This window comes from Legionella sp. PATHC039, assembly GCF_026191275.1.
In the GTDB taxonomy this organism is placed as follows: domain Bacteria; phylum Pseudomonadota; class Gammaproteobacteria; order Legionellales; family Legionellaceae; genus Legionella; species Legionella pneumophila.
Window position 1 is genome coordinate 2,130,343 of the sequence record NZ_JAPHOP010000001.1, and the last position, 115,343, is coordinate 2,245,685.

Below are 115,343 nucleotides of genomic sequence, written 5' to 3' on the forward strand. Positions count from 1 at the left end.
GTAGGATTATCCTTGTGCTGTTTAAATTTCATAATAGCACCAATAGAAAAACCCAATCCAGCCAAGTAAGAGCCCGCAGTAATCAATTTAGTAAGACTTGTAAATGAACCCGTAATTTGTGATGCCATTTTACCTAGCGATACACCTGCTGCAGCATCCTGACAAATTAGAGTCAATAAAGTCAAACAAGCTGCGCTTACTAGCCAGTGTTTATAACCTGATTTATGGATAACCTTAATGTTCACAATTCTCTCCTGTTTTTAAATTAGTTTAAGTACCATATAAAGTATTGTTAATCATATCAACTGTACCAACAATATTGATTGCCAATATTCCCCCAAATACATGAATCAAACCTTTACCTGTACCTCCTGGAGGTTGCCCCTGCGACGCAGAACGTGCAATTAATACCCATCCTCTTACAAATGCAATTAGACCAATAACCCGTATAATCATCACCAAAGGTCTGCCTACTAGACTGCCACTGCCAAATAAGGCTGAAATAGTATCGCTTCCACTACTCACACCTCCTGAGTAAGCAAGTGGGTTACTATAACCAAAGGTCGTTTGCAATACAGAGGAAACCAGTGTTGGGAAATAGATAAGTAATGCACCTACCAACAAATACATCACCGGCTCTTTCATACTCGTATTACTCGACATCATTGTCCTGGCTTCTCCATAAACCTTTAAGCTATAAATTGCCTTAAATATAAAAGCACACCCAATCAAATAAGCGGCTCCAGTAATCAGCCTTTGAACAGGCTCCAACTGATTAGCAATATTAGCTAATATGTTAGCTTGACTCACTATCCAGCATGCTACTGTGCCGCCAGTACAAGTCGGATCAGCCATATACGCCTCAACTATCTTCTTGACTAAACTTAATCACTTGTCCAGAGCTTGTTAAAATACGACCTTGCAAAGAATCAATTAATTTAACCATTCCATATCCTGGAATTTTTGATCCCTCTCTAACTGTAAGTGTAGAACCATTTGAACCAATTAGCCAAGCCCGACCTGGAATTACTGCTTGTATGTAATAAATAATTCTTGCTTGAACTGTTGGCCGAGACACTTTTACAACTTTCTTAGGTGTTGTACGCGCCATTAAGACATTAATCACTTCTGATTGTCTAGCAATTTGATTTGACATATTACCAATAATTTGATTCAGATTTACAATTTGAGCATTTAAATTTTTGATATTATTATTTACTGCATTGATTTGCTCACCAAGGACATTGACTTCCGAACGAAGACTCTGCTGTGTCATTTCTATTGCTGAAACTTTCTTCTTTAGATCGGGGTCATCTTCAATAATAGTCGTAGGCTGAACTTGTTGTATGGGAGTGGTGGTTGGTATTGTCTGTACAGGTTGTGGTGTTGCTACCTGTGTTACTGGAGGAATAGCGGGCTTTGAGGTTACTTGGCTGGATTTATCTGAGAAAAACATCCAGCCAATTATTTTATACATCACCATTATAAATACAACTGCCCCGATAACAATAAGAGCATTTCGCTTAATATCTTTTTTCTTTGTTAATCCCTCTTTTCCAGATTGAAACGAAGTTTCTGAATCGAGATCCGATTCACCAGACTGATCCATATCGTATGAATCAAGTTCTGCAAATTTATATTCATCATTATTTTGATCGTGCTCTGCCATCATTATCCGCCATCAAATTAAATTGTTGTAACATCCTGGGTAAATAAAATACCCAAACCTGTACCAGAATAAACTTCCACAGTTGTTGGTGTATTAAACAATTGTTGCGCCTGTTGACTCCATGCCTTTCCAACGGTAGCCAATCCTATAACTGCATTTTCCAAAGTTGAGCGACCAACACCATTGGCTACAGTAATATTATTACCACCACCAGTACCCCCAATGGTGATTGTTGTATTTGCCGACTGGAATGCATTTCCAAATCCTTGTAAGAAAGAAGAAGCAAACAGGGAACCATATCGCATTAAATAGTGATGATTAGTTCTACTGGATAGGGCTGTTCTTGCCGTGTTTGGATCAATTGCATAAGCCGAGATAGATATAGTTTTTTCTGCTCCTGGAATTGACATTGTATTAAAGGTAATCACCATCTTGTCCGCATTAGACGGTAAGTTGAAGCTTCCTATTAATTTTGAGCCTTTTAGCTTACCAGTAACAATAGTTGCCAATATTGGACCTGGCTCATCACTATTCACAGCGGTATCCAGAACCGCAAACATAATATCGCCCGTTTTGATAATAGCCTGATTCTGAGCACCACTTGCACCTTGCTCTACTGGTTGATTATTAGCACCTGCACCAGTGCCTGCTCCTGGAACTGAGCTTTCACCACCAGATGTTTTTGTTTCTTCTGTACCTTCTGTATACACCTGTGTTTCAACCTTCTTCCAGTCTTGAACAAGCTGAGTCGCCGCTGTGAGCATGTCAGAAGTTCTTTGTTGAATTTCTTGCTGATATTTTTGCTCAGCCAATTGTTCATTTTGCTTTTGCAAAATGGCCTGAAGCTGCTCAGCACTAGAGGCAGCATCACTGGTTGTTGGCCTTGGAGTAGCGCCAGGAATTGAGGGAATTCCTGTAATACTTGAGTCGAGTTGTTGCAAATCAGGCCCTTGTAACCCTGCAACGGCTGATTCTTGTGGAGAAAATCCAGCATTTCTCAGCTCAGCTGAGGTATATCCGGCTTTTTTTAGCTCATCAGCCGAATATCCAGCATTCTTTAATTCTGAGGCACTAAATCCTGCGTTTTTCAAATCTGAGGCGCTAAATCCTGCATCTTTCAATTCTTTTGCGCTAAACCCGGCATTTTTCAAATCCGAGGCGCTAAAACCTGCATCCTTCAACTCCTTTGCACTAAATCCGGCTGCTTTTAATTCCGCTGCAGAGAAACCAGCATCTTTTAGATCTTTTGCAGAAAACCCAGCAGCCTTTAGCTGGGCAGCAGTGAATCCAGCCGCTTTTAATTCAGCAGCAGAAAACCCAGCGTCTTTTAAATCTTTTGCACTAAAACCCACATCTTTTAATTCCTGGGCGGAGAAACCCGCATCACGCAATTCCTTTGCTGTAAAACCGGCATCTTTTAAATCTTTCGCACTAAAACCGGCTGCTTTTAATTCCGCTGCAGTAAACCCGGCGTCTTTCAGCTCTTTTGCAGTATAACCAGCTGCTTTCAATGCTGCAGCGGAACATCCTAATGTTTGCTTTATTGTCAAGGCACTAACACCAGCTGCCCTCGCTTTTTTTAATGACTCTACACTACAGTCTGCAACACGCCCGTCTGCAATAATGGATGCAGGATTTAATCCAGCATCTTCCAACTGCTTTGGTGTAAATCCTGCCGCAAGCAATTCTTGAGGTGTAAATCCTGCCGCAAGCAGGGATTGCGCATCATACCCCGCAGCTTTTAAAGCTTCCGCACTGCAACCATTGAGTTCTTTGATGCGTTTTGCAGATACACCCGCAGAAAATAATTTTTTTAGTTTATCAGGATCACAGCCAGCAGCCTTTATTTCCGCATCGCTCAAAGGAGTTGCTGCACTGATTTGAGCTGGTGTAAATCCTGCGCTCGCCAAATCTGCATCAGTGAATCCGGCAGCTTTGAGGGCCTGTGCGCTACATCCAGCGTATTGTCTGATTAAAGCAGCACTAACTCCTGCTTCCCTTTCCTTTTTCAAAGCCTCCACATCACAACCAGCATTCTTCACATCTTGCGGAGTAATTCCAGGCGGAAGCTCTGCCTGCGCAGCTTTGATTTGAGCATTAGAAAATCCTGCCTTTGCCAGATCAGCTGGTGTAAATCCTGCGTTTAACAAATCTCTTGCAGTAAATCCCGCATCTTTTAATTCTGCAGCAGAAAAACCTGCTCGTTTTAAGTCCGCAGCACTAAAACCTGCATCTTTTAGCTCTTTAGCGGTATAACCTGCCGCTTTCAACTGCTCAGCGGTGCAACCACTTATTTTTCTAATAGCGGACGCACTAACCCCTGCCTGGCGTAATTTGGCCAATGCAGCAGCCCCACATCCTGCTTTGCGCACATCATCTGCAGTTATACCATCTGGTAAGCCACTTGCTTTTGCAATTTCAGCATCAGAGAACCCAGCTCCTTTTAATTCCCCGTCTGAAAAACCTCCATCTTTCATTTCTTGAGCTGTAAAACCCGCATTACGTAGTTCACACGCATCAAACCCGCAATTTCGAAGTCGACCCGCACTATAACCTGCTTCTTTCAACTGCCTTGCATTATAACCAGCGGCCTTTAGCTCTTTACACTCACAGACCTGCTCTAATTCTTGCAAACCGTATCCACTATCTTTTAACTGAACACAGCTACAAGCCGCTTTCAAATCAGTTAATTGAGCTCCCTGATTCACAACTTTCGTAATCACAGATTTGCTACAACCACCATCTTGTAACTCTTGTATCCATAAACTTCGTTGAGGACCACCTAACTCTTCTTGAGCCAAAGCAGCAAAACCCACTCCACTTTGGGAACCGATAACACCAACTCCTTCTCCTAGTGCTTGGGTGCGGATAATTGTTGGAATAGCACTCCCACCTGTTTTTTCAGCGACTTGCGCCTGGGTTATATTTTGTTCTTCTTGCAATTTGGCATATTGAGCAGTTGGATCTAAAACTCCTGGAATAGATTGAATTCCTCCCGGCACTGTAGAAACTTCAGCTGCAGCAATCGAACTGGTAGTAGCGCTTCTTATTTTAAAAAAGCCTATTACTACCGCGATGATTAATAAAGCTGCTGTAAAAATGATAATCACTCGAGTCCGAGTATTGGAAAACAGTGACTTTAGATTTTCTTTTTTGCTCGCCATTTGCTTATAACCCTTCTACCTTGAGTTGCATGACTTTTCCATGCCAAGACACTAATAAAACCGGAGATTTTTGCATTTCATAAGCATGCGTTCCATCTGCGCTAGTCATACTGGCTAACCAGCCCGGCGACAATATAGTGAGATTCGTTCTAACATACATTTTTTCATTAGATAACCAAGCTCGAGCATCCCCACCACTAACCACCAGACGCCTGCTTCCTGGCGGAGGAACACCTTCTAACACATGAAGAAGTAAATCATTCGCTGATGGGGGAATGCCTTCTTCAGTTGGCATACTTTTAGCGTTGGGGCCATAGCCTTGAACTCTCAAGTCTACTCGATAATCCACGGCTTTCTGCCCGGGTATTAGAGTAAGCATGACAGGGGTATTTAATCCTCTTAACCTTACTGCCAAATTACCATAGTTATATAGCTTCGTAGCTTGAATCATTAAAGTATTACTGGTTTTATCCCATTGAATATTAAACGAAGAGGGATCACCCAAATCATATGCAGCAATAGGCCACGGGGCTCCTGTTGAATCCAGGAACACTAAGGAAGACACAAAACCCTGTGATAATCTTATTACCGGCGGTGTTGAGCCTGGAGACAGATTAACAAATTGTGATGTCGCTGTAGGTTTAGGTGGAGTGCCTGCTGTTGAAGCTTTGGCATACTCGGAAGTTTCATAAATTTGTTTTAATTTGACTACTTGCTCAGGATTTAAGGGATATAAGTTGCGTGTCATATCCTTAAATGCCTTCTTATCAATAACTTCGGCATCATCTTGACTAATTATCTGCCCATCACCGCCCGCATTTGCTGTTTGATTTGCAGCCGGAGCATTAGCCTGACCGGATTGATTAGGCTGTTGCGTTGAATCAGAAGCCGCATTATCACTGCCATCACCGGCTCCTGACTGTGCATCAGGGGAAGGGTTTTGTGATAATTTCTGTTGTAGCATTCGTAGTTGCTGCAACGCTTGTTGAGCATCATCTGATTGATCAGCCGCATAGGTACTGCATGACATACTGAATGTCAAGACTATCACCAAACAATATTTACATAATTGATCATATTTCTTCATCACTAGGATACCCCACCGCTGGCAGGTCCAACAACAAATTGTGAAATACCTATCCCTCTAGGCGAATTCAACGTTGAAACTCTAGTTATTAACATTGTTACTACGTTATTTTGTTGTGTAAATTCACTGGCACTTTGATAGGTGACTAATATTGGCATTTGTACCCTCCATGAATACCTACCATTGAGCACCCCTTTTTGCAAAATGATTGGGGCTCGGGTTGCTACTGCTGACACAACTAATTTTTTCGCTTTAACCGCATCAAGGTTATTGGATTGCTCTAATGCACTTAAAAATTGGTCCCAGCCTTCCGCGGTAAAAAAGCCGGAAGAAGCCTGTAGTTCATCGCGATAATTTACGAAATTATAAGTAAATGCGGCAATTGCTGCCTGATTAGCCCATTGTAGTACAGCGGAGTCCGATTGGTTTGGTTCATCCAAAGGAAATAAAGGGGTAATACGACCGTTAATACTTGTTGCAAAATACTTTGGAGCAGGTGGATGGGTAATCATATAGACAACAAGCGATGCCAAGACCACATTCACCACAATAGCAATCAATAACGCCAAAATGACTTTGCGTTGACTGTCTTTATAAAACTTATTTCTTAATGCAACTACAGTTAAGGCATCTTCAGCCATAATATCCTCTAAAAATTATTGCGGTATAATCCTTTGTGAATCTTCATCTGGTGGATCCGGCGGAAGCAATGCTTCAGATGACATGTTAGGAGTGGACATTGGCTGAAGCTGGATAGGAGGAGTTATGCCGCTGGTCGCATAAAAATCTCGCTCAGGTTCATGCATATGAACATAATAAATCAACCCAGACAAACCACAACTCAATCCAAGAGAAAGAATTAGCAGTGTTAAGCCACGTCTGTAAATATGGACATTAAAATTCTTATTTCGTTTTATTAAAGCCCATGTTTCTCGACTCATTTTTACCTCAATTATGCCACAGCCCGCCTAAATGTGATCTCCACCCTGGCATTAGGTGATCTATCACCACCAAGAGTATAACTAGTTATAGGTTTATCACTACCTAATCCTTGTGTAAAGATGATTCTGCTATCAACCCCCTGAGACCATAGGTATTCACTTACTACTCTGGATCTCGCCAATGTCAATGCTCGTTCTCTTTTTACCGATACATATTTACTACTGTAACTGGTTACCGTTATAGCAATTTTACGAAATTGTTTAAGAAACGCCGCGATCTCATTTAAAAGGCTATAGGAAGCCCAATTTAACCGAGGAGATTGATCAGCAAACAGAGCGCTAGCAGGAATACTAATTAAATAATTTTGGCCTACTGATGCAACTTTAATCCCTTTTTTATTTAAATCAGTCATCATTTTTATTATTGTTGCATCGCATGCACCATCAACACGGCATGGTAATTTGGGCACTTCATTCTCAGGGATATAACCAGAACGATTACAAGCACTCAGCAAAAATAAGAATAATAATCCAGTTGTTTTAAACAATACATAGATGTAGTTAGTACGAAGTGATCTCACCTGTTATCCCCATCTTTGAAAATAGACTAATTGTGTTATCTATGTCTAACTATCTCAAACATTCCATTTGATAATAAAAACATACAAATCATTACGTTACAATGAATTTAATAAAATTGCCATTTTTTTAAATAATTTATTTATTTAAGATGGGGTTGACTAATTAAGGCAAATCAACATATCCCAAATTAATCTATGAGTAAACTGATAATTACCCTGTTAATTCAGAATACAAAATGCTCTCCCAAAGAGGAACCACACAGAATATCAAACTGATATATCACGGTTTAAAGAAACAACGTCACTGCCCGGATTATAAAAAACTCAGAGTAACTTACATATGGAGCTCTCTTCATGCCCAATATCACAGGAACACTTCTACCTCCAATTGCCGACTTAGTCTTTATGTTAATTCCTCTGCAGCCTTTTTATTGGCTTTCTCACGTTCTTCGGAAATTTTAGCTGATAAATCTCTTATAATACCAGTAAGTTCTTGGACATCAATCACATCCCTTTCTTCAGGAGGATAGCTTGTCGCTATTTGAAAATCTTTGATTAATTCATTAGCTACTGTACCAGCGTATTTGTCTTTAGCCCCTGCCAAACGCTCAATCGTTATCATTTGATTTCGTGTTTCATTAATAGGTAATAATGGCTCAGAGAAAACTTCTTTGTCAGCGACCAATATTGGAGGAGCATTAGGGTCAATTCGTAGTTTGCTGAAAATAGTTAATGCTCCCTCAACTTCTTCCTCTACAATATCTTCCACAGGTTCGGGTTCATTTTGACCATGAAATGCAATTAAAGCAGCAACGCCTCGTTCAATTGGCTCTACGATAGTAGATTCTTTTAATGCCTTACTAATGAGAGTGATTTCCTCGTTCTCGACTGCCTTATTGATACTCAAGTCACCACTTTCAAGAATGCTCTGGAAAGAAGCCAATTGTTTCTGTAGCTTCATTAAATAATCATCTGGCGGCGGCTCTACTTTTAAAAACTGGTTAATTTTCAATTGCTTAACTGGTTTTGGATTGGCATAAAACATGCGAGCACGAACAATTTTGGATTTGAAAAATATATGCGCCTCACCTTCGGTTTGCTCTTTTAAATCCAGGAGGTCTACCCGAGCTCTCTTTTCAAAAGAAGAGCTTTTAGTATCCATATAGCTGTTGGCTATGCTGGTTTCTTTGGTTTGAAACGAATCCACTTTTGTAACATAAGCTTCGCCGGCTGTTTTAGTGAAAAAATCCCAGGTTTCGGTAGGATCTTCCAGTTTCATACATATTTTAATGTTTGTGTTTGCACCAATGGAAGCTGCCTCTTCTTTAGATGCTTTTTGGAATGCAGGTAAGTCTTGTCCAGCAAAAATAGCAGAAAATCCTAGAGAACGAGCTTGCGCAGGCACTACCGCAAATCCTTGTACTGCGTAATAACCATACTCATCAAGAATGCACATATAAGGAGTTGGGGCATTCGTGGGTTTTCTTAGAATAACATCACGATAATCACCTTCTACTTCTTCACCTAAACCTGCCGCCATCATAGCTTTTAATGATGAAACAATAATCTTGCCGAGGTTAGATAATTCATCCGGTGATTTTTCCAGAGCGGGTAATAAAACCACTAATATACGTCTGTTGAGCACCACATCTTTAAAATCTACTTCTGCTAAATTGGTGCGAATAATATGCCCATAAGTATCTGCCAGAGAAGAGAAACTTCTTACCAGCTGCATGGTAATAAAGCCATGCTGTTCCAAAACTTGTGATACCTGTTTCCCCTTTTTCTCTTTATTATACCCAGGCAAGGTATTTAAATAGTTTCTTAAAGGATCCGTTACCAGTTTTGGAATGGTTTCAATATTGACGCTTTCTTGATCATCTCTGGGAAAAACTTTATCAATTACAATAGATTCTAGTCTTTGCAAATCAAAATAATTTCGAATAGTATTCGCATCAAGAAGAATTGCCCCTTCATCACGCATATACACCAATAAACGCATTAATGCTTCTACGAAAGCTATAGCCCGTCCCTTCCACATATCACCATCAGATGATTGGCCCGAAGATCCCATCAAGCTGACTACCAACTGAGTTAGCATGCTGGAAGAACCTTGGCAGAATGGGTTTAGTGTATTGGAAAGTCTTTTTTCCTGTGGACCGACAATATCGCGCGCTCCAGTCATGAAATTGATTAAGAGCAAATCATCTTCACGCCCCATGCTCCTTACCATAGAAAATACTTTAGCATACAGGGAGTTATCTCCTTTACCATCAACGTAGATAAATCCGCTCCCCTGTACCAGGGCATTATATGATAGAGAAACCAAAGTTTCAGTTTTACCACTACCCGTTGAACCGAAAATTAACGCATGGGTACGCATATCATCGTTAGCAAACCAAAGTTCCTCACCAGTCTTTCTGTCATTACCAAAAAAGGTAATACCTCGAGCTATATTCGGTTTATTAATACCCGGTTTCAAATCGTTGTAATCCTTCGCACGCGAAATTTGAGGCAATCGAAATGGCAACTTTTGCTTTCGGGTATAGCTATAAAGAAAAAATATGCCCCCCATAATCAACAAAAATGTTGCTGCTTCAGAGAAATAATATGAAACAGCTGCCAAAGAAATAAGAACAATAGAAATATTGGTCGGATCTGCAAAAAAATCTGCCAACCGCTGCGTAAAAGTACGTGTATCCCTAAGTAAAAGGGTTGGATCTAATTCATGACGAGAATCAATACCCCGCATCATGGCTCTAATTCCTCCATTTGACGTGGTGTTAATCTCACCTCTTTTACTGCAATTTCCAGAGCTCTAATCGCTTCATCTATCATTGGCACCAAAGAGCGTCTCCCCATTTCCTTTTCAGCTTTCCAATGTGCGAAAGGACCTGCAACTTCAGAGTATGGAGTTTGCCTGCCTACACAATTCAACATATACCATAAACGTCTGTCGACTGGTTTGAGCCATAAAAACTCTGAGCTGGGAACCACGCCATCTTCTCTTGCTGCTTCAAGCAAAGAAGCAATCACTGTGAGCACATAAGCATGTTTGGCTACTACTTCCTGAACCAACTCTGAGTTTTGGTATTTTTTCATTACTGGCCTTGCAACAGAAAAATCAGGTTTCCCATCCACAAATGTTTTATCTAAAACTTTAAGAATATTAGTTGCTGCGTCTCTGTCTCTATTCATTCTTGCCATAAATACGGCAGACAATGCGTAAGCCTGAGGAGAGCAACGTTCAAAACCATCCCAATAAGGACCCAATTGCATGGTAAATACTCGTTTGGCATCACCACGCCGAATCCCCGCTGTCATCTCTTCGCCAGGCACAGGATTATCCAATAACGCGTCGTCCTTTCTCAATAAATTATATTTTCGCGCAAATTCCATGGGTGTTAACGCCATTGCCCAAGGCCCTTTATTGACGTCTTGACTGACCAAATCCTCCTTAACTATAGGCATGATGGCAGGCCAATTAAATTGTTCCTGAGCCCGCAAACTTTTCATATCATAGGTTTTGCGATATTTTAAAGTCACATTTGAGTTATAAAGAACAAAGGCTAACACTACCAGGATACAAATAACCGGGTAACGCATATAATCACCGACCGCACGCATCACAGTCACCATTTGATCCCAATTAACAGTGTTAGGATCAAGTGTTTGCATCAGATAAATTTGGTTGGCCAAGAGTTGATTATTTAAAAACAAATTAACTAATCTTGCTTGCCAGATATTGATAGTAAATGCAAAACTAACAATGTACTGATGAGCCAGTGCCCAAACAAAATAAGCAGTAATAAATAACAGTATGACGATCCATACTGGCGCCATGGAATTATCTGAACCTGATTGCTGCTGTTGTTGTGCCATCTCTATATACAATTAGTTAATAGATTCTATATATCAAGTATATACTGCTCAGAGCTATTTTTGCGAGATTTTCGTGTACTATATCAAAATATGAATACAAGGATGATTAAATAAACCGTAAAGACAGTTAGAGTAGAAATAAATTTTTAACGCGCTCGAAATCATTATAAAGAAAACAGAAACGGCCTATGCATTTTTAATTAGACGGCCATTGGAGTATCGATATACGCCACTCACATGAACAAAGCGACTGATGTTTTCCAGACTGATGGATTTATCTTTAAGCGTTAATAACGGTTTACCTAGTTTATCTACCGGAGCCTTATCAGCGGATAAATGCAAGATATCTGATTGACTGATGTAAATTGCCACATACGCTTCATTTTGTTTATTTTCTTTTGTTTTTAATATCGCTTTTATGTCTTCTTCATCTGCGTAAATAGGTCGTGAAATCATTTGCCTGGGTAAACTACCCACTATTTTCTCCCAAGACTGAAGATTGCTTCCATCTGAGGAGTATAATGAAACATATATTTCCTGCTGACCGCTCCTCAAGGCAATTCGATTTGCAAGATGAGACTCTGCTTTTAACTTGGCCTGACTAGCGGCACCTATCCGTTTTAAAAAACGATCTCGAATTGCAATTAACTTTTTACCAATTACCCTTAAGAAATTGGATTTATCCCATGGACCTTTTTCAATAGCATCGTTTAAGGCCTTTAGAATGGTTTCTTTTTGTTCATCCGAGAGTTGATCTTTCATAACTTCAATACTTATGGGAACCAAGAATTAGGGGAAATATAAGGAAAGTATAACAGCATTTGTAAAAATCACTGAAATGAAATTAATCTTTCAAGATGATAATTTGAAACCACGTTCCTCATGACTTGGTTGCTCAGACGATTTTTCAGATTCAGCAGCACCAAACATTCTTTCTGTCTTTGTTGTTAAAATCGGTTGATTTAAGGCTGCTCTCTCTATTTTTGTATTGAGTTCTGTTAACACCTCAACTGCATCGGTATTATCCTTCCCTCCGGGATTAAAGCTAACAGCCTTTGCAACAGTCAAAATGCAATCTTTTACCGGTGAAATAATTTCACTATAGACACTGCCAAGAGTAGCATCAGTTATATCAGATTCACCTATCTCTTTAACACGAGGTGGCGTATAAAAACCAAATGGATTTCGTGCACTGTCATCAGTATTATTACCCATTATTACCACTCCTGAGCTCAATCTCTTACTTTACATATATCAAAATATATCTTTCAATATATCCTGATCCGATAAAACTTTCTAATTTTTTACAAACAACTAATCATACATTAACTCATCCAGGGGAGTATAATCACGGCTTGGCCCCCCTTGAATAAGCTCATTCATAACATCCGTCATACATAACAAGCGTAATACATTCGGCGTCACTTCATCAAAAACCACTCTAATACCTAGTAACGCTCCCTCAGACTCGTCATAAGTTGCTCCCAAACCATAACCTAAACACAAGGAACACAATTGATCCGCTCTCTTGGCAATGGCCGGTAGCAAACCCGTTTCTGAGAAAACTTCATCAAAACTTACAAATCTATCGTTCAGGTAAAATTTCGCATTCATGCTTGCTGCAATCTTTGCCATACACTTGCTAATATCTCGCTCCATTTATCTCCACCAAGGTCTAGCAGATCTAACTGAACCAGCTAAAAAACTTCTGAGCCAGCGTAAAAAAACCGGGACAGTGAAACCATAATGTTCAATTATCCCAAAAAAAATTGCAGAAACTAAGACCAAAACACCTGTCCATACTCTTATATGCATTAGAAATAAAAAAATTGGGAATGCGGCCCTCGCATCAACTACAAAAAACCGTGCGCTTCTCGCTGAGTCACGCCAGTGGCTAGTTGCTGAAAATCCACCTGCCATTTTTAAACCTCAAAAAATCATCCTTTAAAAAAAGTATATACTTAAAAAACTACTTGTGCACGTTGATACTTTCAAGAAACTTAAATTTAAGATTAATTTTTGTGCAATTGAATATTGCAAACACGAAGGGGTTGATCACAAATAGATATTCTAAGTGTTAGTAACCCGGATTTAATCCATTGGAGAATGTTTTTTATTAGATGATATCCCTAACATATTAGATAAAATATTTTGCATATCAGGTTTCGCTTCTGGTTCAGCTTGAAGTTTTAACCGTGGAACAGTATCCGCTTCAGCTTGCTCAGTTTCAGCAATTTTATGACTGCTTAGCTCTTTGTTCCCTTGCATTTTAGCTAACATTTTGTAGGTACTGTGGATATCCATCTGAAATCCCCTTTTAACAACTCTTAATTAAGATATCACATACAAATTAAGGAATTATTAAGAGTTTGAAAAAAATCAAAAAATTCGGCACTGGCCAATCATTCCCCCTTTATAAAATTAGGTTTCTTAATATTAAGTTAAGTATTTTACAATATAATATCATCTTGAAAGCTATTATGAAATTAAAAGTTGCCATATTTAATGACAAACTGTAAAACCAGTGACACTTTGCTATTAAAACCCATTTTGGGATATAGTTGTTTTAATTTTTCTATAAGTGTCTTTATTTTAATTTTGTTTTATATCCCGCTGACATCAGGCACATGTTGGGCAAAAAAAAGTGTAAATCACAATGAGGTTGTAATGAGAGGAAAAAGAGAATTTTTAAAACATGAATACTCCCCTGGCCATTGGTCAATTGATTATACTCGGGCAGGCACCTCAATCGCAGTTATCACTGTCCGAAATAAATACCATTACTCCGTGATTCTTAACCCTACCGATTGTAGAGGCTATCGTGTCATTATTCGATATCTGAATGAGGGTGATTCAAGCCTTTCATCTGCTTTTAACCGCCCTTACACTGTATCTGAACAACGCGGATTGAATGACGTTGCAAGTTTGATGACCCAAGTCTATGAAAAATTAGGACTTATTGTGCAATTTTCTCAACTTGGCAATAACTCCCAGTCTTTCGATAAAGAGACAGGACTAACACTCATTGGAAGTGAAGAAGAACCCAGCATGCTTCATTTGCATATGTGGGGCAGGGGCGATCCTGACATCGAATATATCGCCGGTGTTCCTCTTAGAGGGCCCGAACCTGGTTTGATGTTTGATTTAATTGCAAAGAATAAAACTCACCCTATTAACCAACATGCCATTAAATGGAATGAAGAGGAACTCCAAGCCTGTCTTGCCATATTCAAACTTAAACTGGCTGAATACGTTAATTCACCAGAGTTTATTGAAGAATTTGGCGATACCCTAAAAGTGACTATTCACGACAAAAAAGATCTTGGCGAAGCGAAGGAAAGTGGTTTTGGGTTTTTCCATAAAATGAAACCTTCATCAGATGACCTGACAACTTTGGAGAAAGCTGTAACCCCAAATGATGGTAAAATAAATTCCTTCTGATAACTATCAGAGATAGCATAAGGGAATTAACTTTACAGTACTAGTACTAGAGCTCCAGCCATGAAAAGTGTCAAAATTCCCGGATAAAAATGTTTTCAGCCAGCGACTTTTAACCACGTGCATCCACTATCTACCTTTTTTACTACCAACTTGATAGTGGATAAACTTTTGAAAAACATATCTGCAGATTTTTTATCTGTTCCAGTTCAATTCATCAACAGCTCAATTGATGTTCAAAAAAAAATAGCAGGTTATCCAAGCAATCTATTCGTCTCGGCAAAGTACATAAAAACATACAGCGAAGTACAAGCTATAGGTCTATTATGAAAGCCACGGAACCTCTGGATAAGAGAAACTAATTGTCTTTAAAAAAATTTAAAAAAAGAGCTAGACAATAGAAATTACATTTGAGTGCAAAAATCAATCTTGTTCAGGATTATTTGTTCGAAAGATATATTCTTAATGCAAAACTTCCCTGAATTTGATGCCTCGGGCAAGCCGAGGCTAGTAGGGAATGGGAGCTCAAATTATCCTTTAGCACCCATAAACAGTTCCATCTTTTGGCGTAGGGTCATTTTTCTTATCTCCACTCTCTTCATCTTTCTTGCTGAAGAATGAATTTGATTGTAGAGCTTCCTTAACATGCTTCTTATTAACAAGAGCCTGAGTATACGTGGTTGCATCATTCATCGCATGCTGCAGGAATCCAGCAAGCTCAAGGTTTTCTTTAAAATAGCTATAAAGGTTAACTTGAACACCGTATCCTTTGAATATGTCTTGTACATAAGGATCATGAATAACATCAATGACCTCAAGCATGGCATGAAAACCGCGTTTGGCATAAACACCTATGACCTGAATAAGAAAAAGATTGATATCGTTTTGCAGTTCGGGATCTTCCTTATATTTTTCCATATACTTGTCTAACATACCCACAATATTGCAAGTATGCCCGGAAATCGATCCTACGTAAGACGAATACTGACGGTTATTATTCCAAAACCATTGTTTTCCCTCTTTGTTATCAGGAGCAACAGTTGAAGAATCCACTAGCATATTACGCATGGGTTCGCGTTGGGCATCATAAAAGACAGGCGAACAACCTTTCATTACCCCACCGCCACAATTCCATACATCTGAACCTACCTTTTCTGAGTCAGTCTCAAATTTTCTTTCTTTAATGCCCGTCAATTTATCCCGCTCAACCCTATCGCGCCCTTTATGCGCTCCAGCATGATGTAATACACCGGTAATAAATTCGACTTCTTTCTTGGTAAATTTAGAGGTATCCTTATAGCCATTGGCAAAGATACAAATTTTTTGTTCCATCTCTCGTGGAGTATCAACTCTTCCACAATCACCTAAAAAGAAGTGCAGAATTTTATTACATGCCTTCAATGTGTTAAATCTCAATTCCTCATCTTCAGGCTCCAGACTCTCTTCTGTCAAATCGATTTCAAGGGTTTTTTCTAAGTGGGAAATACCGTTAATGTACTGGGCAAGGCGAGTTTCAAAAAATCGTCTTGGGTCATTACGTGTCGGTTTAAACCGCTTAAGGTTTCCAGAAGCTTCCATGATTTTTTGAACTTGTTTTTCCCCTAATTGTTCTACTACCTCTTTTTCCTTTAATTTTTCCATTATTTTATGCAAGCAGTGATCATATCGAACAAATAAATAATCAGCCGATAATTCTTGCAAAACCCCCTTATCTCCAATTTTTAAGGAAGTAAAAAGCCCAATCGTTAATATTAAAAACTCTGAAATATCTGTTTTATCACCAACAAGAGACAAGTATTTGCTCAAGTTTATGTTCGTTTTCTGATAGCTGGGATCACCAATCGATGGACGAAATGCGGGTAATACAGAATCAAATGAGATATCAGTTAATTGTGACATGATTGATTTTGCAATCGAAGTATCCGCTTTTGCAATTAAAAGAGGCAGTAACTCTTTTTTAGTTTTCATACTTAAAGTCCCTGTCTTGCTATCAAGAGACAGCTCAGGGATAGACTGGAAAGCATTCATCAGAATAGTGAGCAATACTTTCTCACTTTCATTGGCAAGCATCTCTTGCACAAACTCCAGAAGCTCAGGTGAGAGCGGATCTGCTTTGTCCTTACTAAAAGCACCAAGCATCTCCAGATCACTTGAGTAAGGTATTAATTCAATTTGTCGTATAATTTCTTCAAGTAGAGGTTTATTATGAGTCAATAGCCCTTTTAAGAAGAGAGATTTTAACAATATATGCTTGGATTTCGGTGTTTCCTCAATTGCTTGCCAAATCTGCTTAAATCGAGAAAAACGTATATTTTTCATAAAATCATCTAAAATTTTTTGGGTGTCAGTAGTGCTGACTGTAGTATCTACGGAGAATTTTTTGGTTACTTCGTTAATTTTTTGAACCGTTTCGTTGGATACCTTAACCACATCTTCAGCAACTTTCCTTGATAAAACACTGAGCTTCTCAGCTGTTTCCTTCGAAGTCTTTTTCAGATCTTCTCCCAGTTTCTTTAGAATCTCATCTAAGTTTTGCATATAAACTCTACCTCTTAACATTGTCTTGCCTGACAATTTATATTTCACAGGGGGTATGATAAAACACAAAGATTAAGAAAATATTAAACTTATTGTTCAAAATTAAAAAAAAGTGTTGCTTATTTAAATTGCCACCTGAATTGATCTAAATAATCATTAATAAGTAAAATAAATGAACAAAAATATTGTCATTTATACAGACTTCATGCTAAGATTCAGCCAGTTTGATTTTTAAAATACTATGGCGATAGTTTAAAATAGGTGATTACAATGGGTAGAAGTGAAATGAAAATAGCATCAGCTGAATTGCGTGAATTGATTAAGGCAGTATCTGAAGGTCATTATGAAACTGTCAATACAATACTGGATAAAGATCCTGAGCTTGTAAATCAGTACGCCCCCCCCACTTACGATTCACCCCTAGCAAGAGTATTAAACAAAAAACACATTGACTACAAAATGCTTGATATTTTGGTCAAGCACCATGTTGATTTTGATTATCCCATCAACCATCACAAAGAAACACCAATTGAATTGGCTTGTCAAAATCAGGATCTTCAATTATTCAAATACTTAGTGCAACACAGAGCCCCCATTTCAGAACATGCACCACATTTCCTGCTGGTGAATAGCACCAATATCAAATACCTGACAGAAGATAAAATTAAAAATACCTGTGAAATTATTAAATTGATGGGTGGTTTGAAAGCTGTCTCTTCTAAATGTGATGCGGAAGGTAATCGCTTCGAGGAACTGGCAAGGAAATCACAATTAGTCAATCGTTTCGGTGGTATAGTAAGGTACGATTACATGCAATTGCTGCAATCGGTTTATCCAATTGTTGATAGAGAAGTGGATACTCCAACCATTAATTCCTCTACTGAAAAACTTACAGCCCTGCTCAATAAAATTAGGGATGAGCACACCTCAAAAGAAGGATACGATCAACAAAATTTAAAAGATTCTATCAGCCTTTTCTTTATGACCGGTGGAGAAATACCTCCTTCAAGAAAAGTTCCAGAGAGTCGTATTGAAGATGCTGGCATAGAAACCCCTAAAAACACGCTTTAAATTTTTTTATCCTATCTTAAGTTGTCAAGAAGCGCCAAATTTACTATTTGGCGCTTCTTGGCACCCTCGCATCTCTCCTTATATAACTCTCAATTCATAAGAACTTGATTGCGCCTTCTAAGCCAATACATACAATTTTATGATTAACCATTTATGCGATTTTTTTGGCTACAATAAAAAATTTATGCCAATGCTTATAATAACCAAAAGCATCCATTTCATCCTTTTCTTCTTCTTGAAAATATTCAATTTTGAATTGGAGAAACAAATGGCAAATCATTTCCCGATTTAAAAAAGTCATATCCGTTCTGGTATTCCAGAAGTCATTACGCAAAGACTTTCTGGGGAGAGTGTTTTGTTTCGTAGAATTATAATAAGCCGTCCAATTTCTTTTATTCATTTACTATACCCCCTCTAGTTACCAAAAGGTAACTAATTGACTGATTTTATTAAATATTTTAGTCTCGAACCTGTTCATTTTATAAAATAAAGGAGTGGATTATGAAAGAAAAACTCATTAAAAAAATTGTCCAGAAAAAACTGCTAAAAAGGAATAGAGGATGGTGTGGTCCAGGAACTTGTATTGGATGATATAACTGCAATGATGGCACGTTACCAAAAAACGTGCCGTTACACTTAAACCAATCAAAGCCCCATAATCATGCATCCTGACTTAAAAGACTTACTTAATTACAGAAATCATAAAATTATTACCAGATATAATATGGATTACCCGACTGCAGCCATGCAAGCTGAAGAGGCATTACATGAATTAATGAAATTTATTTGGCTCTGCCATAAACATAAAACAGATAAATTACTTTATCCTGATGATAAAAATCTCGATTTCTCTTGTGTCATTCATGCTGAAATGGCTGATATTGATAAGATGTGGCATACTTTTCTTTTATTCACCAGAGATTATCATGAGTTTTGTGATACCTGTCTCAATGGAATTTTTTTTCATCATGACCCTTTAATTGGGGAAAATACCCCTGTTTCTGAAGAGGATTATGCTATGGAGTTGACCCGCTATTTAACCTATATCCATGACCATTTAGGTTCGGAAACTTTAATCAAATGGTTTCAATAAATCAAGCATGACAACCAAGCTTCTGTTCGCAAAATGTTTTTTCCGCATTGATTATTTTATCCATATTGGTTTCAGTCCAACGAGTAAGTAAAACCAATATGGCACTTAATTCCTTACCCAATCTGGTTAATGAATACTCAACCTTCATAGGTAAAACAGGATAAGATTGTCTTTGGATAAAGCCATATCGCTCCAATTTCAGTAATGTTTGCGTCAACATTTTAGGTGATATTCCACCGATTTCACGTTTTAACTCTCCAAAACGGTATATTTTTTGGGATAAAAGGCTAATGACCAATATAGACCATTTATCACTAATACCTTCAAGCACATTATGCGATGGGCACTTCTCGTTATAAACACTATAATCAGGATGAGACATATTTGTACTCCCTATTTCTAATTAATAACGACCTTCAAACTGAATAAAATGGGTTCGCGCTTTATTCATCAGTAACTTAAATCGTTGCAAATGCTGTTCAGATGCCATTGAGGAATGTAAAACAAACTCTGAAATACATAATGCAAAAACCAAGCGTCGTATTTCCCAAATCGTTTCTTGAAAAATATCAATTCTTTTTTTAGTATGTTCACTGGTTTTAAAATCCAGTTTCAAATTTTCGGAGCTGATAGATATCGGGAGATAATGCTCAGTAAATTGGTCACGCAATTTATCTAAAAAAAGTAATGTATTAACTTTTTCTATATTGATTTTGTCAATTCTTCGTACAATGTCATTTAAAAAATCATACACCATCACCTGATGAAAAAAATAAAGCCTATGAGAATAACGGAATGCCTGGAATAAAAAATAATCGCCCGCCAACACAATAAAAACACCAAACAGTGTGCATATGCCTCGATTAAGAACCATCTCAAAAGGACCATGAGGCGATGTCGCCTCTTCCGTTTGCGCCATCAAAAAAAAGACAACTAAAGTAATAAAAAATACACTAATGTCGTAACGTTTTGTGTTTAAGGTAGCAACACTCAAACCAACTATCGCCAGAACAAATAAGATTGATATCAATCGATAATTCAATTGCAATAAATAAAGTAGGGGAATCAAAATGACGAGAGCCAACAGTGTCCCTCCTATCCTATGTTTAGCTCTTCTTATAATCAATCCTGGTTCAATGCCCGCACTTACTGATAAAACAGTGATTAATACCCACCATTTTTCAGGAAAAGTTGAAAACAAAAAAATGAGCATGGCAACCATAAACATGATGAGCAGGTGAATAAATCGAGCATAATCAAGTTTTTTCTTCAATGCTGAAGTATGTTGCATAATTGATTCCATTGGCTAAATGCTTGTTGCAAGCATCTAATAACATATTGTTGTAATTTTGTCTCAGGCAGGATGGACATTATAGGATCATCACAGGATGTATTTGCTTTAATTGCGCATCTAAGCCCATAAAGATTCTCTTTCACTTCATGCCAGAAAGATTGATTTTCTCCTTCATAATAAAGATTATCCAAAGAAAATTGAATATTACGTATATTGATTGAAATTTTCAGGGTAAAAATCATGTATTTTTTGGGAATAAGTCTACGATATTGTCTAATTACGCTCAGATTTATCATTTCTTCCTGCATGAATCTCAGATCACGATGGCTAAATGATTTTTCAATATCCTGCTCAAGGGATTGAATAAATTTTGCCAAAGCCCTTTTCCAGACACTGAGATATTCGTTTGGAAAAAATCTTAAACAAATAAATATTGCAATCATAGATAATGCACTTGACCAAACGATGTCGTAAACAATTTGCCAATTTGCAGGAGGTTCTGTACTTAAAATTGTCGCTCCTGAAGCAACAATGAGCATAGTTAAATTTTTTAATGGGAGATAATTTTTTAGCACATAAAAATAAACACTTGCTAATGCAATAATTGAGAAAAAGAAAAATACAACCCGAAATGGGTAAACAAGATAAAATGAGGTACTCAGCAATACCACTACCACTCCAATAAAAATCAAAAAGTGTTCTTTCTCTTTAAAGCTGGTAAGACTGGGGGATTCATAAAATCTTACGAGCAAAAATGGTGAAAAAAATGCCGTAAAATTCGCGGGACGAAATACCCAATAAACATAGGCCATTACTGTGGCAATAAAAAGTGATTTATAAAGTGCTATTCGTTGAACAGCATAAGGATCAACCTCATCAATCCATTCAATAAACTTCGACATAGACATAAGCGCTAGCTCCAACACGAAGCGGGTATTTAGGGTCAGGGTCAGTAACCTTTATAATCACAGGAAGGCGCTGAGGCAATAAAATCCATTGATTTTCATTGATAACATTTTGCAGCTGAGTACGATCATCCACCAATTGCCTATTCGCAGACCAATAATCCGAATCAATAACACCATGAAATATTTTTCTTCCTAAATACATTCTTGGAAATATCAATACCTTTGATCCCTTGCGCACATCACGCAAATCGGTCTCATTAAAATTGGCCTGAATATAAATATTATCCTGATCGACCAATGAGAATAATGGCTGATTAATATTGACTGGAGTTCCTATGGTAAAAAACAAATTTTGAATAACTCCATTACCCTGAGCATAAACATCCGTTAAATCCAAATTGACTTTGGCATTTTTTAACCGTGCCTGAATGGATTTTATTTCATTCTCCTGAACTGTTATTTGATGCTGATCAATTTCAAGTTGTTTTAATGAAGCCTGCCATTTATCTTTAGCTGCTTTTGTTTCTTGCTGAGAGTTTTGCAGGGTAATCAGAGAAACAGATTTTATAGCGTACCCTTTAAGGTATTTTTGATCATCTTGCGCCAGCTTTTTGTATATTTTTTGCTCATTTTCGCTAAGCTTCAAATCCCGTTCGTACGTAGCTTTTAATACTGCCAACTTTGCCTGTGCTCCAGCTAAATCAGCACTGAGCTGCTCAACTGTGTATTCATAAGGCTTTTTGAATACGGTAAATAGTTTTTGTCCCTTACGTACTACATCACCATTTTTTACATAAAGATCAGTTATGTATCCGCTTGTCAGTGCCGCAACTGGTCGTACATTATTTACTACAAACGCATTATCAGTAAAAGGAATCAAATAGGAAAAAACATAGATAATTGCGGTAAGAAAACCAATAAAAATAATGGAATTAGTGAGGGTAAACCAACGTTTTGGTTTTAAATGAAGCAAATACTCTTTTATTTTTCCACCATATTCCATCAATTTTTTCATAAAATAGCCAACCATTTTCCCTTGGTATATAACAATAATGCGAAATTAGCCTATCTCATCAAACAGCTCAAGAGATGAGAACTGGAATTTTAGCCCGCCCGGGGACTTTTAAAATCAGTGCGTTACAAACTAAACTGATTTAGTCACTATAGGCATACCCACCAGCCAAATCTTGATACAGCATAACCAGTGACATGGCCAATTCCAGCTTTGCCTGATTTGTTGAGAGTGCCAAATTATCCAGATAAACCTTACTCTCCAATAACTCTTTATAAGACATTAGACCTGTTTTTAATAAACCATTTTGTAACTTGTATTTATGCTGATACTCTTCTTGTGCATGCCGATAGGATAAAAATTGCTCTCTCATGCGCTTATTAGCTGAAAAAGCATTATCAACTTCTTTTAAAATTAATCGGACTGTCTTAACGTATTCGGCCAATTTCGCATTATAAACTCCCTTACTAACTGAAATTTTACCCAGAGTATTTGGATTAATTGCCCAGTTTAAGTACGCATCGGTCGCTTGTTCAAACGTGCTATCAGGCAAATGTGCCTCTCCAATAAAATCATCCAACTGCATAACAGGAAAAAAATCACTATAAGCAACAAAAATACCTGCACGAGCTGCTTTTAGGGAATACTCCACCATCTTCATATCAGGGCGATTACTTAATACGCTAGCAGGTAAACTTCCGGGCTTGAAGCGGGTAAAATCTAATTCAGCAAAATTATTTTTGCTTTTGATTAAACCAGGATTCTCATTTATTAAATAACGCAACGCATTCTGACTAACAACAATGTTGTGTTTAATGGGTTTTATTTGTGCTGCAATCAAGCGCTCGTTGGATTGCAACTGAGCCAAATCAATATCATTTTTTAATCCTATGTTGATTTCTTTCCTGCTCAAAGCAATTAACGACTTTAAATCCCTATCCAGTTCATACAATAATTTAAGTTGCTCCAACTGTGCAATCAAAGTGAAATAAGCCGCTGCCACCTGACCAATCAAGGTCAAACGCAAACCATCGATTGCTGCCTGATGATATTGGACCTGATATTGAGCACGCTTTTGCTGAGTATAAAGTTGCATAATATTCAAAATATAACTTGGCCATATTCCATAAAACCCTCCTGGCACACCAAGAGCAGGATTAGTTGAATATCCTCCCAATATTTGAACATTAGGTATCCAACTCAACTTCACTTGCTGTAACTCTCCTTGAGCCTGCTGTAAATTAGCCATTGCAATATGAATATCCATATTGGTCTTCAATCCAGTATCAATTAAACGATCCAATTCTGGATCCTGAAATTGCTTCCACCAGGCCAAATAAGGCAATTTCTGAACTGGTCGATAATCCCTGGGACTGGAGGGGAATTGCTTCAGCGTTATAATATTGGAAACTTGCTGATCAGTGCTTTGGCTACAGCTTAACAAACCTGCTCCCAACAATAATAAGAACATTAATTTTTTAAGCATGCACATCATCGTTTATTTCAAATTGAATGTTTATCATTGTAATTTATAATTCATCTAATGGTGAAAGTATATTTAAATTTCAACAAGGGGCACTCATGATCAAAAAAATAGCATTTACCATGTATCCAGTTCAAAATATGGATAGAGCGAGGCAATTTTATGAAAAAACACTTGGACTTAAAGTCGGTAAAATTATAGCAATGTTTCTTAGTATGCCTTGTTTACTAAATCACCCAAGGTAGGCAGTAAACTCTTTAATTCACTTTCAGGGTAAGGAATAGAAAGCATGGAAGATTGCCAAATACCTTGGGGCCACAAAGGATCATTTTTTCTGCGAATAACAATATGTATATGCAATTGCGGAACAATATTGCCAAGAGCGCCTATATTAAGCTTGTCTGGTTTAAAGTAATCTCTCACCAGAAGAGACAGTTGATTGATTTCCTCAATTAACAAAAATCGATCGCTCTTCTCAAGCTGATAAATTTCTTGAATATCCATCTTTCTTGGAACCAAAATAAACCAGGGGTATGAGGCGTCATTTTTTAACAGAACTGTAGATAAAGGCCACTCTCCAAGTATAAAAGAAGACGACTTAATCTGATCATCAATACAAAACAAAATACTCTCTCTATCAATAAGTACTCAATCATTGTAACAAAAACAGGACCTTCAGATCATAAGAATTACAGATAAATTTTAATAAACCTATTGAGTAATGATCCCTTTTTGCGTTATGTTGAAATTACCTATTGTAAAATGGGCTATTAACAATTGTCATTTAAGGAAGAATGCAATTGCTCAGCTGACAGCTTATGTCAGTCGACGATTGATAAGCTTTAGCATAAGGAGGATTCATGGCTAGAGGTGAAGTCAAGTGGTTTAATAACGCCAAGGGTTGGGGTTTTATTATCCCGGAAGGTGGTGGTGAAGATATTTTTGTTCACTTCTCCTCAATTCACGGCACGGGATACAAAACGCTAGTTCCAGGACAGGCGGTCACCTATGATGTCGTTAATGGTGAAAGAGGTTTACATGCCTCTAATGTCGTTGCTCTTAGTGAAAACGCCGAACAAGAAGAAATAGCTTAACCCAATTAATGTAATAAACTATTAAGCGCAGCAGTATAACTAATATTTATGCTGCTGCCTCCATCAACTTGAGGTATTATGTCCTTCATTTTATAACTGGACTTTAGCTGATGAGACGTGGTTTATTACTGTTAAATCTTGGCACTCCCGATAATGCAGATATCAGGGCGGTAAAGTTATATTTGCGTGAATTTCTTACTGACAAAAGAGTAATAGACTTACCAACTATCCCGCGCTATATCCTGGTATATTGTTTGATCTTACCCTTTAGATCGCCAAAATCAGCCCAGGCTTACCAATCAATATGGACTGAAAAAGGATCTCCGCTTTTGTATCATAGCCAAAATCTAGTGGCAAAATTACAGTCCGCACTTAAGGATGAGTACAAAATTGCTTTGGGAATGCGCTATGGAACTCCATCAATTACAACAGCACTTGCAGAATTAAAAGATTGCCATTCCCTTACCATTTTACCCTTATTTCCTCAATATTCTTCTGCTGCTACAGGTTCAGCCATTGAAAAAACCTTATCCTATTTGGCAAACCAAGAAATTATTCCATCAATTAAAATCATTCGAGATTTCTACCAAAGACCAGAATACATCCAGGCGCAAGCTAAAATTATGAAGCCTTATATTAAAGACAATTTCCACGTTCTTTTTAGCTACCACGGAATTCCCGAACGGCATATTCACAAAAGCGGGTGCGATACGCTTTGCCCCCAAACATGCACACCCATATACGATAAAAATCAAGCATGTTATAGGGCTCAATGCTATCAGACCAGTCTATTACTGGCAAAAGAATTGCAATTAGGCACCCACCAATACACAACCGCCTTCCAATCCAGACTCGGAAAAACTCCATGGATAAAACCTTATACCGATGAAATTTTTGCCGAACTAATAAGCAAAGGAATTAAGAACATTGTCGTCTCCTGCCCATCTTTTGTTGCAGATTGCCTGGAAACTCTTGAGGAAATAGGAATTCGTGCAAAAGAACAGTGGGAAAAACTTGGCGGTGAGCAATTTATATTAACGCCTTGCATGAACGATCATCCTGAGTGGATCAAAGCAATTCAAAGTATTGTTAACGAGCAATTTTAACCCGCTGTCTTACTGATTTCACCATCGGCAGTCGTAATAAAATTACGTTTCGCATTAAATATTTATTGCAAAACAATAAATATTTAATAAAATACGTATGATCTCATCTTAGAAGGACAATTATATAATGAAAAAAATAAAATCTGTGAGTCATTTGCTTTTTCTATTATTCAAAACATTAGCCTATGGCCTTCCCCTTGTAACGACTTATTTCATTCTATTTCATTTCGAGAGCATGCTGAATTGGGGAGGATGGCACTCCCTGTTATCAACCCCAGTGAAAGACCCTTCTCATTTTTCCTTGTTGCATCGTTTCATTATTTTATTGATTGAAGCATTACCCTTATCTATTAATATTCTAATTTGTCATCAATTGGCAAAGCTGTTTCGCCTGTATGAACATGGCTATTTATTTGAAGAAGAAAACATTCGACTGATTAAGAATATCAGTATTTACCTGATCTCAGGTGAACTTATACAATTGCTTTATCAACCTTTGATAACCGCAGCTCTGACTTTTACCAATCCATCTGGTCAACGTATCGCAAGCATCACCTTGGGAACAGCGAACCTGTCCACGTTAATTACCGCTTTTATCATTTTGATTGCCTCTTGGATTATTAAGGAAGCACATAAATTAAAAACGGATGCCTTGTTAACCATTTAATGTGAACTTCAGAGTAAGGACATCAAGAGATTTTCTTACGCAGTCTCAATCAGTTTATATCCCGCATGTTTAAGGAGTTTCAATCGATGTCAATTATTGTTAATTTGGACGTGATGATGGCAAAAAGAAAGTGTCGACTTAGAGATTTAGCTGAAGCTATAGGCATTACTGAAGCTAACTTATCCATTTTAAAAAATGGTAAAGCCAAAGCAATACGTTTTGCAACCCTTGAGGCTATTTGTGCTTACTTGCATTGTCAACCCGGAGATCTTCTTGAGTATCAATCCATTGAAGACAATCACCTTATCAAAGACGGAGCTTAATCTGAGAAAGCTTTGAGTAAGGACTTGCAAAAAACCAGGGTCAAGGCAAAAAGTAATTTATGTTAAACACATTTTAAAATAATCCGCCCTAAAGACTATGGTCTGAAAAACTCATTTCCTGTACTATGACGACCTTCTTTTTTAAAACTAACTATTATCAGGAGATTATGTTGAAAAGGATCTTTTTCTTAATGATTTTTTTTGTCTCTCAAACTATGGCTTCAGTATTTACCCACGAAGAGGTTCAAATATTAAAAAAACATTTTTTAAATAACTTTCAAGCCAATGGAGCCATCGTAGCCTCACCCTCGCAATACAACCCCAATTATTATTATGACTGGATTCGAGACTCAGCTATTGCCATGGGATTGGTTGAGACATGGTATGAAGCCAGCCAATCTGCTCGATATAAAAAACTTTTATTAGAATATGTTTCATGGACAGAAAAAATACAGCATCAAGCTGATCCCATTGCTGGCCAGGATATATTGGGTGAACCCAAATTTTATATCAATGGCAATCCTTTTGATGGTGAATGGGGACGACCACAAAATGATGGTCCGGCACTCAGAGCATCTGTTTTAATTCGTTTTGCGCAACAGCTTCTCGATCACAATGAAATAGGCTATATCAAATCACATCTTTATAACAACACCATGGAACCACAATCCATGGGCACTATCAAGATGGATTTGGAATACATCGCACATCATTGGCAAGATGCAAATTTTGACCTGTGGGAAGAGGTTTATGGCCATCATTTTTTCACGGCTATGGCACAACAAAAAGCGCTGACCGATGGCGCCATTTTGGCTCACCAACTTCATGACAGACAAGCTGCTGTTTTTTATGAAATGCAAGCCAGCCTAATTAATAGTCGACTGCAACAGCATTTGGACCATCAGAATAAAATAATTCAAGCCACATTATTACCTCACCCCGGTCCTCAAAAAACACTAGAGCTTGATTCGTCCGTCATGTTGGGTATTTTAACTAACCCACAAAAAGAAGGTGTTTTTGCCCCACATCACACCTTTGTGCGAAATACTGCAAAAGCTTTGCATGAGCAATTTAATTTGATGTTTCCTATTAATAAAAACCGTTCTGGAGCAATATTGTTTGGTCGTTATCCCGGCGATACTTATGATGGCTATCAAACAAACAGCATAGGAAACCCCTGGTTTATCCTAACAGCTATGATGGCTGAATATTATTTTACCATGGCTCATAATCTGTCACTGAACAGCAGTAATAATATTCATATACAGAACTATCTAAAGAAAGGGGACAATTACCTAAGGCTTATAAAACAATATGGCCCTGATCTGAATTTAAGTGAACAAATTAATTTGAATACCGGAGTTCAGCAAGGAGCGACATCCTTGACCTGGAGTTACGTTTCCGTCTTGCGAGCTATTCATTTAAGAGAGCAATTGGAAAATAGAATAAAAACTCTGGTCTGGAATACCTATTAGGATTTTATACGATCGGGTAATGCGATAAAGAATAGAATTTGTGGCCCGTGTCAGTCAAAGATAACACGGGCATCAGAGGAAAATTTGTATCAATTTGTTGAAGCCAGCAAAGAAGATTCCGATTTAGTTGACACAGCATTAACCTCTTCATCCTCTCTACCTAAAAACCGTAATGACTTCCCACTCATTATATAAGTTTCTATCTGCTCTAAACTAATATTCCTGGTTTCAGGCATATAAATATAAGCATAAATGAACCCCAGGAAACAGATTACCGCATACAGAACGAAAGTCATTTCTATACCAAACATTTGATGCAAAACAGGAAAACTAAAAATAACTATCGTATTAAACGACCAATTACTCATGGATGACATCCCCATACCGGCACCACGGACATGAAGAGGAAAAATTTCTGCCATAGCAATGTGGGGGATAGGGCCCACGCTGATCGCAAAAGAAAAAATATAAACCATTAAGCAAATAACCGATAAATAAGATAGCCAGGCAACATGATTTAATGAAAACAGCGATAATGCAAACAAGCTCAAACTGGTTCCTGCAAAACCCAGTAACAGTAATTTGCGTCGCCCTAGCTTATCGACATACAAAATGGCAATAATAGTAACCAGTAAATTAACTAACCCAATCCCCATTGTTGCTAATATTTGTCCAGTCGTGCTGCCCAAGCCTAAATTCTTGAATATTTCTGGTGCAAAATAAATTACCACATTGATACCGCTTAATTGTTGTAAACAAAACAATATCGTTCCTAACATCAACACAGGTAACAAGGGCTTTTCGAATAGAAGTAGGCAGTTGCCTTGTTTTGGTTCGTTCGCCAGTGTGGCTTCAATATCTTTTAACTCTTGCTCAACTGAGTGCTTGCCTCTCAATTTTCTTAAGGAGTTTGCTGCTGCATCATGACGTCCAACGCTGCATAACCACCTGGGAGACTCTGGCATAAACAAAATCCCCAGGGTCAATAACAAAGCAGGGATAGCACTTGAAGCAAACATTGCACGCCACGCTAGCTGCTCTATCAATAAATAATTGACCGAATAAGAACAAACAATACCCACAGTCAATGCAAGTTGATAAATTGCAACCACTGCGCCACGTGATTGCACGGCGGCTGTTTCAGCCAGGTATAATGGAGTTAAAACTGAAGCCATTCCAATGGCCAAACCTAAAATTAACCGAGATAAAATCAACACTGAAATGGTTTCAGCAAAACCGGCACCCAGGGCTCCAACAAAGAACAAAAAACCGGCAAAGGATAATAAAGAACGTCTGCCGAAACGTTTTACGCACTTTGATGCCATGAATGCACCAATCAACAGCGAACCAAACAATGCCCCAAAAGGTAAAGCAGAAGCCATAACGCCAATGTGGGTTGCATTCAGATTAAAATGATTTTTTACCAGTCCAAGAGAACCTGCTATTATTCCCTCATCGTAACCAAATAAAAAACCGGCAATTGACCCAATTATTGCGACAATCCAAGCCATTTTTCACTCCTTGATTTTAAATTCTTTTCCTCTGTCTCTACTCAACACAATGAACTGTTTTAGCTGGCACTATCCCTTACATCACGTGAAAACATTTTTTCAACTCGAATAGATTAATTCTGCGAGCAGAGTTCTCGCTTCTGAGAACTCACCGCCATACATAACTCTGTAATTAAAGACCAGTTATGATTCTTGATAGCCTCTTCCGGTACAATCCAGGACCCTCCAACGCAAACTACATTTGGCAAGCGGAGATACTCCTCATAATTTTTGGAATTAATTCCTCCTGTTGGACAAAATTTAACTTGAGGGAATACCCCTGATATCGCTTGCAGCATAGGGATACCTCCAGCCGCTGCTGCAGGAAAAAATTTAAAATGGTTATATCCCATCCCCAAGCCTTCCATTAATTCTGAAACACTGGCTACACCTGGAATGAGAGGAATTTCACTTTTCTGTCCTGCTATTAATAATTCCCTTGTTTGGCCAGGGCTGATGGCAAATCGAGCGCCTGCTGCTGCCACATCATGAAGTTGACCCGAGGTAATCACAGTTCCGGCACCGATTAATTCATCTGGAAATGTATTGATCAATAATTCCAGTGCTTTTATTGCCACTGGTGTTCTTAATGTCAATTCAAGAACATGAATCCCCCCGGCAAATAAAGCCTCGGCCAAAGGCAATGCATCCTCTAACTCTTTGATTACAATGACTGGAATAACCGGAGATGCAGCAAATACCACGCCTGGTTGTGTTTTCCATTCAGAAAAGGACATGAGAAGCTCCTGTCAATATTTGTTTTAAACTGACGCTCGCGCCTAAAATACCTGGTTGAGCGGCTGCAATGACATAAGTGGGAATTAAGGCATTAAAATCACTAAATCGTCCTTTGTCTTCAAATTGGATTCTAAAGTCGCTTTGGTGTACCAAGGAGAGTAAACGCGGCATAATCCCTCCTGCAATATAAACACCACCAAAAGCTCCATAAGTTAATGCTAAATCACCAGCAAACGATCCCAAACTTGAAAAAAATTGGGCTACTGCCTTATGAGCTATGAAACATTCCTGATTTAATGCCAAAGATATAATTTGCGCTGCTGACAAAAATTCAACTTTTTTACTATGATACGCGGCTAAAGCTTGATATAAATTTTCCAGTCCTTGGCCAGACAGCAAGCGCTCATAAGATACATGGGAGTATTTACTTTTTAAATAGCGATAGATAAACCACTCCTGCTCAGTTTTTGCTCCCCAATCAGCATGCCCCCCTTCCCCTGCAAAAGCACTATAGTGACGTTGATGAGGAATTAAATAAGCAACACCCAAACCGGTTCCTGCGCCTAATACCGCTCTCACTTTACTGGCATCCAGGTAACCATTACCAATCTGCACCAGATCCTGAGTCGATAATACAGGTAAACTCATCGCAATCGCAGTAAAATCATTCATGACTTCCAGAACTTCAAGGCCAAGTCTCTGTTTTAACTCTGTTATTGAAAATTGCCAATGACAATTCGTCATAGAAACCAAATCATCGATGACTGGACACGCAATCGCTATCGCAATATGTTTTATTTCTTGCAAAGAATGCCTGGTTTTATAATTTAATAGCGCGGACTCCAGACTAATAAACTCGGCACAAGGAGAAATTTCAATTTTATCCATCTGCAAATTGACAAGATTAACTCTACTGAAACGAGCAAAAGTACCGCCTATGTCTGCAACAATCGCATACTGCGCTAAATCATGAGGCATCATAAAAAAATTCATTTCCTTTAAATAGACTACATGCCCCCTGTTCTGCACCAGTAAAATGTAATCTTAAATTACCAAACAACTCTCGTCCCATGCCTAGAACAGAGGAATATCCTTCGATAGCAACTGGAGAGCGGCTCGCTAATTCTTCATCAGAAACTAATAATTGAAGTATTCCTCTTTCACAATCGATCAAAATCATATCGCCCGTTTCAATTTTAGCAATTACGCCGCCATCAACCGCTTCCGGAGTAACGTGAATTGCAGCGGGAACCTTGCCCGATGCGCCAGACATTCGACCATCAGTAACCAATGCCACATGAAACCCTTTATCCATTAACACACCAAGTTTTGGCGTTAATTGATGTAATTCTGGCATTCCACATGCTTTTGGGCCTTGAAAACGAACTACCACCACACAATTTTTATTAAGCAAACCTTGATTGAATAGATGTTCAAATTCCTCTTGGCTTGAGCAAACGACTGCGGGGGCTTCTATCACATAATGTTCATCATAAAGACTGGATGTCTTAATAATTGCTCTGCCAAGATTGCCACTTAATACCTGCAAACCACCCTGAGGTTTAAATGGATCGGCAACAGAGGTTAATACTTCATTATTGCTTGAGCTGTCAGGACCATTAACCCAAACCACTCGATTGTCAATCAATTGCGGCTGCTGCGTATATTTATCCAGTCCAAAACCCACGACTGTTTTGACATCAGGATGAAGTAAATCGGCCTCTAGCAAGGTTTTAACAAAATAAGCCATGCCTCCAGCTCTTTGAAAATGATTGATATCTGCTTGACCATTAGGATAAATTCGAGCAATTAATGGAATAATTGCCGACAATTGCGCAAAATCATCCCAATTTACCCAATACCCTGCCATAGCCGCTATCGCAACAAGGTGCATGGTATGATTGGTCGATCCCCCTGAAGCCAATAATCCGATAATACCGTTTACAATATTTTTCACATCAAGCATCTGCCCTATTGGCATATAATCAGAATTTAAATCTGTTAATGACAAAATCTGACATGCTGCTGCTTTAGTTAATTCATCGCGCAACTGGGTATTAGGATTCACGAAGGAAGAGCCTGGGAGCTGCAGCCCCATCAGTTCAATAACTAATTGATTTGAATTGGCCGTACCATAAAATGTGCATGTTCCAGCCGTGTGATAGGAGGCCGCCTCCACATCCAATAAGGCATTTTTGTCGACTTGACCTGCTGCGTACAATTGACGAATTCTTGCTTTTTCCTGATTGGAGATACCAGAAGGCATTGGGCCCGCGGGTACAAAAATAAAAGGCAGATGGCCAAATGCCAGCGCAGCCATTAATAATCCAGGGACTATTTTATCGCAAATACCTAAGAGGAGCCCTCCATCAAACATGTTATGTGACAAAGCAACAGCAGTCGATAAAGCGATCACATCCCGGCTGAGTAAACTTAATTCCATCCCTGGTTGTCCCTGAGTAATCCCATCGCACATGGCTGGGACGCCCCCGGCAAATTGCGCAACTCCTCCTGCAGCAGAGATCGCTTCCTTAATCAAATCAGGGAAAACAGCGTACGGTTGATGCGCCGATAACATATCGTTATAAGCAGAAACAATGGCAATATTGGCTTTTGTATTACCTCTCAAAATAGCCTTGTCCTGTTTAGCACAAGCAGCAAAACCATGTGCCAAATTTCCACAATGCAGAATACTTCGTTGTGGGCCTTTAGTACGAGCCTTATCGATTTGATTCAGATAAGCTGCTCTTCTAGCAGCGCTACGATTTTGGATATTTTCTGTTACTTGATTTATTATAGGGTGCATTCTTTTTCCTCATCACTTGGGGCATACATCACCTGAACATTGGCATCCGGGGCATTTAAAATAGCGCAGATTGGCAGGATCCCCGGGTTGTTAGTTGCCATTGCCTGCTCCAGAACAACCTGTTTTCTTTGACCTACTAAATGTAAAAAAATAGTACTGCTATTTAATAATCGCCGTTTCGATAAGCTAATCCTCTGGAATGAAGCTGTTCTAGGCTTCACAATAAGCACCGCATTTGCTTTATCATCTAATCCTGCACTTAACTCATCACTGCATGGAAATAAAGAAGCGGTATGGCCATCGTCACCCATTCCTAAAACTACTGCATCAAACGTTGGTAGAGAATCAATTTGGCCATTTACCTCGTTCAACTGACTTAATGGATCCTCTTTTTCATCAAACAAGCTGATAAATTTGGCTTTTTTTGCGTTATGTTGCAGCAAATATTTACGCACCAGCCACTCGTTACGATGTGGATCAAAAAGGTTGACACAACGTTCATCGGCCAAAGTAATCACTACTTTTTCCCAAGGCAAATCGGCTAAAGCTAATTCCTTGAACAAATCGATAGGCGTTCTACCGCCGGAAACCACCAAAAACGCCTGCCCTCTTTGTTTGATTGCATCTGATAGAATAGTTCTTAATTTTTCCACCAAGTCATGAATCAACTGTTTGGCATCCCTAAAACTATGAAACTGCATTGTGATCACCCCAAACATGTGCTTGCCCGTTAAATAAGCGTATGACTTCCTTTGGCCCCCAGGTACAAGCTGGATAGGTGTACAGTGGAATATTATCTTCTTCCCACGCCGATACAATACTGTCAATCCATTGCCAAGCTTGTTCAATTTCTTCTCGGCTTACAAAAAGATACTGATTACCTAACATGACCTCTAGCAATAATCTCTCATAGGCATCAGCAATCCTTTGCGTTTTAAAACTATGATGGAAATTTAAATCCAACTTGGAATCATGCAACATCATACGCTCACCAAGACCCGGAATTTTATTCATTATCCTCACCTCCACCCCTTCATCGGGTTGTAAGCGAATAATTAACTGATTAGGGTACAATTCTTCATTTAAGGGATGAAAAATATTATAAGGCTGTGGTTTAAAATAAATAACCACTTCGCTTTGCTTTTTGGGTAATCTTTTGCCAGTAAGCATATAGAATGGAACACCAGACCATCGCCAATTGTCAACATAGGCTTTGATAGCAACAAAAGTTTCTGTTGTAGATGCCTGATTAGCACCCACCTCTTCTAAATAACCAGGTATTTTTTTACCATTTGCTAAATTATTAGCCACATATTGAGCTCGTACTGTATGATCATGAACATTGGACTTGTTAATAAAACGCAAAGATTTCAGTACTTTTAATTTTTCGCTTCTGATACTTTCTGCTGAAAGGCTTAAGGGGGGGTCCATCGCAACTAAAGATAATATTTGCAACAAATGATTTTGCAGCATGTCCCTGACTTGGCCCGACTTATCATAATATTCCCAACGGCCTTCAACACCGATTTCTTCGGCAACAGAAATTTCAACTCGATCAATAACGCGATTATCCCAATTGGTTGAAAATATGGAATTAGCAAAGCGAAGCACTAATAAATTCAAGACGGTTTCTTTACCCAAGTAATGATCAATTCGATAAATCTGATCTTCAGAAAAAAAACAAGCCACTTGTTCGTTGGTTGCTACAGAAGAAGGCAAATCATGGCCAATAGGTTTTTCCAAAACAACTCGCGATGGTTTCTGTGTTAGATTAAGGCGTGCAAGACTGCGGCAAGTTTGAGAATAAAGGCTTGGAGGAATTGCCAAGTAAGAAATAACCACTCGCTCAGAAGGGTTAACATAATCCGTTAATTTTTGATAATCATCTGATTGATTCAGATCAAGCTTGCAATAAGCCAGTTTCTTTATAAAACGTAACCAGACTGCTTCATCAATTTCATCAAATAAAAACTGCTGAATTTTATTTTTAATCAAGTCAACATAAGCAGAAAAATCGAGCTCTTCTCGGGCACACCCAATAATTCTTGTTTTTTCGTGAAGTAAATTAGCCAGCTCTAGTTGATATAATGCGGGCAACAATTTTCGACAAGACAAGTCACCCAGCGTACCAAACAAAATTAAATCACAAGGATACTTTGATTCTGCTTTTAAGAGCATATATCATCCCAAAATTACAATAACTATGTCCCTGAAATTGCATCGATTTTACATCACTGGAATCAAGCGTCAATCAAAATTGATTTTTTTCGCTCATTCTATCAGGTACATTACCTGTTTATTGTAGTGAATTAAACGCGGTAGAGGATAAAAAAGGATTAAAAAATCTACTTGGAAATCCGCTTTATGAACTGCAACATTATCAAAATTAGCGATTTTTGTCTAAAAATTGCAAAACTTCGTTTTTATGCTATATGAAATAAGTACACGTTAGTAAAAAATCCCTTTGATCAGGAGCCACTCATGCTTAACAAAAGATTTTCAGAACGACTGAATAAAGAATTGGATAATATTGGAGTCCCTGAGGCCGCAGGAGAGCGAATTGAGATACTTTCCAAACTCATCAAAATTCCAAAATTTAAAGCAGAAGCTTTGCTTAATGGAATTACGAGCCCTGATGAAGCCGTATTAAAAACATTAGCTCAGGAACTGGAAGTCAATGCGGATTGGCTAATTGGCAAAAGTGACTCCAAATCAGGAGCCCATTAGAAATTATCCATGAAATCTATGATTGGAACTAATTGGCTTCGCTTTTTTCTCAATGTATTCAATGATTTTTCCTGCCAAATTAATATTAGTTGCTTTTTCTATACCTTCAAGACCTGGAGAAGAGTTAATTTCTAGCACTAATGGACCATGATTTGAGCGAATCAGATCCACTCCGGCAACTCTTAATCCCATTGTTTTTGCGGCACTAACAGCGATTGCCCGTTCTTGTGGGGAGAGTTTGACTTTTACTGCTTTTCCTCCTTGATGGACATTTGCGCGAAACTCCCCATCCTTGGCCTGCCGTTTCACTGCGGCAACTACTTTTTCTCCTATGACAAAACAACGTATATCCGTACCTCGGGATTCTTCAATGAATTCCTGGACCAAAATATTGGCATGCATTTCTTTAAAAGCATTGATGATACTCACAGCTGATTGATGACTGTCAGCAAGAATCACTCCTTTGCCTTGTGTTCCTTCTAATAATTTTATGACCAGAGGAGCCCCACCAACCATATGAATCAAATCTTCAGTATCATCAGGAGACTGGGCAAAACTGGTTAACGGCATAGGAATTCCTTTACGTGCCAGCAATTGTAAAGAGCGAAATTTATCCCTGGATCGTGATATAGCTATGGATTCATTAATAGTATACATGCCCATTGTTTCCATATGACGCAATACAGCCGTACCATAATAGGTAATGGATGCGCCAATTCTAGGAATAACAGCATCAAAATGCGGTAAAGGTGCCCCACCCCGATAATGTACCTTAGGATTAGAAGCAGCTACGTTCATATAACAATATAAAGGGTTAATAATTTTAACCTCATGCCCCGCAGCCTCAGCCTCCGCCTTTAAACGCTTATGAGAATACAAATGGGGGTTAGTTGCCAATATCGCAATTTTCATGAATTAAACTTTCCTCAGTAATTTCATACTTCAATCTGAACAATCCAAACCATTTTCCCTAATTTTCTATTAAATAACGCAATTTTTAGCATCACAACAGAGCTGCTCTGAAATGACAAAAGCAGCCAAGCGTAGAAAATCGCGGGTTTTAAGCCAAGATAAATGAAATGTCAACAATCCTTACTTAAAGCCTAGATGAAAAATCACAAATTATCCTCCCTTCAGTACCTAACAGGAGAGTAATTTTTAAATTTATGCAACAGTCAATTAATTAACTAATGCATTCTGGATAGATTTCATTGACATAAATAAAACAAGTCTGCTTAGCCATTGCTCCTGTGGAGGTAAAATATCGAACTACAGGTTAAGATACCAATAAGACATAATCCTTAGCTAAGAGATCCGCATGATGTGGTGTTGTAAAAAATGCATTTAACTCACCTTGAGGATTAAATAGCATTACGGCCCCACTATGCTGTATATCATAATTTTCAGGCTCCGAACTCTCTTTATTGTTTATTTTTGCGTAAGCAATGCCCATTTCATGGGTCATTGATTTAATTGAATCCTCTTCTCCTCTTGCACCATAAAATGATTTATGGAAAGAAGTGACATAACTACCCAATTTATCAAGACTGTCTCTTTGCGGATCAATAGATATCATCACAACTTGAGGTAAATTTTTCACCCCTTTCTTTTCCAGAATTCGATACATTTTTCCAAGCTCTGCCATGGTAGTCGGGCATAGATAACCACAATTGGTAAATCCAAAAAATACTAAAGTCCAGCGCCCCTGCAAGCTTGAGTTATTGAAAGCCTTCTCATCTGTGCCTGTTAAGCTAAAATTATTGACAGTTCTTGGATTTTCAAGATAAGTCCCGTGAAAATCCGCCACATTGATCTTCTTTTTAAAATGAAAATTCTGAGAGATATAAATACCAGCCAATAAACTGACCAGGGCCAACACAGAGATTGTTACAGCGCCCCCTTTTATCTTTATGTTCATTCTAACCCCTTAAAAATAGTGATCTACTAATAAAAAGATAAACAACAGCATTAGGTACAGAATAGAAAATCGGAATGTTTGCATAGCAACGACTGGCTTATCAGTAAAATACAACTTATGTGCCCAAACCAAAAATCTGATGCCCAAAACCAAAGCACCCAGCAAATAAATCCAGCCGCTCATACTTACAAGAAAAGGCAAAAGACTGACTACCAGCAATAAAAGCGTATAGAGATAAATATTTAATTTAGTGAATTGAATACCGTGTGTCACAGGTAACATAGGAATTTCAGCATCTTGATATTCTTTATATCGATAAATTGCCAAAGCCCAAAAATGAGGAGGTGTCCATGTAAATATAATCAATACTAGTAACAAGGCCTGAGGATCCAATTGATCAGTAACCGCAGTCCATCCTAATAAGGGGGGCGCAGCTCCGGCTAGGCCCCCGATCACAATATTCTGCGAAGTGGCTCGTTTTAAATACCCTGTGTAAACACCAGCATAACCAATCAGTGTTACAAAGGTAAGTAATGCTGTTAATTGGTTCACAAACAGGATAAGAAGACTTAATCCCATTAGCCCGATAATGACCGCGAACCATAAGGCTTGCTTTACTGACACACGTCCATAAGCAACTGGTCTCTTTTTTGTTCTGGCCATAATCGAATCAATATGCCTGTCTACCAAATGATTAATTGCAGCGGCACTGCTAGCGCACAGTCCTATACCAAGTAAAGTAAAAGCGATTAACCGCAAGCTCACCCAGCCAGGAGCAGCTAAACACATTCCGACAATGACAGTGAGAAGCATGAGCAACACGACGCGTGGCTTACACAATTCCACGTAATCACGCCAATCCACAGGAAGTCGAGCTGCGTATTCAGTACGCATGGCTAACCTCCCTATCTTGTGTAAAATGCAAAGAACAAAATGCCACCGCTAATAATAATGCAGCTACACCATTATGAGCGACCGCAACCTTGAGCGGTAATAGATGAATCACATTCATTATCCCTAAAGTGAATTGAAGTAATACTAACATAGCCATGATAATAGCAGTTGCTCTTAAATAAATTGAATGCGTTTTGAATACGATTATTAATGACAGAGCCAGTAGATAAGTAGCAGTCAATATAGCCCCTATTCTATGAATAAATTGAATGCTGGCCCTAACTTCACTCTCAAGAACACCGCCTTGGTAATTGGCGCCTATCGTAGAAAATAAATTAAATCCTTTTGCAAAATGCAATTCAGGAAACCAGGCTCCGTTACATAATGGAAAACCAATACACGAAATACCTGCATAATTGGCACTTACCCAACCACCCAAAGCAATTTGCAACAAAATGATAACAATTCCCAAACGCAACCAAGGTCGCCATTCAGGTAAATTTTGACCCTTTAGCTGGGCTATCTGCAAACGAAAACGGCATAAACAGGCAACGATTAACATGCCTCCCAGCAAATGTCCCATGACAACTACAGGCAGTAATTTTAAAGTAACAGTCCACATTCCCAATGCCGCCTGAAATACCACAAGCATAAATAAAGCCAAGGGAAGATGCCAAGGCAAATCTTGGTCCTGACGACGCTTGAACCATACCTGGAAAGCGATGAAAAAAATCAACAGGGCTAAGGTTCCTGCCGCATAGCGATGAGCCATTTCGGTCCAGGCTTTCTTGGATTCAATAGGAAGGTCCGGATATTGTGATTGAGCTTCTTGCAAAGCTTTATCTGCTCCTGGAAGAACCATGCGACCATAACAACCTGGCCAATCCGGGCAGCCTAAGCCCGCATCAGTTAAACGAGTATAAGCACCTAACATAACGACAAAAAAAGCCAAAAAAACAGCAAGAGTCGCTGCTAATCGTATTGAACTATTAGACATCAATTTATCCGCTCTTAATTTCAGTTGTATTGAGTAAAAGTTTCAAATCTTTATATATATCACCTGGGTTACATCCTGGTTGATAACTCAGTATGAGGTAATTATCCGGGTTTGCTATAAAAATTTTAGCTTCAGGATATAAAGTCGACAATTTAGACATTTCAGTTAATGATAAGGCAGCAACATGGATATCTTGCTCTTTTAAAATGGGTTTTAATTCCTCTGCGATCAATGAGTCTTTGTTGCTTAGAAGCAACCATTCATCCACCTGATATAATTTTCTCCCAAAAGAAAGGCGGACTCTTCCCAACATATTAAGCTGCTTAAGACAAGTCTTGTCACAACCATTAGGATTCCAATAGATAATGCGCCATTTTGCACTGCTATCTAATGGTTTTAGAGCGATCGGTGGAGAAAGTAAAATTCCTTTATTTACTTTAGAGGTTCCAAGCCAGGAAGGATGTTTATAGAACAAATAAGCGGTTATTCCTGGTGCAGCAAAAATCACTACCAAGAGTAATAATGTCATGTATTTATATGGTTTTTTCATTTTTCTTCAAATTAAAAATCACGAATATAAACAGAATAACCAATGCCATGGCAAACCACTGTATTGCATAAGCAAAGTGCCTTTGCGGGGGCATGGATACTATCTCCCATTCACGCACAAAACCAAAAGGCTCATTCTTGTCGAGGCGAATAATAAACGGATAGACCTTTTTTTGCAAAAGTTGTTTCAGTATTTCTTCATCAATGAGCTCAAGAAGAGTCACCTTATTCTCTTTTTCTTCAAAACTTGGCCCTAATACCCATTGTTTTTTACTTGGAAAATAAACCATGCCAAATAGTTTATATTTGCCATTGGGAGTCTGAACATTAGGAAAAGTGCGTCGAGTAATGTCCCCAGAAACCCACCCTCTATCCACCATAACGATGGAATCATCATCAAGAAGCATAGGAGAAACAACGTTATAACCAAACTGATGTTGATAATGTTGATTATCAAGCAAAAATAACTTTGGCAGAAAAGCTCCTTCAATGCTGATTCGTTGATATTGCTCTGGCAATTTTTGCCCTGGCTGCCAAGTTATGGGTTCCTGCTTTGCCAGCGCTTGTTGTGCGGTTATCATTTCAGTTTTTTCATCAGCTCTGTGTATTTGCCAAAATCCAAGGCTAATGAATAAAAAAAAGCAAACAACCGTAAGAATAAGCATTGGCCAATTTGAGGTGAAACGAAAATTAAAACAGGTTAAACTAGGCATCTTTTATCAACTACTCATTTGGTTAGCTAACATTCCCCTGAAGCTAGCAATGTTAGGAGTATAACAAATGTTCACTAAAATCTTCATCATCTTTGTCATGATTCTTATTGTGGCCTCGTTAGCGAGCGGGCTCTTTTACCTGGTCAAGGACACTGATAAATCAAAGCGCACAGTCAAAGCGCTCACCGTGCGCATTGCAATTTCATTATCTTTATTTGTGTTTTTATTTATTGCCTTCAAATTGGGATTGATTCAGCCACATGGAATTTAGCTTTTGGCTTTTAATAAATTCACCTCAAGAGATAGAGTCATGGCTGAGATAATGAGATATTTTTAAATAGTCATTTCAGCCACCTTCAGGAAATTCCACCTAATCCACAAGACGACAAACAACGAGAAAAATCTCTCAGCGAGCATCAATTGACCATAAACCAATACCACCGTTCCAAGCAGGAAGGGCTACTCTCTTACAATAAAATTTCGAAATTGCTCAATATACTATCTATACTTTTGTTGTAACTCTCAAGAGGGATGGTGAGCATCATGATGATAATTCTGTTTTTATTTTATTTCATAATAGGATTACAAATTATATTTAAACCCAATAAAACGATAATACCCCAATTTCTTTTCAGTTTGTTTCTTATACTAATCAGCTTCAATTATCACAGCCATCTGGTGAACCTATGAATAAACAAATGCAATGGCATCTTTTCGGGAATACTTCGGGGTTATTGATAATTTGTTGCCTTTTGATCTTGGCCTTCCTGGATCAATTCATCTTTTATGAACTACCCTGCCCTACATGCATTTTGCAAAGAATTTGCTTTGTTGCAGTAGGCCTCTGTTTTGTTATGAATTTAATGCTGGGTATTAGAGCTTCACATTACGGGCTGATGCTTTTGGCAAGTCTTTTAGGGCTGTCTATCTCGGTTCGACAAATGTATATTCATTTAACACCTGGTGATCCTGGTTATGGCGGCCTCTTTTTGGGTTTGCATCTTTACACTTGGTCAGCAATCATATTTTTAGTCATTATCTTATTAATTGCTGGGGCTCTAATCCTTGATAGGGGCCTCATGCCAGATTATAAAGTACGAAGCAAGTCAGCAAAAGTAATGATATGGGTATTTTTTATCTTGATTCTTGCCAATGGAATCAGTACATTCTTGGAATGTGGACCGCACGAATGTCCAGATAACCCGAGCAAATATTATTTACTAAATAATAATTAAGGATCTTGAGGATTTAAAATGCGTCTTTTGTTTATCAGTTTAATTCTTGCCAGCGGATATTTACAGGCCGATACAATAAATAATTATATGAATATTGCTAACAATATTCCGCAAATGGAAATGAAAGCAGACCCTCAAGCTCAAGCATGGGCCAGATCGGCACGTCATGTACTTACCATCACCAGTGAAAGTATTGCTGAAACTTTAATCCAGGCGAATGAAGCCGCAAAAACACAAGGTAAACCTATCTTTTGCTTACCACAAGGTGTGCAACTTAATTCTTTTGTAATGAACGAGCTCATACAACAAACCTATAAAGAAATATCCAGTCAACAAAGCGACAAAGATAAAATGACCGTTTCTCAAGTGGCTTTATTAGGGCTTAGCAAAAAATACCCTTGTGAACCCAGTCCTCAGGAGAAACAAATTCAACATGTGGCTTCCCTGTTATCGCCACAATAGCACCCGCAGCAACAAAGTCCCGGAATTTTTTTTCTACATCCGCTTCTTTAAACCAGACGGCATGTTCTGAAAATTGTTAGAGTGGGCATGGCAAAGCAAAGTTGGCAGAGCGTCAAACACTGTGAACTCCCTTGCCAATGTTTGCAAAAACTCTGCCTTGCTGGTTTTTTATTGATTTTAGTGTTTATTAAGCGCAACTTTAGCTTCTTTATAATTACTTACTAAATTCCTCAAAAGCTTCCAATGCTTCTGCAGCATACATTAGAGAAGGACCGCCTCCCATATAAACCGCCATACCCAATGTTTCCATTAACTCTTCTCTTGTCGCTTGCAGTTTCACTAAAGTTTGTGAATGAAACCCTATGCATCCGGGGCATTGCTTGGCCACGGCCAACGCCATAGCGATTAATTCCTTGGTTTTTTTATCTAGTGCACCGTCTTTCGTCGCCGCTTGTGCCAAAGAAGAAAATCCAGTCATTAACTCTGGCATCTCTTTGCGAAACTTGGCTAATTGTGTAGTGATATCTTTTGTAATGTGTGAAAATTTGTCTGACATGAGGCTCTACTCCTTTCCTTATTATATTTTTTCAAGCGTCTCTAATTTACAGCATAATATTGGGATGCAAAAGATGTATTCCCTAATTTAACGTGAGTAATGTATAAGAGATCGTTGTCTTGAATCGTCCAGGCAGAGGATATCGCCTGATTCTTATACAATCTCTATCGATAACTCACGTAAACTTAAGAAGTGGCGATTTCAGGATATTGCTCGATTGAGCGTTTCCCTAGCCAGAGTAAGTCTTTTCTCAACATTCCCTAATTCGGTTTGTAAATGCAAAATAGTTGCAGGATTAGAACAAGACTTCATTTGCTCTAAAGTATTTCTCATGGCTTGATATTGTTCCTCCAAGGCACAGATCTTCTCTTCCATGCTTTTAATCCATTGTTGTCTTGTACTAAGAGTCGTCAAATCAAAAGAAATTTTTGATTCAGGTTTATTATTCTTTTTGTCCATTTGGCATAATATGACCAGTACATTAATTTTTTTCTGAATACGCTCTGCCAAAAAGCATGCAATTGACTCATCCTTATGTTTCTGTAAAGCGCGAATATCATCCTGGATTTCCTTGATACAGGCAGGTCCATTGAATTCTATAACGGAAGAAAATATGCCTTTGGGCAAATTATGAATTGAAATAGAAGAACTCAATCCACTGATCTTCCATTCTAGCTCTGGTAATCGTGCAGATAGTTCTGCCAACAATTCGTCAATATAGCCCATCTTTTGAAAGTTACATAAACAACTAGGGTTATTAAAATTAACCTGTCTTGTTAAATTATACAGCAGGTTCCAAATCCGCCTCTTTGGATTGCAACCAACTGGTTATAAAAGGAGGAGCACACATGAGCAGCAAACCAATAATCAAAGTCAATTCATAACGTGTTGCACCGCCGACATTAATCCCCTCTGGAGGAATAAAACTAACCGCTAAAGTGGTAACAACTCCAATGATACCTATACCTGCAACAAACAACATTCCTGCCATACCTCCTGGAATTTTAAAAGGTCTGGGATGGTAAGGTTGGCTTATGCGCAATTTAATTGCTGCGACAAACATGATCAAATACATCAGCATGTATAATTGAGCCGCCAATGCCGTTAAGAGCCAATAGGATCCATTGACACTGGGCATAAATAAGAATAACGCCGACAATACTGTGACTATGGTTGCCTGGGTGTATAGCATCATGGCCGGAGCACCTTTTCCATTAGTCCGTTGAAATACCTCTGGTAAATTCCCTTCTTCTGCAGCAACTAATAAACCTTTGGTAGGGGCAATGATCCAATTACTTACACCACCAAGCCCTCCGAGAACCAACATCACAGCTACCACAGGCATCATCCAATCCATGTGATATTTAAGGAAAAAGGCAGAAAAGGCTTGCATAATTCCAGCAACTAGATTGATGTCCTTTTGTGGGAGCACTACCGCAATCGCTAATGAACCTAAAATCAAAGTACTCAAAATGATCCCTACAGAATAAACCAGGGCTTTGGGGAAAGCATACTGGGGATCCTTCACATCATTAGCATGCACTGTAGCAATCTCTATCCCGCAAAACGACAATATGATAGCAGTTAATGAAACCCACATGCCCTTATCTGATAAATGGGGAACAATACTTGGCATGTCAAAACTGATTTGTAAGGGGTTCCCTTGAGCTATCCAAACAGCACCCAAACCAATGATCAAAGACATGGGTAATAATAATCCTGCCAAAGAACAAATATTACTGAACATGGCCGATGATTTCATGCCGCGCAAATTCACAATGGTTGCTCCCCAAAAGCAACTGACAATGACTGCCCAAAGAAAATAAGGATTGGTAGTTAAAGAGGGGTTAATAAGATAACCTATTGTTCCCGCAACAAACGATAGAATCGTAGGATACCAAATCACATTTTCTATCCATTGCAACCAAATGGCTAAAAACCCTGATTTTTTCCCAAAAGCTTCCTTAACCCAGATATAAACGCCACCCTGCCTGGCCCACCCAGAAGCTAACTCTGCCGAGACCAATGCGGTTGGGATGAGGAAGAATAAGGCACCCAGGATAAAATAAAAAATCAATTGACTCCCAAATAATGCAGTAGCTGGCAAGTTACGGATACTGTCCACAGAGCCAACGGTAATCATAGTCAAGCTAAATATAGTGAGAGAATGTTTTTTATTGCTCATTGTATTCCTTCAGTGAGGACTATTTGGAATCAAAAGTTTATTATAAAGAAATAAGCTTAAGGAAACCTTAATAATCGAATAAAAAATAACCAAATATACCCCTTAGTATACTGACCTATAAAATTGACCCAACAGGCATTGAGAATTTTCATTTCAGTACAGGTCCGATGCGAAAACATCATATGATGTTATGTCATTAAAAACCAGTATTCTGTATATAAAATTAATAACAAGAATCTTTCTAATGCATATTAAGTGGTTTGTTTACTAATAGGGCGCAAAATCCCAAGGTCGAGACAAAAAACTTGAGCTGCTAAAAAGACAAATTTTATTCTCCTATTTCATACCAAAACCAGGTTGCTGTGATTGATAAGAAATAGTTTTCACTCCTCTCTGAAACAAAGTACCTTTTGCCTCAGAAAATTTAAAGCGACGAGAGGTTGAGTTCTCTTGCGCACAAGCTTCTTTTTCCAATCTCTCCTCAATCATTTGGATTGCAAGGGTATGCTCATTTTTAAGAGCATGATCAAGTGCGGTCAAACCGTCATTATCTTTAATAGAAAGAGAAGCACCTTTTGCAAGCAACAAATTAAATAATTTTCTATCCTCTGTCACTACGGATTTTTTACAGGCGTACATGAGCGGCGTCCTCCCCTTGCTGTCTTGGGGATCGATTTTAATTCCACGTATATTCAACAGATCTTCGACTATACCACTACCACCATACCGACAGGCGATATGGAGCAAAGTAGAAGAATCGCTTTTACGCTTTTGGTTAACTCTATGTCGAGAAGTACTCAGCATGGCACGTACTACATCTCTTCTTCCCAAATAGATGGCGGTAAGGATAGGCGAATCATCACTTAGCCGTTGTCGAGAAAAAATTGACCAGCCAGAATGAATGCATTTTTTTACAGAATTCATATCACCCTGAGTAGCTGCCATGGAAAAAAAAGCCAATCGTTCAGGGTAAGAAGTTTTGGTTCTGACTGGAAACACAGGGAATACATTCTGCAGTGCTCTTGACAGTTTTTCTTCAGGATTAACTGAAACAAAATCGGTATTCACGGTCAATCGACTTCCCTGAAGGTTTTCGGCACAAACACGATACAACTCTTTAACCAGGTTTCGGGACGAGAACTCAAAGTAAGGTTTATTTTTGTCTTGTTGGTATAAATCATTGATGTTAATAAACCGCCAGACATTACCAGCCAGTTTAAATCCCATGGCATGATCTGCGGTACTGATAATTACTGCAACATCCTCTCTGATGCCTGTTCTTTTTAATAATTCAAGATATTCTGTTACTTCATCCTGATTTAAAAAACTATGCGTCTTATAAAAAATGTGTTTTGCAACGGAAGAATCGGCATTTATGGCTTTCAAAATGGAATTAATATCAGGCTGCCATACCAGTTTTCTGTATTTCTCTTTATATTGTAAGGGATCTTGAGCAATACAGATTTTCTTTCCTAACTGAGGCAAAGTTTCAATGATCTTCTCATCTTTGCTTAATGATTGGTTCCTTTCTTTCTTTTCTTTAATTTGTTGTAATGTTTCAGGCAAACCAAACTGGTGGGTTCGTAAATGATGCAATTGGCGGTAGAAAAAGGATTCTTTACCCTGAGCCACTGCTAATGCCCAATTGAGAGTGAAGCCATAACAGACTCCTTCAAACTTGGGGTGACCTAATTGTGTTAAGACATTCGTAATGCCATCATGAGTTAATTCACTGGTATCCTGTTTTTTGGAGATCAAGGAAGTAGAATACGAAAGAAGCTTGGGCATGAGTTGATACACGACCAAACCACAAACTAGCATAATACAAATTAAAACATAAATCATATCCTTTGAGCCTGATGCTATCCATAATGAATTCAGTATAAAATTAACCCATAAAATAAGTCGAGGGGAAGTCAGGATTAAATTTTATTCAAAAAACTTGGTAATACCAAAAAACAAACAGCATTACCCAAATACTTCAATAAAAAAATAACCCGGACTGTAAATTTCATATCCGGGTTATTGAGATAATTACTAAACAGGTCATTAAGACTAGTTTAAAATAAGCTAATAAATTTGCTGTGGCCACTTTTCTCATAACAGGATTTAATATACTCAGGAACCCAAGACTCTGATCCATCACAAGGTTTTGCTCCAGAATCATCCATAATTTCCAAGGAAGCTCCTGCTTGAACCAATAATTTAATGGTTTCTTTATCTCCTCTTTTAATCGCATAATGTAAAGATGATTTACCAGACTTATCTTGAATATCAACAGAGGCGCCAGATTTAACTAATAATCTTGCGCAATCTAAGTGCCCCTGCATCACAGCCCAATGAAGTGCCGTGTATTGATTGCCTGCTTTATCTTTTTTATTCAAATCAGAAGTTGACATTGACGCAATCAACACCTTCAATTCAAACAAGCGACCCCAAGCTGCTGCTCTGCGTAATGCTTGATCAAAAATAGGTGACGTAGTTTCACCACTCTTGCGAAGGGACATGCATACGCTAATGCATTGCTTATGTGATTGCGTCGTTTTAGGTTTTCCGATAAAGCTTAAAAGTTCACCTGCCACAGTTCCATTTGCTTTTGCAATGATTCTTTTATTCATTTCTCCCAAGCGACCAGTAACTGACGACATACCTAAGAGAGATTTAATTTCTTTCATTTGACTTTCTTTCAATGGTTTTTCTGCGAAAAGCAAATTAGACAAATCGGTAATTAATTTCGGCATAGCCCCAAATAACGTTGTATCACTGGAGCAAATGGATTTCACAGCAATCAAATAAGAAGCCACGAATTGTGTGTTATTAGACATTGTCTGATAATACGTTAATTTACCATCTTGCATCGCCTCAATAGAACTCATAACCCCTGTGGAAACAACCAAAGGACCAGAAGACTTTGAAACCATGTTTCGCATTAAACAATTATCGACCGAATCATGGAAGAAAATCTGGGGCAACGTTGATGATACCGAACTACCTTTGTACTGTAGACTATGTAGAACCATTTGAACTTCTTTTGATTGTTTGGCGTATTCACCCACCAAGACATATTGCCTCATCCCAGTTAAAGACATGTATTGATTTATCAAATAAACGTCATCAATCCCATGTACAGCGGCAAGATACATAAATCCATATTCGCCGCTTGGTATTTTTTGTAATTGTGTGGAGTTCATCTCCGGTAATTCATCGACTCTTGGCAAGGATGGTAATCCTAATCGATCATCACCTAAGCCTACACTTTGTATTAGAGAATCGTCTTCGTCAAAATGCTCATAAACATTAGGCTGATCACCTTTATGGCTTATGTACAACCAGGATTTAGTAAATTTATCGCCTTTTGCTATTGCCTTTTGGTTAGCAGCTCCAATAAATAAAAATTTGCTGTCAGGAGAGAGAACTCGCTTCAGAATATCACTTGGCGCGTATTTGCATCGGTTTGCTTCAATGAAAGCCACCACTTCATTATCTACCGAGTCAAATAATTCCAATGCACATAAGCCTACGCTGGTCCCTTCAATCATTACACGGCCATCAACTGCTTTGCCATAAAGGCTTTCAAATTTTGCAATTCCATCCAAAGTAGAGGTTAAGACCACATCGATATCATCAGAAGTTTTTTCTCTAACTAAATCTTTGGCAATCTGTCCAGCCAGAGCAAAATCGCCTTTTGCAGTTGAATTAACACAATTAGCATACACCAAGATTATTTTAGCCATAACTTTCACCACATCCAGATACAAACTGCGCAAAATAATAACTAAAAATCATTAAGAAAATATTAAGAAAAATAAGCAATTTGATTTTTTATTGCCAAATATAAAGAGATGAGATAAATGCTTGCTGAAAATAAACCTTAAAAAATAGGAATAATGTATTTTTAATTGAAGTGTTTTTTATGAGAATTTATAAAAAAAATTTTAAAATCAATGGGTTATTCTATATTTTTCAATTTTAGTGTTAGTGATATATTACTTTTGCCTCATCAGAAAATCTCAGTAAAAAGAGAGAAATGGAAATAGGGCCAGTCAATACAAATCAAAAGCTTGGTTGTACAGCAAATCCGATATCCTCGAAGCAACAGATGAGTTATTGCAATTCTTTGCACTTCTTGTTTCTTCTTAAGAAAACCTTAATATTGATGTTTTAAGCTATGGGGACAAAATATAGACAACTGCTTTTTTTAAAATCATTGGAGTCCCTTATGCCTAAAGCATTTACGCATTTGTGTAAAAAAGTTAATCTCAGTTTATATAACGATACTTTGACTGTCTACCCTAAATCATCTGCACTGCCAAAACCTATTCAAATACGTAGTGACCTTGATCTTTTTGAGCTTGATCTTCATATGGTTCTGTTGTTTTCTCAAATGGAGTGCAATAGTGCACAGGTTAAGCAATTTTTTATGATGCGTTCGAATGAACTTGGTGTCTATCGCTTTATACATCGTGACGACACTGATCATGATTTGTATCATCAAGATGAATTTAGCATGGACGATAACCATTATCATGCTCAATTTGACAAGACTATTGATGAGAATAAATTGGAAAATATTCTGGGAATACTTGAAAAGCATTCTCTTATTTCGTCTGAAGAGCACGTAAGCTTTATCGAAGCCTACCATAAAGCCAATACTCTCACCGAAGATATGCCAAAACTGGAAACAACTCTGCCCAGTCCTTTGCCTATATCCTCTCCTTCAGTTCACTCAGGCGCAAAAAGACCTGTTGTGAAAGAAAAAGAAGTAGCTACTCCAACAACTTTCGCAGGACTAAGAGTAGCATTTTTCCTTACTTCAACAAAAACAACAACAAAACCCTTATCCAGATCTCATGATGATGAGAAGAAAATCGAAACGAATGGGTATGGGCTCGATTAATTAATATAGTTAGATAAACCATAGTAAAGATCGTTCTATTGGTTTACTTAATATGACAATTTACGCTGATTTACCCAAAATCTAAAAAACTGTAGAGTAACTAAATAAATTACTCTACAGCTTCTAATTACAAAATCATAAAAATAACCCTAATTGATTCACTGTTATCAATTACTGTGACTGATTAATCCGTTTTTCTCTGTGGTATACTTTTAACTCCCTATGTTATAGTAGTTATTTTTTAGGTACTACTTATTATGTTTGAAAATTTAACCGAACGCTTAACCCGGACCTTTAAAAATTTGAGGGGTCAAGGTCGCCTGACAGAAGACAATATCCAGCATGCTTTGCGTGAAGTAAGACTGTCTCTTATTGAAGCAGACGTGGCTTTGCCTGTTATCAAAGAGTTTATTGAGCAAGTAAAGCAAAAGTCTCTTGGGCAGGAAGTCTTAACCAGTTTAAATCCCGATCAGGCATTCATTAAAATCGTGCATGATGAACTTATTCACGTCATGGGCGATGAGCGGGTTGAACTTGATTACAAAACCCAACCGCCTGCTGTCTTTTTAATGGCCGGCTTACAAGGTTCTGGTAAAACAACGAGTACGGCAAAACTCGCGCGTTATTTGAAAGAAACCGAAAATAAAAAAGTCATGATGGCAAGCGTTGACGTATACAGACCAGCCGCCATACACCAACTGAAAGTGTTAGCTGAACAAATTGACGTCGCCTTCTTTGATTCAGACCCTAATGAGCAACCCATAAAAATAGCTCAAAAAGCATTGGAAAGCGCCAGAAAACAGTATGTTGACATTCTCATTCTCGATACAGCAGGGCGCCTGCACGTTGATGAAGACATGATGTCTGAAATCAAGTCTTTGCATAAAGCGGTCAATCCAATCGAAACCCTTTTTGTCGTTGACAGCATGACAGGACAAGACGCTGCCAATACTGCAAAAGCATTTCATGAAGCCCTCCCTCTGACTGGTGTGATTTTGACCAAAACGGACGGCGATGCTCGAGGAGGAGCGGCGCTATCTGTCAAACAAATCACAGGGAAACCTATAAAATTTATAGGGAGTGGTGAAAAAATAGAAGCCTTGGAACCCTTTCACCCTGAACGGATTGCATCAAGAATATTGGGGATGGGAGATATTTTAACTCTCATTGAAGAGGTAGAGCGCAAAGCCGACAAACAAGCCAGCGAAAAACTGGCCAAAAAATTAAAAAAAGGGAAAGGGTTTGACTTAGAAGATTTCAAACAACAATTGTTGCAAATGAACAATATGGGGGGTATCTCCGGGATGATGAGCAAATTACCCGGAGTGGGGCAATTGCCAAAGCAAGCCATGCAGCAAGTGAATGACAAAGCGATGGCTCAAACCATTGCAATCATTAACTCTATGACTCCCAAAGAACGCCGTATACCCAAAATTATTGTAGGCTCACGTAAAAAACGCATAGCCTTAGGCTCTGGAACTCAAATTCAGGATGTCAACAGACTATTAAAACAATTTGAGCAGATGCAAAAGATGATGAAAAAATTTACCAAACCAGGCGGAATGCAGAAAATGATGAGAGGAATTGGTGGCATGGCCGGATTGAAAGGCATGTTTCCAGATGATTTAAAATAATTCGTAAGAATTACTTCACATGTCGATGTAATTTTCGTACAATACACGGCATTTTTATGTAACCACTCTAACAGTAGAGGAAAATAATGGTCGTTATACGTTTATCACGAGCTGGCGCTAAAAAGCGTCCTTTTTATCACATGGTTGTTACTGACAGCCGCAAACGTCGCGATGGAAACTACATTGAGCGTATTGGTTATTTTAACCCTGTAGCACGTGGACAAGAAGTAAAGCTTCACATTGATATGGATAAAATGACCCACTGGCAAAAAGTTGGGGCCCAGTTATCCGATCGAGTCAGTGCCTTGTTAAAAGAACATAGCAAAAAATCAGAGACAGCTGCTTAACCAAAGTGAATAACAAGACAAACTGGGTTATCATCGGCCGTTTTGGCCGACCCCATGGTATTAAAGGCTTTGTCACGGTACATTCCTTCACAGACCCTGCTGATAATATCTTGCGGTACAATGACTGGCACGTTTTTTTAAATAAACAGTGGCAGCCCCTTAGGTTATTGACAATAGAAGTAAGAAGTAAAGCGATTATTGCTCAAATTGAAGGGTACCCAGAGCGTGAATTGGTCTCTGCATTAACCAATTTAGATATTGGTGTGCAAGAATCACAGCTAGCAGCTTTGGCACCAGGTGAGTATTACTGGTATCAACTGATTGGCATGAGTGTCATAAACTCCAAAGGCGATCTTTTTGGAAAAGTTGTTGAAATCATGCCTACTGGCTCGAATGATGTACTTGTTGTGGAAGGTGAAAAAAGACATTTAATTCCCTATCTTCCAGGACAATTTGTAATCAATATTGATGAAAGCCAGCAAGTAATCACTGTTGATTGGGATATGAATTTTTAGTGGCATTACATCTTGGAGTCATCACCCTGTTGCCTGAAATAATACAAGGCATCCATTATGGGGTAACCGGCAGAGCTATTGAACAAGGCTTGGTTAAAATTGATTGCTGGAATCCTAGGGATTGGTCATCAAGACCTTATAAGCAAGTGGATGACAAGCCCTATGGTGGTGGACCAGGAATGGTCATCATGTATGAACCATTGCATGCTGCAATAAAGCATGCGCGCAGTGAAATGAAGGAAAACTGCAAAACAATTTACTTAAGCCCTCAAGGCAAGGCAGTTAGACAGAACGATTTAAAGCAAATAGCTACCCAAAAACAATCCTTGCTATTTGTTGCAGGGAGATATGAAGGAATTGATGAGCGAATCATTAATCACCACATAGATGAAGAATGGTCGCTAGGGGATTTTGTATTAAGTGGCGGTGAATTGGCCGCAATGGTATTTATTGACGCGATAATTCGCTTGATACCTGGAAGCCTTGGGCATTTGGGTTCAGCAGAACAAGATTCATTTATGAATGGATTACTGGACTGCCCACATTATACTCGGCCAGCAACTATAAATGGACTGGATGTACCTGATGTTTTATTAGGAGGAAACCATAAAGAAATAGAACGCTGGCGTAGGAAACAATCCCTGGGTAAAACCTGGCTCAAACGCCCGGATTTACTTGAGAAAATACAATTAAGTGAAACAGACAAGCAATTGCTTGCTGAGTTTAAATACGAACACGGCGATTCCTGCTGAGGATAAGCCAATTTGAGGAGTAGTCTATGACTAATATTATTGACCAAATTAATGCCGAACAAATGCAAGGCAAAGAAATTCCTGATTTCAACCCAGGCGATACTGTTCTGGTCCAAGTAAAAGTTATTGAAGGTAACCGTGAGCGTTTACAGGCATTTGAAGGCGTTGTGATTGCCAAGCGTAACCGTGGACTAAACTCTGCTTTCACTGTACGTAAAATTTCCCATAACGTTGGTGTAGAGCGCGTTTTCCAAACCTACAGTCCTATTGTTGATAGTATTACGGTGAAAAGACGTGGTGACGTTCGTCGTGCCAAATTATATTACTTAAGAAATCTTGCCGGTCGCGCTGCTCGTATTAAAGAAAAATTATCTGGTAAGAAAGGCGATTAATTCTTGAATGATAAAATGCTCCTCGTGTCTATTTTTAATACTCCTGTGGGTAACCTGGAAGTAGCCCATGATGAGCATTTTATTTTCAATGCGTCCTTCACAGACAAATCGGGCGCTCCAGCCCAAAACCAATTGGCCCATTTAATTGCCAGTGAATTGAAGGCTTACTTCGACGATCCCCATCACCGTTTTCAGCTCCCTCTGAAACCTCAGGGAAGCCTATTCCAGCAAAAGGTTTGGAATACGTTGTTAGTGATTCCCGTTGGCAGGACAGTTACCTATGGAGAACTCGCTACAAAACTGCAAAGTAGTCCAAGAGCAGTTGGACAAGCCTGTAAATGCAACCCACTGGCTTTATTTGTTCCTTGTCATAGAGTAGTAGGGAAGCATGATCTTGGAGGGTATATGGGAAATCCAAACGCCATTTCTTATAAAAAAAATCTGCTCGCTCATGAAGCAAAAATCATCTGATGAATTAAATTTATAATAATCGATATTACATTGATCAGAACTTACAAAAACGCCAAGGCAAAAAATATTTCTAACGAAGAGATTAGCAAATCGTGAGAGATTAAACTTTGGGATTCTTATCCACATCAGAATTGATATTCAAAGGTGGGGAAGGAGGTTGTAATATACTAAAAAATCTGGCACTTAATCCCGTTAATATTCGTACCGTATTATCGATAAACGGCAACGGCGAAATTTTCTTTAAAAACTCCTCTTCGAACTCAGCAGGCTTCATTTCCCAAAGCTTTTTTACATACACGGCTATTTCATCATGAACATCTTGATTTAATTCGGTTTGCTCATTGAGATACTTGGCTAATCGAACAACCAAGCTGATGCGAGAAGATTTTAATTGATCATTTGGCAAGTGTGCAGACTCTAATAAACTAAGATAATCTTCAATTAAATATTTCAGATAGGTTACAGAATAAATTTGATCAAACGCTTTAGAAACCGCTGAAGAGTCTGCTTCCTTAACCCAAGTAAAAAATTTATCTTGCTCTTGCCCTAAAAACTCGACAAATCGTTGCTTCTCAAGATAAGCATTGTTCATAGCCATTAATTGGAGCACTTCCTTACTTGATAATTTTTTCGAAGTAATATAGTGCTCTTGCAGATTATTTGTTAAATACACCATACAGGGAAAAAGAGCGATAGAAATTGTAGTGAGTGCATAGGATAATCCCTCTCTTAAAGGCCTGGACTCCATTTCATGAACGGCATACAAAATAGCAAATTTTTTAATGTCATCCAAACAAAAGCCATTATTTAACCATTCAAATATGAGCAAGCTTATCATTGCATCAGCTTCTTGATTTTTGTCGTTCTTACCATAATATTCCACAATAAATTTTGGCCACTGCAGAAATAGAAGGTATTTTCCATCACGTAAAGCTTGAAGATATTCCTTTGTTGATGAAAGCATAGTTATCCATTACCAAAATCTGATTATTCAATTTATAACATTAACAATACTAAAAATCTTGTGAAAAATTATTTCATGTTAAACAACATACGCACATCAATTGTTATCCTATACTTAAAATAAAACGACAAATCAGGTGGGGAATTCCATGAAAAATAAATTGGCAATAAGTATATTATTATTCCTGTTACCAACGGCTGCTGCCATGGCTAATTGTGATTTAACCAAGTTTCGATGGGATTGTGATCTTCCAGTACAGGTTAAGCCCAGTCCAGGCGCTTCCTCTCTAGTGTATTGTGGAAGCTCTTACGGCTATATCACAAAGCAGCAATATGATATTCTGACTCGCTATCAACGTGCCAGTGTCAATATGGTTTTGGATATCAATGGTGAATACATTGATAGCCCGTGTATAGGAGCGGAACGTTAAAATTTTTGTAGCAATGACTTACAATAGACAATGAGAAAATAAAAAGGAATATTATTATTTCCAGCAAGTTGCTTATTCAAAATCAAGAATCTCTGGACTTGTGGGTTTTCAATAAACTCAAGTATCAATATCATAAATATCACTTCTTCTGTATAATGGAAAAACAAATCAATAAGCTATTTTGCTATGCACATTCAAATTGATGGCATTCCTATAGAAATACTGAGAAAACCCATTAAAAATTTAAATTTGAGAATTTATCCTCCCGATGGGTTAGTGAAAGTGAGCGTCCCTTTAAAATACAGCGAACAGCTAATAAAACAACAGCTGCAGGAAAAAAGTGAATGGATTCGTGCCCAATGCCAGCGAATTCGCGCACGATCTTTTTATCGTGAACCATCACTTCAAACAGGCGCAACCATTCCATTCAAAGGTAAAAACTATTTATTAATTGTTGAAGAACATCATGGCCCTTCTCAAATCCTGATTAAAGATGAATTAATTTATTGCTATACAAAACCTGATTTAACTCCACAGCAAAAACAGAACATTCTGGAACGCTGGTATAGAAAAGAAATGAATCTTGTCATTCCCAGGCTTATTCAACAATGGGAAGCCATAATGAAAGTCGAAATTAATCAATGGGGTATAAAAAAAATGAAAACCCGTTGGGGTTCGTGCAATCCTCGCGCACAAAGAATCTGGCTCAATCTTAACTTAATCAAAAAGCCTTTGGAGTGCCTTGAATACGTTCTTGTTCATGAAATGGTGCATATTTTGGAAGCCAGCCATAACAAACGATTTTATGCACTCATGTCACAATTCATGCCCAAATGGCAAGAATATCAAAGGATACTGGAGGGTACACCTAATGCCAGTACGTTTTCAAGGTAATCATCGAATTCATTACCTCATTATTTCCAAAAAATAATTCTTGGCGTACAATGCATTATCACTTTGCCTGATTGGTGTAGACAGGTTGTTTAATCCGGACTTAATTGCCCATAATATTTGTACTCAAGGATTTCATATCATTGATGAATTTCTGGAGGAGACACACTACTGCTCTTTACGAGACATGGCTTATGAATTAAAACAGCAAAATTTATTCAGAAATGCAAAAATTGGCCAGAACTTACAAGCGCTGCAAAATGACAAGATTAGAAGCGATCAAATTTTCTGGATAGATGCAGACTCCCCTTATCCACCCATTCAAGCTTACTTAAAAAAACTTATCTCTTTGGGCAATATTCTGAATCAAACCATGTATCTTGGTTTAGCAGAATTTGAAACTCATTTTGCAATTTATCTCCCTGGAACCTTTTATAGAAAGCACATTGATCAATTTGAAAGCACAAAAACCAGGAAAATATCATTTGTCTATTATTTGAATGACACTTGGCAAAAAGAATTTGGTGGCGAATTGTTACTCTACAATATTGAAGATGAGCTCATTCAAAACATCCCTCCATTGGGAAATCGGTTCGTCTGTTTTGATAGTCAATTACCGCACGAAGTTCACCCAACTCAACGAACGCGCTTCAGTATGACAGGCTGGATGAAAACACGCTCAACCTCCGTACTGGCCGACAATAAACTGACCCAAATAACTCAGTAGCACTTTATCCGCTGTTCTATAAAAAAATGAATAATTATTTTTTAACTTCACAACAGCTATTGAACTTTAATTTAAGTTGATATTAAATGAAACACTATGATTCCATGGATCAGGAGTTAATTACCATGCCTATCAGTAATGCCTTTCTTAAGTTATTCAGTGAATTTGTTGATAATTATGCGCGCAATGGCACCCCTTCATTTTATCATTGGGCAAAGGAACAAAATCATGAAGTCATTAACAAATTTTTCCATGAGCTTTTGGAAATTATTAAATCAAACACAGAAACATTCCATGATGTCAGTATCATAGAGCACCTTAATGCTACGGTACTATTATCAGCAAAGACCAATCCCTACTTACTCGATTGTTGGATTTCATTTATTACTAAATACAATGCTGAAACCAACAGTTTTACCCCAATAGGGGTTTCGATGCACATTAAAGTCGGGCCAGAAGGCACGCCATCCGAACGGATAATAAGGGAGCTCAAAGAAAGTCTGGTCATGACGCAACAAGCGTTTATTTTAGCTCAAAAAGCCAATGCTACGGAAGTTGATTCTTTAAAAAGACAACTTGAGCAAATAAAGCAAGAAAACGAGCGCTTAGTCACACAAAATCAATTTCTAAAGGATCAAGTCAGGGCAGAAAAAACATTTGTAGACCTTAACCCACAGATTAACAATGCCCGGGAGCAACTCAGTGCTTTAACAGAATTAATACAAACTCTAAGCGAAATCACAAATGCCAAACCCAAAATAGAAACTGTATCTTCGCTATCCATTCCAGCTGTTACAGAAAATAAATCTGACCTTTTAAAGGAAAATTCATGCTCTGTCGCCTCTGTATCCAAGGAAGTTACTCCTGCAATCAGTCAAGAGCCGAAAAAAAGACCGGTTCCGCCGCCCCCCAATGATATGAATGGTCAAGCATTATCTACCAATATACCCCCTAAAGAAGATGTGTCTATAAAAGTTACAATACAGTCCATGCCCAAACCAAATTCAACCCAACCTGTTGCAAAAAATTCAGGTTTCTTTTCAGGCGATGGTTTTTTAAAAGAATTAAATGCAAAAATTAAAGAAAGAAAGGAACGCCCAAAAGATGAGTCACATACCACTCCCGTCGAAAAAGAAAATCTCTAGTTAAGCCAACTTCTGTTCCTCCTGAATATAGGGCACTCTTAGATAAAATGGAGGAAATTAGAAATGTAGTAACCGGGAAATATCCTCATACCGATGACTCATCGCCAGAGTCAACTCCTCCTTCATCCCCAGAATTAACCCGTTGGAAGTGAGGGATGAATTAAAATCCATAGTCTACTGTAGAATAAAAATTATGGTGTATAATAGCGTTTTTACTTAAGTAATAAATCATGCATGCCTTAGAAATTAAACAACTTTCAAAAACCTACTCGAATGGAGTTGAAGCGTTAAAAGGCATTGATTTAACAGTGAATACCGGTGATTTTTTTGCCCTGTTAGGAGCAAATGGCGCTGGCAAATCGACTACCATTGGTTTAATCACATCTTTAGTCAATAAAACCTCAGGAAATATCAAAATTTACGGCTTCGACCTGGATGCTTATCCGGAAAAAGCCAAATCTTGTCTGGGACTTGTACCTCAAGAAGTCAATCTGAATATTTTTGAAAACTGCGAGCAAATTTTACTGAATCAAGCTGGCTATTATGGCATTTCAAGAAAAAAGGCTTTACCCAGAGCAGAAGCCTTGCTAGAACAACTAGGACTTTGGGGCAAGAGACGTTCTATAGTACGGCATTTATCAGGTGGAATGAAGAGAAGACTTATGATTGCCAGAGCACTGATTCACCAACCCAAATTACTGATTCTGGATGAACCCACCGCCGGTGTTGATATAGAAATAAGACACAGCATGTGGGATTTCCTAGCGAGAACTAATGCAGAGGGAACAACGATTATCCTGACGACTCATTACCTGGAAGAAGCAGAACAATTATGTAAAAACATAGCGATAATCGATAAAGGTCAAATTATTAAAAATACCTCAATGAAAGCCTTATTACAAACCTTACGCCATCAAACCTTTATCTTTAACACAGAAAACCCTATTGATTATTTACCGGATATACACCCGTTCAATGTGACTCCGATTGATCCAACTACTTTTGAATTGCGCGTTGACAATAACTTCAGTTTAAATGAAGTATTCGCTGTATTAACAAAACAGGGAATAAAGATTCACAGCATGCGCAATAAAACCAACCGATTAGAAGAACTTTTTATGGATCTGATTAAAAATGGGATTTAAATATCAACTTATCGCCCTTTATACCCTGGTAAGACGTGAAGTGGTTCGTATGTTTCGCATTTCGAGTCAAGTATTTTTGCCGCCAGTAATCACCACAACGTTATATTTTCTAATTTTTGGCAGTTTAATTGGACCTCGTATTGGAGATATTGAGGGCGTGGATTATTCACAATTCATAGCACCCGGATTAATTATGATGTCCGTTATCATTAATTCCTATGGAAACGTCTCTAATTCACTATTCAGTGTAAGATTTCAAAAAAGTATAGAGGAAATGCTGATTAGTCCCATGCATAATGGACTCTTATTGTTAGGTTATGTGATAGGAGGCGTGCTGAGAGGATTAATCGTCGCAATTCTGGTTTTTGTTATCTCTACCTTTTTTCTGCCTGTTGAATTAGATCATTTACCAATGACCCTTCTAGTCGTCGTGCTTGTTGCGGCCATATTCTCGCTTGCTGGATTTACCAATGCCATGGTCGCTCGAAATTTTGATGACATCATGTTGATACCTACCTTTATCCTGACCCCTTTTACTTACTTGGGAGGAGTCTTTTATAGTATTAATATGCTGCCCCCCTTTTGGCAAAAAATCTCTCTTTTCAATCCAATTTTATACATGGTAAACGCTTTAAGACACACCATGATCGATCAAGAAGAGGTTAGTATTACTCTGGCCATGATTATTATTTTCCTGATGTTAATTGCTTTGACAATAGGGAATATGATTCTTTTAAAAAAAGGGGTAGGGTTTCGCGAATAAAAAACCGGATTCCCTGCAAAACGGATTATTTACGTTTAAAACCCAATGCTTCCAGACGCTGTTCAATACTAGGGTGAGTTGAAAAGGCATTATTTAGCGATTTTACAGGGTCAATGTGAGAAGGATCAAAAAGATAGGAAGCTTGCCTTACCTGTTCATGAGGGGTATCTCCGTAAGCTTTTGCATATTGCTCCGCATTCTGAACATGGTCTTGATTAATTTTAAGCAAAGCCCTGGCCATAGGCTCGTTATCTCTCATTAATTCAACACAACCGGCGTCAGCCATGTATTCTCTGGTTCGGCTTAAAAAGAGAGCTAGCAAAACAGTAATAATAGGTAATAGATATCTTAAGATGATAATAACCATTAACAAGCGGTTATCTCCTCTTCTGTCTCGCTTGTAAATGACGGAATAAAACAGGATATCAATGACAATTAATAAAATATTACTGAGCACGGCGACCATGAGTGTCAATTTAATATCATGATGTCTGATATGGCTTAACTCATGAGCCATTACAGCCTGCATTTCAGCCCTGTCCAATTTTTCCATCAAGCCACGAGTAATCGCGACCATCGCCGATTTCTCACTGTAACCACTGGCAAAAGCATTCATATAACTGGCTTCGATAATGTAAACTTTAGGCATGTATTGCAAGCCCGATGCGACTTTCATCTCTTCGACAACATTGTACAATTGCTTTTCTTGTAAGCTACGAGCCGTTTCTGGCGTTATTTCATAGTACTCCGTCCCCAATAACATAATGCGGTCATAAAGAGCATAAGTAATTAACAAAGAAACGCCTGCAAATGCGATCATTAATAAAGTAGCAATAGGCACCACTTTAAAAGTGATTAAAGCATGTATAATATTTTCCAAAGAGGCATGAGGATACATGCCTTGTAAAACAAACGCATCGACTATCAATCCCACCAAGATATAAACTAAAAAAAAGACCGCAATCACCCTTCGGGTCTTTTTCTCATTTCGCCTCAACTGAGCACGCCAATCTCCTGCTGTGGCATGATAATCTGCAATCCCCATGGTATATAGCTCAAAGTTTCACAGTGTAATTTTCTTTTGCTTGAATTTGCTCTTCTGGAAGCCCCCAATAGATAAATTCTTTATCCAAAGCAGAAGAAAACATTGCCACAACCATGGATTCAAAAAATGATTTTTTCTTGGCGTTATAGCGTTCTATCCCATCATTATAAGCTTGTTTCGCATAAGCTAACTTGTTTTCTGTATTAACAATTTCCTCTTGTAACTGCATGACATTTTGGCTTGCTTTCAAATCAGGATACTGTTCAAAAACCAAATTCAAATTGGATGCAATTTTTGAAATTCCATTTTCTGCAGCAATTCGACCTTGCTCATCTCCCGCATCTTTAGCAGCCTGTGCCTGATTACGTAAAGCAACGACATCCTTTAATGTTGTTTTTTCGTAATCCATGTATTTTTTAACTGCTTCGATCAGTGATTCAAAAACTTTAAATCGCCTATCCAATTGAATATCTATTTGTTTTTTGTTGTTATTAATTGCTTCTATCAAACCGATTAGAGTGTTATAGATGCTAATTGCCCAAATGAATGCGAGTGCGATAATAATTAAAATTACGATAAAAAATGTTTTCATCTTCCTATCCTGTGAATGGTTCCTTCCCTAATTTATAGCTCGAAATTTCAGAAAATAACAGCTAAGATAAGAAAAAAGAAACAACTGGATAACATGTTTTTTGTCTTAGAAAGAGATTCATGTTGCCTGAAAAACAAGCTGCATGGAACATCAGATATAAAGACAGATATAATTAACGAACTATTTGCATTTCTGCGATAGAAGCTCATTTGATTTAGATAAAATTTGTTTTAAAAACTGACCTGTAAAAGATTGAGGGGTTTCAGCAACCATTTCGGGTGTTCCTGTCGCAATAACCTTCCCTCCTTTACTGCCTCCCTCAGGGCCAAGATCAACGATCCAATCAGCTGTTTTTATCACATCCAAATTATGTTCAATAATGACAATGGTATTTCCTTGTTCTCGCAGGCGAGTCAACACAGTTAATAACTGTTTCGTGTCATGAAAGTGTAATCCTGTTGTGGGCTCATCAAGAATATACAGTGTATTTCCGGTATCCCTTTTTGATAATTCTCTGGCCAACTTGATCCTTTGGGCTTCTCCTCCAGAGAGAGTAGTTGCACTTTGTCCAAGCTTTATATAAGACAAACCGACATCCATTAATGTTTGGCATTTTCTGGCAATAACAGGAATGGCAGCAAAAAAAGCGCACGCATCTTCGACAGTCATGTCCAACACTTCATGAATATTTTTACCTTTGTAATGAATTTCCAAAGTTTCCCTATTGTATCTTTTGCCTTGACATACATCGCAAGAAACATATATATCAGGTAAAAAATGCATTTCAACCTTGATAAGACCATCGCCTTGACAAGCTTCGCACCGGCCACCTTTTACATTGAAACTAAAGCGCCCAGGTTGATACCCTCGTGCTCTTGATTCCGGAGTCCCTGAGAATAAATCTCTGATATGAGTAAATAAACCAGTATAAGTTGCCGGATTGGAACGCGGTGTTCTGCCAATTGGACTCTGGTCGATGTCAATAACCTTGTCACAAAGATGCAGTCCAGAAATGTCCTTAACCTCACCTATAGTCATTAAGCTGGCTCTATTTAGGGCATTGGCAGCAATAGGATATAAAGTATCATTAATTAAACTGGATTTACCTGAACCAGAAACACCTGTAATACAAGTCAACAAACCTAAAGGAATACTGACATCAACATTTTGTAAATTATTGCAAGACACGCCTTTTAAATGAATCATCCGATCATGGTTAACCGGAATTCGATTCTTGGGAATTTCTATTTCCTCTTTCCCAGACAAATATTGGCCGGTGAGAGATGCGGGATTGTTCATGACCTCCTCAGGAGAACCGCTGGCAACTACTTCCCCACCATGCACTCCAGCCCCAGGCCCTATATCAAGAACAAAATCAGCGCTTCGGATAGCATCTTCATCATGTTCCACAACGATTACAGTGTTCCCCTGGTTGCGTAAGTGCATTAAAGTACTCAATAATCGGTCGTTGTCACGTTGGTGCAACCCTATTGAAGGCTCATCTAAAATATACATCACCCCTACAAGCCCTGAACCTATTTGACTAGCCAGGCGAATACGTTGAGCTTCTCCGCCAGATAGAGTCTCCGCGCTTCGAGCCAAAGACAAATAATCCAGCCCGACATTCACCAGAAACCCCAGCCGCTCGACAATTTCCTTATTGATTTTTGCTGCAATTTCACCCCTATATCCCGATAACTTCAGCTCTTTAAAAAACTGATAGGCTTGCTCAATAGAATAGCTGGTGATTTCTGGTAGATTTTTATTATCAATAAATACATGTCGAGCTTCTTCACGTAATCTCGCTCCCTGACAAGATTGGCAAGGGCGTGAGGATAGGTATTTGGCAAGTTCCTCCCTTATCATACCAGAATCTGATTCACGATAGCGGCGTTGCATGTTAGGAATTATTCCCTCAAAACTATGCCGCTTCACCATGTATCCTCCATGCGGCCTATGATACTGAAACTCGATTATTTCACGACCACTACCATACAAAACGATTTGTTGCATTGCTTCACTTAAATCACAAAAAGGCGTACTGGTATCAAAACCATAGTGCCTCGCAAGCGACTCAAGCATGCTGAAATAATACGTAGTTTTCCTATCCCATCCCCTGATTGCCCCTTCTGCCAAACTGGCGGTTGCATCGTGGACTACTCTTGACGGATCAAAAAACTGATCCACTCCAAGCCCATCACATGAGGAACACGCACCGACAGGATTGTTAAATGAAAAAAGCCTTGGCTCAAGTTCACTTAAACTGTAACCGCATTCAGAGCATGCAAACCTGGAAGAAAATAAAAGTTCCTTGAAATGACCATCCATTGAAGAAACGATGGCAAGACCATCTGCCAGATTGAGCGCATTTTCAAAAGATTCACTCAAACGTTGAGCCAAATCAGGGCGCACTTTAAAACGATCAATAACTACTTCAATAGTGTGCTTGGTGCGCAATCCTAATTTAGGGGGAGAATCCAGTTCATAAAGCTCTCCATCAATACGTGCACGTACGTACCCCTGCGCTTGCAATTGTTGCAAAAACTGGACATGCTCTCCCTTCCGTTCACGAACAACAGGCGCCAGAATCATCACTTTACTATCTTCTGGTAAAGCCAATACCTGATCAACCATTTGGCTAATGGTCTGAGCATGCAAGCTGGTATGGTGGGTAGGACACCTTGGCTCTCCGACTCGGGCATAAAGCAAGCGCAAATAGTCATAAATTTCGGTAATAGTGCCTACCGTGGATCTGGGATTATGAGAGGTAGCCTTTTGTTCTATAGAAATCGCCGGGGATAGCCCCTCTATCGAATCAACATCAGGTTTTTCCATCATGGACAAAAATTGTCGAGCATAAGCAGACAAAGATTCCACGTAACGGCGCTGGCCTTCGGCATAGAGAGTATCAAAGGCTAAAGACGACTTCCCAGAACCGGACAATCCGGTTATTACGATTAATTTATCTCGAGGAAGCTCCAGGTCCAAGTTCTTGAGATTATGGGTTCTTGCGCCACGAATGGTGATGGTATGCATAAAATTCGCTAATTTGACTTAAAAATACATGAGTATATCTCTGCTATAATAATAAAACAAATTGCACAATATGATGCGAAATAGGGATTTTAATATGAAATCACTGATAAAAAGCTTGCTTTTCATTGTGGTTTTCTCAATCAACTCGTCTGCTCTCTATGCTGTCAATAGTAATACTCGAGTGATTAAATGGGCTCAACAAACCCTTATGGATACTTTATCTGTTAGTTATACTACAAAATCTCAAGACTTTGCCACTGTTCGCAAAAATTACTCACTTAATGCCTGGAGTGGAATAACCGGATTTTTAGGTGGTAACATGCAAAGCATACGCGAAAAACAACTAACGCTTCATCCGGTTCTACTGCCCGACACCCAAATTCTATCAACAGGCCTTTATTTGGGTATGAGTTATTGGATTATCAGACAATCCGTAGCCATTAATGAACTCAATATTAAGCTGACTTTTACCTTAACCATCCTGGGACGATCTGCAGCAGCAGGCTCTCCATACATAGTTCAAAGCTTAAGTATCTTGCTCAATGCATTATAATTACGAATTAAACAGGAATCACCTGAAATATGGATTGTCTCCATAACCACGTGGAATCCTCAACATGTAACTTACTTGTAAAGGTATACTCCGGCTTTAAATTCTGCTTCAATATAAACAGGGACTTACAAAAAAACCCAAGGTCAAAGCAAAAAATGTTTTTAATGAGGGAGTTTAGATAAACTAAATGACGGAATTAAAAACATTTTTCAACAAAGAGATTGGGGTTTTTCGTAAGTCCTGATAAAAGCAACAACTGGAGGACACAACCATGCCTAAGTGTATGCATTTTATTTTGGCTACTGCATTAATTTTTGTTACAAGTACATTTTATGCCAGCAATCTACGGGCAATAGAACAAGAAGTAAGTGATTCAGTGATTACTGCCAAAATTACCGCAAAGTTTGCTGAAAGCAAGCACTTGAATCCATTAAAAATTTCAATCGATACAGAAAAGGGAATCGTGACTCTAAGTGGCTATGCTCCTGATAAACAGGCTTTCATAGATGCCTTGCAGATCGCCAAAGACACGAAAGGTGTCAAGGCGGTTCATGCCAAAGATCTCCACATAAAGAAAGTCAATACCGCTTTCACAGATGCCTTCATCACGGCAGAAGTTGAAACTGCTGTTCTAAAAGCCAAAATTCTGGATGATGAATCAATACCATTAGTTGGAATCAATGCCAGCACAACGAATGGCGAGGTCACCTTGTCTGGGCATGTAAAAAGTGCGGCCTCCATTGCAGCCATCATTAAACGCGTAAATGAGATACCTGGCGTCAAAAAAATCGTTACCAATTTGGAAATTCAGGAAAATGCATGAGTCCATTAACCCAATTTAAATTCTTTTTATGGTTTTTTAGCCACTTTAAAGTAGCCTTGATTGGTTATTTAAAGCCTAAGTTAATTCAGCTTACCGATAATGAAATTGTTGTGCGACTGCCATTGACAAGACGCAGCCGCAATCATCTGCATTCCATGTATTTTGGTGCCTTGGCAGTTGGTGCGGATATAGCTGGAGGATTACATGGTTTTTATCATGCTAAACAAGCGAAATGTAAAGTATCCCTAGCATTTAAATCTTTTCAAGCCCAGTTTCTGCGTAGACCTGAATCCGATGTTTATTTTATATGCACAGAAGGAGAGGTAGTTAAAAAAATGATAGAAGAATCAAAAAAATCCAGTGAACGAATTAATAAACCAATTCATATCAAGGCTTATATCAATTATTTGACTCATCCAGAAAAAATTGCTGATTTTATCCTTGAACTCTCTCTAAAAGTTATAAAATAACAGCGTTCGATTATTATACAAATATTAACCCTACAAATGAAAATTGTTTTTTCAATCTCATTTTCTTAAATATCACATGATTATAAGTCTTCTAAAATCACTTATTATTGAATTGATTACACCATTTGACAAAGAAGCCACTCATGTCTAATTTTAAAACATGATGGCACTATTTTTATCGCAAGGATTTGCCTATGATTGACCTGATAATACAAACTCAACCTGATGACGAAACTTGCGGACCAACCAGCTTACACGCCATTTATTTATACTACGGTTTAGATTTGCCATTAAACGAAATCATTCAAGGAGTGGACAAATCTCTTTCAGGAGGCACCTTAACACCTATGTTGGGAAAACATGCCCTTCTTCATGGATTTAGAACAACTGTTTACATCTATAATCTGAATATATTTGACCTCACCTGGTTTCATAATGGTGAAGTCAATAATTCCTTTTTGATGGATAAACTTGAAGCCCAAATGAAATACAAAAATGACCCCTATATTACCAAAGCCTCTCTGGCCTATTTAGACTACTTAAAACTGGGAGGAACAATCCGATCCAAATCACTGAACGTGGACTTGTTAAAAAATTATTTTAATAAGAAAATCCCCATTTTAACTGGCTTAAGTGCTACTTACCTCTATCGCAGTGCAAGAGAATACTTTACTCCGGAAGGCAAATCAGTTTACGATGATATTCGTGGTGAACCTTGTGGGCATTTTGTTGTACTGTGCGGTTATGACGTAAAAAAACGCCTTGTAATTGTTGCTGACCCCCATGCAGAAAACCCACTGTCTCATAACAATTATTATAAAGTAAGCATCAATCGCTTGATTAACTCTATAATGCTTGGTGTACTAACTTATGATGCGAATCTACTCATAATTGAACCTAAAGAGTGATAAATGCAAACAGTTATTGTTACTGATGATCTGGATAGCTGGTCTTTTTTAAGTGAGCTTGCTCCGATAGTACATGCCTTGGAATATCTTAGTGGGGATGAGTATCATCAAAATAAATCATTTCGGGTCATTAACTTATGCCGATCTTATAATTACCAATCGATTGGCTATTATGTATCTTTACTTGCACAAGCCCGTGATCACAAAGCATTACCCTCTGTACATAGTATTCAGGATGTTTTAAACGTCAGTTTATCCAAACTGATCTCTCAGGATACTCATGAAGAAATACAACACAGTCTCCACGATATCAAAGGCAATGAATTTGTTTTAAGCCTCTATTTTGGCCAAAATCTGGCAAAGCGATATGCAACATTGGCAAAACAACTCCATGGTCTTTTTCCTTTACCACTCATTCGCTTTTATCTGGAAAAGAAAAAGCAATGGCGAATTAAAACAGTAGTTCCTTTGTCTTTGTCGGATGTACCAGAGCATCATCTCGAGTTTATGCGCCAATCAGCTGAAAATTATTTATCAAAAAAGAGAGTTCATCAATGGCGTAAAAAACAACGATTTCATGATTTGGCCATTCTTGTCGACCCCTCCGAACCTAATGCTCCATCCAATAAAAAAGCCCTTGAGTTTTTTGTTTCTTGCGGTGAGGAACTGGGATTAAACGTTGACATCATAGATAAAAATGAAGCAAAAGCAATCGCTGAATACGACGCTCTTTTTATCAGAGCAACTACTTCCGTTAATCATTATACTTATCGCGTGTCACGGCGCGCAGCCCAGGAGAATTTGGTCGTTATTGATGACCCACAATCTATAATTAAATGCTCCAATAAAGTTTATCTTGCAGAGCTCTTAAGCAGTCATCAAATCATGACGCCAGACACCTTATTCATTAGCAAATATGATAAGGAATTACCCAAGATTGAATTCCCCTGTGTTTTAAAAAAACCTGACAGCGCCTTTTCTCATGGCGTGGTTAAAATAGATGATGAAAAATCTTTACAAAAATCTCTTAACCAGTTTTTTAAAAATTCTGATTTGGTAGTGGTTCAACCTTTTATACCGACTGAATTTGATTGGCGCATCGGCATCCTTGATAATAAAGCACTTTTTGCCTGCCGCTATTTTATGGCAAAAGGTCACTGGCAAATCTATGATTGGCATTGCCAGGAAGAAAATAAAGAGGGAGATAGTGAAACACTACCCCTTCATGAAGTGCCAGAGCAGATTATTAAAATAGCTTTGAAAAGTACACGCTTGATTGGTGACGGATTATATGGTGTCGATATAAAAAGTCATGGCAATAAATACTACGTTATAGAAGTGAACGATAATCCCAATATTGATCATGGCCTTGAAGATAAAATCCTAGGCCAAAATCTGTATGAGCAGATCATGAGTGTCTTCTTACAACGAATTCGCAGGAAACATGGTTATGTCTGATTTTCCTATTTTTTCTGTCATGGGGATTGAAATAGAATATATGCTCGTGGATAAAGAGAGTTTAAATGTCCAACCTAAAAGCGATCTTATTCTAAGGGCTTTGGCAGGTCATCAGGTTAATGAAATAGAATTAGGAGACATTGCGATAAGCAATGAATTAGTATTGCATGTCCTTGAGTTAAAAAATAATGGTCCCAAACCACTACATGTTCCAGTAGCTGAACATTTCCAGAAAACCATTAGAGAACTCCAGCCCCTTCTTGCTCAACACAATTTATTGCTATTACCTACTGGCGCTCATCCCTGGATGGATCCAAATACTGAAACAATTCGCTGGCCTCATGGTAACCATGATATCTATAATCAATTTAATTCAATTTTCAATTGCCAGGGACACGGCTGGGCAAACTTGCAAAGTATGCATGTCAACCTGCCTTATTCGAATGAAGAAGAATTTTGTCAATTGCATAACACCATACGCTTGATTTTACCTTTATTACCCGCCATTGCGGCAAGTACTCCATTCCTTGATGGCCAAGCTACAGGATTACTGGATTCCCGCTTGTACTTTTATAGCCGCAATCAGCAATGCATTCCCTCCATCAGCGGCGATATTATTCCTGAGTTTATCAGAACAGAAAGGGAATACCAGGAACAAATTCTCGAACCCATGTATCGAGATATTAGCCCTTATGATCCCGAAGGGATATTACAATATCAATGGCTAAACTCTCGTGCCGCGATTCCCAAGTTTGACATGAAGGCTATTGAAATTCGCATTCTTGACAGCCAGGAATGTGTAGAAGCAGACATTGCCATAGCAAAAGCAATCAATGCCATTTTAAAATACTGGCAAAGCACCTCGAATTTTTATCTTGATAATCCATGTGACACCAAGAGTTTAAAATACGTTTTTGATGAAACCATAAAAAACGGATTAAGTTGTTATATTGATAACAAAAAATTACTGGAGCAATGGCAATTACCCCTTCAAGAAATGTCAGTCAATACCATTTGGTCACTATTGATCGAAAGAATTAGTCATGAACTGGATAGGAAACAGCAACTGGCTCTGGAAATTATTTTAAAACAGGGAAATTTGAGTGAACGAATCCTCAAGGCTTGTAGTTCCTGTGTCAATCATGATTCATTAAAGCAAGTGTATACGCAATTAGCACATTGTTTGCTTCGTAATGAACAATTTACCCCCTGATATAATGAAAAATATAGCCCTTCTAATCAGTTGTGAACATGCTGTCAATACAGTTCCCTATGAATTTCAAACCCTGTTTGAACCTCATAAAGACATATTAGAATCTCATAGAGGAATTGATTTTGGTGCGCTAGAAATTGCAAAATCGATTCATAAAAACAACCATTGCAGTTTGTTTCAAGCCACCTGTACAAGGCTCTTGGTTGATTGCAATAGGAGTATCAATCATCCCCATTGTTTTTCCGAGATTACAAAAAATTTATCATCAGACAAAAAGAAAAAAATAATGGATGAGTTCTATTTTCCGTTTCGCAATCGCGTCATGGACCACATTCACCAACTGATTAGCCAAGGACTGCAAGTTTGGCATCTGTCCACACACAGTTTTACTCCTGTAATGAACAACATCATTCGCACGACTGACATTGGCCTTCTATATGACCCTCGGAGTAATTCAGAAAAAATCTTGGCCAGACAATGGCAAAAAGAAATCAAAATACTCCACCCCCAGTTAAAAGTACGTATGAATTATCCTTATAAAGGGATCAGTGATGGATTTACTACATCCTTGCGTAAAAAATACAGTCATCATGAATACATAGGCATTGAACTGGAAGTCAATCAAAAACTTGTCTTTCACAATCACAGCCTGAACGCACTCAAAAATACACTGCCATTGAGCGTATCAAACACGATTAAGGCTTATCAAAAACCAGAGAGGTAAGCGACAACATTTTTTTCAAGTTGCAATTTAAAAAAACCAAGTGGCTGAATTAAAAATTTTTTTTACAAAAAAGATTGAGTTTTTACAAGCACTGATCATGTGTTAATATTTGCTTAAGTATTTTTGTTTATAATATCACAAGTTAATTTTTTTAATATTGAAATGATTTCAGAAAAGATCAAGCTTTTAGAATCCTTCAAGCAAAACCAATTCTCTAAATTAATTGAAAAAATTAATTCAAAAATCCTTGCGACTTTAAAAAGTGGACATTTTAACCCCAGACTGGCCCCCTACTTGGAAAAAATGAATAAAGACGGGGTTCCATTCACCGATTTTGATCTTGACCCGGAAAATATTTCTCAAATCAAGAAACTCATTAACGCCCTTTACCATGCCCGCTTAGCTTTTCTGGATTTAGAAAATATTGATATAGCGAACATCAAACGAACTATTCCTGATCTCAAATTACTTTGGAGCAATACGATTCACCAGGCTTATCAAGCCGGTTATCTAATCACTAACCTGGATGTTGATTTGCAGGCAATGTTCAAGGAAGAGATTGATCTTATTCTTCCTGTCATTGGAAAATTACAAGCTTTTGCTGGTGAACACCAGGAATGCACCCAGCGTTTGGCAGAGTCTTTGAAAGATTTTCCTATAAGCTATAAAGCAGGAGAAGTTACAGGCATTGCCTTAGAACAAATGCAACCAAGAACAGGTGACTGGGATTACCAATTCCTCACCCAATTCAGTGCCGTATTACCTGGTTATATAGAGAAATTAACTCAATACATTCAGCAATACTCTTCGCAAATCAAAGAAAAAGAGCCTACCCTAAATAACGAAAAGCTGGAAGAGTTACAAAATGCATCATTAAAGTTACTGAATGACCTGGAACATCTGAAAGGGAATGACTTTTTTATATCCCTCAAAGTTTTAAAATACATTCACATTATCCGTAATATCATCACATTGGCGACAAGTTCTGTTGAACAAATGGGACATTTCAGTGATTCATCCCAGGATGTCATTCGTGATAATTTGGCTCAATTAAAATACGTTGTATTACCAACTTTATTTGGGTTAGTAGATAAAATTGAAGACAATGCCATGCTGAAGCCTGGCACACTGTCCATTCCGTTAATGGAAAAAATCAAACCTCTATACCAACTTTTAATTTATTACGCATCCAAACCCGTCAATTTCAAAGAAAAAGGAGAAGAGTTACTCAGTATAGAGGACTCCCGTTTTCTCGCTTTAAGACTGGAAAGAACATATCAACGAATTGATGAAGCTAACAAAGCCCTTTTTAAAATTCAAAAAGCGCAAGAAGCTCTGGATAATTTTTACAAAATATTGGACACCCCCCCCTATAATAAGCAACCCATACACCAATTACCGAAAGAAATTAAAAACCAACTGATTACATATTACAAAATAATCAGTCCTTATATGATGGATGTGGATCCTGATCTCAATATTTTGTTGATCGATAGTTTTCAGGGCCCGGAATCCTGGTCTTCTTATTTAAAGAAGCCGTGGCGTTGGTTAAGAGGTACTCTTCCTGCCGATCACGCCAGTTTTGTTTTAGCGCAAAAGGAAGCATTACAAACTTTAATTAGCAAAAAGAAAACCACTCAACAATTTCATATCGAATTGAATAGAGACCTTATCGAATCTGTTCACAAACAAACAAATCTGGTTTTATTCCCTTATAGTGAAAAAACGAATGTCTTTCTTATAGATGAAACAAAAGCACTAAACCCTGCTAATGGCGCTACGGACAAACTAAAATTCAGGCCAGAGAAAGGACATAATATACTGGTTAATCCTGAGGATTTAACATCTGAACAGGCTCTTGACCTCTATCAATGGTATAGAAACAAACGTGAAAAATTCAGAGTTGCCAGCAAAGCATATAACGAATTTATTACCTTATTAAAAAAGCAAACCAAGACAATCGCTGAAACGGAAGGCAGGATTCTCCATTTAAATAATCTTGATAAAGAGACCAAAACTCGCTGCCGTAATTTATATAATATATTTCAACCTTATTTTATCGATGGGATACCTCCTGAACTCAGAGCTTCCGCAATAAGTTTTGACAAATTTTTGGTCCATTCCTTTTCTAATGAGTCATCCACCTATGATGCTCCGGCAGTTGACCTGTTTGAAAAACTGGATGAACATTTTCAAATTTATTTTACAGAAATTGATTTACAATGGGGCAAAAAGAGTAATCAATATTTAAAATGGGCCCAGGAAAAATTTGCCAGTGAAAATAACTCAACCGAACTTGAACATGATGAAAAACTGGAAAGCAGAGCCCATCATTTAATTAAACATACCAATTTCTCTAAATGCATACATGAGTTCAGAACGGAGCTAAATCAATTCATTTCGTTTTTTAATAACGCGATGAGGGCGCAATTAAAACAACAACCCAACGGAATACCTTACCCTGAATTGCAAGATCAAAACAAAGAGCTTGCCCAGAGTGAACAGGTTGTTGCGATAAAACGCATATTCAATAGCCTTTATCATGTTGAAAAGATTGTTGTTGAACTGGAAAAACTGGACACCAGAAGTTACGAAATGGTCTATGTCTATCATTTAATACAAGCTTATGATCACATTAATGAAATTAAGAAATTAGCGCTAAAACTCGCTGTCGATCCTCATTTTAAGCTCATAGCAAGCGAGTTACTGGAAAAAGCGCAAACTCTTATTGCAACAATACAAGAACATAGTGATGCGTATCAGGTATCCCCCTTAGAAGTACCTTATAACCAGGATATTAAATACAATGCTCTCTGGTATACGCTCAATGCTTTTTATATTTCACCAAAACACATTAGAAGTTTAAGAAATACCAACTATCTCACGACAGAAGAACTCAACGACTTACACTTAAAGGCAAAAAAAGCAACCGTTACTGTAGAAAATATCATTAAAAGTTCAAACTCCTATTTCAAATTATTCTTACAAACGCCTGCTATGTATTCTCTCTATAGAGAAATGTCGAACAAACTAAATGAATTTATTAGCACATCACATGACGCCGTAATGAATAATCTGGATCAATTCCGCTCCAAGATTTTTACACCCATGCTGATGGAAGCGGACGCATGGGAAGATAAATTAGGCTTGGTACCAGGTACTATCTCAGGACCATTAAAAACAATAACGGATGAATATTATAAAGGCCTGTTACATCCTTTAGCACTGCATTCCAAAGCACATATTCGAATCATATGTGATAAAACACCAATAGATCAAAGAATAAAAACAACGAATAAAAAACTCGAAAATGCAACACAACATTTGGATAAAATAGAAAAAAATTATAAACATATCATCAAACTATATGAAATTATCAAAACAAAAGGTGGCGAAACCACTGATGATCAATTAATCGAAACTTATAAAAAAGCTCTGTACAAATTGGTAAAATTGCAAAAGCGATTACCCCAGAATACAGATCCTGATCCTAAAGATTATGAGTTAGACACTCTTTTAAATTCCGCGCTGAAAGAGTATGAACCTAAATTAACACTCATTAAGCCTCTCATTATCTCAAGCTACCATCATTATGAAGGCTTAAAAGCCACTTATCTTATGAAAGCAAATACTGCCAGAGAAAAATTAAGTTATCTTAAAGAGTTACGATCGACTCAGGAACAAGAAGATCTCCTTTATATAGAGGAATACACTACAGAATCATTTAATAAACAATTAGATGCTTTCTGCAACCGTCATATAGGCTTACAATACACTGACAAGGAATATCGCACAAAACTTAGAGAATATTTACTGACATTCAAAGAAAGTATTATTCAACGCTCAAAATTCGCAGAAGATATTAATTTAACTATAAAAAATTTGCTAAAAGAAAAAATTAAAAATTTTGAAAGAGATAATTTTGAGAAATATTATCACCTTGATGCAGTAAGAGTTGCTTTAGCCCAATTTAAGAACTACCTTAGTCTTTCTACCGCCGCCATTGAGCAAAATAATTCGACATTCGAAAGCGAAGAGACACTGGCGAAAAAGACAGAGCTCATCAATAAATTGGTTGATATCAGTGAAGATGGAACCCTTACGCCAAAAGAGCGTGTCGACCAAATATCTTTCCATGTTAAAAATCCTAATTTTGAAAGAATCATCATGGATTACAAACAGGAAAGCTACTTTAGCTTTGCCTATTTAAAACAATGCATTTTATCCTTATTAGAAGCGCTTTGCCTGTACACTCCGGAGAGAAGAAAACTATTTAATAATTTGGAAAGCTCTGTAAAAACCCAGCCTAAAATCAATGAATTGACCAAACGATTTGGATTATTTGCTGGCAATGAATCGACTATGTCTACTGAATCCAGGGCACTTACATCAATATCCTCTGTTGAAAACAATGGGGCAATTGAGTTAAATCCATTAGCACCGTCCGCATAAAACTATTTGACTTAATCTACTATTTCACTAAATCATGACTTACGCTCGATACATGCTCTGCATAATTGGTGAGTGTATAGTTTACCTGACTACTTAACAAATATTTTTCCATTTATCCATATCCAAACCTTCATTTACTATTAAATCATATTTTGTGGTTAATGGTTGTTTATCGAATTTTAAGCAGAATGGTAATCCCAATTATTTGTACAAAAACCAAACCCTTTCGAAAGAAATAAATTCATGTTTTTTTTCAATATAGTGAATTAATTATAGTATAGGATCCTTAGGCCAAAAATCACAAAAGGTAGTGAGTATCAGGGCAATATTTCTAGTTACTTGATTTTTAAATGACTCATTAAACAGCCTGCGTACCGCTGCTTTTCTGAGGTATTTAGCACGCCCTTTGACGATACCTGCAATATCGAAACGGAGTCAGAGATGCTCAATTATCCCCCACAAAACGCAAATATTATTAATCCGTTGGTCCTATAATAATTTTGAAAAATCTTGCAATAACTTTCTTTTTTCGTAAACACACCCTGAAATCAAAATGTGACTATATTGACACAATAGAGATTAATGTTTCTAAAAATGACTTGTGGAAGAGTTATTTCAAAAACAAAAGAACATGATGATTGTTTAATAGTCATTGATTCCCTATAATCCAATTTCCTGAATAACAATAAGAAGGTATTTTCATATGAAAAAGTGGATGGTACTAGCAGCAAGTAGCCTTTTAATGATGAATGCATATGCCAATGAATCATTCTGTGGATACAAAGATTTTTTTCATTTGAGTGATAAAACACACCCTGGAATTTATGTGGTTAGTGGTTATAATGATTCAGATGTCGTATTACAAATAGTTGGCCCACGCAGTTTTGTAATCCGAGATGGCTTTGATTGTCGAGCAGGATATGCTCATGTCACCGTAGCCTATGACAATGCCAATTGGTGCGTGCTTGATATTAATGACGGCCCATTTATGAACCATCCTGTTGTCAGCGCTTCCTGCAATGGCATGCGTTATATCAATACCACCTATGATGGTTTTGGAAGTTACTCCTATTCTATCAACATAGAATAAAAAATAATTAATCCAAAAGCTCCCAGACATAAGAGAAATAAAATTTTATTCTCTTATGTCACTTTAAAAACTTTAATTGACTCTCTGCTCTCGTTAGACTAACGATTTTGATTTAATTTGATTTTTCCCTGCTTTTTTTGCTTGATAAAGTGTTTTATCAGCAGCAGTAATGGCGCTTTGTTGATCGATCACTCTCATAGAGCCAATGCATATGACCCCCATACTTAACGACACATTTTTATATTGATTTTTTTTATTAAACTGCTCTTGCATTGAAGCACAAACTGTTGTCACTTCATTTGGTGTCATATTAATAAGAATGGCAGCATATTCATCGCCACCAATCCGAAACATGCTATCGCTGGAGCGCCGTAATGTTTGTTTCAGGATATTTGACACATGAATTAAAAAACTGTCACCTGCAGAATGGCCAAAAGTATCATTAATATACTTGAAATTATCTATATCAATGAAAACCAGACTGATAGGATATTTATTACGTTTCGCTCTGCTTAGTTCATTGTTGAACACCACATCAAAATGGCGACGGTTAAATAACCCGGTCAATGAATCGGTTATAGATAATGCTCTCACTTTGGAAAGTAATTTTGAGTTTAATCTTGCTGTCAACAATACTATGATCAAAAAAAGCGAATACATGACAGCAAAAATTGTTTTATCAAACTGAAATAAATACAAATTGTAGGCAATAATTGGGAAATTCATTGGCAATACGTAAGCATAATAGGCTGGAAGATAAATCGATAAAGAAGCGATAGCGCCTGTCGATAACCCCCCCAGAATGAGTACAAAAATCAACTCATTTGTGTTATTTAAATAAGGAGAAAAAATAAAGTAGCTTAAACTCCAAGCCAGCCCCATTAAAAAATTCAGCAGTAAAAAACCACTTAAAGACTGCTTGCCTTTTGTGGTGTAAAACTCTTTACTGATTATAATTCTACTAGTTACCCAACGAATCACACTTAAAATTAAAATGAGAAAAAACCAGATAATAACCAGTTTGATTGGAACCTCTTTCGTATAGATAAAACCTAAAGCAAGCACCACCACCGCCAGGATATTGAATGGGATAGTTCTTAAGGATCCCTCAAATAACGACAGTAAGGCTTCATGTTCCAATGAAGACCGCTTTTTTTGATGCATAATTATTCAAAACCCAAGCACCTTCATTATAATTTCAAGTATAGACTAGTTTAGAGAGTTGTTCTTTACCGCCCAAATTCCATTTAGAATAGGAGGCTCTCACGAAGAATTGGAATATAGTGTGATAATTGTTCTGCAATTCTCATTGCAGGCGGGTTAGCATTTCCAGAAATACGCTATCTCCCGCTTCCACCAACAATAATTTATTGGCGGCATTGGCACTTAACCTGGAAGAAAAACCCATCCTGGGCTACCATCACCAAAAATAATATAATCAAGTTCCATGTGATGAATCCTTAAAGAAAATAGCATGTCACCAAAACGCTCTGATCATTTTAATAATAAAGCACTACACAGGAATATAGTAAACACGCTTAGGATATTCCGTGAATTGTCAAGCCAATCCAGTTAAAATATCAAAGTCATTGACACTGCGGACAAATACCATATATGTTTAGCGCATGATCTGTCATTCTAAAATGAGCGCGCTCGGCAATTGCTTTTTGTCTTTGTTCTATTATTTCATCTACAAATTCCTCTACCCGCCCACACTTAACACAAACAAGATGGTCATGATGTTCGCCTTGAGACAACTCAAATACCGAGTGTCCTCCTTCAAAATTATGCCTGGATACTAATCCCGCTGCTTCAAATTGAGTAAGAACTCTATACACAGTAGCTAAACCAACATCCTCACCCGATTCCAATAAAGCTTTATAGACTGCTTCTGCACTCAAATGATGGTTTCTTGATTGCTCCAATATTTGTAATACCTTGATACGAGGTAATGTGATTTTTAATCCAGCGTCTTTTAACTGTTGACTCTCTTCCACTTGTGCTCCTTAACTGTAACGAATTTCGAGCTTTGATCATTATTCCAGCAAAATTGGAGTAATAACTAACAACAAGGCCTAAAGTATTTTTCATGCTCTAAAAACCATTAGCGACCTTTAAACTTAGTCTGGCCGAATAATGGCAAATACCAAATTCCACATGATGACAGGTGCCTTTCAATAAATGACATGTTATTATGGCGAAATTTTTCATGGTAGGCAAAAAAATGCGAATAATCACTTTTTTTATTTGTTTCATTTTAACATTAACCTTAACCCAATGCGCATCATATGACTTCTCAAGGCGCATCACTCAGCAAGGTAATTTGTTGCCTCAATCCAAAATTGCCCGGTTAAAAACAGGCATGAGTAAGAATGACGTTGCAATCTTGATGGGTACCAGCTTAATGAGTCCAACATTCAACAATGATAGGTGGGATTATGCTTATACCTGGCGGCGAGGAAAAGGTAATCTGGAAATTCGTAATGTTGTGTTATATTTTTCCCAGGGCTCTTTAGTAAAAATAGAACATAAGCCGTAATGTAATATCTCCCCCTTGCCTAAGTGATTAGACAAGGGGAAAGTTGTTTTTAAGAGTTCAGTGTAGATTACAAAGCCTAATATGGCTCTATTTTTTAAACTGTGCTAACTTACGGCGTTTTTCTTTGGGGTCGAGTATCAATGGCCTATAAATCTCAATTCGATCTCCTTCTTTCAATACCTGGTCCACAGAAACCCGCTTGCCATATACTCCTACAGGTAATTCCCTCGTTTCAGGACAAGTTGAATAAATATTTGATTCAATGAGTGCCTCTTCAACTGTAGCTCCCTGTTTTAAATCCATTTTGTAATGCAGGCAATTTTTAGAATTTGCTATATAGACTAATTCAACCTTTACCATAAATGACCTCAGCTCTTTCGCAAAATGCGTCAACCATTTTATCGGTTATCTGATCAAATATCGGGCCAAGAAGCATAGAAAATATTTTCCCGGCAAACTCAAACTCCAAATCAAAAGAAATTCTGCACCCTTTTTCTTCCTGATCAAAACGCCAAAATCCTTCTAAATGACTAAAAGGACCATCAACCAGACGAATTTCAATCATTTTATTAGTTTGCAATCGATTACGAGTAGTGAATGACTTACTCATTCCAGCAGCTGCTATCACCAAAGTCGCCTGGACTTCATCATTGTCACGATGAAGTATTTTGCTTTCCGCACAATAAGGCAGAAACTCGGAATAATGTTCAACATCATTAACCAGTCCATACATTTGCTCACAAGAATAAGGTACTGTTCTTGACCTTTTTACTATTGTCATTGTAAAACTCCTTGAACCTGCTTATTAAGCCAAAGGCTAAGATCTTTAATTTCTTCAAAACATATGGAGTGTTCCATGGGGTATTGATGAAAAGAGACTTCATTATACCCATTAGCCAAGAGCCAATCCTTACTCTGTAGAGTCCATTTTGGCAGAACTAAAGGATCAAATTGTCCTGCTCCCATAAAGATAGGAGTATTCTTATCAAGTTGCGGCTTATTATGCTTAGCCAAGGGCAAATAAGCGGACAATGCAATAACGCCGCATAATCGCTCAGTCATATGAAGAGCCGTGTGCAATGCCATAGCTCCCCCTTGAGAAAAGCCCGCTAAAAAAATTTGATGAGGTTTAAAGCCACAATTATATTGAGCGTCAACCACCTTGCGTATTAACAATTCAGATTGCTCAATGCCAGACTTATCTTCTTCATCGACAAAGCCTAATCCATAAATATCATACCACGCAGGCATAACCATTCCCCCATTCAGAGTCACTGGTCTTCGAGGAGCATCAAGAAATACATGCCTTAAAGCGGTATCTTCTATTGTTAGCTGATCAGCTAAACCCATCATATCAGAGGCATCAGCTCCCAATCCATGCATCCATACGACACAAGCTTGTGCATTCTCTAAAGGTTCCTTCATATAAACGCTCAAAACAAATTCTCCACGCAAAAACGTAAATTATCGCCAATGCAATAGAGCAGCGCAAGTTTAACATTTAAAAATATATTGAACAATTTATAGACATATTGACACTGGGAATTCTAATAACTATTGACTTTATTGTGCAAATATTTATCATTATGTTTATTTTGTATGTTATGCTGTTTTATGAGTATTTCGTTTTTAGCAAGAAAACTGGCTTCTGACTGCGGGTTCATTGAGCAAATCCAGCAAAACCATAACCGTAACCAAATAAATTATCGCTTTTATTCCCCCAGAACTGATCTGCATGGTTCCAATACAAACAGGTTATATGGAAGTCCCGGCAAAGGTGTCATGTCACAAAATACGATTTTCATATACTGGTACAGAGATGGAAAAAACAGTTATTTTATTGAATGTTCAAATAGACTACCTAAAAAGGAACTTGAAGTGTTGCATCAATTGCTCATGGATAATCAACACTCTTTGGAAGAGATACTCGAGGCATCCAATAATAGATTTCTCTCTTTTCAGACACGCCATACCTAAGCACTACTTCACTAAAGAAAGACACAAAATACGGAATAAGCTATCTGCCTGTCTTACTCAAGCTTAAAATATTCCCATATAAAATAACAAGAAGAATGAATCATTGAGTTTCAAAGCAAATCTCATATAATTAAAATTTAACTCTATAATAATACCTCATGAGACACATTTATTTCGCATTATTACTCATCGTTATAACTCAGACTTCTTTGTGTTTGTCAGCTTGTGGGCAAAAAGGACCTTTGTATTTGCCTGAACAAGAAAAGAAAGCAACAACCAATCAATAGAGACATCCTATGGGAATAAAATTTACCAAAATGCATGGTTTAGGCAATAACTTCATTGTATTGGATGGAGTCAACCAATCTATTCAACTCACTGTTGAGCAAATACAAAAACTAGCCAATCGCCATACCGGTATAGGGTTTGACCAATGTTTACTAATAGAATCCAGTCAAACCGAAGGAATTGATTTTAATTATCGAATCTTCAACGCCGACGGGCAAGAAGTAGGTCAATGTGGTAATGGGGCGCGATGTATAGCTCTTTTTGCCAAATATTATGGTTTAACAGCAAAAAATAAATTGACAGTAGCAACTAAAACTACGCTCATGGATTTAATCATCCATGAGGATAACAGCGTGAGTGTCAACATGGGCGTTCCTAGACTAGCCCCAGGTGAAATTCCTATACTTGCTGATCGCCAATCCCCAGAATATTCACTTGAATTAAATAACGGCAATACAGTGAATCTTCATGCGATAAGTGTAGGAAATCCTCATGCTGTATTGTTGGTTGAAAATATAGATACAGCCCCTGTAAACAGTTTGGGACAACAGATTAGTTTTCACCCGCAATTCCCAGAGCAAGTCAACGTTGGATTTATGCAAATTGTTAATCATGAAAAAATCAACTTACGTGTCTATGAAAGGGGTTGTGGTGAAACGATTGCTTGTGGTAGTGGTGCGGTTGCTGCGGCAGCGATAGCACGTTTATTTTACAACCTGTCAGACAAAATCACCGTTCATTTGCCAGGAGGAGATTTGTGTATCCAATGGCCTTGTCCCACTGCTCCCATTATATTAACAGGACCTGCTGCTTTTGTGTATGAGGGCACATTACTTTCATAACAAAATTCACAAAATTAAAACAAGTATTGAATTTTTTTTTCAAACAGTTATTCTGAATTAATCCACAAATATAAAACAGGACTTAGGAAAAACGCGAAGGTCAAGGCAAAAAAATTTTTAATGAGGGAGTTTAGATAAACTAAATGACTGAATTAACAACTGGTTTTTACGAAAAGATTCGGGGGTTGCTTAAGTCCTGTAAAGATTCCATCGGGAGAATTTGTGAATATTATATTCCGTGGCTTAACATGAACGAAATGGGTATTAAAGTTGATAGAGTAGTTTTGGCATTTCGGTCAAGGAGGATCAAGTGGTTGATTTTGATAAACCTGTCTCAAAAAATGATATTCTTGCCAGCTTATTACTTATCGCAGATTTAAATAGACCATCTCTAAATCAAACTCTTTCCTGGGAACAAGCTCTAAAATCATTTTTATCGCTTAATGATCCACTGATTAAAACAGAAATATTTATAAAATGGCTCTGTCAATTAAATCCTGATCAACTTCAATCGTCCCCAGAGATAGTCCTCCTTTTGAAACACATTGTCGAGCAAAAGCTGCTCCCCTACACCCTCAAAAAAATATTGATTCAGCGTGAAAACTTCACCACTTCACAAATCAATTGGCTTTGCAATCATTGTATTATAGTTGCACCTGATCAAACGACTTTACCTGATATTTTTAAACTCGGCTCATGGAGCTGGCTGGAGAATCATATGAAAAGAAATGAACTATTAAATTTTGATTTGTTAAAAATAGCCATCTTAAATAAGGATTATTTAGCCAGCATCAACAATAGTAAAGAAAGTCAGCTTGATTTTATCTATGCGTTAAACGCTAATAAATTTAACTACCAACAAATACTTGAATTAATTGCTTTAGCGCAGGATAGCCAGATTAAATCATTATTAATTACCTGTCTATTAAGCAAAAAGGAGTACCTGGACAATTTAAAAGAAAAATCATTTCTAGCCCATTTAAATCAAAGTGAATTTCACTCGCCACCTCGGCTTAATCCACTAATTCACCAATTAAACCTGAATTGTTTGACTGTGGCACAAATAGAACTTCTACAACCTGAAGCATGTGTTACTTTACTCTGTTCGATCCCTCATTTTCATCAATTATCAGAAAAACAGGTTGAAAAAATACTACTTAAATATCCAAAGCCTGATATGATTGCCTATTGGCTAAATCATTACTCATCCAGGCCAAATGCGCATTTTATTTTAGCCCATTTGATGAACCTGGTAGATGTTCATGTTGTTGACGAACTTAATAAAATGGATTCTACAAAAAAGGAAGCCATTATTATGAATATGGTGGAACATCTCGAATTATTTGATCCGACTCATCCTCTTTTGATCAACCAAAATGAAGAAAAACGATTAATTACCGCTATTCAACGCTATCTCTATGGCCAACATCATGACGCGTATGTAACTTACATCAAGTTATTGGTTTATAAATTATTAAACCGTAATTACCAATTCTCACCTCAAGCGATGCAACTCCTGATTTGTTTAGATAATCTGGAAGAGTTTAAAGAGTTAACTAATAAAATCGCCTCTCTGACCAATTACTACTTGCGAGCATCAGCACAATCCGGTGATTCGAGCTTATTTTATAATGATTCACGCATAAACATCACGAGCATGACACAACTGGTCCAGCTAGCCCCAAAAATTCCAACTAAATCAAAAGAAAAAAATCTTTTAAGCAGCCTCTTCTGCGGCATCAAAATTAGCGAAAGCTCTGTAATGACACCGACCAATGATATACCTGAACACCCTTTAATTAATAAATTAATAAAAAGCAAGAGAACGGTGAAATCGATAGATTATTTTTTAATGCATTATAAAGGCGACAAGCAAGTACTTTCCAAAATCATCAATGATTATTTAAGTTACTATGTTCAAGAAGGGTGCACTGAAATACATCGGCGTTCGATATATCATTTAATTGTTCTCATGTCTTTAAGCGATATATCAGCTTCTGTTAGAGAAGCTATATACACAGCGTTTCTAAACTATCCTGAACTACATGATGAGCAAATTAATTTTTCTTTATTTGTCTATGATGCTAAAAGAACTATCCGGCATTTTGGGGCACAAGCTAGCGAAGACAGCTATGCCAGAGTTATTGATTTATGCGAGGGAGCTCTAAAAAAATTAAATCCAAATAAACACAAGGAAATTATCAGTATAGCGACTCAAGCTTTAACTGAAGCAAAAATCGAGTTAAGTTTTGGTGAAAATACCGGATTTATCGCTCAACTGATTTCACGATTGAAACGATGTTGGTATTATGGCTGGACTGGTTTTTTTTCCCCAAATCCACCTACCTTTGTTGCAGCAATTGACTCTCCAATAAAGCAAAGCGAAAAAAAAACCTCCCTTCTTCTTCAACAAAGAAAATATTTCACTACCAAACTTGAAACAAATCTGTCGATTATCCTCGATGACATAAAATCAGGTTACACCCAACAAAAACTTAATGAATTAATCGAAGCATTGAGTATATTTTCATTGCAATCCAATCCCAAAAACGAGCTTAAAATTCGTCAAAAACTCGATCGCTTATTTCACTATCTGTTACTAGAAAGCAAAAATGACTTAACATTGGATGCCTGGCTAATAAAAAATCAGCAACTTTTAATCGCGAATCGTTTTCGTTTGCTAGAAATGCAACTAATGAAAGGGGCTCGTAATGAGGTTGAATCTTTACTTAAGGAATTCGATGAAGACTCTACTCATTTCAGCACTATCAGTAAAGAATTTACTCATTCTTTACCTGAACAAAATCCGTATAAGTGTGAATCTGTTTCTTCAAATCAAACTCCAGGCGCAACTATCCTGGATTCAGCAACTGAGTTAGCTACCAGCTTAAAAAGCACATTAGGCAACTTGGGGGTATTTTTTAGCAACAACATCATGTCAGCTATTTATCCAAAGAATAAATCCACTCCCCAATCGACATCAACAATGATTTCACCTTGATTAATCTTCCGGTTGCGTATCTGCAGCCGGATTGATTCATCTATCCGTTATAATGACCTGAAACAAACAACCGTTCTAAAATTTAGATCCTACTTACTTAATCAGCAGATATCACGCTCATCAGGTTGACCTATCAGGAATAATAGACCTAAAATTAAAAAGCATACTTAATTTATGGTTAAACAATGGACGAAAGGCGAAAATATTTTCGGCTAAAAAACCATGGCGAAATAAATGCCAGCTTAGACAATAATCCAATTGAGATTGTTGAAATCTCTTCCAATGGTGCTGTAGTAGTTAAGCAGAAAACTGATATTCCTAAAGGGGGAATGCTTAAACTACAAATCCATAACTTCATTATGGAACTTTGCTATGAAGTGATTCGAGCTGAAGACAGCAATATTGTCCTTCATTTCACAAAAGAAGACGAAACGGATAAGTTATTTCTGGTACTCAAACGATTAAGAGACGAACGAAAAAAATAAAACATAAAAATTTGACATAACTTGCCCCATAAAAAATCATTTGTGATTAAATAGGAGCCTGGAGAAAAGATTCTGTGACAAAGAATAAATAAGAAACCGAAGACAATCCATTCATTTAAGAAAGTTTCCAGCGTTTGTGCATCCAATTCCACTGCTCCGGATGTGCCAGAATAATCTTCTCCAAAGCCTGATTATAGGCCAAGGTATTTCGGTATAAAGATTCTTGCGTAGTGTCATAGTCTTTCCAAGGAATGGGATCATGAAACTCCAAAACATGCTTTCCGTTAGGTAATCTGTAGCTGGCTGCAGGTATAACTGGAATTCCTGTATGGCGTGATATCGTCGCCAGGCTTCTGTAGGTGCCCGCTTTTTTCCCAAAAAACTCTACCGCTATCCCATCTCTGTTCACCAGGGATGCATGCTGATCTAATACGAAGATTACGGCATGATTTTGTTCCAACGCAACACAAACCTGCTCCAGAGAATTTTTTTTAGGAATAACATTTAGGCCAGCTTGATAGTAATTTTTGAACATAATGCGTTCTATGAACTTAAATCGCAGAGTACGCCTGATGAAATGAAATTGGCCTTTGAATTCCTTAAAGTTTAATACCCCTCCCAAGGGCGCAAACTCCCAATTTCCAAAGTGACCGGTAACTACTAACACCCCTTTTTTCTGTGCCACAACAGCTAACATTTTTTCATGGCCGATTACTTCAACCTGAGCTCGTAATTTTTTTTCACTCATGAATCTTAATTGCAGCGCTTCTTTTAAAGATTTTGCAAGATGTGAGTAATACGCTTTTGCCAAGCGCTTTTTTTGAGATTCATTCAGTTGATCATTATAAACCTGGCTAATATTGGAAAAAATCAACCGGCGCCTGTATGGCAAAAACTGATAAATAAAACGTCCCGCCAGTGTAATGGGTAATGCTTCTATTTGTTGAGCTAAATTATTCACAGGCTTTGATCACCAAACATACATTCATGCTGGCAAACCCTCGGTTGATCATCATGGCATAGGAATTAGATATTATCTCTCTATGCTCATGACTTACTGATAAGCCTTCACACGTCGGGGCAATTTGTTGAAAATTAGCGATCCCCGGCACGCATTTGGTTTCAAGGGCATATGTAGTTAATACCGCATCCAATACTCCAGAGGCACATAAAGTATGTCCCATGGACCATTTAAAAGCAGTCGCAGGAACTTCTTCTTGTTTGAATACTGATTTGATAGCCAGGGCCTCACTGTCATCTGATTTACTGTTTCCATTTCCATGGGTTACTATTAATCCTATTTCCTCAGAGTTTATTCCAGATTTGCTTAACGTCTGCCCCATCAATGAAGCCAAATGTTGCCCATCTGCTTCAATAGAAAATAATCCTGTTGCTTCAGAAGCGGATAAGCCACCAACTATCTCGCCATAACAAATTGCAGCCCTGGACTTCACACTGGCTTCACTTTCCAATACAAGGGCCGCAGCGCCTTCAGCAAGAATGGTACCGTCATGCTCTTTATCAAAAGGTTTTAAATGACGATTACTTACCACACCCAATTTTTCATAATAAAATAAGCCTTGAGGCTCTGTGCCTATATCATAGGCAACCACAACCGCGCGTTCTGCCTGCCCGCTGCGTATGGCATGATACGCTTCCAAAATGGCTTGTGTACCACCTACCGCATGATTCGTTACATTGTGATTTGGACCTTTAAAGCCATAGGTAATCCCTGTATAGGCAAGCACATTATTAGGTAAAATCCTCAATAACCACATAGGATGCACTTCATCAAACAACTGATTTGCAAAGCTACTCATATCTCCATGGGTTTTAGCCAACAAAGGTATAAAGTCATATTGTTGAAAATATTTATTCCCTGGAGAACCAACATAAATAGCGGTTTGTTCATTAAATAAATCAGCATCTGCCAGGCTATCTCTGTAAGCAATCATTTTACTATGCTCAACAGCTTGCACTGCCACATTGATTCCCATTATATCCTGACGGGAAATAACTTTTATTAATTTTCTATCAGGAAGCATCTTGGAAGGTTGGAAATCTTTTATTTCTCCGCCCAAACGATGCGACCATCCAGATAATTCCCAAAAATTAATTTCATCTATTCCACACTGGCCTGAAATGATTGCATTCCAAGTTTCATCAGCAGTTGCACCAGAGGCAGTTAGAGCGCTGCGACCAGTAATAAATACTCTATTCGCTTGACTCATTTATTTTGCCTCCTCGAATTCTGGATGTTTAAATAACAAGCAGCTATTAGAACCTCCAAAACCAAACGAATTAGATAATACTACCCCTAAAGATTTTTCACGTGGACCATCAACAACATAATCCAAATCACACTCCGGATCAGGTGTTTTTAAATTCGCTGTTTTGGGGACTTGCGCCTGTTCTATGGCTTTAACTGACAATACCGCTTCAAGCGCTCCCGCAGCTGCGATTAAATGCCCCGTTTGACTTTTGGTAGAGCTAACTGGTAAATTGGCGATCCTGTCCCCAAAGACAGCTTTGATTGCATTGGTTTCACTTAAATCATTCATTTTAGTGGATGTACCATGCGCATTAATATAATCGACATCCCGTGGTTGAATACCCGCATCCTCCAACGCACGTTTAATTGCTTGAATAGCACCATCACCATTGGGATGTGAATCAGTTATTCGGTAGGAGCTCAAAGAATTCCCCTCTCCGGCCAGTTCAGCATAGATTTTTGCCCCACGGGCTTTTGCTTTACTCCATTCTTCAAGGATCAAAAAGGCAGCCCCTTCACCCAGGACAAAACCATTGCGTGTCGCATCAAAGGGGCGGCTTGCCGTTTGCGGAGTCTCATTATAAGTTGATAAGGCACCCAAAAGACAAAAGCTCGACAAACCCAATGGATTAATCATGGAATCAAATCCACCTGCCAACATAAAATCTGCCTCGCCACGACGAATTACCTGCATTGCCAATCCCAAGGCTTGGCCTCCTGAAGCGCAGGCCGTATGGACAGAAGAGGCATAACCAGTAATCCCATATTGTTGTATTAATAAGGAAAGACCAGAGTTTGAAGTGGTTTTACCAAAATCAACCAAATTATAGAAATCCCTGCTATTAGATTGCAGCTTTCCCCAATCAATTTCACCGCCTGCAGCACAAGTTTGTTGAAACCGCGTTAAATACTCAAACTCGGCCGTCATCATCCCACTGCCTGTTACGACTCCCCACCGATCGGATGTTTGCTTGGTAGGGAGGATAGAAGCATCCTCAAAAGCCTGGCGTGCAGCTTCCAATGCAAAATGAGTAAAAGACATGATAAATCGAGTATGCTTTCCCGAAATAGACGTATCAGGTGAAAAGTTCTTTACTTCAGCAGCAATAATGGTAGGAAAAGCACTGGCATCAAACTGCTTGATACTATCTATGCCAGAATGGCCAGCGATCAAATTGTTCCAAGTGGTGGATACATCATTTCCTAGAGGCGAAACAACCCCTAGACCTGTAATAGCAACTCGTCGTTTCATAACCTCATTTACCTTTTGGGATAAGCACTATGTCGACAACACATACCCGCTTGCCATCAACCTCACACCTATAAGACAGTATTAATTCATCATCCATTTGCTGTTTCACTTTGACCTGGCAAACTACGACATCTCCGGGATGAACAAATTCATTCATTTTAATTTTACGTAATTCGCTTATTCGATAAGTTCTATCATATTTTGCTCTAGCTATAAACTCTTTCGCCAAATTCAATTTACATTCAAGAAGTACCGTCATCGGTAGTACAGGTCTGTTAGGAAAATGATCAGGGAAATAAGATGCTGAACGAGTTATCCTTTTTTCAGCAATCAAGCTTATACCTGGTTCACTGGCGAGGATTCTTTCAAATTGCATGGAAGAATTAATCATTCCACAATCAGAGCAGTTTTCCTCTATTAAAACAGGCGAACTCAAAGCTAAAACAGAAGACCACTCACCTGGCCGGTATATCTCTGCAAACTGTTGTCTAATGACCTTTGTACTAATAAATTCAGTCATAGGCAGCATGGGGCCTAATGCCCCATCTATAGTAAAAATAATATCATTACCTACTTTGGCAATGCTATGGTATTGAACTGCCTTTTCATCCAGTGAATCAATATTTGATTCAAGCAATATCGTTTCACCGACGTAAGCAGGTCGATACAATCGGGCACTTGATACTACGCCAGCGACTGGTCTTGCAGTAAAATGATTATGTTGCATCACATTCCACGCTGCCAATTGCCCCAATGTTTCACCAATCAAAGAAGGCATAAAGCAAAGCCTTCCATGATCATCAGTGGTTAAATAAGCATCATCTCTTGTGACATGCTTTATCCCTTTAATCCATTCTCCTGGGGATAATTGTACAATGCGATCAACAAATAAAAACCTCATCAAGCTACAGTTTCCGTTGCTTGCTGCTGGGTTATAGCTGAAATAACCAGCTTGCAAAAAGTTTCTACGTTAAACAACACAGGAATTTCGTTAACTTTCATATTCTCTTTAAATCGGTCAGCAGGAACTTCGCTCAAATAATTTTTTAAAGCCTGTAATCCTGAGGTTGTTAAAATACCACCTTTCTCAAACTCATCTTCAGCCAGATCACCACGAGCATTCTTTTCCAGCTGGCCTCTCGGGATTTTAATCTTGAATTCTTTTTCCAATTGAAAAACCAAATCAAGAAAATCAATGGACTCAGCACCCAAATCATCAATTAAACTACTGTTTAAAGAAATTTCTTCTTCATCAATTACTAATACATCAGCAATAATTTCCCTAACCTTAGGGTAAACTTCAGCTACATTCATATTTTATCCTCTGAACCAACAAAGCTCGCAAAGCTTGAAATTATATCATAAAATTTACTTTTATCACCTACTACCCAACCTGACTATAGCCTGCGTCAACATATAATGTATGGGCATTAATCATGGCCGCTTCAGGCAAACAAAGCAAATAGATAGCATTAGCCACATCTTCAGGTGTTAACGCTCTATCTGCCAAAGCATGAGCTTGATATTCATCCAGTAACTGTTCTCTGTTTGGAAAATGCTTTAAAGCGTCCGTATCGACAACACCTGCAGAAACAGTATTCACAGTAATACCATAACTAGCCAGCTCCAAACTTAGCGAACGAACTAATGCTTCCAGAGCTGCTTTAGAGGCACCAATAAAAGCATAATTTGGAATCGCCCTTGATGCACCTAAGCTGGATAGTGCAATAACACGACTGTTTTTAGGCATTAGGGCAAGACCTTCCGTAACCAAGTGGTTCAAAGCCAAAGCATTGGTTTCCAAACACCAGCGCCAATGCTTGGTCGACATTTTCAAAGCAGGTTTTAATACTCCACTCGCTGCATTGCTCACTAGAAAATTTAAGTACGTAAAGTGTTCTCTAAATTGAGAAAACATTTCTTTGACAGATTGACAATCTGCTACATCGGCTTGTAAGGCAACTGCTTTTCTACCCATGCCAGTTATTTCATTAACCAGACTTTGAGCCTCATCAGAGCTATTATAATACACGATAGCAATATCGCAGCCTGAATGTGCTAGCTTTAATGCGGTTGCTTTACCAATTCCTCGTGCACCACCCGTTATCAATCCTACCTTTCCTGAAAAAACTAATGAACTCATACGATAACCCTATAGTATAAAATCCCACCAAACTACCGCTAATCTGCTGTGCTGTCAATGGAAATATCTGGACTCTATCAAGCGGAATTTCATAATTTATCTTGTTTCCAAAGCACTTAATTTGTACCATCTCCACATGATATAATTTAGACATATAATGAATGAAGTATTCTTGGAACAAAACTGTTTTTCCTATAGCAGCAATATTCTCTTTTCGTCTCCTGGGATTATTTTTACTTATCCCTGTATTCACTCTTTATGCCACTAATCTTATAGGTGCTACTCCAACTTTAATTGGCTTGGCTTTGGGAAGCTATGGATTGGCACAAGGATTACTACAAATCCCTTTTGGTATGCTTTCAGATAAACTAGGCAGAAAACCTATGATCGCCATAGGTTTATTGCTATTTGCTGGAGGAAGTTTGTTAGGAGCAGTCACTCATTCTATTGCTGGAATGATAATTGCCAGAATACTACAGGGTGCTGGAGCTATAGGTAGTGTGTTAATTGCTTTGCTTGCTGATTTAACCCTGGATGAACAACGTACAAAGGCAATGGCCATAGTAGGGATAACTATCGGAACATCATTTAGCCTCGCAATGATAATTAGCCCTGCTCTTACCCACTACTATGGATTATCAGGAGTGTTCTATCTCACTGCAACTTTAGCTGTTCTAGGGATTATGATACTTTATCTCATCATTCCCAATCCCTCAAAAGAGCAGTTTCATGCAGATAGTGAACCCAGCTTGTCTCTAATAAAACCTGTGGTAACAGATCAACAATTACAACGCCTCAATTTTGGAATTTTTTGTCAGCATTTTATTCTTACAGCCACTTTTTTTGCTATCCCCATGCTGTTGAAATATCAAATTGAGAATGGTCATTTGCATCAGCAGTGGCACTTCTATTTGCCACTCATGTTATTCTCATTTATTTTAATGGTACCCTTTATCATTATTTCAGAAAGAAAAAAACGATTAAAAACAGTATTTGTTATATCTGTACTGCTGACAACCTTTACCCAAGGTCTGTTGGTGCTTACATCACAAAATTGGTATTGGTTTTGTATTTTAATGTTTGTGTATTTCGTTTCCTTCAATGTTCTTGAAGCAACATTACCTTCATTAGTGTCAAAGCTGGCAAGTCCAGGGAGCAAAGGCACAGCAATGGGTATTTATTCAACGAGTCAATTTTTAGGAATTTTTTTTGGTGGGTCTTTAGCTGGTATGCTTTATCAGTGGCACGATAACCAAGCTATTTTTCTAATTAACATGATTCTGAGCTGTCTATGGCTCATCATTTCGCTGAGCATGAAATCTAATGTTTATTTTTCTACTCTTATTTTGCCTTTTACAGCAAATAATGAAGAATCAAAATTGGTAGTCAATCAGCTTTTAAAGGTAGCCGGCATTAAAGAAGTTATTTTGTCCAAAGATGAAAATACCTTGTATGTTCGAGTAGATAATGAGGAATACTCCACAGGAAGCGCTGAAAAAATTCTTCATCAATCTACTATTTACCAATAACACCTTCTCGTTGGGCTGCTTCGAAATAACTGCCAAATTATGTATAATACCTAACTAACTTTCGCATACAGGAGATGATTTCAATGGCAAGAGGAATAAATAAAGTAATACTTGTTGGTAATGTAGGGGCAGATCCTGATGTAAGGTATTTGCCTAACGGAAATGCTGTTACTACACTTTCAGTTGCTACCAGTGAAACATGGAAAGACAAAACGACAGGTGAAAAACAAGATAGAACTGAATGGCACAGAGTTGTCTGTTTTAATCGTCTGGGTGAAATAGCCGGTGAATACATTCGTAAAGGTTCCAAGCTATATGTCGAAGGAAGCTTAAGAACAAGAAAATGGCAAGATCAACAGGGCCAAGATAGATATACAACTGAAATTGTTGCGTCTGACATACAAATGCTCGATAGCAAAGGAAGTAGTGCCACTAATTACGACGACATGCCTTCATTTCAGGGAAGCTCTACCCCTCAACAAGCTTCAACAAAGAATCAAGCAACACCAACATCTACTGCACAAGATGCTTTTGATGAATTAGATGATGACATACCGTTTTAAATGATTCAAATAAAAGCCCGCGTTAATGCGGGCTCAAAATATAGATTATAGTTATTAATCTAAAATTTACTCTTCTGTATCATCACTGCTTACAGGTCTATCCATTAATTCAACTATAGCCATAGGTGCATTATCACCATCCCTATACCCACATTTAATAATACGTATGTACCCACCTGGTCGTTTTGCGAAACGTGGGCCTAAATCAGTAAATAATTTGCCTACAGCTGATTTAGATCGCAAAATATTAAAAGCTCGTCTACGTGATGCTACTGAATCAGATTTGCTAACAGTAATCAAAGGTTCGATATATCGACGTAAATCTTTTGCCTTTGGTAAAGTGGTTCTAATTAACTCGTGCTCAATCAAAGAACAACACATATTAGAAAACATAGCCTTACGGTGGCTACTGGTACGGCTAAAACTACGTCCGGAATTACGGTGACGCATAACAAAGACTCCTAAATATTACTCGCCAAGGCTTGCTGGCGGCCAATTCTCAAGTTTCATACCCAGCGATAATGATCGAGACGCTAAAACGTCTTTAATTTCAGTTAGTGATTTCTTACCAAGATTAGGTGTCTTCAATAATTCACTTTCTGTTCTTTGAACCAAATCGCCTATATAATGAATGTTTTCAGCTTTTAAACAATTAGCTGATCGAACAGTCAACTCCAAATCATCCACTGAACGTAATAATACAGGATCAAAATCATTACGCTCTTTATTGTCAGCACGTGATTCTTCAAATTTCATGTCAACAAACGCATGAAGCTGTCTTTGTAGTATACTAGCAGATATTCTTATTGCCTCTTCAGCATCGATAGTACCGTTAGTTTCTAATTCAATAGTAAGCTTATCTAAATCTGTTCTGTTTTCTACACGTGCACTGTCGACGAAATAAGCTACTTTCTTCACTGGAGAAAAACTGTTGTCAATTTTTAACTTTCCAACCGTCTTTTTCTCAATTTCATCATCATGATAGCGAACAAATGCATCAGTATTATGAAAGCCAATACCTCTTTCAACTTTAAGAGTCATATTTAACTTACCCTTTTCATTGAGATTGGCTATGACAAGTTCTGGATTAATAATTTCTTGACCATGAGTCAACTGAATATCACCAGCTGTAACTTGACATGGTCCTTCTTTATTTAGGGTAATCTGCGCTTCGTTTCCTACAGTCAATTTGATAGCGACTGATTTTAGGTTAAGCAACAAATCAACCACATCTTCCTGAACACCTTCAATAGTACTATATTCATGCAAAACACCATCGATAGAAGCTTCAGTAATGGCACTACCTGGCATGGATGACAATAAGATTCTTCTCAAAGCATTGCCGAGGGTGTGACCAAAACCTCGCTCCAAAGGTTCTAAAACTATTCTAGCTTTATAGGGCGACTCGGCCTGTACTTTGAGAACCTTAGGCGTCAACATTTCATTGATTTCAGTATACATTCAGCTATCTCTCCGAGCTTACTTAGAGTAAAGTTCTACAACAAGGTTTACGTTGTAGTCTGAAGATAAATCCATTAACGTTGGTGCTGTAGAAAATGTACCTTTAAAAGAACCAGTATCTACAGTAATCCAATCACAGGGTGCTCTTTGTTCAGATAAAGCTAAAGCAGCTTGGATACGTCCTTGGTTTTTAGCCTTTTGTCGAACGGATACAGTATCCCCAGGATTAACCAGGAAAGAAGGTACGTTAACTACTTTATCATTTACAAGTATTGCCTTATGTGCAACTAATTGTCTAGCTTCAGCACGTGTACTGGCAAAACCCATACGGTAAACAACATTATCTAAACGTCTTTCCAATAGGGCCATTAAATTTTCACCTGTAGAACCCTTTTGTCTAGCCGCCTTTTTGTAATAATTACGGAATTGCTTTTCAAGAATCCCATAAAGCCTTCTAATCTTTTGTTTCTCTCTAAGCTGAATTCCATAACTATTTAAACGAGGTTTTTTATCACCATGCTGTCCAGGTAATTTTTCAGATTTACACTTGGATTTATGATCACGAACCCCACTTTTAAGTAACAAATCACAACCTTCACGTCGTGATAATTTACATTTAGGACCAAGATATCTAGCCATTAATTACTCCTGAGTCTTATACACGACGTTTTTTAGGTGGCTTACAACCATTATGTGGTATGCCAGTTACATCGGTAATTTCAACAATTTTAAAATCCTGGGTTATTAATTCACGAATAGTAGATTCACGACCAGGACCAGGACCATGCACAAAAACTGCAACAGATTTCATACCATATTCTTTAGCAACAGCAGCAGCTCGCTCAGTTGCAACTTGCGCAGCATAAGGAGTACTTTTTCTAGAACCTCTGAAGCCAGATCCACCAGAAGTTGCCCAGCATAATGCATTACCTTGTCTATCTGTAAAGGTAACTATAGTATTATTGAAAGATGCATGAATGTGTACTATGCCATCAGACACTACTCGTTTTACCTTTTTTCGTGTTTTTTGCTGCTTTGACTTTGTTATTGCCATCTTTTATTTTCCTACATGAAAAATCAACTACTAGTGCCTTTTCTACGGCCTTTTCTGGTACGAGCATTGGTTTTCGTACGTTGTCCGCGCAACGGCAATCCTCTTCTGTGTCTTAATCCTCTATAACAACCAAGATCCATTAGTCTTTTTATGTTCATTGTTACAACACGTCGAAGATCACCCTCTACAGTAATTTTCGCAATTTCAGTTCTCAAAGATTCCAACTGAGCATCTGATAATTGAGAAACTTTAACTGAAGGATCTATATCAACTGTTTTACATAATTTTAATGATGTTGTCTTACCAATACCATAAATTGCTGTTAAAGCGATTACCACATGTTTATGATCAGGTATATTAACTCCTGCAATACGAGCCATTAGTTTCTCCGAACGTTATTTGTTCTGTCGAAAGGGACAGAAGGATACTATTTTAATAAAATAAAATCAAGCAGATATTACCCTTGCTTTTGTTTATGACGGGCATCCTTACAAATTACTCGTATAGTGCCACTTCTTTTTATTATTTTACAATTGCGACATATTCGCTTTACTGATGCTCTTACTTTCATTCCTAACTCCGATAAATCATAGCAGACCAGGTAACTTAGTACCTCTAAAATTCGCCTTTTTTAATAAAGAATCATATTGCTGAGTCATTAAATGAGCTTGTACCTGTGCTACAAAATCCATAATAACAACAACTATAATCAGCAACGAAGTACCACCAAAATAAAATGGAACATGCCAGGTATACATTAGAATTTGTGGTAACAAACATACTAAAACCAAGTAAATAGCTCCAACTAAAGTCAAACGAGTCATCACTGAATCGATATACTTGGTTGTTTGCTCTCCTGGACGAATTCCAGGAATATATGCTCCTGATTTTTTCAGGTTATCTGCTGTATCCTTAGGGTTAAACACTAAGGCAGCATAAAAGAATGCAAAGAACAAAATAGCTGCTGCATACACTATCAAATATAAGGGTTGACCTGGTGATAGTGCCATTCCAACATCAGATAACCATCCCAGCCCTTTAGTTTGTGAAAAAAATTGAGCTAAAGTTGCTGGCAATAAAATAATGCTAGATGCAAATATTGGTGGAATCACACCTGACATATTTATTTTTAATGGTAAATGACTCGTTTGGGCTGCATATACCTTTCTACCTTGCGTCCTCTGTGCATAATTAACACGAATTCGTCGTTGAGCACGCTCCATAAATACAACAAAACCAGTTACTACAATTACTACTGCTGCAATAATAACTAGTGTAAGGGCTTGCATCTGACCTTCCTTAACTTGCTGGAGGACAGATCCTATAGCATTTGGCATGCTAGAGACAATTCCAGAAAAGATAATTAAGGAAATTCCATTACCAACACCTTTCTCGGTAATTTGCTCACCCAACCACATTAAAAACATAGTACCTGTAACTAAAGTTACAACAGCAGTAAAATAGAATGAGAAATCTGGTTGCATAGCAATTTGCTGACTAGCCAACCATCTAGCCATACCCATGGACTGAAATATTGACAAGAGCAATGTTAAATATCTGGTATATTGATTTATTTTCCTACGCCCTGATTCTCCCTCTTTCTTTAGTTGCTCCAGCTTGGGAGAAACTACAGAAAACAGTTGAATAATAATCGATGCAGAAATATAAGGCATAATACCAATCGCAAACACTGTTACACGAGACAGGGCTCCACCAGAAAACATATTAAACAAGCCAAATATAGTGTTTTGCTGTTCACTAAAAAAATTAGCTAATTTTGCAGGATCTAATCCTGGAACAGGTATATGAGCACCTAATCGGTAAACTAATATGCCGAGAACAACAAACAACAGCCTTGACTTTAGTTCGGCTAATCCACCACGAGGCTTACTACCGTTATGCTTTTGGTTTTTCATAGTCACTCTTCTATACTACCGCCTAAACTCTCAATAGCAGAACGAGCTCCTTTCGTGACTCTTAAACCCTTAAGCTTAATTGCTGCAGTCAGCTCGCCAGATAAAATTACTTTAACATCTTTGATCGAGTTATTAATTAAACCTGCTTTACGTAAAGCAACTAAATCAATTACTTCATCATTCAATTTTGCAAGCTCACCTAAACTCACTTCATCAATGGTTCGACCTACTCTAGACTTGAAACCCATCTTGGGTAACCGTCTCTGTATAGGCATTTGACCACCTTCAAAATTTATTTTGTGGTAACCACCTGCTCTTGATTTTTGACCTTTATGACCTTTGCCACAAGTTTTACCTAATCCAGAACCAATACCTCTCCCCACTCGTCTTCTTGAGGGTCTGGAACCTGGATCTGGCGATAATGTATTTAAATTCATTATGCACTCTCCTCAACCAACAACAGGTAATTAATTTCATTTACAAGTCCACGAATTGCAGGAGTATCACTATGAACCACACTTGAATTTGTTTTACCTAAACCGAGCTGTTTGGCTATAGCAACATGTTTTGGTTTTCTACCTATCGTGCTTTTAACCAAGGTTATTTTAATTTTATTTCCCATAATTAGCCTGCCATTACTTCTTCAACTGTTTTTCCACGTTTGGCTGCTACATAGTCCGGTGTACCAATGTGTGTCAATGCACCAATAGTGGCACGAACAATGTTACTTGGATTGGTAGAACCAATGCTTTTTGCAAGAATATTTTGCACACCCAACACTTCCAAAACGGCACGCATAGCGCCGCCAGCAATAATTCCTGTACCTTCACTTGCCGGCTTCATAAACACCTTGGAAGCTCCATAGTTCCATGTGATTTCGTGGAATATTGTAGTACCTGAAAGAGGAATGTAAACCATATTTTTCTTGGCTTGATCCATAGCTTTTTGAATTGCTATTGGAACCTCTCTTGCCTTACCTCGTCCAAAACCTACTTTACCCTTTCCGTCACCTACAACTACTAAAACAGCAAAACCAAAAACTCGCCCACCCTTTACAACTTTAGCCGTACGAGTTACCGATACCAACTTTTCTTGGTATCCATCTGACTTGGGTAATTCATCGAATGACATAATCGTTCCTTAAAAATCTAATCCGGCTTCGCGTGCACCTTCAGCAAGTGCTTTAACTCTGCCATGATATTTATAACCTGCTCTGTCAAATGCAACCTGTGTAATGCCTGCAGCCTTAGCACGCTTACCCAACAGTTGACCAACTAAACTGGCTTGTTCAACTTTACTTTTTCCAGTCAAACTGGATCTCAATTCTTTATCTATAGTAGATGATGCTACCAACACCTTATCACCAAGCTGGTCTGACTTGACAATTTGAGAATAAATATGCACACCACTTCGATACACAACTAATCTTGAGCGGCCTGTCTTGCGTATTAAGGCTTTGGCTTTTAATCCACGTCTATGTCGTGCGTTTTGCTTATTCATAGTTAACACCTTATTTCTTCTTAGCTTCTTTACGAACAATCTGCTCTCCAGCATATTTCACACCTTTCCCTTTATAAGGCTCTGGTGGTCGAAATGCTCTAATTTCAGAAGCTATTTGTCCAAGAACTTGCTTATCAACGCCCTTCAGCAAAATGGTTGTGTTATTAGGAGTTTCTACGGTTACACCTTTTGGTAAATCATACTCTATAGAATGTGAGTAACCTAATGACAAACTAATCGATTTGTCTTTAGATTGCGCTCTATATCCTACACCAACCAATTCTAGTGTAACTGTATATCCCTCGGTAACTCCTTGAACCATGTTTCTAACTAAGGCTCTAGCTGTACCAGCTTGTGCCCATCCCATTGGGTCATTAGAAGCAGGTGAAAATTCTAATTTGTTTGATTCCTTACTATGTTGAATATTAACCAATTTATTAATTTTTTGAGTTAATATTCCTTTGGGGCCTTTTACAGTTATTACTCCATCAACAAATGTTATTTCGACATTTGCTGAATGAATTACTGGGGCCTTTGCTACTCTAGACATATCATTCCTCGCAAGTATTAAGCCACTTCACAAATGACTTCGCCACCAACACCTTTTACTTTTGCTGATACATGGGTCATTATACCTTTAGACGTAGAAAGAATAGCCACACCAAATCCAGGGATTGAATGCAAATCCTTATATGACTTATATACTCTCAAACCTGGACGACTAATGCGCTTAATAAATTCAATTACCGGTCTTCCATGATAGTACTTTAGCTTTAAAGTAATTGACTTCAGGCCATTTGGTAATGTTTCAATAAAAAAGTCTTGTATATATCCTTCTTCCTTTAAAACTCGAGCTATTTCTTCCTTTAATTTAGAAGAAACCAATGTTACTTGCTGATGTTTAGCTTGTTGACCATTTCTAATTCTAGTCAGCATATCAGCAATTGGATCATGCATACTCACAATTATTCTCCAATAAAATAGTTTACCAGCTTGATTTTCTACCGCCAGGGATATTGCCCACCATAAGCTGTTGTCTTAAACAAATTCTGCAAAGATTAAACTTGCGATAAACTGCGTGTGGTCTTCCACATTGCTTGCATCGAGTAACATAGCGAACAGGATTTGAATTAACTGGTAATTTTGCTAGTTTTGCCTGACTTTCCATTATTACCTGGAAATCATCAGATGATTTAATCAATTGTTTTAACTCGTTTCGGCGTTGTCTGTACTTTTCTACCAGCTTCGCACGCTTTGACTCTCGCATGAGCATTGATTTTTTAGCCACAATTTCACCCTTTTATTTTCTATCTTTGTCTTTCAGTGGAAGATTAAATGCTTCTAACAAAGCTTTAGCTTCTTCATTTGTTTTAGCACTTGTTGTAATACAAATATCTAAACCGCGTATTCCGTCTGTTTTATCATAATCAATCTCTGGAAACACGATTTGTTCATGTATTCCCATGCTGTAGTTTCCCGTTCCATCAAAAGATTTTGGATTCAAACCACGAAAATCTCTTACACGAGGTAAAGTAATAGATATTAATCTATCTAAAAACTCATACATACGTTCACGTCTGAGCGTTACCTTACAACCAATTGGCCATCCTTCTCTTATTTTAAAACCAGCTATTGATTTTCTAGCTTTTGTAACTACTGGTTTCTGACCAGCAATCAGCGTCATGTCTTCAATTGCATGATTCATGACTTTTTTGTCACCAACAGCTTCTCCAACTCCCATATTCAGAGTTATTTTGAGAATCCTGGGTACTTCCATCACACTCGAATAGTTGAACCGTTTCATCATCATAGTGACGACGTCTTTCTTATAAAATTCTTTAAGTCTCGCCATTTCAATCACCTAACTTTATATACGGTCAATTATTTCATTGTTAGACTTATAATATCTAACCTTTTTGCTAACACCATTACTCTCAAGATATTTAAAGCCGACCTTATCAGCCTTTTTTGTAACAGGATTATAGTGAGCAACATTTGAAACGTGCAATGGAGCTTCACGCGCTATAATACCACCCTTATTTTCAGGCTTTTGTGGATTAGGCTTGATATGCTTTTTAATTAGATTTCCGCCCTCTACTACAACGGCATCATCAATTACCCTTAAAACCTTACCTATATGACCTTTACTTTTACCGGCAATTACAATTACTTCATCGCCTGATTTAATACGTTTCATATCTAATCCTTCTTACAAAACCTCTGCGGCAAGAGAAATTATCTTCATAAATCTTTCTCTTAACTCGCGTGTAACCGGGCCAAATATACGTGTTCCAATTGGCTCGTTTTGGTTGTTTAAAAGAACTGCTGCATTATCATCAAATCGAATCAATGAACCATCATCTCTTCGAACACCCTGAGCAGTTCTAACGACTACCGCTCTCATTACAGCACCCTTTTTTACCTTGCTTCTTGGTATAGCATCTTTTACGCTTACTTTAATTACATCACCTACACGGGCATACCGTCTGTGTGATCCACCAAGTACTTTAATACACATTACTTTACGTGCTCCGCTGTTATCAGCTACTTCAAGCACTGTCTGCATTTGGATCATTTTTCTCTCCAGATCTAATTTCGACCAGAAAAAGGCTGCTGATTATATCAGGCCTTTTAGGGTTTTAAAAGTAAAACAATTAAGTTACTTATGAAATTACTTCGACTAATACCCAGCTTTTCGTTTTAGAGAGTGGTCGTGACTCACGGATTTTTACGGTATTACCAACTCGGCAAACTTGATTTTCATCATGTGCGTGTAGTTTAGTTCTTCGCTTCATGATTTTCCCATACTTTGGATGTTTCACAGTACGTTCAATCATAACTACAATAGTTTTATCCATTTTGTCGCTAACTACTTTTCCAATCATTGTTCTGGCATTTGATTCACTATTAGTAGACATTTCACTTACCTGCCTTTTCAGTCAAGATTGTTTTAACTTTTGCCACTGACTTACGCACCATAGTGATCAGATGTGTTTTATCTAGTGAGCCACTTGCTTTTTTCATTCGTAAATTAAATTGATCTTTACGTAATGAAAGCAATTCATTTTGCAATTCCTCAACTGACATATTGCGCAATTCATCTATTTTTTTCATTACATTACCGTCCGCTCTTCAAACATCACTTTGAAGGGAAGTTTTGCTTTTGCAAGGTCAAATGCTTCCATTGCAAGCTCTTTGCTAACACCTTCCATTTCAAATAAAACCTTACCTGGTTGTATTTGGGCTACCCAATACTCAACACTTCCCTTACCCTTACCTTGTCTTACTTCAAGTGGTTTTTGTGTGATTGGTTTATCTGGAAATACTCTGATCCAAATCTTACCACCACGCTTAATATGTCGTGTCATAGCCCTTCGCGCTGCTTCGATTTGTCTAGCAGTTAAACGTCCACGCTCTACAGCCTTTAGACCAAACTCACCGAAACTAATTTTACTACCACGAAGAGCCAAACCTCTATTGCGACCCTTCATTTGTTTTCGGTACTTAGTACGCTTTGGTTGTAACATAATTTCTAATCCTCACTCACTGGGCGCTTTCAGTTGATCTTTTCTTTTGCGGGAGAATTTCACCCTTAAAGATCCAGACTTTTACGCCAATAATTCCGTAGGTAGTCTTGGATTCAGCGGTACCATAATCAATATCAGCTCTAAAAGTATGTAAAGGCACTCGTCCCTCTCTGTACCATTCACTTCTTGCAATTTCAGCACCACCCAATCGGCCACTTACACAAATTTTAATACCCTTTGCTCCAGCTTTCAGAGCAGAGGTAACAGCACGTTTCATAGCTCGTCTGAACATGACTCGTTGCTCTAACTGCTGAGCAATACCTTCAGCCACCAAAGTAGCATCCAACTCAGGCTTTTTCACTTCTTCAATATTCAAATGAACTGGCACACCCAGGTTATCGGAAATTTCTTTACGAAGTGTTTCAATTCCTCCGCCTTTTTTGCCGATAATAACACCTGGTCTTGCTGTTAAGATAGTCACAACAGCGTTATTAGCTGGTCGCTCAATAAGTATCTTGCTAACAGCTGCAGCCATCAATTTCTTTTTAAGATCGTTACGTAATTTTATATCCTGAATTAAAAACTCAGCATATCGCTTTCCTGCAAACCATTTTGAGTTCCAATCTTTAATTATTCCAAGGCGTATACCTATTGGGTTTACTTTTTGTCCCATTGCTATTCCTCGTCAGACACTTTAATAGTTATATGGCAGGTACGTTTGCAAATTCGATTTGCTCTACCCTTAGCTCTGGGACTAATACGTTTTAAAGTTGTTGCTTCATCAACGCATACCATGCCTACTTTCAGATCATCAATATCAGCTCCATTATTATTTTCAGCATTTGCTATAGCTGACTCTAATAATTTAAGCATTAATTTTGCACCTTTTTTTGGTGTAAACTTGAGGACATCAAGCGCACCAGACACATTCATATTACGTATCATATCGGCTACTAATCTACCCTTTTGTGCGGATAAAGGAGCGCCTTTTAATTTAGCTGTTACTTCCATCATATCCTCTTACTTACCTTTAGCCTTTCTGTCCCCAGAGTGGCCCTTGAATGTACGAGTCATGGCAAACTCACCTAATTTATGACCAACCATATTGTCTGTAATAAATACAGGAACGTGGTCTTTGCCGTTATGCACAGCAATTGTTAAATCAATCATTTCAGGAACGATTGTAGAACGCCTAGACCAAGTTTTAATTGGCTTTTTTGATTTTGATTCGATTGCAGCTTCTACCTTGCTGATCAAATGATGGTCAATAAATGGACCTTTTCTAATTGAACGAGCCACTTGATATCCTCATATTAATTATTTCTTCTTACGTCCTCTGACAATAAATGTGTCAGTACGCTTATTGCTTCTAGTTTTATAACCTTTTGTTGGCAAACCCCATGGAGATACAGGATGACGTCCACCTGATGTTCGTCCTTCACCACCACCATGTGGATGATCAACTGGGTTCATGGCGACCCCACGAACAGTGGGACGTATCCCTCTCCATCGTTTGGCACCAGCTTTACCCAATGCTCTTAGGTTGTGTTCGCTATTACTTACTTCACCAATTACAGCTCGGCATAAAACATGTATCTTGCGCATCTCTCCTGAACGTAATCTTAAAGTTGCATAAACACCTTCTTTTGCAACAAGTTGGCCACTGCAACCAGCACTTCTGAGCATTTGCGCACCTTTACCAGGCTTCATTTCAACACAATGTATTGTTGTACCTACTGGTATATTTTTTAGTGGCAGACAGTTCCCTACACTAATTGGTGAATCAGCTCCACTTTGAATAGTAGCTCCAACTTCCAGATTTAATGGTGCTATAATATAGCGCTTTTCACCATCTTTGTAGGATATCAGTGCAATTAGCGCAGTTCTATTTGGATCATATTCCAATCTCTCAACACGACCTAATATACCATCCTTATTGCGTTTAAAGTCTATAATTCGATATTTTTGACGTTGTCCACCACCAATATGTCTAACAGTTATACGACCTTGGTTATTTCTTCCACCTGTTTTTTTTAGTTTTTCAACTAATGCAGCATGTGGCTTTCCTTTATAGATATCGTGATGTACAACACGTATTTCACCTCGTTTTCCGGGTGAAGTCGGTTTAGATTTTAATAGTGCCATCTTTATCTGCCTTATTCAGTAACTGTAAAGTCAATATCTTGGTCTGCATGAAGAGAGACAAATGCCTTCTTCCAGTCACTTCGCTTCCCACTGGTTTGTTTGAAGCGTTTAGATTTACCCTTCACATTGACAACAGATACACTTTTAACTTTTACATTAAATATATGTTCAACTGCTAATTTAATTTCAGTCTTAGTCGCATTTTTCAGTACTTTGAAAGTGAACTGTTTAAACTTATCGGCCATGACAGTTGCCTTTTCAGAAGTATGTGGTTCTCTAAGAACCATCATCAATCTCTCAGCGTTCATTGTAACTGTTCCTCAATTTTTTTAATTGCAGCTTCTGTAACAACAACTTTTTCAAATCGTAGTAAGGAAACAGGATCTATAGTTGTAACATCACAGATATCATAATCAATCAGGTTTCTTGAACCAAGGTATTCATTTTCACCAACTTCACTCATTATAATCAGAGCATTACTTATTTCCATCTGATTCATTTTTTTGAGGAAATCCTTGGTCTTGTGATTATCACATTGGAAATCACTAACAACCACCAAGTTGCCAGTGCGGCAAAGTTCGGAGATTATACTACGTAATGCACGTTTGTACATTTTTTTATTAAGCTTTTGTGAATAATCTCTTTTTTTAGATGCAAATGTTACTCCACCACTTCTCCATAATGGACTGCGAATGGTTCCTGCTCGCGCACGACCTGTTCCTTTTTGGTTCCAGGGTTTTTTACCACCACCACTAACTTCAGAACGAGTTTTCTGAGCGCTATTCCCGCTTCGAGCATTGTTCATGAAAGCAACTACTGCTTGATGAACCAAGCCTTCGTTGTATGTATAAGCAAATATCTCTTTATTTAGCTTTAATTTTGACTTTGTATCTATTGTAGTAATTTCCATCACTCACCTCGTGCTTGCTTTTTGACTGCAGGCTTAATTTCTACTCTAGAACCTGGAGCACCAGGAATTGCACCTTTAATGAGCAATAAATTTCTTTCAGAGTCAACTTTTACCAATTCCAGACTTTGAATTGTACATCGAGCATTACCCATGTGACCGGCCATTTTTTTCCCTTTAAAAACACGACCAGGGGTTTGGTTTTGTCCTATAGAACCAGGTACTCTATGTGATCTTGAGTTACCATGCGATGCATCTTGAGTTCTAAAGTTATGTCGTTTTACAGTTCCTGCGAAACCTTTACCTTTAGTCAGACCGGATACATCAACATATTGTCCGGCAGTGAATACATCAGCAACAGATATGACTTGACCCGGTGTAAATGCATCCTCTGAATCTATACGAAATTCTATTTGCATATCACCAGCATCGATTTGTGCTTTAGCAAAATGCCCAGCCACTGGCTTACTCACTTTGCTAGATTTCTTTGTACCACCAGTTAATTGTACAGCTGAATAACCATCATTCGCTGCTGTTTTTACCTGAGAAACGCGATTCGGCTGAACCTCAACAACAGAAACAGGAACAGAAACTCCTTCTGGTGTGAAGACACGCGTCATACCGATCTTACGGCCTAATAAACCGATCATCATTGTAACACCTCTTTAATATCCTTTGCCTTTATATTTAGTCATCAAGGCTTATCTGAACATCAACCCCGGCAGCCAAATCCAATTTCATTAAAGCATCTACAGTTTTTTCAGTTGGATGAACAATAACAACCAGGCGTTTATGAGTACGTAATTCATATTGATCTCTTGCATCTTTATTTACATGCGGTGAAGTCAATACAGTAAATTTTTCTTTTCTGATAGGCAAAGGAATTGGTCCACGTATTTGTGCGCCAGTTCTTTTCGCAGTATCAACGATTTCTCGTGTTGATAGATCAATCAACCGATGATCAAAGGACTTTAATCTTATTTTAATATTTTGATTGCTGCTCATTTTTTTTACTCGATTATTTTAGCGACTACACCGGCGCCAACAGTTCGGCCACCCTCTCTAATTGCGAATCTTAAACCTTCATCCATCGCAATCGGAGCATGCAAGTTAACAACTAATTGCACATTATCTCCAGGCATTACCATTTCAACTCCTGATGGCAAGTCACAAGTACCTGTCACGTCAGTGGTTCTGAAATAGAATTGTGGACGGTATCCATTAAAGAATGGTGTGTGACGTCCGCCTTCTTCCTTGGATAATACATACACTTCTGCTTCAAACTTGGTGTGTGGCTTGATGGTACCTGGCTTCGCCAATACCTGCCCACGCTCCACTTCATCTCGCTTCGTACCTCGTAATAACACACCAACGTTATCACCAGCTCGACCTTCATCAAGTAATTTACGGAACATCTCAACACCCGTACAAGTCGTCTTTTGGGTGTCTCTTATTCCTACAATTTCAACTTCCTCACCAACTTTAACAATTCCACTCTCAACACGACCAGTTACCACTGTTCCGCGTCCAGAAATTGAAAATACGTCTTCAATCGGTAACAAAAATGGCTTGTCTATGTTTCTAACTGGCTCAGGAATGTATGAATCCATTGTTTCAACCAATTTCTCAATAGCCTTAACGCCTATATCACTGTCTTCACCTTCCAATGCTTTCAAAGCTGAACCAACAACAATGGGTATGTCATCCCCTGGGAAATCGTAACTGCTTAATAAATCTCGCACTTCCATTTCCACTAACTCTAATAACTCAGGGTCATCAACCATATCCGCTTTGTTCATGAACACAACAATATATGGAACTCCCACCTGGCGAGACAATAGAATGTGTTCCCTCGTTTGTGGCATAGGACCATCAGCTGCTGATACAACCAGTATCGCTCCGTCCATTTGCGCAGCACCAGTAATCATGTTCTTAACATAGTCAGCATGCCCCGGGCAGTCTACGTGCGCATAATGTCTGCTCGCTGATTCGTATTCAACATGTGCTGTAGAAATAGTAATCCCACGCTCTCTTTCTTCTGGCGCAGCATCAATTTGATCGTACGCTTTCGCTGTACCACCATATTTCTTCGCCATAATCGTTGTAATAGCTGCTGTCAATGTCGTCTTACCATGATCTACGTGACCAATCGTGCCCACGTTTACGTGCGGCTTCTTACGTTCAAATTTTTCCTTCGCCATTTCAATAACCTCGTTAACTTTTATTGTTTCTTGATAATTGCTTCAGCAATATTTGTTGGTGCTTCTGCGTACTTACAAAACTCCATAGTGTAGGTTGCTCTTCCTTGAGTAGCAGAACGTAAGTCAGTTGAATAACCAAACATCTCTGCAAGCGGCACCTCAGCTCTTACTATTTTGCCTGCTGGTGAGTCTTCCATACCTTGAACTAAACCACGACGTCTGTTCAGATCACCCATAACATCGCCCATGTAATCCTCGGGTGTAACAACTTCGACACTCATAATTGGCTCAAGAAGTACCGGTTTCGCCTTTAGTGCACCTTGCTTGAAGCATTGAGATCCAGCAATTTTAAATGCCATTTCGCTTGAATCAACTTCATGGAATGAACCATCAAACAGTGTAACTTTAACATCAACCACTGGATATCCAGCAATTACACCATTTTGCATTTGCTCTTGAATCCCTTTATCTACTGCAGGGATATATTCTTTTGGAATGACGCCTCCAACGATAGCATTGATAAATTCATAACCTTTTCCTGGTTCTTGTGGTTCAATTTTCAACCATACATGACCATATTGACCACGTCCACCTGATTGTCTTACGAACTTACCCTCTTGTTCAACAGCTTGCTTGAGCGTCTCTCGGTATGCAACCTGAGGTTTACCAACATTAGCTTCTACATTGAACTCTCTCTTCATGCGGTCAACAATAATTTCAAGGTGTAACTCACCCATACCTTGAATGATTGTCTGGCCTGACTCTTCATCAGTATGTACTCTGAAAGAAGGGTCTTCCTGGGCTAACTTGCCTAAAGCAATTCCCATTTTTTCCTGATCCGCTTTAGTTTTTGGTTCAACAGCAACTGCAATAACTGGATCTGGGAAATCCATTCTCTCTAATATTACAACTTTATCTTGATCACAGAGGGTATCACCAGTAGTTACTGTTTTAAGACCAACAGCAGCGGCTATGTCCCCTGCTCGCACTTCTTTAATTTCTTCACGTGAATTGGCGTGCATCTGCAACAAACGTCCAATACGTTCCTTTTTGCCCTTAACTGAGTTATAGACAGTATCCCCACTCTTAAGAATACCAGAATAAGCTCTAAAATATGTTAGCGTACCCACAAATGGGTCAGTTGCAATTTTGAACGCTAACGCTGAGAATGGCTCATCATAACTGGTTTTTCTATGGATTACATCACCATGCTCATCAACTCCCTGAATATCAGGAATGTCAGTTGGTGATGGTAAATATTCTATTACTCCGTCGAGTACTGCCTGGACACCCTTATTCTTAAAGGCTGAACCGCAGAACACAGGAACAACTTTATTTGTGATTGTCAGATGACGAAGAGCCTTTTTAATTTCCGCCTCTGTGAATTCTTCACCTTCCAAGTATTTTTCCATTAACTCTTCAGAATATTCTGCTGCTGCTTCAATGATGTGTGCACGGTATTCTTCACAGGTTGCCTTTAAATCAGCAGGGATATCAACATATTTAAATGTCATACCTTTATTTTCTTCATCCCAGTGAATTGCCTTCATTTTAATGAGATCAATCACACCTTTGAACTCTTCTTCTGCGCCAATTGGTAATTGTAACACAACAGGAGTAGAGCCCAATCTTTGCTTAATCTGGCTAACAACTCTTAGGAAACTGGCACCCATCCTATCCATTTTATTTACAAAAACGATACGAGGAACACCATACTTATTGGCTTGACGCCATACTGTTTCAGATTGAGGTTCAACGCCGGCAACTGAATCAAATACAACAACTGCTCCATCTAGTACACGTAGGGAGCGTTCAACTTCAATCATAAAGTCTACGTGTCCCGGTGTATCAATTATATTGATCCGATGGGATTCAAATTGTTTGTCCATACCAGACCAATAACATGTTGTTGCAGCAGAAGTAATGGTAATACCACGTTCCTGCTCCTGGACCATCCAGTCCATAGTTGCAGCACCATCATGTACCTCACCAATCTTATGAGACATTCCGGTATAGTACAATACTCGTTCTGTAGTTGTTGTTTTTCCAGCATCAACGTGGGCTGCAATGCCTATGTTTCTATATAGTTTTAATGGAGTTGCCACGGCTTATCTCTCTCTTAATTCCATCTAAAATGAGCAAAGGCTTGGTTAGCTTTTGCCATTTTATGTGTATCTTCACGTTTCTTTACTGCAGACCCTTTATTTTCATAAGCGTCCATCAGTTCCCCTGCCAAACGCAGCATCATACCTTTTTCACCACGTGTGCGAGCAGCTTGAACTATCCACCGCATTCCAAGCGCTATGCTTCTATCATGTCGAACTTCTACTGGAACTTGGTATGTTGCACCACCAACTCGACGTGAACGTACTTCCACGCTTGGGCGAACGTTATCTAAAGCCTCTTCAAAATAACGAAGTACGGCACCGGCACTTCCGCTGCTGCCAGTTTCACTTCCATCTTCTTCATTTTTCTTAATTTTTTTGACACGCTCTTCCATAACAGACAGCGCACCATAAGTGATTTTTTCAGCAATTGATTTTTTACCGCTAACCATTAAAACGTTAATGAACTTAGCAAGCAGTTCACTATGATGTTTTGGATCAGGTAAAATTTCTCGTTTGGGTACTTCTCGTCTTCTTGGCATCTCAATTTTCCTACAATCGGTTATTTTTTATCTTTTGGCTTTTTTGTACCATACTTGGAACGCCCTTGTTTTCGGTCGTTCACTCCTGAAGTATCTAAGCTACCTCGAACCGTATGATAGCGCACACCAGGTAAATCCTTAACACGACCACCTCTAATTAAAACAACAGAGTGCTCTTGTAAATTATGACCCTCACCACCAATATAGGATGTTACTTCAAATCCATTGGTCAAGCGCACACGTGCAACCTTACGCATAGCTGAGTTAGGTTTTTTTGGTGTAGTAGTGTATACACGAGTACATACACCGCGTCTTTGTGGACATGACTCAAGTGCTGGCACGTTGCTTTTCTTCTTTACGTCCACACGAGGCTTTCTTACTAACTGATTAATAGTAGCCATTTGTACTTAACTCCGATCTGTCACTTGTGAATATTTTGAATGCATAAGGAGGCCGGATTCTATATAGGTACGGCAGATTTGTCAAGCTTAAATCTGCCATTTTTGAATCCTGATTAATGTTCATGATTATCCGCGTTTAATGCTTCACTCAACGCGTGTTCAACATCACTTGCAGTAACTGTGTGTGTTGCTGAACTGTCTCCGCCTGCTGCAGCCCTTGCTCTTTTTGCCTTTCGGCTTTGATGATAAGTGTAACCTGTTCCTGCTGGAATTAGGCGACCTACCATCACGTTTTCTTTTAAACCACGCAATTCATCAATTTTTCCGCTTACTGCTGCTTCAGTCAAGACTCTGGTTGTCTCTTGGAATGAAGCGGCTGATATAAACGATTCTGTAGCTAATGAAGCTTTTGTGATACCTAGTAAAATAGGAGTACCTCGCGCAATCTGCTTTCCTTCAGCTAGAAGTTTATCATTTTCCTGAAGCATAGCACTCTCTTCTACTTGCTCTCCTACGAGGAATTTTGAGTCACCAGCGAAAGTAATAACTCTCTTACGTAGCATTTGTCTGACAATTACTTCAATGTGTTTATCATTAATTTTCACCCCTTGTAAACGATAGACGTCCTGGACCTCATTTACAATGTAATTAGCCAGCGCTCCAACACCTAACAAGCGCAATATATCATGAGGGTTAAGTGCACCCTCTGCGATGATTTCACCACGCTCTACGTGCTCACCTTCAAACACTGAAATATGACGCCATTTAGGAATAAGCTCTTCATGACATTGATCTTCCGATACATTGATAATCAAGCGTCGCTTACCTTTGGTTTCTTTACCAAAATTAACCAATCCTGATACTTCTGCCATTACTGCAGAATCCTTTGGTTTTCTGGCTTCAAATAAGTCCGCTACTCTTGGCAAACCTCCGGTAATATCTCGGGTTTTAGAACGTTCTTGCGGAATACGGGCAATAACATCTCCTATTCCCACCAGACTTCCATCTTCAAAGTTCACAATGGCATCGACAGGTAGATAATATTGTGCCGGGACATTGGTTCCAGCAAGATATATGTCATCCCCTTCATCTGTAACTAATTTTACCATTGGGCGCAAATCTCGACCTGCCGCACTCCGTTGTTTGGCATCAATTATTACAATATTGCTTAATCCGGTTAATTCATCAGTTTGTCTATTCATTGTAATGCCATCAATAAGATCAACAAACTTCAAACGCCCTGACACTTCGGAAATAACAGGATGCGTATGAGGATCCCACGTTGCAATAACCTGACCAGCTTCAACAGGAGAATTATCCTGTGCTGAAATTACTGCACCATAAGGAACTTTATATCGCTCTCTTTCTCGTCCGAAGTCATCAACAATAGTTACCTCACCTGAACGAGAAACTGCCACCAGGTTTTTATTCTCATGAGTTACGGTCTTTATATTATGTAACCGAATAACCCCTTTCGTTTTAATTTGAATATTATTCGCAGCTGTTGCCCTTGATGCAGCACCTCCAATGTGGAAGGTACGCATGGTTAACTGTGTTCCTGGCTCACCGATTGATTGTGCTGCGATAATACCAACTGCTTCACCTGTGTTGACAAGATGCCCACGAGCAAGATCTCTACCATAGCATTTTGCACAAAGACCAAATCTTGTTTGACAAGTGATTGGTGACCTGACCATGACCTGGTCTACCCCATGCTTCTCTAATTTTTCAACCCATTCTTCATCCAGTAAAGTTCCAGCCTTGACTACTGGTTCAGTTTGAGTAGGAATATAGACATCCGAGGCAACCACCCGCCCAAGGACGCGTTCATGCAAAGGCTCAACAATATCACCACCTTCAATCAGTGGTTGCATTAGAATACCTGTATCAGTACCGCAATCATCTTCGGTAATAACAACATCCTGCGCAACATCTACCAAGCGTCGTGTCAGATACCCTGAGTTTGCTGTCTTTAACGCGGTATCTGCCAAACCCTTACGAGCTCCGTGTGTAGAAATAAAGTACTGGAATACATTCAAACCTTCGCGGAAGTTTGCAGTGATAGGCGTTTCAATGATTGAGCCATCTGGAGCTGCCATCAGGCCTCGCATCCCGGCAAGCTGTCGTATCTGAGCAGCAGAACCTCTAGCTCCAGAATCAGCCATCATGAAAATTGGGTTAAATGATTCTTGTCTTACTTTGTTGCCTTTTGCATCAGTGACTTCTTCTGTTGCAATTTTAGACATCATTGATTTGGCAACTAATTCATTAGTTCTTGACCAAATATCAATTACCTTGTTGTATCGTTCACCATTCGTTACCAAACCCGATCTGAATTGAGACTCAATTTCTCTTACTTCATTATCAGCGTGTTCAATAATACTGGCCTTATCATCTGGTATTTCCATGTCTTCAATACCTATGGATGCCCCAGATCGTGTGGCGTATTTAAACCCAGTGTACATTAACTGATCAGCAAAAATAACTGTTTCTTTCAAGCCGAATTTGCGGTAACAGCTGTCTATTACTTTTGAGATAACCTTTTTTGTCATTGTACGGTTTATAAAGTCAAATGGCATTCCTTTAGGTAAAATCTCAGCTAAAATAGCGCGTCCGACTGTTGTCTCAACTAAATGATATCCAGTTTCACCGTCTTCTTTAGGCATACGAATTTTAATTTTTGCATGGATATCCAAATGACCTGCTTCATAGAAATTTTGCGCTTCCTGAGCACTTGAATATATTTTTCCTTCGCCTAATGCATTAACCTTTTCTCGTGTTAAATAATATAAACCAAGGACGACGTCCTGACTGGGAACAATAATCGGCTCTCCGCTGGCTGGAGATAATATATTGTTTGTAGACATCATCAATGAACGAGCTTCCAGCTGCGCTTCAAGTGTCAAGGGCACGTGCACAGCCATTTGGTCTCCATCGAAGTCAGCGTTGTATGCTGTACATACCAAAGGATGGAGCTGGATCGCTTTACCTTCAATTAAAACAGGCTCAAATGCTTGAATACCTAATCTATGTAAGGTAGGAGCACGGTTTAAAAGGATAGGATGTTCTCTTATAACATCATCTAATATATCCCAAACCA

Annotated in this window: 131 protein-coding genes and 1 pseudogene (2 of these 132 only partly in view); 44 read left to right on the top strand and 88 right to left on the bottom strand. The window is 38.2% G+C overall.

All coding sequences use genetic code 11. The features are described 5' to 3' along the window. The 15 genes from icmD to OQI99_RS09680 form a co-directional block, all read right to left on the bottom strand. On the bottom strand, positions 1–245 hold the 5' portion of the coding sequence (gene icmD, locus OQI99_RS09610) for a type IVB secretion system protein IcmD/DotP (RefSeq protein ID WP_265731794.1). The gene continues 154 nt to the left of window position 1, outside the view; the window shows 245 of its 399 coding nt (coding positions 1–245); the start codon lies at positions 243–245; its stop codon lies off the left edge, out of view. A 25-nt stretch (positions 246–270) separates the two neighbouring features. Further along, positions 271–855, bottom strand: coding sequence for a type IVB secretion system protein IcmC/DotE (icmC, locus tag OQI99_RS09615; RefSeq protein WP_061513184.1), 585 nt, complete (start codon positions 853–855; stop codon positions 271–273). 7 nt (positions 856–862) lie between these two features. After that, complete coding sequence (gene icmG, locus OQI99_RS09620; RefSeq protein ID WP_080447277.1) at positions 863–1,672, bottom strand: type IVB secretion system protein IcmG/DotF; 810 nt, start codon at positions 1,670–1,672, stop codon at positions 863–865. Between the two features lie 14 nt (positions 1,673–1,686). After that, positions 1,687–4,833: a type IVB secretion system protein DotG/IcmE gene (gene dotG / locus OQI99_RS09625; RefSeq protein WP_042754448.1), complete on the bottom strand. Its 3,147-nt coding sequence runs from the start codon at positions 4,831–4,833 to the stop codon at positions 1,687–1,689. 4 nt (positions 4,834–4,837) lie between these two features. Then, on the bottom strand, positions 4,838–5,920 hold the full coding sequence (gene icmK / locus OQI99_RS09630) for a type IVB secretion system protein IcmK/DotH (protein ID WP_265732361.1): 1,083 nt from the start codon (positions 5,918–5,920) through the stop codon (positions 4,838–4,840). Between the two features lie 2 nt (positions 5,921–5,922). Then, the gene (locus tag OQI99_RS09635) at positions 5,923–6,561 is read right to left on the bottom strand and encodes a type IVB secretion system apparatus protein IcmL/DotI (RefSeq protein WP_061513180.1); all 639 of its coding nucleotides are present in this window, start codon (positions 6,559–6,561) and stop codon (positions 5,923–5,925) included. 15 nt (positions 6,562–6,576) lie between these two features. Next, complete coding sequence (icmM, locus tag OQI99_RS09640) at positions 6,577–6,861, bottom strand: type IVB secretion system protein IcmM/DotJ (protein ID WP_265731795.1); 285 nt, start codon at positions 6,859–6,861, stop codon at positions 6,577–6,579. 11 nt (positions 6,862–6,872) lie between these two features. Then, positions 6,873–7,442: a type IVB secretion system protein IcmN/DotK gene (icmN, locus tag OQI99_RS09645; RefSeq protein ID WP_265731796.1), complete on the bottom strand. Its 570-nt coding sequence runs from the start codon at positions 7,440–7,442 to the stop codon at positions 6,873–6,875. A 403-nt stretch (positions 7,443–7,845) separates the two neighbouring features. Continuing rightward, complete coding sequence (gene icmO, locus OQI99_RS09650) at positions 7,846–10,197, bottom strand: type IVB secretion system protein IcmO/DotL (RefSeq protein WP_265731797.1); 2,352 nt, start codon at positions 10,195–10,197, stop codon at positions 7,846–7,848. Continuing rightward, a complete protein-coding gene (gene icmP, locus OQI99_RS09655) occupies positions 10,194–11,324 on the bottom strand; it encodes a type IVB secretion system coupling complex protein DotM/IcmP (protein WP_265731798.1) in 1,131 nt (376 codons plus the stop codon). Before icmP ends, icmO begins: the two co-directional genes overlap by 4 nt. Before the next feature lie 186 nt (positions 11,325–11,510). Next, entirely contained in the window at positions 11,511–12,086 is a 576-nt protein-coding gene (gene icmQ / locus OQI99_RS09660) for a Dot/Icm secretion system protein IcmQ (RefSeq protein WP_011214698.1), read from the bottom strand. Between the two features lie 90 nt (positions 12,087–12,176). After that, complete coding sequence (gene icmR, locus OQI99_RS09665; protein WP_265731799.1) at positions 12,177–12,539, bottom strand: type IVB secretion system protein IcmR; 363 nt, start codon at positions 12,537–12,539, stop codon at positions 12,177–12,179. A gap of 99 nt (positions 12,540–12,638) precedes the next feature. Then, positions 12,639–12,983, bottom strand: a complete 345-nt coding sequence (icmS, locus tag OQI99_RS09670; protein WP_010946191.1) for a type IVB secretion system protein IcmS — start codon at positions 12,981–12,983, stop codon at positions 12,639–12,641. Continuing rightward, the gene (gene icmT, locus OQI99_RS09675) at positions 12,984–13,244 is read right to left on the bottom strand and encodes a type IVB secretion system protein IcmT (RefSeq protein ID WP_010946190.1); all 261 of its coding nucleotides are present in this window, start codon (positions 13,242–13,244) and stop codon (positions 12,984–12,986) included. It lies immediately after the preceding gene. Between the two features lie 171 nt (positions 13,245–13,415). Beyond that, complete coding sequence (locus OQI99_RS09680) at positions 13,416–13,628, bottom strand: hypothetical protein (RefSeq protein ID WP_265731800.1); 213 nt, start codon at positions 13,626–13,628, stop codon at positions 13,416–13,418. Between the two features lie 363 nt (positions 13,629–13,991). On the opposite strand from OQI99_RS09680, the gene OQI99_RS09685 reads away from it, so the two are divergent. Continuing rightward, positions 13,992–14,765 (top strand): hypothetical protein, encoded by a 774-nt coding sequence (locus tag OQI99_RS09685; RefSeq protein WP_265731801.1) that lies wholly within the window; start codon positions 13,992–13,994, stop codon positions 14,763–14,765. Positions 14,766–15,299: 534 nt separating this feature from the next. Here OQI99_RS09685 and ceg14 read toward each other — a convergent pair. Next, the gene (gene ceg14 / locus OQI99_RS09690; protein WP_265731802.1) at positions 15,300–17,300 is read right to left on the bottom strand and encodes a Dot/Icm T4SS effector Ceg14/sidL; all 2,001 of its coding nucleotides are present in this window, start codon (positions 17,298–17,300) and stop codon (positions 15,300–15,302) included. A 261-nt stretch (positions 17,301–17,561) separates the two neighbouring features. Between ceg14 and ankJ the strand changes: the two genes are divergently transcribed. Continuing rightward, complete coding sequence (ankJ, locus tag OQI99_RS09695) at positions 17,562–18,371, top strand: Dot/Icm T4SS effector AnkJ/LegA11 (protein ID WP_265731803.1); 810 nt, start codon at positions 17,562–17,564, stop codon at positions 18,369–18,371. A 151-nt stretch (positions 18,372–18,522) separates the two neighbouring features. On the opposite strand, the gene OQI99_RS09700 is transcribed toward ankJ, so the two are convergent. After that, on the bottom strand, positions 18,523–18,771 hold the full coding sequence (locus tag OQI99_RS09700) for a hypothetical protein (RefSeq protein WP_265731804.1): 249 nt from the start codon (positions 18,769–18,771) through the stop codon (positions 18,523–18,525). 261 nt (positions 18,772–19,032) lie between these two features. Here OQI99_RS09700 and OQI99_RS09705 point away from each other — a divergent pair, with 261 nt between their 5' ends. Next, positions 19,033–19,464: a hypothetical protein gene (locus OQI99_RS09705; RefSeq protein ID WP_322783699.1), complete on the top strand. Its 432-nt coding sequence runs from the start codon at positions 19,033–19,035 to the stop codon at positions 19,462–19,464. 1 nt (position 19,465) lies between these two features. On the opposite strand, the gene OQI99_RS09710 is transcribed toward OQI99_RS09705, so the two are convergent. The 5 genes from OQI99_RS09710 to OQI99_RS09730 form a co-directional block, all read right to left on the bottom strand. Next, positions 19,466–19,846, bottom strand: a complete 381-nt coding sequence (locus OQI99_RS09710; RefSeq protein WP_265731806.1) for a winged helix-turn-helix transcriptional regulator — start codon at positions 19,844–19,846, stop codon at positions 19,466–19,468. A 21-nt stretch (positions 19,847–19,867) separates the two neighbouring features. Further along, on the bottom strand, positions 19,868–20,755 hold the full coding sequence (locus OQI99_RS09715; RefSeq protein ID WP_265731807.1) for an FUSC family protein: 888 nt from the start codon (positions 20,753–20,755) through the stop codon (positions 19,868–19,870). Next, positions 20,734–21,666: a hypothetical protein gene (locus tag OQI99_RS09720; RefSeq protein ID WP_061513169.1), complete on the bottom strand. Its 933-nt coding sequence runs from the start codon at positions 21,664–21,666 to the stop codon at positions 20,734–20,736. The genes OQI99_RS09715 and OQI99_RS09720 overlap by 22 nt, the downstream gene beginning before the upstream one ends. Continuing rightward, positions 21,644–22,681 carry an HlyD family secretion protein gene (locus OQI99_RS09725; protein ID WP_061513259.1) on the bottom strand — a complete coding sequence of 346 codons (1,038 nt, stop codon included), beginning with the start codon at positions 22,679–22,681 and terminating at the stop codon, positions 21,644–21,646. The genes OQI99_RS09720 and OQI99_RS09725 overlap by 23 nt, the downstream gene beginning before the upstream one ends. 139 nt (positions 22,682–22,820) lie before the next feature. Further along, positions 22,821–24,173: a TolC family protein gene (locus OQI99_RS09730; protein WP_265731808.1), complete on the bottom strand. Its 1,353-nt coding sequence runs from the start codon at positions 24,171–24,173 to the stop codon at positions 22,821–22,823. Between the two features lie 17 nt (positions 24,174–24,190). Here OQI99_RS09730 and OQI99_RS16200 point away from each other — a divergent pair. Continuing rightward, positions 24,191–24,364: pseudogene (locus OQI99_RS16200) on the top strand (VOC family protein); the annotation flags it as partial. Between the two features lie 7 nt (positions 24,365–24,371). Here OQI99_RS16200 and OQI99_RS09735 read toward each other — a convergent pair. Beyond that, positions 24,372–24,785 carry an HIT domain-containing protein gene (locus tag OQI99_RS09735; protein ID WP_061513167.1) on the bottom strand — a complete coding sequence of 138 codons (414 nt, stop codon included), beginning with the start codon at positions 24,783–24,785 and terminating at the stop codon, positions 24,372–24,374. A gap of 236 nt (positions 24,786–25,021) precedes the next feature. Here OQI99_RS09735 and OQI99_RS09740 point away from each other — a divergent pair, with 236 nt between their 5' ends. The 5 genes from OQI99_RS09740 (at position 25,022) to legY (ending at position 28,826) form a co-directional block, all read left to right on the top strand. Beyond that, positions 25,022–25,255, top strand: coding sequence for a cold-shock protein (locus OQI99_RS09740; protein WP_010946175.1), 234 nt, complete (start codon positions 25,022–25,024; stop codon positions 25,253–25,255). A 110-nt stretch (positions 25,256–25,365) separates the two neighbouring features. Then, the gene (gene hemH / locus OQI99_RS09745; RefSeq protein ID WP_265731809.1) at positions 25,366–26,361 is read left to right on the top strand and encodes a ferrochelatase; all 996 of its coding nucleotides are present in this window, start codon (positions 25,366–25,368) and stop codon (positions 26,359–26,361) included. 127 nt (positions 26,362–26,488) lie between these two features. Beyond that, positions 26,489–27,028 (top strand): DUF2975 domain-containing protein, encoded by a 540-nt coding sequence (locus tag OQI99_RS09750; protein ID WP_265731810.1) that lies wholly within the window; start codon positions 26,489–26,491, stop codon positions 27,026–27,028. Between the two features lie 86 nt (positions 27,029–27,114). Further along, positions 27,115–27,351, top strand: coding sequence for a helix-turn-helix domain-containing protein (locus OQI99_RS09755; protein ID WP_061513165.1), 237 nt, complete (start codon positions 27,115–27,117; stop codon positions 27,349–27,351). Between the two features lie 125 nt (positions 27,352–27,476). Further along, positions 27,477–28,826, top strand: coding sequence for a Dot/Icm T4SS effector LegY (gene legY, locus OQI99_RS09760; protein ID WP_265731811.1), 1,350 nt, complete (start codon positions 27,477–27,479; stop codon positions 28,824–28,826). 89 nt (positions 28,827–28,915) lie between these two features. Here legY and OQI99_RS09765 read toward each other — a convergent pair whose 3' ends face one another. The 6 genes from OQI99_RS09765 to zwf form a co-directional block, all read right to left on the bottom strand. Then, entirely contained in the window at positions 28,916–30,337 is a 1,422-nt protein-coding gene (locus OQI99_RS09765) for a sugar porter family MFS transporter (protein WP_265731812.1), read from the bottom strand. 113 nt (positions 30,338–30,450) lie between these two features. Beyond that, positions 30,451–31,113 (bottom strand): bifunctional 4-hydroxy-2-oxoglutarate aldolase/2-dehydro-3-deoxy-phosphogluconate aldolase, encoded by a 663-nt coding sequence (locus OQI99_RS09770; protein WP_265731813.1) that lies wholly within the window; start codon positions 31,111–31,113, stop codon positions 30,451–30,453. Further along, positions 31,100–32,095, bottom strand: a complete 996-nt coding sequence (gene glk / locus OQI99_RS09775) for a glucokinase (protein WP_265731814.1) — start codon at positions 32,093–32,095, stop codon at positions 31,100–31,102. Before glk ends, OQI99_RS09770 begins: the two co-directional genes overlap by 14 nt. Beyond that, positions 32,082–33,920: a phosphogluconate dehydratase gene (gene edd / locus OQI99_RS09780; protein ID WP_265731815.1), complete on the bottom strand. Its 1,839-nt coding sequence runs from the start codon at positions 33,918–33,920 to the stop codon at positions 32,082–32,084. The genes glk and edd overlap by 14 nt, the downstream gene beginning before the upstream one ends. Then, complete coding sequence (gene pgl, locus OQI99_RS09785) at positions 33,908–34,621, bottom strand: 6-phosphogluconolactonase (protein WP_265731816.1); 714 nt, start codon at positions 34,619–34,621, stop codon at positions 33,908–33,910. The genes edd and pgl overlap by 13 nt, the downstream gene beginning before the upstream one ends. Beyond that, positions 34,608–36,098: a glucose-6-phosphate dehydrogenase gene (zwf, locus tag OQI99_RS09790; RefSeq protein ID WP_265731817.1), complete on the bottom strand. Its 1,491-nt coding sequence runs from the start codon at positions 36,096–36,098 to the stop codon at positions 34,608–34,610. Before zwf ends, pgl begins: the two co-directional genes overlap by 14 nt. 303 nt (positions 36,099–36,401) lie before the next feature. Here zwf and OQI99_RS09795 point away from each other — a divergent pair, with 303 nt between their 5' ends. Then, positions 36,402–36,647 carry a hypothetical protein gene (locus tag OQI99_RS09795; RefSeq protein WP_265731818.1) on the top strand — a complete coding sequence of 82 codons (246 nt, stop codon included), beginning with the start codon at positions 36,402–36,404 and terminating at the stop codon, positions 36,645–36,647. A 3-nt stretch (positions 36,648–36,650) separates the two neighbouring features. Here OQI99_RS09795 and rimK read toward each other — a convergent pair whose 3' ends face one another. The 6 genes from rimK to OQI99_RS09825 all read right to left on the bottom strand — a co-directional run bounded on the left by rimK (position 36,651) and on the right by OQI99_RS09825 (position 41,718). After that, positions 36,651–37,559, bottom strand: coding sequence for a 30S ribosomal protein S6--L-glutamate ligase (gene rimK / locus OQI99_RS09800; protein WP_061513157.1), 909 nt, complete (start codon positions 37,557–37,559; stop codon positions 36,651–36,653). Positions 37,560–37,923: 364 nt separating this feature from the next. Continuing rightward, on the bottom strand, positions 37,924–38,565 hold the full coding sequence (locus OQI99_RS09805) for an SCO family protein (RefSeq protein WP_265731819.1): 642 nt from the start codon (positions 38,563–38,565) through the stop codon (positions 37,924–37,926). Positions 38,566–38,574: 9 nt separating this feature from the next. After that, complete coding sequence (gene cyoE / locus OQI99_RS09810; protein WP_265731820.1) at positions 38,575–39,459, bottom strand: heme o synthase; 885 nt, start codon at positions 39,457–39,459, stop codon at positions 38,575–38,577. After that, positions 39,449–40,456: a COX15/CtaA family protein gene (locus OQI99_RS09815; RefSeq protein ID WP_061513154.1), complete on the bottom strand. Its 1,008-nt coding sequence runs from the start codon at positions 40,454–40,456 to the stop codon at positions 39,449–39,451. The genes cyoE and OQI99_RS09815 overlap by 11 nt, the downstream gene beginning before the upstream one ends. 4 nt (positions 40,457–40,460) lie before the next feature. Next, entirely contained in the window at positions 40,461–41,006 is a 546-nt protein-coding gene (locus OQI99_RS09820; RefSeq protein ID WP_010946159.1) for a hypothetical protein, read from the bottom strand. Then, a complete protein-coding gene (locus tag OQI99_RS09825; RefSeq protein ID WP_265731821.1) occupies positions 40,990–41,718 on the bottom strand; it encodes an SURF1 family protein in 729 nt (242 codons plus the stop codon). The genes OQI99_RS09820 and OQI99_RS09825 overlap by 17 nt, the downstream gene beginning before the upstream one ends. Before the next feature lie 67 nt (positions 41,719–41,785). Here OQI99_RS09825 and OQI99_RS09830 point away from each other — a divergent pair, with 67 nt between their 5' ends. The 4 genes from OQI99_RS09830 (at position 41,786) to OQI99_RS09840 (ending at position 43,415) form a co-directional block, all read left to right on the top strand. Further along, positions 41,786–41,989 (top strand): twin transmembrane helix small protein, encoded by a 204-nt coding sequence (locus OQI99_RS09830; protein WP_011213058.1) that lies wholly within the window; start codon positions 41,786–41,788, stop codon positions 41,987–41,989. A 275-nt stretch (positions 41,990–42,264) separates the two neighbouring features. Next, a complete protein-coding gene (locus OQI99_RS16250; RefSeq protein ID WP_416209986.1) occupies positions 42,265–42,408 on the top strand; it encodes a DUF5993 family protein in 144 nt (47 codons plus the stop codon). Continuing rightward, positions 42,405–42,953: a disulfide bond formation protein B gene (locus OQI99_RS09835; RefSeq protein WP_061513151.1), complete on the top strand. Its 549-nt coding sequence runs from the start codon at positions 42,405–42,407 to the stop codon at positions 42,951–42,953. The genes OQI99_RS16250 and OQI99_RS09835 overlap by 4 nt, the downstream gene beginning before the upstream one ends. A gap of 18 nt (positions 42,954–42,971) precedes the next feature. Next, positions 42,972–43,415 carry a hypothetical protein gene (locus OQI99_RS09840; RefSeq protein ID WP_010946156.1) on the top strand — a complete coding sequence of 148 codons (444 nt, stop codon included), beginning with the start codon at positions 42,972–42,974 and terminating at the stop codon, positions 43,413–43,415. 214 nt (positions 43,416–43,629) lie between these two features. Here the strand turns inward: OQI99_RS09840 and OQI99_RS09845 are convergent, their stop codons facing one another. The 5 genes from OQI99_RS09845 to ankY all read right to left on the bottom strand — a co-directional run bounded on the left by OQI99_RS09845 (position 43,630) and on the right by ankY (position 49,923). Beyond that, positions 43,630–43,971 (bottom strand): carboxymuconolactone decarboxylase family protein, encoded by a 342-nt coding sequence (locus OQI99_RS09845; protein WP_061514521.1) that lies wholly within the window; start codon positions 43,969–43,971, stop codon positions 43,630–43,632. 201 nt (positions 43,972–44,172) lie between these two features. Continuing rightward, positions 44,173–44,763 (bottom strand): lpg0405 family Dot/Icm T4SS effector, encoded by a 591-nt coding sequence (locus OQI99_RS09850; protein WP_080447590.1) that lies wholly within the window; start codon positions 44,761–44,763, stop codon positions 44,173–44,175. Then, positions 44,753–46,156 (bottom strand): amino acid permease, encoded by a 1,404-nt coding sequence (locus OQI99_RS09855; RefSeq protein WP_265731822.1) that lies wholly within the window; start codon positions 46,154–46,156, stop codon positions 44,753–44,755. The genes OQI99_RS09850 and OQI99_RS09855 overlap by 11 nt, the downstream gene beginning before the upstream one ends. A 336-nt stretch (positions 46,157–46,492) precedes the next feature. Next, a complete protein-coding gene (gene ankG, locus OQI99_RS09860) occupies positions 46,493–48,037 on the bottom strand; it encodes a Dot/Icm T4SS effector AnkG/AnkZ/LegA7 (RefSeq protein ID WP_265732362.1) in 1,545 nt (514 codons plus the stop codon). 179 nt (positions 48,038–48,216) lie between these two features. Next, positions 48,217–49,923, bottom strand: coding sequence for a Dot/Icm T4SS effector AnkY/LegA9 (ankY, locus tag OQI99_RS09865; RefSeq protein WP_265731823.1), 1,707 nt, complete (start codon positions 49,921–49,923; stop codon positions 48,217–48,219). Between the two features lie 440 nt (positions 49,924–50,363). On the opposite strand from ankY, the gene OQI99_RS09870 reads away from it, so the two are divergent. The 7 genes from OQI99_RS09870 to OQI99_RS09900 all read left to right on the top strand — a co-directional run bounded on the left by OQI99_RS09870 (position 50,364) and on the right by OQI99_RS09900 (position 55,164). Continuing rightward, positions 50,364–51,053 (top strand): hypothetical protein, encoded by a 690-nt coding sequence (locus OQI99_RS09870; protein ID WP_080447593.1) that lies wholly within the window; start codon positions 50,364–50,366, stop codon positions 51,051–51,053. A 257-nt stretch (positions 51,054–51,310) separates the two neighbouring features. Then, the gene (ffh, locus tag OQI99_RS09875; protein ID WP_014843315.1) at positions 51,311–52,687 is read left to right on the top strand and encodes a signal recognition particle protein; all 1,377 of its coding nucleotides are present in this window, start codon (positions 51,311–51,313) and stop codon (positions 52,685–52,687) included. Positions 52,688–52,773: 86 nt separating this feature from the next. Continuing rightward, the gene (rpsP, locus tag OQI99_RS09880; protein WP_010946148.1) at positions 52,774–53,034 is read left to right on the top strand and encodes a 30S ribosomal protein S16; all 261 of its coding nucleotides are present in this window, start codon (positions 52,774–52,776) and stop codon (positions 53,032–53,034) included. A gap of 5 nt (positions 53,035–53,039) precedes the next feature. Next, positions 53,040–53,549, top strand: coding sequence for a ribosome maturation factor RimM (rimM, locus tag OQI99_RS09885; RefSeq protein ID WP_265731824.1), 510 nt, complete (start codon positions 53,040–53,042; stop codon positions 53,547–53,549). Further along, the gene (gene trmD / locus OQI99_RS09890) at positions 53,549–54,301 is read left to right on the top strand and encodes a tRNA (guanosine(37)-N1)-methyltransferase TrmD (protein ID WP_265731825.1); all 753 of its coding nucleotides are present in this window, start codon (positions 53,549–53,551) and stop codon (positions 54,299–54,301) included. Before rimM ends, trmD begins: the two co-directional genes overlap by 1 nt. Positions 54,302–54,327: 26 nt before the next feature. Further along, positions 54,328–54,693, top strand: coding sequence for a 50S ribosomal protein L19 (gene rplS / locus OQI99_RS09895; RefSeq protein WP_010946144.1), 366 nt, complete (start codon positions 54,328–54,330; stop codon positions 54,691–54,693). A 15-nt stretch (positions 54,694–54,708) separates the two neighbouring features. Beyond that, on the top strand, positions 54,709–55,164 hold the full coding sequence (locus tag OQI99_RS09900; RefSeq protein WP_014843312.1) for a methylated-DNA--[protein]-cysteine S-methyltransferase: 456 nt from the start codon (positions 54,709–54,711) through the stop codon (positions 55,162–55,164). Between the two features lie 100 nt (positions 55,165–55,264). Here OQI99_RS09900 and OQI99_RS09905 read toward each other — a convergent pair whose 3' ends face one another. Beyond that, positions 55,265–56,128 carry an Lpg0393 family guanine-nucleotide exchange effector gene (locus OQI99_RS09905; protein ID WP_265731826.1) on the bottom strand — a complete coding sequence of 288 codons (864 nt, stop codon included), beginning with the start codon at positions 56,126–56,128 and terminating at the stop codon, positions 55,265–55,267. Between the two features lie 148 nt (positions 56,129–56,276). On the opposite strand from OQI99_RS09905, the gene OQI99_RS09910 reads away from it, so the two are divergent. The 6 genes from OQI99_RS09910 to OQI99_RS09935 all read left to right on the top strand — a co-directional run bounded on the left by OQI99_RS09910 (position 56,277) and on the right by OQI99_RS09935 (position 61,229). Further along, complete coding sequence (locus OQI99_RS09910) at positions 56,277–56,558, top strand: hypothetical protein (protein WP_265731827.1); 282 nt, start codon at positions 56,277–56,279, stop codon at positions 56,556–56,558. A gap of 186 nt (positions 56,559–56,744) precedes the next feature. After that, positions 56,745–57,452 (top strand): M48 family metallopeptidase, encoded by a 708-nt coding sequence (locus OQI99_RS09915; RefSeq protein WP_265731828.1) that lies wholly within the window; start codon positions 56,745–56,747, stop codon positions 57,450–57,452. Positions 57,453–57,537: 85 nt separating this feature from the next. Continuing rightward, positions 57,538–58,176 (top strand): 2OG-Fe(II) oxygenase, encoded by a 639-nt coding sequence (locus OQI99_RS09920; RefSeq protein WP_265732363.1) that lies wholly within the window; start codon positions 57,538–57,540, stop codon positions 58,174–58,176. An 86-nt stretch (positions 58,177–58,262) separates the two neighbouring features. Beyond that, entirely contained in the window at positions 58,263–59,321 is a 1,059-nt protein-coding gene (gene vipA / locus OQI99_RS09925) for a Dot/Icm T4SS effector VipA (protein ID WP_265731829.1), read from the top strand. A gap of 230 nt (positions 59,322–59,551) precedes the next feature. Beyond that, on the top strand, positions 59,552–60,466 hold the full coding sequence (locus tag OQI99_RS09930; RefSeq protein WP_265731830.1) for an ABC transporter ATP-binding protein: 915 nt from the start codon (positions 59,552–59,554) through the stop codon (positions 60,464–60,466). Beyond that, complete coding sequence (locus OQI99_RS09935; RefSeq protein ID WP_061514511.1) at positions 60,456–61,229, top strand: ABC transporter permease; 774 nt, start codon at positions 60,456–60,458, stop codon at positions 61,227–61,229. The genes OQI99_RS09930 and OQI99_RS09935 overlap by 11 nt, the downstream gene beginning before the upstream one ends. Before the next feature lie 25 nt (positions 61,230–61,254). On the opposite strand, the gene htpX is transcribed toward OQI99_RS09935, so the two are convergent. From htpX to uvrA, 3 genes are all read right to left on the bottom strand, one after another. Further along, a complete protein-coding gene (gene htpX, locus OQI99_RS09940; RefSeq protein WP_265731831.1) occupies positions 61,255–62,274 on the bottom strand; it encodes a zinc metalloprotease HtpX in 1,020 nt (339 codons plus the stop codon). A gap of 10 nt (positions 62,275–62,284) precedes the next feature. Further along, complete coding sequence (locus OQI99_RS09945; protein WP_014843304.1) at positions 62,285–62,866, bottom strand: LemA family protein; 582 nt, start codon at positions 62,864–62,866, stop codon at positions 62,285–62,287. 180 nt (positions 62,867–63,046) lie between these two features. After that, positions 63,047–65,902, bottom strand: coding sequence for an excinuclease ABC subunit UvrA (gene uvrA, locus OQI99_RS09950; protein ID WP_265731832.1), 2,856 nt, complete (start codon positions 65,900–65,902; stop codon positions 63,047–63,049). 94 nt (positions 65,903–65,996) lie between these two features. On the opposite strand from uvrA, the gene OQI99_RS09955 reads away from it, so the two are divergent. The 9 genes from OQI99_RS09955 to OQI99_RS09995 all read left to right on the top strand — a co-directional run bounded on the left by OQI99_RS09955 (position 65,997) and on the right by OQI99_RS09995 (position 77,593). After that, on the top strand, positions 65,997–66,455 hold the full coding sequence (locus tag OQI99_RS09955) for a hypothetical protein (protein ID WP_265731833.1): 459 nt from the start codon (positions 65,997–65,999) through the stop codon (positions 66,453–66,455). Between the two features lie 271 nt (positions 66,456–66,726). Beyond that, positions 66,727–67,278: a BON domain-containing protein gene (locus OQI99_RS09960; protein WP_265731834.1), complete on the top strand. Its 552-nt coding sequence runs from the start codon at positions 66,727–66,729 to the stop codon at positions 67,276–67,278. After that, on the top strand, positions 67,275–67,748 hold the full coding sequence (locus OQI99_RS09965; RefSeq protein WP_265731835.1) for a hypothetical protein: 474 nt from the start codon (positions 67,275–67,277) through the stop codon (positions 67,746–67,748). The genes OQI99_RS09960 and OQI99_RS09965 overlap by 4 nt, the downstream gene beginning before the upstream one ends. 194 nt (positions 67,749–67,942) lie before the next feature. Continuing rightward, on the top strand, positions 67,943–68,656 hold the full coding sequence (locus tag OQI99_RS09970; RefSeq protein ID WP_011213037.1) for a C39 family peptidase: 714 nt from the start codon (positions 67,943–67,945) through the stop codon (positions 68,654–68,656). A 3-nt stretch (positions 68,657–68,659) separates the two neighbouring features. Beyond that, positions 68,660–70,114 carry a RimK family protein gene (locus OQI99_RS09975; RefSeq protein ID WP_265731836.1) on the top strand — a complete coding sequence of 485 codons (1,455 nt, stop codon included), beginning with the start codon at positions 68,660–68,662 and terminating at the stop codon, positions 70,112–70,114. Beyond that, on the top strand, positions 70,107–71,327 hold the full coding sequence (locus OQI99_RS09980; RefSeq protein ID WP_265731837.1) for a carboxylate-amine ligase: 1,221 nt from the start codon (positions 70,107–70,109) through the stop codon (positions 71,325–71,327). The genes OQI99_RS09975 and OQI99_RS09980 overlap by 8 nt, the downstream gene beginning before the upstream one ends. Beyond that, the gene (locus OQI99_RS09985) at positions 71,308–72,051 is read left to right on the top strand and encodes an N-formylglutamate amidohydrolase (RefSeq protein ID WP_265731838.1); all 744 of its coding nucleotides are present in this window, start codon (positions 71,308–71,310) and stop codon (positions 72,049–72,051) included. The genes OQI99_RS09980 and OQI99_RS09985 overlap by 20 nt, the downstream gene beginning before the upstream one ends. A gap of 162 nt (positions 72,052–72,213) precedes the next feature. Continuing rightward, positions 72,214–76,503, top strand: coding sequence for a Dot/Icm T4SS effector SdhA (gene sdhA, locus OQI99_RS09990; RefSeq protein WP_265731839.1), 4,290 nt, complete (start codon positions 72,214–72,216; stop codon positions 76,501–76,503). Positions 76,504–77,206: 703 nt separating this feature from the next. Continuing rightward, the gene (locus tag OQI99_RS09995; protein ID WP_265731840.1) at positions 77,207–77,593 is read left to right on the top strand and encodes a hypothetical protein; all 387 of its coding nucleotides are present in this window, start codon (positions 77,207–77,209) and stop codon (positions 77,591–77,593) included. A 93-nt stretch (positions 77,594–77,686) separates the two neighbouring features. On the opposite strand, the gene OQI99_RS10000 is transcribed toward OQI99_RS09995, so the two are convergent. Next, positions 77,687–78,757 (bottom strand): GGDEF domain-containing protein, encoded by a 1,071-nt coding sequence (locus OQI99_RS10000; protein WP_265731841.1) that lies wholly within the window; start codon positions 78,755–78,757, stop codon positions 77,687–77,689. A gap of 422 nt (positions 78,758–79,179) precedes the next feature. Beyond that, positions 79,180–79,590, bottom strand: coding sequence for a ferric iron uptake transcriptional regulator (gene fur / locus OQI99_RS10005; protein WP_265731842.1), 411 nt, complete (start codon positions 79,588–79,590; stop codon positions 79,180–79,182). A gap of 197 nt (positions 79,591–79,787) precedes the next feature. On the opposite strand from fur, the gene OQI99_RS10010 reads away from it, so the two are divergent. Continuing rightward, a complete protein-coding gene (locus OQI99_RS10010) occupies positions 79,788–80,132 on the top strand; it encodes an outer membrane protein assembly factor BamE (protein ID WP_265731843.1) in 345 nt (114 codons plus the stop codon). Positions 80,133–80,219: 87 nt separating this feature from the next. On the opposite strand, the gene OQI99_RS10015 is transcribed toward OQI99_RS10010, so the two are convergent. Genes OQI99_RS10015 through OQI99_RS10025 form a run of 3 tightly spaced genes read right to left on the bottom strand, consistent with a single transcriptional unit; the run spans position 80,220 to position 81,557 of the window. Further along, positions 80,220–80,492: an RnfH family protein gene (locus OQI99_RS10015; protein WP_010946120.1), complete on the bottom strand. Its 273-nt coding sequence runs from the start codon at positions 80,490–80,492 to the stop codon at positions 80,220–80,222. Continuing rightward, positions 80,479–80,913 (bottom strand): type II toxin-antitoxin system RatA family toxin, encoded by a 435-nt coding sequence (locus tag OQI99_RS10020; protein WP_011213029.1) that lies wholly within the window; start codon positions 80,911–80,913, stop codon positions 80,479–80,481. The genes OQI99_RS10015 and OQI99_RS10020 overlap by 14 nt, the downstream gene beginning before the upstream one ends. Further along, positions 80,910–81,557 carry an alpha/beta hydrolase gene (locus tag OQI99_RS10025; protein WP_195911939.1) on the bottom strand — a complete coding sequence of 216 codons (648 nt, stop codon included), beginning with the start codon at positions 81,555–81,557 and terminating at the stop codon, positions 80,910–80,912. The genes OQI99_RS10020 and OQI99_RS10025 overlap by 4 nt, the downstream gene beginning before the upstream one ends. 189 nt (positions 81,558–81,746) lie before the next feature. Between OQI99_RS10025 and OQI99_RS10030 the strand changes: the two genes are divergently transcribed. From OQI99_RS10030 to OQI99_RS10050, 5 genes are all read left to right on the top strand, one after another. After that, entirely contained in the window at positions 81,747–82,109 is a 363-nt protein-coding gene (locus tag OQI99_RS10030; RefSeq protein ID WP_265731844.1) for a hypothetical protein, read from the top strand. 158 nt (positions 82,110–82,267) lie between these two features. Then, entirely contained in the window at positions 82,268–82,396 is a 129-nt protein-coding gene (lptM, locus tag OQI99_RS10035; RefSeq protein ID WP_080447611.1) for an LPS translocon maturation chaperone LptM, read from the top strand. Positions 82,397–82,405: 9 nt separating this feature from the next. Then, the gene (gene dapF / locus OQI99_RS10040; protein ID WP_265731845.1) at positions 82,406–83,239 is read left to right on the top strand and encodes a diaminopimelate epimerase; all 834 of its coding nucleotides are present in this window, start codon (positions 82,406–82,408) and stop codon (positions 83,237–83,239) included. A gap of 310 nt (positions 83,240–83,549) precedes the next feature. Continuing rightward, the gene (locus OQI99_RS10045; RefSeq protein ID WP_265731846.1) at positions 83,550–86,240 is read left to right on the top strand and encodes a lpg0365 family Dot/Icm T4SS effector; all 2,691 of its coding nucleotides are present in this window, start codon (positions 83,550–83,552) and stop codon (positions 86,238–86,240) included. A 185-nt stretch (positions 86,241–86,425) separates the two neighbouring features. Further along, complete coding sequence (locus OQI99_RS10050; protein WP_061514581.1) at positions 86,426–86,725, top strand: Lpg0364 family Dot/Icm type IV secretion system effector; 300 nt, start codon at positions 86,426–86,428, stop codon at positions 86,723–86,725. Positions 86,726–86,840: 115 nt separating this feature from the next. Here the strand turns inward: OQI99_RS10050 and OQI99_RS10055 are convergent, their stop codons facing one another. The 6 genes from OQI99_RS10055 to fabL form a co-directional block, all read right to left on the bottom strand. Continuing rightward, the gene (locus tag OQI99_RS10055) at positions 86,841–87,686 is read right to left on the bottom strand and encodes a lysophospholipid acyltransferase family protein (protein WP_061514582.1); all 846 of its coding nucleotides are present in this window, start codon (positions 87,684–87,686) and stop codon (positions 86,841–86,843) included. Further along, positions 87,679–88,956: a beta-ketoacyl-[acyl-carrier-protein] synthase family protein gene (locus OQI99_RS10060; RefSeq protein ID WP_265731847.1), complete on the bottom strand. Its 1,278-nt coding sequence runs from the start codon at positions 88,954–88,956 to the stop codon at positions 87,679–87,681. Before OQI99_RS10060 ends, OQI99_RS10055 begins: the two co-directional genes overlap by 8 nt. Continuing rightward, entirely contained in the window at positions 88,957–90,249 is a 1,293-nt protein-coding gene (locus tag OQI99_RS10065; protein ID WP_265731848.1) for a beta-ketoacyl-[acyl-carrier-protein] synthase family protein, read from the bottom strand. It lies immediately after the preceding gene. Between the two features lie 4 nt (positions 90,250–90,253). After that, complete coding sequence (locus tag OQI99_RS10070; protein ID WP_061514585.1) at positions 90,254–91,150, bottom strand: hydroxymyristoyl-ACP dehydratase; 897 nt, start codon at positions 91,148–91,150, stop codon at positions 90,254–90,256. Beyond that, the gene (locus tag OQI99_RS10075; RefSeq protein ID WP_061514586.1) at positions 91,150–91,563 is read right to left on the bottom strand and encodes an acyl carrier protein; all 414 of its coding nucleotides are present in this window, start codon (positions 91,561–91,563) and stop codon (positions 91,150–91,152) included. The genes OQI99_RS10070 and OQI99_RS10075 overlap by 1 nt, the downstream gene beginning before the upstream one ends. A 70-nt stretch (positions 91,564–91,633) precedes the next feature. After that, the gene (gene fabL / locus OQI99_RS10080; protein WP_265731849.1) at positions 91,634–92,392 is read right to left on the bottom strand and encodes an enoyl-[acyl-carrier-protein] reductase FabL; all 759 of its coding nucleotides are present in this window, start codon (positions 92,390–92,392) and stop codon (positions 91,634–91,636) included. A 161-nt stretch (positions 92,393–92,553) separates the two neighbouring features. Between fabL and OQI99_RS10085 the strand changes: the two genes are divergently transcribed. After that, the gene (locus OQI99_RS10085) at positions 92,554–93,921 is read left to right on the top strand and encodes an MFS transporter (RefSeq protein WP_061514588.1); all 1,368 of its coding nucleotides are present in this window, start codon (positions 92,554–92,556) and stop codon (positions 93,919–93,921) included. Positions 93,922–94,004: 83 nt separating this feature from the next. Further along, complete coding sequence (ssb, locus tag OQI99_RS10090; RefSeq protein ID WP_011213016.1) at positions 94,005–94,484, top strand: single-stranded DNA-binding protein; 480 nt, start codon at positions 94,005–94,007, stop codon at positions 94,482–94,484. A 66-nt stretch (positions 94,485–94,550) separates the two neighbouring features. On the opposite strand, the gene rplQ is transcribed toward ssb, so the two are convergent. From rplQ to rpoC, 33 genes are all read right to left on the bottom strand, one after another. Continuing rightward, positions 94,551–94,934: a 50S ribosomal protein L17 gene (gene rplQ, locus OQI99_RS10095; protein ID WP_011213015.1), complete on the bottom strand. Its 384-nt coding sequence runs from the start codon at positions 94,932–94,934 to the stop codon at positions 94,551–94,553. Between the two features lie 18 nt (positions 94,935–94,952). Further along, positions 94,953–95,945 (bottom strand): DNA-directed RNA polymerase subunit alpha, encoded by a 993-nt coding sequence (locus OQI99_RS10100; protein WP_010946103.1) that lies wholly within the window; start codon positions 95,943–95,945, stop codon positions 94,953–94,955. Between the two features lie 18 nt (positions 95,946–95,963). After that, positions 95,964–96,584, bottom strand: coding sequence for a 30S ribosomal protein S4 (rpsD, locus tag OQI99_RS10105; RefSeq protein WP_010946102.1), 621 nt, complete (start codon positions 96,582–96,584; stop codon positions 95,964–95,966). A 16-nt stretch (positions 96,585–96,600) separates the two neighbouring features. Beyond that, a complete protein-coding gene (gene rpsK / locus OQI99_RS10110; protein WP_010946101.1) occupies positions 96,601–96,999 on the bottom strand; it encodes a 30S ribosomal protein S11 in 399 nt (132 codons plus the stop codon). A 23-nt stretch (positions 97,000–97,022) separates the two neighbouring features. Next, positions 97,023–97,379, bottom strand: a complete 357-nt coding sequence (gene rpsM / locus OQI99_RS10115; protein ID WP_010946100.1) for a 30S ribosomal protein S13 — start codon at positions 97,377–97,379, stop codon at positions 97,023–97,025. A gap of 77 nt (positions 97,380–97,456) precedes the next feature. Next, positions 97,457–97,570 carry a 50S ribosomal protein L36 gene (gene rpmJ / locus OQI99_RS10120; protein WP_010946099.1) on the bottom strand — a complete coding sequence of 38 codons (114 nt, stop codon included), beginning with the start codon at positions 97,568–97,570 and terminating at the stop codon, positions 97,457–97,459. A gap of 16 nt (positions 97,571–97,586) precedes the next feature. Continuing rightward, positions 97,587–98,915, bottom strand: coding sequence for a preprotein translocase subunit SecY (gene secY / locus OQI99_RS10125; RefSeq protein WP_011945551.1), 1,329 nt, complete (start codon positions 98,913–98,915; stop codon positions 97,587–97,589). A gap of 2 nt (positions 98,916–98,917) precedes the next feature. Beyond that, positions 98,918–99,352, bottom strand: a complete 435-nt coding sequence (rplO, locus tag OQI99_RS10130) for a 50S ribosomal protein L15 (RefSeq protein WP_010946097.1) — start codon at positions 99,350–99,352, stop codon at positions 98,918–98,920. Next, a complete protein-coding gene (gene rpmD / locus OQI99_RS10135; protein ID WP_027226454.1) occupies positions 99,352–99,537 on the bottom strand; it encodes a 50S ribosomal protein L30 in 186 nt (61 codons plus the stop codon). Before rpmD ends, rplO begins: the two co-directional genes overlap by 1 nt. A gap of 2 nt (positions 99,538–99,539) precedes the next feature. Further along, on the bottom strand, positions 99,540–100,046 hold the full coding sequence (gene rpsE, locus OQI99_RS10140) for a 30S ribosomal protein S5 (RefSeq protein ID WP_010946095.1): 507 nt from the start codon (positions 100,044–100,046) through the stop codon (positions 99,540–99,542). Between the two features lie 9 nt (positions 100,047–100,055). Further along, positions 100,056–100,415 (bottom strand): 50S ribosomal protein L18, encoded by a 360-nt coding sequence (gene rplR / locus OQI99_RS10145; protein WP_010946094.1) that lies wholly within the window; start codon positions 100,413–100,415, stop codon positions 100,056–100,058. A gap of 10 nt (positions 100,416–100,425) precedes the next feature. Then, positions 100,426–100,965 carry a 50S ribosomal protein L6 gene (gene rplF / locus OQI99_RS10150; protein WP_061514589.1) on the bottom strand — a complete coding sequence of 180 codons (540 nt, stop codon included), beginning with the start codon at positions 100,963–100,965 and terminating at the stop codon, positions 100,426–100,428. Positions 100,966–100,982: 17 nt separating this feature from the next. Beyond that, complete coding sequence (gene rpsH, locus OQI99_RS10155; protein WP_010946092.1) at positions 100,983–101,378, bottom strand: 30S ribosomal protein S8; 396 nt, start codon at positions 101,376–101,378, stop codon at positions 100,983–100,985. A 22-nt stretch (positions 101,379–101,400) separates the two neighbouring features. Beyond that, the gene (gene rpsN / locus OQI99_RS10160; protein ID WP_010946091.1) at positions 101,401–101,703 is read right to left on the bottom strand and encodes a 30S ribosomal protein S14; all 303 of its coding nucleotides are present in this window, start codon (positions 101,701–101,703) and stop codon (positions 101,401–101,403) included. A gap of 12 nt (positions 101,704–101,715) precedes the next feature. Beyond that, complete coding sequence (gene rplE, locus OQI99_RS10165; RefSeq protein ID WP_265731850.1) at positions 101,716–102,267, bottom strand: 50S ribosomal protein L5; 552 nt, start codon at positions 102,265–102,267, stop codon at positions 101,716–101,718. Between the two features lie 15 nt (positions 102,268–102,282). After that, the gene (gene rplX, locus OQI99_RS10170) at positions 102,283–102,612 is read right to left on the bottom strand and encodes a 50S ribosomal protein L24 (protein WP_010946089.1); all 330 of its coding nucleotides are present in this window, start codon (positions 102,610–102,612) and stop codon (positions 102,283–102,285) included. A 12-nt stretch (positions 102,613–102,624) separates the two neighbouring features. Continuing rightward, complete coding sequence (gene rplN / locus OQI99_RS10175) at positions 102,625–102,990, bottom strand: 50S ribosomal protein L14 (protein ID WP_010946088.1); 366 nt, start codon at positions 102,988–102,990, stop codon at positions 102,625–102,627. 88 nt (positions 102,991–103,078) lie between these two features. Then, on the bottom strand, positions 103,079–103,333 hold the full coding sequence (gene rpsQ / locus OQI99_RS10180) for a 30S ribosomal protein S17 (RefSeq protein ID WP_010946087.1): 255 nt from the start codon (positions 103,331–103,333) through the stop codon (positions 103,079–103,081). Between the two features lies 1 nt (position 103,334). Then, positions 103,335–103,529, bottom strand: a complete 195-nt coding sequence (rpmC, locus tag OQI99_RS10185; protein WP_010946086.1) for a 50S ribosomal protein L29 — start codon at positions 103,527–103,529, stop codon at positions 103,335–103,337. Beyond that, on the bottom strand, positions 103,529–103,942 hold the full coding sequence (gene rplP, locus OQI99_RS10190; protein ID WP_010946085.1) for a 50S ribosomal protein L16: 414 nt from the start codon (positions 103,940–103,942) through the stop codon (positions 103,529–103,531). The genes rpmC and rplP overlap by 1 nt, the downstream gene beginning before the upstream one ends. Positions 103,943–103,958: 16 nt before the next feature. Next, positions 103,959–104,615 carry a 30S ribosomal protein S3 gene (rpsC, locus tag OQI99_RS10195; protein ID WP_010946084.1) on the bottom strand — a complete coding sequence of 219 codons (657 nt, stop codon included), beginning with the start codon at positions 104,613–104,615 and terminating at the stop codon, positions 103,959–103,961. Between the two features lie 2 nt (positions 104,616–104,617). Further along, positions 104,618–104,953 (bottom strand): 50S ribosomal protein L22, encoded by a 336-nt coding sequence (rplV, locus tag OQI99_RS10200; RefSeq protein WP_010946083.1) that lies wholly within the window; start codon positions 104,951–104,953, stop codon positions 104,618–104,620. A 9-nt stretch (positions 104,954–104,962) separates the two neighbouring features. Beyond that, complete coding sequence (rpsS, locus tag OQI99_RS10205) at positions 104,963–105,241, bottom strand: 30S ribosomal protein S19 (RefSeq protein ID WP_010946728.1); 279 nt, start codon at positions 105,239–105,241, stop codon at positions 104,963–104,965. 18 nt (positions 105,242–105,259) lie between these two features. Next, entirely contained in the window at positions 105,260–106,087 is an 828-nt protein-coding gene (rplB, locus tag OQI99_RS10210) for a 50S ribosomal protein L2 (RefSeq protein ID WP_265731851.1), read from the bottom strand. 11 nt (positions 106,088–106,098) lie between these two features. Further along, positions 106,099–106,395, bottom strand: coding sequence for a 50S ribosomal protein L23 (rplW, locus tag OQI99_RS10215; RefSeq protein ID WP_011213009.1), 297 nt, complete (start codon positions 106,393–106,395; stop codon positions 106,099–106,101). Then, entirely contained in the window at positions 106,392–106,997 is a 606-nt protein-coding gene (gene rplD, locus OQI99_RS10220) for a 50S ribosomal protein L4 (protein ID WP_013101070.1), read from the bottom strand. Before rplD ends, rplW begins: the two co-directional genes overlap by 4 nt. Continuing rightward, positions 106,997–107,644, bottom strand: coding sequence for a 50S ribosomal protein L3 (gene rplC, locus OQI99_RS10225; RefSeq protein WP_265732364.1), 648 nt, complete (start codon positions 107,642–107,644; stop codon positions 106,997–106,999). The genes rplD and rplC overlap by 1 nt, the downstream gene beginning before the upstream one ends. Positions 107,645–107,681: 37 nt before the next feature. Continuing rightward, positions 107,682–107,999: a 30S ribosomal protein S10 gene (gene rpsJ / locus OQI99_RS10230; RefSeq protein ID WP_010946077.1), complete on the bottom strand. Its 318-nt coding sequence runs from the start codon at positions 107,997–107,999 to the stop codon at positions 107,682–107,684. Between the two features lie 5 nt (positions 108,000–108,004). Beyond that, positions 108,005–109,195 carry an elongation factor Tu gene (gene tuf / locus OQI99_RS10235; protein WP_265731852.1) on the bottom strand — a complete coding sequence of 397 codons (1,191 nt, stop codon included), beginning with the start codon at positions 109,193–109,195 and terminating at the stop codon, positions 108,005–108,007. A 20-nt stretch (positions 109,196–109,215) separates the two neighbouring features. Then, positions 109,216–111,300, bottom strand: a complete 2,085-nt coding sequence (fusA, locus tag OQI99_RS10240; protein WP_265731853.1) for an elongation factor G — start codon at positions 111,298–111,300, stop codon at positions 109,216–109,218. A gap of 14 nt (positions 111,301–111,314) precedes the next feature. Beyond that, on the bottom strand, positions 111,315–111,842 hold the full coding sequence (gene rpsG / locus OQI99_RS10245) for a 30S ribosomal protein S7 (RefSeq protein ID WP_010946075.1): 528 nt from the start codon (positions 111,840–111,842) through the stop codon (positions 111,315–111,317). Positions 111,843–111,862: 20 nt separating this feature from the next. After that, a complete protein-coding gene (gene rpsL, locus OQI99_RS10250; protein WP_004450478.1) occupies positions 111,863–112,243 on the bottom strand; it encodes a 30S ribosomal protein S12 in 381 nt (126 codons plus the stop codon). A gap of 113 nt (positions 112,244–112,356) precedes the next feature. Continuing rightward, a protein-coding gene (rpoC, locus tag OQI99_RS10255) for a DNA-directed RNA polymerase subunit beta' (RefSeq protein WP_061514658.1) crosses the window boundary here: on the bottom strand, positions 112,357–115,343 show its 3' portion. 1,219 nt of this gene lie beyond the right edge of the window; the window shows 2,987 of its 4,206 coding nt (coding positions 1,220–4,206); its start codon lies off the right edge, out of view; the stop codon is at positions 112,357–112,359.

Bases quoted from the DNA above. Each gene is read 5' to 3' on its own strand.
- icmC (WP_061513184.1), bottom strand. From the start codon at position 855: ATGGCTGATCCGACTTGTACTGGCGGCACAGTAGCATGCTGGATAGTG.
- icmG (WP_080447277.1), bottom strand. From the start codon at position 1,672: ATGATGGCAGAGCACGATCAAAATAATGATGAATATAAATTTGCAGAA.
- dotG (WP_042754448.1), bottom strand. From the start codon at position 4,833: ATGGCGAGCAAAAAAGAAAATCTAAAGTCACTGTTTTCCAATACTCGG.
- icmK (WP_265732361.1), bottom strand. From the start codon at position 5,920: ATGAAGAAATATGATCAATTATGTAAATATTGTTTGGTGATAGTCTTG.
- OQI99_RS09635 (WP_061513180.1), bottom strand. From the start codon at position 6,561: ATGGCTGAAGATGCCTTAACTGTAGTTGCATTAAGAAATAAGTTTTAT.
- icmM (WP_265731795.1), bottom strand. From the start codon at position 6,861: ATGAGTCGAGAAACATGGGCTTTAATAAAACGAAATAAGAATTTTAAT.
- icmO (WP_265731797.1), bottom strand. From the start codon at position 10,197: ATGATGCGGGGTATTGATTCTCGTCATGAATTAGATCCAACCCTTTTA.
- icmP (WP_265731798.1), bottom strand. From the start codon at position 11,324: ATGGCACAACAACAGCAGCAATCAGGTTCAGATAATTCCATGGCGCCA.
- icmQ (WP_011214698.1), bottom strand. From the start codon at position 12,086: ATGAAAGATCAACTCTCGGATGAACAAAAAGAAACCATTCTAAAGGCC.
- icmR (WP_265731799.1), bottom strand. From the start codon at position 12,539: ATGGGTAATAATACTGATGACAGTGCACGAAATCCATTTGGTTTTTAT.
- icmS (WP_010946191.1), bottom strand. From the start codon at position 12,983: ATGGAGCGAGATATTAGCAAGTGTATGGCAAAGATTGCAGCAAGCATG.
- icmT (WP_010946190.1), bottom strand. From the start codon at position 13,244: ATGGCAGGTGGATTTTCAGCAACTAGCCACTGGCGTGACTCAGCGAGA.
- OQI99_RS09680 (WP_265731800.1), bottom strand. From the start codon at position 13,628: ATGGATATCCACAGTACCTACAAAATGTTAGCTAAAATGCAAGGGAAC.
- OQI99_RS09685 (WP_265731801.1), top strand. From the start codon at position 13,992: ATGAGAGGAAAAAGAGAATTTTTAAAACATGAATACTCCCCTGGCCAT.
- ceg14 (WP_265731802.1), bottom strand. From the start codon at position 17,300: ATGCAAAACTTAGATGAGATTCTAAAGAAACTGGGAGAAGATCTGAAA.
- OQI99_RS09700 (WP_265731804.1), bottom strand. From the start codon at position 18,771: ATGAATAAAAGAAATTGGACGGCTTATTATAATTCTACGAAACAAAAC.
- OQI99_RS09705 (WP_322783699.1), top strand. From the start codon at position 19,033: ATGCATCCTGACTTAAAAGACTTACTTAATTACAGAAATCATAAAATT.
- OQI99_RS09710 (WP_265731806.1), bottom strand. From the start codon at position 19,846: ATGTCTCATCCTGATTATAGTGTTTATAACGAGAAGTGCCCATCGCAT.
- OQI99_RS09715 (WP_265731807.1), bottom strand. From the start codon at position 20,755: ATGCAACATACTTCAGCATTGAAGAAAAAACTTGATTATGCTCGATTT.
- OQI99_RS09720 (WP_061513169.1), bottom strand. From the start codon at position 21,666: ATGTCTATGTCGAAGTTTATTGAATGGATTGATGAGGTTGATCCTTAT.
- OQI99_RS09725 (WP_061513259.1), bottom strand. From the start codon at position 22,681: ATGAAAAAATTGATGGAATATGGTGGAAAAATAAAAGAGTATTTGCTT.
- OQI99_RS09730 (WP_265731808.1), bottom strand. From the start codon at position 24,173: ATGATGTGCATGCTTAAAAAATTAATGTTCTTATTATTGTTGGGAGCA.
- OQI99_RS09740 (WP_010946175.1), top strand. From the start codon at position 25,022: ATGGCTAGAGGTGAAGTCAAGTGGTTTAATAACGCCAAGGGTTGGGGT.
- hemH (WP_265731809.1), top strand. From the start codon at position 25,366: ATGAGACGTGGTTTATTACTGTTAAATCTTGGCACTCCCGATAATGCA.
- OQI99_RS09750 (WP_265731810.1), top strand. From the start codon at position 26,489: ATGAAAAAAATAAAATCTGTGAGTCATTTGCTTTTTCTATTATTCAAA.
- OQI99_RS09755 (WP_061513165.1), top strand. From the start codon at position 27,115: ATGTCAATTATTGTTAATTTGGACGTGATGATGGCAAAAAGAAAGTGT.
- legY (WP_265731811.1), top strand. From the start codon at position 27,477: ATGACGACCTTCTTTTTTAAAACTAACTATTATCAGGAGATTATGTTG.
- OQI99_RS09765 (WP_265731812.1), bottom strand. From the start codon at position 30,337: ATGGCTTGGATTGTCGCAATAATTGGGTCAATTGCCGGTTTTTTATTT.
- OQI99_RS09770 (WP_265731813.1), bottom strand. From the start codon at position 31,113: ATGTCCTTTTCTGAATGGAAAACACAACCAGGCGTGGTATTTGCTGCA.
- glk (WP_265731814.1), bottom strand. From the start codon at position 32,095: ATGATGCCTCATGATTTAGCGCAGTATGCGATTGTTGCAGACATAGGC.
- edd (WP_265731815.1), bottom strand. From the start codon at position 33,920: ATGCACCCTATAATAAATCAAGTAACAGAAAATATCCAAAATCGTAGC.
- pgl (WP_265731816.1), bottom strand. From the start codon at position 34,621: ATGCAGTTTCATAGTTTTAGGGATGCCAAACAGTTGATTCATGACTTG.
- zwf (WP_265731817.1), bottom strand. From the start codon at position 36,098: ATGCTCTTAAAAGCAGAATCAAAGTATCCTTGTGATTTAATTTTGTTT.
- OQI99_RS09795 (WP_265731818.1), top strand. From the start codon at position 36,402: ATGCTTAACAAAAGATTTTCAGAACGACTGAATAAAGAATTGGATAAT.
- rimK (WP_061513157.1), bottom strand. From the start codon at position 37,559: ATGAAAATTGCGATATTGGCAACTAACCCCCATTTGTATTCTCATAAG.
- OQI99_RS09805 (WP_265731819.1), bottom strand. From the start codon at position 38,565: ATGAACATAAAGATAAAAGGGGGCGCTGTAACAATCTCTGTGTTGGCC.
- cyoE (WP_265731820.1), bottom strand. From the start codon at position 39,459: ATGCGTACTGAATACGCAGCTCGACTTCCTGTGGATTGGCGTGATTAC.
- OQI99_RS09815 (WP_061513154.1), bottom strand. From the start codon at position 40,456: ATGTCTAATAGTTCAATACGATTAGCAGCGACTCTTGCTGTTTTTTTG.
- OQI99_RS09820 (WP_010946159.1), bottom strand. From the start codon at position 41,006: ATGAAAAAACCATATAAATACATGACATTATTACTCTTGGTAGTGATT.
- OQI99_RS09825 (WP_265731821.1), bottom strand. From the start codon at position 41,718: ATGCCTAGTTTAACCTGTTTTAATTTTCGTTTCACCTCAAATTGGCCA.
- OQI99_RS09830 (WP_011213058.1), top strand. From the start codon at position 41,786: ATGTTCACTAAAATCTTCATCATCTTTGTCATGATTCTTATTGTGGCC.
- OQI99_RS16250 (WP_416209986.1), top strand. From the start codon at position 42,265: ATGATAATTCTGTTTTTATTTTATTTCATAATAGGATTACAAATTATA.
- OQI99_RS09835 (WP_061513151.1), top strand. From the start codon at position 42,405: ATGAATAAACAAATGCAATGGCATCTTTTCGGGAATACTTCGGGGTTA.
- OQI99_RS09840 (WP_010946156.1), top strand. From the start codon at position 42,972: ATGCGTCTTTTGTTTATCAGTTTAATTCTTGCCAGCGGATATTTACAG.
- OQI99_RS09845 (WP_061514521.1), bottom strand. From the start codon at position 43,971: ATGTCAGACAAATTTTCACACATTACAAAAGATATCACTACACAATTA.
- OQI99_RS09855 (WP_265731822.1), bottom strand. From the start codon at position 46,156: ATGAGCAATAAAAAACATTCTCTCACTATATTTAGCTTGACTATGATT.
- ffh (WP_014843315.1), top strand. From the start codon at position 51,311: ATGTTTGAAAATTTAACCGAACGCTTAACCCGGACCTTTAAAAATTTG.
- rpsP (WP_010946148.1), top strand. From the start codon at position 52,774: ATGGTCGTTATACGTTTATCACGAGCTGGCGCTAAAAAGCGTCCTTTT.
- rplS (WP_010946144.1), top strand. From the start codon at position 54,328: ATGACTAATATTATTGACCAAATTAATGCCGAACAAATGCAAGGCAAA.
- OQI99_RS09900 (WP_014843312.1), top strand. From the start codon at position 54,709: ATGCTCCTCGTGTCTATTTTTAATACTCCTGTGGGTAACCTGGAAGTA.
- OQI99_RS09905 (WP_265731826.1), bottom strand. From the start codon at position 56,128: ATGCTTTCATCAACAAAGGAATATCTTCAAGCTTTACGTGATGGAAAA.
- OQI99_RS09910 (WP_265731827.1), top strand. From the start codon at position 56,277: ATGAAAAATAAATTGGCAATAAGTATATTATTATTCCTGTTACCAACG.
- OQI99_RS09915 (WP_265731828.1), top strand. From the start codon at position 56,745: ATGCACATTCAAATTGATGGCATTCCTATAGAAATACTGAGAAAACCC.
- vipA (WP_265731829.1), top strand. From the start codon at position 58,263: ATGAAACACTATGATTCCATGGATCAGGAGTTAATTACCATGCCTATC.
- OQI99_RS09930 (WP_265731830.1), top strand. From the start codon at position 59,552: ATGCATGCCTTAGAAATTAAACAACTTTCAAAAACCTACTCGAATGGA.
- OQI99_RS09935 (WP_061514511.1), top strand. From the start codon at position 60,456: ATGGGATTTAAATATCAACTTATCGCCCTTTATACCCTGGTAAGACGT.
- htpX (WP_265731831.1), bottom strand. From the start codon at position 62,274: ATGGGGATTGCAGATTATCATGCCACAGCAGGAGATTGGCGTGCTCAG.
- OQI99_RS09945 (WP_014843304.1), bottom strand. From the start codon at position 62,866: ATGAAAACATTTTTTATCGTAATTTTAATTATTATCGCACTCGCATTC.
- uvrA (WP_265731832.1), bottom strand. From the start codon at position 65,902: ATGCATACCATCACCATTCGTGGCGCAAGAACCCATAATCTCAAGAAC.
- OQI99_RS09955 (WP_265731833.1), top strand. From the start codon at position 65,997: ATGAAATCACTGATAAAAAGCTTGCTTTTCATTGTGGTTTTCTCAATC.
- OQI99_RS09960 (WP_265731834.1), top strand. From the start codon at position 66,727: ATGCCTAAGTGTATGCATTTTATTTTGGCTACTGCATTAATTTTTGTT.
- OQI99_RS09965 (WP_265731835.1), top strand. From the start codon at position 67,275: ATGAGTCCATTAACCCAATTTAAATTCTTTTTATGGTTTTTTAGCCAC.
- OQI99_RS09970 (WP_011213037.1), top strand. From the start codon at position 67,943: ATGATTGACCTGATAATACAAACTCAACCTGATGACGAAACTTGCGGA.
- OQI99_RS09975 (WP_265731836.1), top strand. From the start codon at position 68,660: ATGCAAACAGTTATTGTTACTGATGATCTGGATAGCTGGTCTTTTTTA.
- OQI99_RS09980 (WP_265731837.1), top strand. From the start codon at position 70,107: ATGTCTGATTTTCCTATTTTTTCTGTCATGGGGATTGAAATAGAATAT.
- OQI99_RS09985 (WP_265731838.1), top strand. From the start codon at position 71,308: ATGAACAATTTACCCCCTGATATAATGAAAAATATAGCCCTTCTAATC.
- sdhA (WP_265731839.1), top strand. From the start codon at position 72,214: ATGATTTCAGAAAAGATCAAGCTTTTAGAATCCTTCAAGCAAAACCAA.
- OQI99_RS09995 (WP_265731840.1), top strand. From the start codon at position 77,207: ATGAAAAAGTGGATGGTACTAGCAGCAAGTAGCCTTTTAATGATGAAT.
- OQI99_RS10000 (WP_265731841.1), bottom strand. From the start codon at position 78,757: ATGCATCAAAAAAAGCGGTCTTCATTGGAACATGAAGCCTTACTGTCG.
- OQI99_RS10010 (WP_265731843.1), top strand. From the start codon at position 79,788: ATGGCGAAATTTTTCATGGTAGGCAAAAAAATGCGAATAATCACTTTT.
- OQI99_RS10015 (WP_010946120.1), bottom strand. From the start codon at position 80,492: ATGGTAAAGGTTGAATTAGTCTATATAGCAAATTCTAAAAATTGCCTG.
- OQI99_RS10020 (WP_011213029.1), bottom strand. From the start codon at position 80,913: ATGACAATAGTAAAAAGGTCAAGAACAGTACCTTATTCTTGTGAGCAA.
- OQI99_RS10025 (WP_195911939.1), bottom strand. From the start codon at position 81,557: ATGAAGGAACCTTTAGAGAATGCACAAGCTTGTGTCGTATGGATGCAT.
- OQI99_RS10030 (WP_265731844.1), top strand. From the start codon at position 81,747: ATGAGTATTTCGTTTTTAGCAAGAAAACTGGCTTCTGACTGCGGGTTC.
- lptM (WP_080447611.1), top strand. From the start codon at position 82,268: ATGAGACACATTTATTTCGCATTATTACTCATCGTTATAACTCAGACT.
- dapF (WP_265731845.1), top strand. From the start codon at position 82,406: ATGGGAATAAAATTTACCAAAATGCATGGTTTAGGCAATAACTTCATT.
- OQI99_RS10050 (WP_061514581.1), top strand. From the start codon at position 86,426: ATGGACGAAAGGCGAAAATATTTTCGGCTAAAAAACCATGGCGAAATA.
- OQI99_RS10060 (WP_265731847.1), bottom strand. From the start codon at position 88,956: ATGAGTCAAGCGAATAGAGTATTTATTACTGGTCGCAGCGCTCTAACT.
- OQI99_RS10065 (WP_265731848.1), bottom strand. From the start codon at position 90,249: ATGAAACGACGAGTTGCTATTACAGGTCTAGGGGTTGTTTCGCCTCTA.
- OQI99_RS10070 (WP_061514585.1), bottom strand. From the start codon at position 91,150: ATGAGGTTTTTATTTGTTGATCGCATTGTACAATTATCCCCAGGAGAA.
- OQI99_RS10075 (WP_061514586.1), bottom strand. From the start codon at position 91,563: ATGAATGTAGCTGAAGTTTACCCTAAGGTTAGGGAAATTATTGCTGAT.
- fabL (WP_265731849.1), bottom strand. From the start codon at position 92,392: ATGAGTTCATTAGTTTTTTCAGGAAAGGTAGGATTGATAACGGGTGGT.
- OQI99_RS10085 (WP_061514588.1), top strand. From the start codon at position 92,554: ATGAAGTATTCTTGGAACAAAACTGTTTTTCCTATAGCAGCAATATTC.
- ssb (WP_011213016.1), top strand. From the start codon at position 94,005: ATGGCAAGAGGAATAAATAAAGTAATACTTGTTGGTAATGTAGGGGCA.
- rplQ (WP_011213015.1), bottom strand. From the start codon at position 94,934: ATGCGTCACCGTAATTCCGGACGTAGTTTTAGCCGTACCAGTAGCCAC.
- OQI99_RS10100 (WP_010946103.1), bottom strand. From the start codon at position 95,945: ATGTATACTGAAATCAATGAAATGTTGACGCCTAAGGTTCTCAAAGTA.
- rpsD (WP_010946102.1), bottom strand. From the start codon at position 96,584: ATGGCTAGATATCTTGGTCCTAAATGTAAATTATCACGACGTGAAGGT.
- rpsK (WP_010946101.1), bottom strand. From the start codon at position 96,999: ATGGCAATAACAAAGTCAAAGCAGCAAAAAACACGAAAAAAGGTAAAA.
- rpsM (WP_010946100.1), bottom strand. From the start codon at position 97,379: ATGGCTCGTATTGCAGGAGTTAATATACCTGATCATAAACATGTGGTA.
- rpmJ (WP_010946099.1), bottom strand. From the start codon at position 97,570: ATGAAAGTAAGAGCATCAGTAAAGCGAATATGTCGCAATTGTAAAATA.
- secY (WP_011945551.1), bottom strand. From the start codon at position 98,915: ATGAAAAACCAAAAGCATAACGGTAGTAAGCCTCGTGGTGGATTAGCC.
- rplO (WP_010946097.1), bottom strand. From the start codon at position 99,352: ATGAATTTAAATACATTATCGCCAGATCCAGGTTCCAGACCCTCAAGA.
- rpmD (WP_027226454.1), bottom strand. From the start codon at position 99,537: ATGGGAAATAAAATTAAAATAACCTTGGTTAAAAGCACGATAGGTAGA.
- rpsE (WP_010946095.1), bottom strand. From the start codon at position 100,046: ATGTCATTCGATGAATTACCCAAGTCAGATGGATACCAAGAAAAGTTG.
- rplR (WP_010946094.1), bottom strand. From the start codon at position 100,415: ATGAATAAGCAAAACGCACGACATAGACGTGGATTAAAAGCCAAAGCC.
- rplF (WP_061514589.1), bottom strand. From the start codon at position 100,965: ATGTCTAGAGTAGCAAAGGCCCCAGTAATTCATTCAGCAAATGTCGAA.
- rplE (WP_265731850.1), bottom strand. From the start codon at position 102,267: ATGGCGAGACTTAAAGAATTTTATAAGAAAGACGTCGTCACTATGATG.
- rplX (WP_010946089.1), bottom strand. From the start codon at position 102,612: ATGAAACGTATTAAATCAGGCGATGAAGTAATTGTAATTGCCGGTAAA.
- rplN (WP_010946088.1), bottom strand. From the start codon at position 102,990: ATGATCCAAATGCAGACAGTGCTTGAAGTAGCTGATAACAGCGGAGCA.
- rpsQ (WP_010946087.1), bottom strand. From the start codon at position 103,333: ATGTCTACTAATAGTGAATCAAATGCCAGAACAATGATTGGAAAAGTA.
- rpmC (WP_010946086.1), bottom strand. From the start codon at position 103,529: ATGAAAAAAATAGATGAATTGCGCAATATGTCAGTTGAGGAATTGCAA.
- rplP (WP_010946085.1), bottom strand. From the start codon at position 103,942: ATGTTACAACCAAAGCGTACTAAGTACCGAAAACAAATGAAGGGTCGC.
- rpsC (WP_010946084.1), bottom strand. From the start codon at position 104,615: ATGGGACAAAAAGTAAACCCAATAGGTATACGCCTTGGAATAATTAAA.
- rplV (WP_010946083.1), bottom strand. From the start codon at position 104,953: ATGGAAGTAACAGCTAAATTAAAAGGCGCTCCTTTATCCGCACAAAAG.
- rplB (WP_265731851.1), bottom strand. From the start codon at position 106,087: ATGGCACTATTAAAATCTAAACCGACTTCACCCGGAAAACGAGGTGAA.
- rplW (WP_011213009.1), bottom strand. From the start codon at position 106,395: ATGAACGCTGAGAGATTGATGATGGTTCTTAGAGAACCACATACTTCT.
- rplD (WP_013101070.1), bottom strand. From the start codon at position 106,997: ATGGAAATTACTACAATAGATACAAAGTCAAAATTAAAGCTAAATAAA.
- rplC (WP_265732364.1), bottom strand. From the start codon at position 107,644: ATGATCGGTTTATTAGGCCGTAAGATCGGTATGACGCGTGTCTTCACA.
- rpsJ (WP_010946077.1), bottom strand. From the start codon at position 107,999: ATGAGCAGCAATCAAAATATTAAAATAAGATTAAAGTCCTTTGATCAT.
- tuf (WP_265731852.1), bottom strand. From the start codon at position 109,195: ATGGCGAAGGAAAAATTTGAACGTAAGAAGCCGCACGTAAACGTGGGC.
- rpsG (WP_010946075.1), bottom strand. From the start codon at position 111,842: ATGCCAAGAAGACGAGAAGTACCCAAACGAGAAATTTTACCTGATCCA.
- rpsL (WP_004450478.1), bottom strand. From the start codon at position 112,243: ATGGCTACTATTAATCAGTTAGTAAGAAAGCCTCGTGTGGACGTAAAG.